This is a genomic window from Streptomyces sp. NPDC092952 (genome assembly GCF_044754785.1).
Taxonomy (GTDB): domain Bacteria; phylum Actinomycetota; class Actinomycetes; order Streptomycetales; family Streptomycetaceae; genus Streptomyces.
The window spans coordinates 683,435-794,516 of record NZ_JBIVPT010000001.1; the positions used below are offsets into that span (position 1 = coordinate 683,435).

Consider the following 111,082-nt stretch of genomic DNA (forward strand, 5'->3'; position numbering starts at 1 on the left):
CGCGCTGAACCTGTCCGCCCGGCACGGCCGCGACCGGGTGGTGGAGTGGCCGCCCGGCGCCACCGAGGACGTCACCTTCGAGCTGAACGGGATCGGGCACACCTTCCCGCCCGGCCACCGCATCCGGCTCGCCGTCTCCTCCGCGTACTGGCCGTGGATCTGGCCGCAGGCCGGCTCGGTGGGCTTCACCCTCGACGCCGACGGCAGCCGGGTCGAGCTGCCGGTGCGCCGCGCCGCCGGGGAGCCGGAGATCCGGTTCGGGGAGCCGGAGCAGTCGGAGCCGCTGGGCGTGGTGTACCCGGCGACCCTCGACGAGCAGCGCCCGGAGCGGCTGGTGGTCCGGGACGTCGCCAAGGGCGAGTGGCGGCTGGAGGTCGACCCCCGCTACGGCGGCACCCGGGTCTACCCGGACGGCCTGGAGTTCACCGAGGACGCGCTGGAGACGTACACGATCCAGGAGGACGACCCGCTCTCCGCCCGCACCCGCTCCGACTGGACGATCCGGCTGCACCGGCCCGAACTGGCCTGGGACGTACGGATCGAGACCCGCTCGGAGATCACCGCGGACGCCGCCGACTTCGTCACCTCCGACGAGGTCGTCTGCACGGAGGGCGGCGAGGTCGTCTTCCACCGCACCTGGGAGCGGCGCGTCCCGCGCACGGCGGGGTGAGCCGGGCCGGTGCCCGGACACCGTGGAACTTTCCGGGCATCGGCCCCAGTTGGGACACTCCCGCGACGGGGCGGCGCCGACGTAACGTGTCCCCCAAGCGACCTGGAAAGCGAGGCAGCAACACATGCCCGAGCAGAGCAGCCCGCTCGATCTGGCCGAGGGCGACCCCTTCGGCCCGCACAACCTTCCCTACGGTGTGTTCTCCACCCCCGACCACCCCGAGGACCGCCGGGTCGGCGTCCGCATCGGCGACCACGTCCTGGACGCCGGGGCCGCGGCCCACGCGCTCGGCTCGCCCTACGCGCGCCTCCTCGCGCAGCCCGACCTGACCGCCCTGCTGGCGGCGGGCCGCACCGCCTGGCGGGACGTCCGGCGGGCCCTCACCGCCTGGGTCACCGTCCCGGCGCACCGCGCGGACATCGAGCCGCTGCTCCACCCGCTGGACGCCGTGACGCTCCACCTGCCGTACCGGGTGGGCGACTACGTCGACTTCTACGCGAGCGAGAACCACGCCACCAACGTCGGGAAGATCTTCCGCCCGAACGCCGAGGCGCTGACGCCGAACTGGAAGCACCTGCCGATCGGCTACCACGGCCGTTCCGGCACCGTCGTCGTCTCGGGCACGGACGTGGTCCGCCCGTCCGGCCAGCGCAAGGCCCCGGCCGACCCGGCCCCGGTCTTCGGCCCCTCCGTCAAGCTGGACATCGAGGCCGAGGTCGGCTTCGTCGTCGGCGTCGGCTCCGCGCAGGGCACCCCGGTCCCGCTGGGCTCCTTCCGGGACCACGTCTTCGGGCTCTGCCTGCTCAACGACTGGTCGGCGCGGGACATCCAGGCGTGGGAGTACGTCCCGCTCGGCCCGTTCCTCGGCAAGTCCTTCGCCACCTCCGTGTCGGCCTGGGTGACCCCGCTGGAGGCCCTGGAGGCGGCCCGGATCGCACCCCCGGCCCGCGACCTCCCGCTCCTGCCCTACCTGGAGGACGCCGACGCGGACGAGCCCGGCGGCCTCGACCTGCGGATCTCCGTCGCGATCAACGGCGAGACGGTCGCGGAGCCGCCGTTCTCCACGATGTACTGGACGGCCGCCCAGATGCTGGCCCAGATGACGGTGAACGGCGCCTCGCTGCGCACCGGCGACCTGTACGGCTCCGGCACGGTCAGCGGCGCCGAGCCCGGACAGCGCGGCTCCCTGCTGGAGCTGACCTGGAACGGCACCGAGCCGCTGGAGCTCACGAACGGCAAGCGCACCTTCCTGGAGGACGGCGACACGGTGACGCTGACCGCCTGGGCGCCGGGGCCGGACTCCACCCGGATCGGCATCGGCGAGGTCACGGGCCGAATCGTCCCCGCGTCATGACCCAGCCCGCTCCGGAGCTCACGCTCCCCGAGGAACTGCTGCTGCTCGCCCTCCACCCGCTGCGCGGCCGGCCGCTGTGCCGCGCCCGGTCCCTGGAGTACGGGACGGCCGGCGCGGCCCTGCGGGAGCTGGAGCTCCAGGGGCGGATCACCGAGGAGCGCGGCCGGGTCGGGGTGACCGGTCTGCCCGCTCCCGGGGACCCCTTCCTCGGGCAGGTGCTGGACAGCCTGGCGACCCCGCGGGCGCACGGACTCGGCGCACGGGGCTGGGTGCGCCAGGCCGGGCAGTACACCGGGGAGCTCTGCCTGGAGCATCTGGTGCGCCGCTCGGTGCTGCGCCGGGAGACCGGCCGCCTGCTGGGCCTGCTGCCGTTCCACCGCCACCTGGCCGAGGACCCGGGCCTGCCGCTCGCGGTCCGGGACCGCTTCGCCGCCGCGCAGGCCGCGGGCTTCCCGGAACCGCGCGGCCGGGCGCTGGCCGCCCTGGTCGCGGCGGTCGGCCTGGCGTCCGAGGTGGGGCGGGGCGGGCTGCGGGCCGGCTGGACGCTGCACGGCCTGATCGACGACGACTGGGCCGCCAGCGCCGTCCACCACAACGTCCGCCGGGACCGGTCGTCCCCCCGCGTCCCGTCCTTCGCCTCGAACAACACCTCCAGCGACGACTGACGGACCCGGCTCCCCTGGAAAACCCCTGGTCAGCCCCGCACCAGGCGTTCACACGTCCGGGGGAGCCGTGTCCCGTTCCCGGCGGATACGCCGAAAAGCCCCGTGAGACTCCACGCCATGGGAGCACCGATGAGCGTCGGCCCCGAGGCCGACGAGCCGCGGTGGGCGGTTCCGCCCGTGGGCGGCTGGACCGCCGATGACCTGGACACACTCCCGAATCTGCCTCCGCACACGGAGCTGATCGACGGTAGTCTCGCGTTCCGGCCTCCGCAGACCGTCTTCCACATGCGAGCGGTCGACCTGTTCAGCTTCCGGCTGCAGGCGCTGGCGCCCTACGCGTACGAAGTCGTGCGCGAGTTCACCATCGACATCGACCGGCTACAACCGGCCCGAGCCCGATGTGGTCGTCGTGGACGGCGAGATCGTCCAGGGCCTGGGCCGGACCCGCTTCCCCGCGGACAGCGTGCTCCTGGCGGGTGGAGAACCACGACGACCGGGCCGTGGTCCACGTCTTCGAGCTGGAGCCGTCGACCGGGGCCTACACCCCCACCGGAATCTTCCACGACCGGATGAAGGTCTCCGCCCCCTTCCCCGTCGATCTCGACCTCACGGAGATCACCTCGCGGCGCCGGGCGGCGGAGCGGTGACGCACCACCCGCCGCCCGGCCCGCTTCCTCACTCGTACTCGGGCGGCTCCTCGTCCCAGCCGAACTCCGCGTCGTCGTAGGGCGCCTGGGCCTGGGCACGGGGCGCCGGGGCCGGGGCGGGTTCCTGGGCCGCCGGGGGCGCCTCGGGCGTCCGGGGCTCGGGGGTCTCCTGGGGCTCCGGGGCTGCCGGCGCCGCCGGGGACTCCTGGGGCGCCGCCCCACCGAACTCCGCCAGGACCTCCAGCACGCCCTCCCCGTACGTCGCCAGCTTCTTCTCGCCCAGGCCGCTGATGCCGCCCAGCGCGGCGACCGAGTCCGGCCGGGCCGCGGCGATCTCGCGCAGGGTCGCGTCGTGGAAGATGACGTACGCCGGGACGCCCTGCTCCTTCGCCCGGACCGCGCGCCAGGCCCGCAACGCCTCGAAGACCGGAACGGCCTCCGGGAACAGCTCGGCGGCGGCCGCCGCCTGCGACTTCGTCCTGCGCTCGGCCTTGGTGGACCGGGACGCGGGCTTCGGCGCCTCCTTGCGCAGCAGGACCTCGCGCTGCCGCCCGAGGACCGAGCCGCTCTCCTCGGTCAGCACCAGCGTCCCGTACTCGCCCTCGACGGCGAGCAGCCCTTGCGCGAGCAACTGCCGTACGGTGCCGCGCCATTCGGCCTCGCCCAGCTCGTCGCCGATGCCGAAGACGGAGAGCTGGTCGTGGTCGAACTGAATGACCTTCGCGGTGCGGCGGCCGAGCAGGATGTCGATGATCTGGCCCGCGCCGAACTTCTGCCCGCGCTCCCGCTTCAGCCGCACCACCGTCGACAGCAGCTTCTGCGCGGCCACCGTGCCGTCCCAGCTCTCCGGCGGGGTCAGGCAGGTGTCGCAGTTGCCGCAGTCCGTCGTGGTGGGCACCTGGCCGAAGTACGTCAGCAGCTGCGCCCGGCGGCAGCGGACCGTCTCGCACAGGGCCAGCATCGCGTCGAGGTGGGAGGCGGCACGGCGGCGGAACGCCTCGTCGCCCTCGCCGCCCTGGATGAGCTTGCGCTGCTGGACCACGTCCTGGAGGCCGTACGCCATCCAGGCCGTGGACGGCTGCCCGTCGCGGCCGGCGCGGCCGGTCTCCTGGTAGTAGCCCTCGACCGACTTCGGCAGGTCGAGGTGGGCGACGAACCGTACGTCCGGCTTGTCGATGCCCATGCCGAAGGCGATCGTCGCGACGACGACCAGGCCCTCCTCGCGCAGGAACCGGGACTGGTGGGCGGCACGGGTCCCCGCGTCGAGACCCGCGTGGTACGGGACGGCCTCGACGCCGTTGCGGGAGAGGTACTCGGCGGTCTTCTCCGTCGAATTGCGCGAGAGGCAGTACACGATGCCCGCGTCCCCGGCGTGCTCCTCCTTGAGGAAGGTGAGCAGCTGCTTCTTCGGGTCGGCCTTGGCCACGATCCGGTACTGGATGTTGGGCCGGTCGAAGCTGGCGACGAAGTGCTTGGCGTCGGGCATGCCGAGGCGCCGGGTGATCTCCTGGTGCGTGGCGTCGGTGGCCGTCGCGGTCAGCGCGATGCGCGGTACGTCGGGCCAGCGCTCGCCGAGGACCGAGAGGGCCAGGTAGTCGGGGCGGAAGTCGTGGCCCCACTGGGCGACGCAGTGCGCCTCGTCGACCGCGAAGACGGAGACCTCGCCGCGCGAGAGCAGGTCGAGCGTGGAGTCGAGCCGGAGCCGCTCCGGGGCCAGGTAGAGCAGGTCCAGCTCACCGGCGAGGAACTGCGCCTCCATCGAGCGGCGCTCGTCGAAGTCCTGCGTCGAGTTGACGAACCCGGCGCGCACGCCGAGCGCCCGCAACGCGTCGACCTGGTCCTGCATGAGGGCGATCAGCGGGGAGACCACCACACCCGTACCGGATCTGACCAGGGCCGGGATCTGGTAGCAGAGGGACTTGCCGCCGCCCGTGGGCATGAGCACGACGGCGTCGCCGCCGGCCACCACATGGTCGACGATCGCTTCCTGCTCACCGCGGAACGCCTCGTAGCCGAACACCTTGTGCAGCGTCCGCCGTGCGTCGCTCTCGGTCACATCCATCGTTCCGCCCGCGCCCATCGCTCTGCCCTGCTCCGTGTTGCCGTCTCCCTGCCACGATAGGCGCCGCTTACGACAGCGCCGGACGGGCTTGACTCGGCAAGGCCCGTCCGGCGCTGTTCCGTGGTGTGCGCGGTGCGCTACCGCACGAAGATCCCCGCCTGGCTCGCCAGGTCCAGGAAGTACTGCGGGGCCAGGCCCAGCACCAGCGTGACCGCGACGCCCACCCCGATCGTCGTCATCGTCAGCGGCGACGGGACGGCGACCGTGGGGCCGTCCGCCTTCGGCTCGCTGAAGAACATCAGCACGATGACCCGGATGTAGAAGAACGCGGCGATCGCCGAGGAGATCACACCGACCACGACCAGTCCGCCCGCGCCGCCGTCCGCCGCCGCCTTGAACACGGCGAACTTCCCGGAGAAGCCGGAGGTGAGCGGGATACCGGCGAAGGCCAGCAGGAACACCGCGAAGACCGCCGCGACCAGCGGCGAGCGGCGGCCGAGCCCGGCCCACTTCGACAGGTGCGTGGCCTCGCCGCCCGCGTCGCGCACCAGGGTGACGACGGCGAAGGCGCCGACCGTCACGAAGGAGTACGCGCCGAGGTAGAAGAGGACCGACGAGATGCCGTCCGGGGTCGTCGCGATCACACCGGCGAGGATGAACCCGGCGTGCGCGATCGAGGAGTAGGCCAGCAGCCGCTTGATGTCGGTCTGGGTGATCGCGACGATCGCCCCGCCCAGCATCGTGACGATCGCGACGGCCCACATCACCGGGCGCCAGTCCCAGGCGAGGCCCGGCAGCACCACGTACAGCAGCCGCAGCAGCGCGCCGAACGCGGCGACCTTGGTGGCCGCGGCCATGAAGCCGGTGACCGGGGTCGGGGCGCCCTGGTAGACGTCCGGGGTCCACATGTGGAACGGCACGGCGCCGACCTTGAAGAGCAGGCCGGTGAGGATCATCGCGCCGCCGATCAGCAGCAGCGCGTCGTTGCCCATGGTGGCGGCGAGCGCCGGGTCGATCTGGGTGACCGAGCCGTCGACGACCTGGGCGATCCGGGCGTACGAGACGGAGCCCGCGTACCCGTAGAGCAGGGCGATCCCGAAGAGCAGGAACGCCGAGGAGAACGCGCCGAGCAGGAAGTACTTCACCGCGGCCTCCTGCGACATCAGCCGCTTGCGGCGGGCGACGGCGCAGAGCAGGTAGAGCGGGAGGGAGAAGACCTCCAGGGCCACGAAGAGCGTCAGCAGGTCGTTGGCGGCCGGGAAGACCAGCATCCCGGCCACCGAGAACAGCACCAGCGGGAAGACCTCGGTGGTGGTGAACCCGGCCTTGACCGCGGCCTTCTCGCTGTCGCTGCCGGGGACCGAGGCGGCCTGGGCGGCGAAGGAGTCGACGTGGTTGCCGTGCGCGGCGGGGTCGAGCCTGCGCTCGGCGAAGGTGAAGACGGCGACCAGCGAGGTCAGCAGGATGGTGCCCTGCAGGAAGAGCGTCGGCCCGTCGATCGCGATGGCGCCCATCGCGGCGATGTGCGCCTTCGTCGTCGCGTAGCCACTGGCCGCCAGGCCGACCACCGCGGCGAACGCGGCGGCCAGCGCGACGACCGTGAGGAAGACCTGCGTGTAGTAGCGGGCCCGGCGCGGCACGAACGCCTCGACGAGCACGCCCACCACGGCGACACCGATCACGATGAGGACCGGCATGAGCTGGGTGTACTCGATGACCGGCGCCTTGAACCTCTCGACGGGGGCGGCCGCCGTCACCCCGCCCGCCGTCGTCCACAGACCGTGGACAGCTGTTGCGCTCACTTGGCGGCCTCCACCTCAGGCTGGGGGTCCTTCTTCTGGACGTCCGACATGGTGTGCTGCACCGCCGGGTTGACGATCTCGGTCAGCGGTTTCGGATAGACACCCAGGAAGAGCAGCAGCGCGATCAGCGGGACGACCACCGCCAGCTCCCGGACCTTGAGGTCCGCCATGCCCTGGACCTCGGCCTTCACCGGGCCCGTCATCGTCCGCTGGTAGAGGACGAGCACGTAGAGCGCGGCGAGCACGATGCCGGTGGTGGCGACGATGCCCGCCGCCGGGTAGGCGCTGAACGCGCCGACCAGGACCAGGAACTCGCTGACGAACGGGGCGAGTCCGGGCAGCGACAGGGTCGCCAGACCGCCGATCAGGAAGGTGCCGGCCAGGATCGGCGCCACCTTCTGGACCCCGCCGTAGTCGGCGATGAGCCGGGAGCCGCGCCGGGTGATCAGGAAGCCCGCCACCAGCATCAGCGCGGCGGTCGAGATCCCGTGGTTGACCATGTAGAGCGTGGCGCCGGACTGGCCCTGGCTGGTCATCGCGAAGATGCCCAGGATGATGAAGCCGAAGTGCGAGATCGACGCGTAGGCGATCAGGCGCTTGATGTCGCGCTGGCCGACGGCGAGCAGCGCCCCGTAGACGATGCTGATCAGCGCCAGGACGACGATCACCGGCGTCGCCCACTTGCTGGCCTCCGGGAAGAGCTGGAGGCAGAAGCGGAGCATCGCGAAGGTGCCGACCTTGTCGACGACCGCGGTGATCAGGACGGCGACCGGGGAGGTCGCCTCGCCCATCGCGTTGGGCAGCCAGGTGTGCAGCGGCCACAGCGGCGCCTTCACCGCGAAGGCGAAGAAGAACCCGAGGAAGAGCCAGCGCTCGGTGCCGGTCGCCATGGAGAGCGAGCCGTTGGCGCGGGCCTCGGCGATCTCGGAGAGCGAGAACGTCCCCGCGACGACGTAGAGGCCGATCACGGCGGCCAGCATGATGAGCCCGCCGGCCAGGTTGTAGAGGAGGAACTTGACCGCGGCGTACGAGCGCTGCGCCGCCGCGTTCTCGTCGCTCCCGGAGTGCGCCCGGTCCCCGAAGCCACCGATGAGGAAGTACATCGGGATGAGCATGGCCTCGAAGAGGATGTAGAAGAGGAAGACGTCGGTGGCCTCGAAGGAGAGGATCACCATCGCCTCGACCATCAGGATCAGGGCGAAGAAGCCCTGGGTCGGGCGCCAGCGGGACGACTTCGTCTCCAGGGGGTCGGCGTCGTGCCAGCCGGCCAGGATGACGAAGGGGATCAGCAGGGCGGTGAGCGCCATGAGCGCGATGCCGATGCCGTCGACGCCCAGTTCGTAGCGGACGCCGAAGTCCTTGATCCAGGCGTGTGATTCGGTGAGCTGATAGCGCTCGCCGCCGGGCTCGAAGCGGGCGAGCGCGAGGCCCGCCAGGACGAGCGTGGCCAGGGCGAAGACCAGCGCCGTCCATTTGGCGGCGGTGCGCTTCGCGGCCGGGACGGCGGCGGTGGCGACCGCCCCGATCGCCGGGAGCGCCGCGGTCGCTGTCAGGAGGGGAAAGGACATGTGATCAGACCGCCCTCATCAGCAGGGTCACGGCGATGAGGACCGCCGTACCGCCGAACATCGAGACCGCGTAGGAGCGGGCGTAGCCGTTCTGCAGCTTGCGCAGCCGGCCGGAGAGGCCGCCCATCGAGGCCGCCGTGCCGTTGACGACGCCGTCGACCAGGGTGTGGTCGACGTAGACCAGGGAGCGGGTGAGGTGCTCGCCGCCGCGGACCAGGACCACGTGGTTGAAGTCGTCCTGGAGGAGGTCGCGGCGGGCGGCCCGGGTGAGCAGCGAGCCGCGCGGGGCGGTGACCGGCACGGGCTTGCGTCCGTACATCGCCCAGGCGAGGGCGACGCCGACGACGAGGACCACCATGGTGGCGGCGGTGACCGTCGTGGCGCTGATGGGCGCGTGTCCGTGGCTGTGCTGGGTGACCGGCTCCAGCCAGTTCAGGAAGCGGTCGCCGATGGAGAACAGCCCGCCGGCGAAGACCGAGCCGAAGGCGAGGACGATCATGGGGATGGTCATCGACTTCGGGGACTCGTGCGGGTGCGGCTCGTTGCCGTCCGCGTCGGGCTGCCAGCGCTTCTCGCCGAAGAACGTCATCAGCATCACGCGCGTCATGTAGAACGCGGTGATCGCGGCGCCCAGCAGGGCCACCGAGCCGAGGATCCAGCCCTCGGTGCCGCCCTTGGCGAACGCCGCCTCGATGATCTTGTCCTTGGAGAAGAAGCCGGACAGGCCGGGGAAGCCGATGATCGCCAGATAGCCGAGGCCGAAGGTGATGAAGGTGACCGGCATGTACTTCCGCAGGCCGCCGAACTTCCGCATGTCGACCTCGTCGTTCATGCCGTGCATGACCGAGCCGGCGCCGAGGAAGAGCCCGGCCTTGAAGAAGCCGTGCGTCACCAGGTGCATGATGGCGAAGACGTAGCCGATCGGGCCGAGCCCGGCGGCCAGGATCATGTAGCCGATCTGCGACATCGTCGAGCCGGCGAGGGCCTTCTTGATGTCGTCCTTCGCGCAACCGACGATCGCCCCGAAGAGCAGGGTGACCGCGCCGACGACCACGACGACCAGCTGGGCGTCCGGCGCCCCGTTGAAGATCGCGCCGGAACGGACGATCAGGTAGACGCCCGCGGTGACCATGGTCGCGGCGTGGATGAGGGCCGAGACCGGGGTCGGGCCCTCCATCGCGTCACCGAGCCAGGACTGGAGCGGCACCTGGGCCGACTTGCCGCAGGCCGCGAGGAGCAGCATCAGGCCGATCGCCGTCAGCTTGCCCTCGCTCGTCTCCCCGGTCGCTCCGAGGACCGGTCCGAAGGCGAAGGTGCCGAAGGTGGTGAACATCAGCATGATCGCGATCGACAGGCCCATGTCGCCGACCCGGTTGACCAGGAACGCCTTCTTGGCGGCGGTGGCCGCGCTGGGCTTGTGCTGCCAGAAGCCGATGAGCAGGTACGACGCCAGACCGACGCCCTCCCACCCGGCGTACAGCAGCAGGTAGTTGTCGGCGAGGACCAGCAGGAGCATCGCCGCGAGGAACAGGTTCAGATAGGCGAAGAAGCGACGGCGGCGTTCGTCGTGCTCCATGTAGCCGATCGAGTAGATGTGGATCAGGGTGCCCACACCGGTGATCAGCAGGACGAACGTCATCGACAGCTGGTCGAGCTGGAAGGCCACGTCGGCCTGGAAGCCCTCGACCGGTACCCAGCTGAACAGCTTCTGGTGCAGGGCCCGGTCCTCCGCGCCCTTCCCGAGCATGTCGAGGAAGAGCACGACGCCGATGACGAAGGAGGCGGCGGCGAGCAGGGTGCCGAGCCAGTGCCCGGCGCGGTCCAGCCGTCGTCCGCCGCAGAGCAGGACCGCCGCTCCGAGCAGGGGCGCCGCCACGAGCAGCGCGATCAGGTTCTCCACGATTCAACGTCCCCTTACAGCTTCATCAGGCTGGCGTCGTCGACCGAGGCCGAGTGGCGGGAACGGAACACCGACACGATGATCGCGAGCCCGACCACGACCTCCGCGGCGGCGACGACCATCGTGAAGAAGGCGATGATCTGGCCGTCGAGATTGCCGTGCATCCGGGAGAAGGTCACGAACGCGAGGTTGCAGGCGTTGAGCATCAGCTCCACGCACATGAACAGCACGATCGCGTTCCGCCGGATCAGCACACCGGCCGCACCGATGGTGAACAGCAGGGCAGCGAGATAGAGGTAGTTGACCGGATTCACTTGGCGACCTCCTCTTCTTCGTTGTCCCGGCCGAGCCGCTCCTCGGAGCGCTGCTCCAGCGCCCTGAGCCGGTCCAGCGATTCGTGCGACACGTCGCGGATCTGGCCGCGGTCGCGCAGGGTGCCCATGACGGTGAGCTCGGAGGGCGTGCCGTCGGGGAGCAGACCCGGGATGTCCACCGCGTTGTGCCGGGCGTAGACGCCGGGGGCGGGCAGCGGCGGGAGCTGCGTACCGCGCACCCGCTGCTCGGACAGCTCGCGCTGGGTCTTCGCGCGCTCGGTGCGCTCCCGGTGGGTGAGCACCATCGCGCCGACCGTCGCCGTGATCAGCAGGGCGCCGGTGATCTCGAAGGCGAAGACGTACTTGGTGAAGATGAGGCTGGCCAGCCCCTCCACGTTTCCGCCGTGCTCGGTGTTGGCGGTGCCGAGCCCGTTGAAGCTGCTCAGCGAGGCGTTGCCGATGCCCGCGATCAGCAGGGCCCCGAAGCCGAGCCCGCAGCCCGCGGCCAGCCAGCGCTGGCCCTTCAGGGTCTCCTTCAGCGAGTCGGCGGCGGTGACGCCGACCAGCATGACCACGAAGAGGAAGAGCATCATGATCGCGCCGGTGTAGACGACGATCTGGACGATGCCCAGGAAGTAGGCGCCGTTGGCGAGGTAGAACACCGCCAGGACGATCATGGTCCCGGCGAGGCTCAGCGCGCTGTGCACGGCCTTCTTCATGAGGATGGTGGACAGCGCGCCGATCACGGCGACGACGGCGAGCACCCAGAACTGGACGGCCTCGCCGGTCGAGGTCTGGGAGGCCGCGGCGGCCAGGGCGGTCATGCGCCCACCCCCTGCGCCGAGCCGTTGTTCCCGTGGTGGGCGTCGTCGCCCGGCTTCTCGCCCTTGGAGACGGCGGTCTGGCGCTCCGTACCGGGGGCGGCCTCGGTGACCAGGCCCCGGTAGTAGTCCTGCTCGTCCATCCCCGGGAAGATCGCGTGCGGAGTGTCGACCATGCCCTCCTCCAGGCCCGCGAGCAGCTCGTCCTTGGTGTAGATGAGGCTCTCGCGGGTGGTGTTGGCCAGCTCGAACTCGTTGGTCATCGTCAGCGCCCGGGTCGGGCAGGCCTCGATGCACAGTCCGCACAGGATGCAGCGGGCGTAGTTGATCTGGTAGACGCGGCCGTAGCGCTCACCCGGGGAGTAGCGCTCCTCGTCGGTGTTGTCCGCGCCCTCGACGTAGATCGCGTCGGCCGGGCAGGCCCAGGCGCACAGCTCGCAGCCGACGCACTTCTCCAGCCCGTCCGGGTGGCGGTTGAGCTGGTGCCGGCCGTGGAAGCGCGGCGCCGTCACCTTCGGCGTCTCCGGATACTGCTCGGTCAGCCGCTTCTTGAACATGGCCTTGAAGGTCACGCCGAAGCCGGCGACGGGGTTCAGGAACTTCTCTCCGGAGGACCCGGAGGATCCCGAGGATCCCTCGGACCCCGGAGTCCCCGGGGAGTTGGGCGACTCAGACACCGTCGGCCTCCTTTCCGTCACTCGCGTTTCCGTCACTCTGAGTATCCGACCCGCCACTGACAACGAGCTCCCGCTCGCCCCGCGGCCTGCGGCGCGGCACCGGCGGCAGGGTCTGTCCGGGCAGTGGCGGCACCGGGAACCCGCCCGCCATCGGGTCGAAGGCCGGCTCCGGTCCGGCGGCCGCGTCGGCGGCCCGCTCCTTCTTGTCGCGGAAGAGGTCGGCGACGAAGGAGAGCAGCAGGATCGCGAGCACCGCCCCGGCCACGTACAGCACGATCCCCGAGAAGTCGTAGCCCTCGTTGCGCAGCGCCCGCACGGTGGCGACCAGCATCAGCCAGACCACCGAGACCGGGATGAGGACCTTCCAGCCGAGCTTCATCAGCTGGTCGTAGCGGACCCGGGGCAGCGTGCCGCGCAGCCAGATGAAGAAGAAGAGCAGCAGCTGGACCTTGATGACGAACCAGAGCATCGGCCACCAGCCGTGGTTCGCGCCCTCCCAGAAGGTACTGATCGGGTACGGGGCCCGCCAGCCGCCCAGGAACAGGGTGGTGGAGACGGCGGAGACGGTGACCATGTTGACGTACTCGGCGAGCATGAACATCGCGAACTTGATGGACGAGTACTCGGTGTTGAAGCCGCCGACCAGGTCGCCCTCGGACTCCGGCATGTCGAACGGGGCCCGGTTGGTCTCACCGACCATCGTGACGATGTAGATGATGAACGAGACCGGCAGCAGGAGGATGAACCACCGGTCCTGCTGCGCCTCCACGATCTTCGAGGTCGACATCGACCCGGAGTAGAGGAAGACCGAGGCGAACGCGGCGCCCATCGCGATCTCGTAGCTGATCATCTGGGCGCAGGAGCGCAGACCGCCCAGGAGCGGGTACGTCGATCCGGACGACCAGCCGGCCAGGACGATGCCGTAGATACCGACCGAGGCGACCGCGAGGATGTAGAGCATCGCGATCGGCAGGTCGGTGAGCTGCATCGTGGTGCGGTGCCCGAAGATCGAGACCTCGTTGCCGGACGGGCCGAAGGGGATGACCGCGATCGCCATGAACGCCGGGATGGCGGCGATGATCGGCGCGAGGACGTAGACCACCTTGTCCGCGCGCTTGACGATCACGTCCTCCTTCAGCATCAGCTTGATGCCGTCGGCGAGCGACTGGAGCATGCCCCAGGGACCGTGCCGGTTGGGGCCGATGCGCAGCTGCATCCAGGCGACGACCTTGCGCTCCCACACGATCGAGAAGAGCACGGTCACCATCAGGAACGCGAAGCAGAACACCGCCTTGATGACGACGAGCCACCACGGGTCGGTGCCGAACATCGACAGGTCCTCGGCGGCGAGCACGACGCTGTGCGGTGCCGCGGCCAGTTGCGCGAAGGCGCTCACGCCCCCACCTCCGGTGTGACGTCGGGGGTCCCCGGCGTGGCGGGGCCGATCCGGACCAGGCCGCCGGGGAGGGCACCGGTGTCGGCCGGCACGCCCCGCCCGGCGGAGTTCAGCGGCACCCAGACCACCCGGTCCGGCATGTCGGTGACCCGCAGCGGGAAGGTGACGCTGCCTGTCGGCCCGGTGACGGCCAGCAGGTCGCCGTCCTTCACCCCGGTCTCGGCGGCGGTGGCCGGGGAGAGCCGGGCGACCGCGGCGTGCCGGGTACCGGCCAGCGCCTCGTCGCCCTCCTGGAGCCGGCCCAGGTCGAGCAGCATCCGGTGGCCCGCGAGGACGGCCTCGCCGTCGCCGGGCCGGGGCAGCGGGCGGGCCGCCTCGTTCGGCTCGGCGCCGTGCGCCCCGGTCCAGCCGCCGAACCGGTCCAGCTCGCGGCGTACGGACTTCAGGTCGGGCAGCGCGAAGCGGGCGGCGGCCGCCACGTTCCCGGTACGGGCCATCGCGTCGGCCAGCATGTGCAGCACCCGGGCGTCGGCCGGGGCGAGCGTCCGGGTCATCTGCTCGGGCTTCAGCGCGGCGTCGAACATCCGCACCCGGCCCTCCCAGTTGAGGAACGTGCCGGGCTTCTCGGCCACCGCGGCCACCGGGAGCACCACGTCGGCGCGGTCGGTGACCTCGCTCGGCCGCAGCTCCAGCGAGACCAGGAATCCGACCCGGTCCAGGGCCTCCAGGGCGCGGGCCGGGTCCGGCAGGTCCTCGGTCCCGACCCCGGCGACCAGCAGCGCGGCCAGTTCGCCGGTGGCGGCGGCCTCGATGATCTGGCCGGTGTCGCGGCCGAAGCGGGCGGGGAGTTCGCCGACGCCCCAGACGGAGGCCACCTCGCCGCGGGCCCGCGGGTCGGTTGCCGGACGGCCGCCGGGCAGCAGCGACGGGAGCGCGCCCGCCTCCACCGCACCGCGTTCCCCGGCCCGGCGCGGGATCCACACCAGCGCCGCCCCGGTCGCGGTGGCCGTCCGCAGCGCGGCGGTGAACCCGCCCGGCACTCCGGCCAGCCGCTCGCCGACCACGATCACGGAGCCCTCGGCGTGCAGGGCCTCGGCGGCCGCCGCGCCCTCGCCGTCGAGTCCGACGCCGCCCGCGATGGCGTCCAGCCACTCGGTCTCGGTGCCGGGGGCGGCGGGCAGCAGCGTGCCGCCGGCCTTGGTGAGGCCCCGGGTGGCGTGCGAGGCGATCGCGTACGTGCGCTGCTGGTGCTTGCGGTGGGCCTTGCGCAGCCGCAGGAAGACGCCGGGGGCCTCCTCCTCCGACTCGAAGCCGACGAGCAGCACCGCCGGCGCCTTCTCCAGCGAGCCGTACGTGACGCCCGTGTTGTCGAGGTCCCGGCCGCGGCCGGCGACCCGGGCGGCCAGGAAGTCGGCCTCCTCGCCGCTGTGCACGCGGGCCCGGAAGTCGATGTCGTTGGTGTCCAGGGCGACCCGGGCGAACTTGCTGTACGCGTAGGCGTCCTCGACGGTCAGCCGGCCGCCGGTGAGCACGCCCGTGCGGCCGCGGGCGGCGGCCAGTCCGGTCGCGGCGGCGGCCAGCGCCTCGGGCCAGCTCGCCGGTTCCAGGACGCCCTCGGCGTTGCGGACCAGCGGGGTGGTGAGCCGGTCGCGCTGCTGGGCGTAGCGGAAGCCGAAGCGGCCCTTGTCGCAGACCCACTCCTCATTGACCTCGGGGTCGTTGGCGGCGAGCCGCCGCATGACCTTGCCGCGCCGGTGGTCGGTTCGGGTGGCGCAGCCGCCCGAGCAGTGCTCGCAGACCGACGGCGAGGAGACCAGGTCGAAGGGGCGGGAGCGGAACCGGTACGCCGACGAGGTCAGCGCGCCGACCGGGCAGATCTGGATGGTGTTCCCGGAGAAGTACGACTCGAAGGGGTCGCCCTCGCCGATGCCGACCTGCTGGAGCGCGCCGCGCTCGATCAGCTCGATCATCGGGTCGCCCGCCACCTGGTTGGAGAACCGGGTGCAGCGCGCGCAGAGCACGCACCGCTCGCGGTCCAGCAGCACCTGGGTGGAGATCGGGACGGGCTTCTCGTACGTCCGCTTCTTCCCCTCGAAGCGGGAGTCGGCCTCGCCGTGCGACATCGCCTGGTTCTGCAGCGGGCACTCGCCGCCCTTGTCGCAGACCGGGCAGTCCAGCGGGTGGTTGATGAGCAGAAGCTCCATCACACCCTTCTGGGCCTTGTCGGCGACGGGCGAGGTGAGCTGCGACTTGACCACCATGCCCTCGGTGCAGGTGATGGTGCAGGACGCCATCGGCTTGCGCTGGCCCTCGACCTCGACGATGCACTGGCGGCAGGCGCCGGCCGGGTCGAGGAGCGGGTGGTCGCAGAAGCGCGGGATCTCGATGCCGAGGAGTTCGGCGGCCCGGATGACCAGGGTGCCCTTGGGCACGCTGATCTCGATGCCGTCGATGGTCAGCGTGACGAGGTCCTCGGGCGGGATCGCCGCCTCGCCGCCCCCGGAGGGCGCACTCGTGGTGACTGTCATGCGTTCACCCCCTGGTGAGCGTTCTTGTCGTCGGCCCAGGCGGTGGACCGGGCGGGATCGAAGGGGCAGCCCTTGCCCGTGATGTGCTGCTCGTACTCCTCGCGGAAGTACTTCAGCGAGGAGAAGATCGGCGAGGCGGCGCCGTCGCCGAGGGCGCAGAAGGACTTGCCGTTGATGTTGTCCGCGATGTCGTTGAGCTTGTCGAGGTCGGACATCCGTCCCTTGCCGGCCTCGATGTCGCGGAGCAGCTGGACGAGCCAGTACGTGCCCTCGCGGCAGGGTGTGCACTTGCCGCAGGACTCGTGGGCGTAGAACTCGGTCCAGCGGGTGACGGCGCGTACGACGCAGGTGGTCTCGTCGAAGCACTGGAGCGCCTTGGTGCCGAGCATGGATCCGGCGGCGCCGACGCCCTCGTAGTCGAGCGGTACGTCGAGGTGTTCGTCGGTGAACATCGGGGTGGACGAGCCGCCCGGGGTCCAGAACTTCAGCCGGTGGCCGGGGCGCATGCCGCCGCTCATGTCGAGCAGCTGGCGCAGCGTGATGCCGAGCGGCGCCTCGTACTGGCCGGGGGTCGCGACGTGCCCGCTGAGCGAGTACAGGGTGAAGCCGGGGGACTTCTCGCTGCCCATCGACCGGAACCAGTCCTTGCCCCGGTTCAGGATCGCGGGAACCGAGGCGATGGACTCGACGTTGTTCACCACGGTGGGGCAGGCGTACAGGCCTTCGACGGCGGGGAAGGGGGGCCGCAGCCGGGGCTGGCCGCGTCGTCCTTCCAGCGAGTCGAGCAGTGCGGTCTCCTCACCGCAGATGTACGCGCCGGCGCCCGCGTGCACGGTGAGTTCCAGGTCGAGCCCGGAGCCCAGCACGTCCTTGCCGAGGTAGCCCGCCGCGTACGCCTCGCGCACGGCTTCGTGGAGCCTGCGCAGTACGGGGACGACCTCGCCGCGCAGGTAGATGAAGGCGTGCGAGGAGCGGATCGCGTAGCAGGCGATCACGATGCCCTCGATGAGGCTGTGCGGGTTGGCGAAGAGGAGCGGGATGTCCTTGCAGGTGCCCGGCTCCGACTCGTCGGCGTTGACCACCAGGTAGTGCGGCTTGCCGTCGCCCTGGGGGATGAACTGCCACTTCATCCCGGTGGGGAAGCCCGCGCCGCCCCGGCCGCGCAGGCCGGAGTCCTTGACGTAGGCGATGAGGTCGTCCGGCGTCATGGCGAGGGCCTTGCGCAGCCCCTCGTACCCGTCGTGGCGCCGGTAGGTCTCCAGCGTCCAGGACTCGGGTGCGTCCCAGAACGCGGAGAGGACGGGGGCGAGGAGCTTCTCGGGGCTGTCCCCGTTCCCGCCGCCGTTGTCGTCGAGTTCGGTCGTCAACGTCATCACTCCCCCTCCTCGTCGGTCGGGCGTTCACCGCGCGGGGCGACGACGCGCGCGTGCGGCTCCTCGCCCTTGGCGAGCCGGAGGCCGACCAGCGAGGCGGGGCCCGCGCCGCCGGTGGCCTCGACAGCGCCGGGGCGCTCGTCGGGGAATCCGGCCAGGATGCGGGCGGTCTCCTTGTACGAGCAGACCGGGGCGCCGCGGGTGGGTTCGACGGCGCGCCCGGCGATGAGGTCGTCGACCAGTCGGGTCGCGCTCTCGGGCGTCTGGTTGTCGAAGAACTCCCAGTTGACCATCACCACGGGGGCGAAGTCGCAGGCCGCGTTGCACTCGATGTGTTCGAGGGTGATCTTCCCGTCGACCGTGGTCATGTCCGCACCGTCGTCGCCGACGCCGAGGTGCTCCTGGAGCCGTTCGAAGATGGCGTCGCCGCCCATCACCGCGCACAGCGTGTTGGTGCAGACGCCGACCTGGTAGTCGCCGCTGGGGCGGCGCCGGTACATCGTGTAGAAGGTGGCGACGGCGGTGACCTCGGCGGTGGTGAGGTCGAGCATGTCGGCGCAGAACGCCATGCCCGTACGGGAGACGTAGCCCTCCTCGGACTGCACCAGGTGGAGCAGGGGCAGCAGGGCGGAGCGGCTGCCGGGGTAGCGGGCGATCACCTCCTTCGCGTCCGCTTCGAGCCTGGCGCGCACCTCGGCCGGGTAGGCGGGGGCGGGGAGCTGCGGCATCCCCAGACTGACTTCCTTGGGTGCTTCGGTCACCGGTCGACGCCTCCCATCACGGGGTCGATGGACGCGACGGCGACGATGACGTCGGCGACCTGGCCGCCCTCGCACATCGCCGCCATGGCCTGGAGGTTGGTGAAGGAGGGGTCGCGGAAGTGGACCCGGTAGGGGCGGGTGCCGCCGTCCGAGACGACGTGCACGCCGAGCTCGCCCTTGGGCGATTCGACGGCGGTGTACGCCTGCCCGGCCGGGACCCGGAAGCCCTCGGTCACCAGCTTGAAGTGGTGGATCAGGGCCTCCATGGAGGTGCCCATGATCTTCTTGATGTGGTCGAGCGAGTTGCCCAGTCCGTCCGGTCCGAGCGCGAGCTGGGCCGGCCAGGCGATCTTCTTGTCGGCGACCATCACCGGTCCGGGGGCGAGCCGGTCGATGCACTGCTCGATGATCCGCAGCGACTGGCGCATCTCTTCCAGGCGGACGAGGAAGCGGCCGTAGGCGTCGCAGCTGTCGGCGGTCGGGACGTCGAAGTCGTAGGTCTCGTACCCGCAGTACGGGTCGGTCTTGCGCAGGTCGTGCGGGAGTCCGGCGGAGCGCAGGATCGGGCCGGTGGCGCCCAGCGCCATGCAGCCGGTCAGGTCGAGGTAGCCGACGTCCTGCATGCGGGCCTTGAAGATGGGGTTGCCGGTGGCGAGCTTGTCGTACTCCGGCAGGTTCTTCTTCATGGTCTTCACGAACTCGCGGAGCTGGTCGACCGCGCCGGGCGGCAGGTCCTGGGCGAGCCCGCCGGGGCGGACGAACGCGTGGTTCATGCGCAGGCCGGTGATCAGCTCGAAGAGGTCGAGCACCAGCTCACGGTCGCGGAATCCGTAGATCATGATCGTGGTGGCGCCGAGCTCCATGCCGCCGGTGGCGATGCACACCAGGTGCGAGGAGAGCCGGTTGAGCTCCATCAGGAGCACGCGCAGGACGCTGGCCCGGTCGGGGATCTGGTCCTCGATACCGAGGAGCTTCTCGACGCCGAGGCAGTACGCCGTCTCGTTGAAGAACGGCGTCAGGTAGTCCATGCGCGTGACGAAGGTGGTGCCCTGGGTCCAGCTCCGGTATTCGAGGTTCTTCTCGATGCCGGTGTGGAGGTAGCCGATGCCGCAGCGGGCCTCGGTGACGGTCTCGCCGTCGATCTCCAGGATCAGCCGCAGCACGCCGTGGGTGGAGGGGTGCTGGGGGCCCATGTTGACGATGATGCGCTCGTCGTCGGACTTGACCGCGGAGTCGACGACCTCGTCCCAGTCGCCGCCGGTGACCGTGTATACGGTGCCTTCGGTCGTCGCGCGCGGGGTTGCGTGGGGAGTGGTCATCAGGAGTACGACCTCCGCTGGTCCGGAGCCGGAATCTGGGCGCCCTTGTACTCGACGGCGATGCCGCCGAGCGGGTAGTCCTTGCGCTGCGGGAAGCCCTGCCAGTCGTCCGGCATCATGATCCGGGTGAGGGCGGGGTGCCCGTCGAAGACCAGCCCGAAGAAGTCGTAGGCCTCGCGCTCGTGCCAGTCGTTGGTCGGGTAGACCGCGACGAGGGACGGGATGTGCGGGTCCTCGTCCGGGGCCGACACCTCCAGGCGGATCAGCCGGCCGTGCGTGAGCGAGCGCAGGTGGTAGACGGCGTGCAGCTCGCGGCCCTTGTCGCCGGGGAGGTGGACGCCGCTCACCCCCGTGCAGAGCTCGAAGCGCAGCGCCGGGTCGTCGCGCAGGGTCCGGGCGACCCGGAGCAGGTGCTCGCGGGCGATGTGGAAGGTGAGCTCGCCCCGGTCGACGACGGTCTTCTCGATGGCGTTCTCCGGGAGGAGGTCCTGCTCCTCCAGGGCGCCCTCGAGTTCGTCGGCGACCTCGTCGAACCAGCCGCCGTAGGGGCGGGAGGCGGCGCCGGGCAGGGTCACGGTGCGGACGAGGCCGCCGTAGCCGGAGGTGTCGCCGCCGTTCTCGGCGCCGAACATGCCCTTGCGTACGCCGATGACCTCGCCGGTGTCCGCGCGGGGGGCGGGCACGGCGTTCTCGTTCTGCTCGTCCTGGTTACGGCTCTCGCTCACCGCAGCAGCCCCTTCATCTCGATCAGGGGCAGTGCCTTGAGCGCGGCGTCCTCCGCCTCGCGGGCGGCCTCCTGCGCGTTGACCCCGAGCTTGGAGCCCTGGATCTTCTGATGGAGCTTGAGGATCGCGTCCATCAGCATCTCGGGCCGGGGCGGACAGCCCGGCAGATAGATATCGACCGGAACAATATGATCAACACCCTGAACAATGGCGTAATTGTTGAACATTCCGCCCGATGACGCGCAAACGCCCATCGAGATGACCCACTTGGGGTTGGGCATCTGGTCGTAGACCTGCCGCAGGACGGGAGCCATCTTCTGGCTGACCCGTCCTGCGACGATCATCAGATCCGCCTGCCGCGGCGATCCGCGGAAGACCTCCATCCCGAACCGGGCCAGGTCGTACCGCCCGGCTCCGGTCGTCATCATCTCGATGGCGCAACAGGCGAGGCCGAAGGTGGCGGGGAAGACGGAGGACTTCCGCACCCAGCCGGCGGCCTGTTCGACAGTGGTCAGTACGAAGCCGCTGGGCAGCTTCTCTTCGAGTCCCATGGTGTGCTCCTCAGCCCCTAGTCCTCAGTCCCAGTCCAGGCCGCCGCGACGCCACACATAGGCGTAGGCGACGAAGACGGTGAGCACGAAGAGCAGCATCTCCACGAGCCCGAAGATCCCCAGGGCGTCGAAGGAGACGGCCCAGGGATAGAGGAAGACGATCTCGATGTCGAAGACGATGAAGAGCATCGCCGTCAGGTAGTACTTGATGGGAAAGCGGCCGCCTCCGGCCGGAGTGGGGGTGGGTTCGATCCCGCACTCGTACGCTTCGAGCTTTGCCCGGTTGTACCGCTTGGGGCCGATAAGCGTGGCCATGACCACGGAGAAGATCGCAAACCCTGCCCCGAGGGCGCCGAGCACGAGGATGGGCGCGTAGGCATTCACGCTCCTCGCTCCTTCCAGTCGTCCTTGACCGTTGGACCGCATCGGGCGACCGGCTCACCGCCTCACCAAGATCGCGCTCATGTGAGGCAGTTCACAAGCCCGACTGCCCCGCATCCTATGCCCGCCATCCTGTGATCTGCGACACGGGGTGCAGCAACGTCTTTGTGATCTCCACCACCTGACGAAGGATCATGAAGTCGGATGAGCGGTGATCTTCACACGTGAAGCGGTCGAGTGATCACGAGACGTGACATCCGAGGTTGTTACCGCTGGTCAAACGGCTGTTGCCCTATCAAGAGATGGCCCTACCAAGCAAATTGGCGATGGACGTCGCAGGGTGATAGAGACCCTCGCCCCGACTCGCACCCCGGGAACCCCCGGCGGCGCCCGGACGGCGACACCCCCTCCGCCCGCGCCGCCGGAACCCACCCGCGCGTGGCAGCCCGGGGAGCAAAGTGGACTCACGCGAACATCTGCGCCTTTACGGACGAATGGAGCATCCTCCGCGCGAGGCGCCACCTTGGACGCATGGCGCATAACCGCCCCTCGCGTGCCGACCGCACTGTGACCTGCGTCACGCACCAAGGGGTGCGGCAAAAGCGGGCTTGGCCATCAGTGCGGGCGGATGGTAAGCGCCGGGCAATTCGGGCGTATTGCCGAAACCCCGTGATCACAGCGGTGATCAGGCATGCCCGTTTTGCCCGTTACGGCGTCAATAAGGCCCTCCGGAAAGCGGATTCACAGATTCCGAACGTAACTGTGTCGCAACACACGTTTCTTGATGGGAGGCCCGGGGCCCTGATAGCGCTAGTACTCATGTCCCACACCGCTCACATACCCAGCCACCGGAAGCCCCGCCGGAACGCCCCGAAGACGGCGCTGCGTGCCGGAGTTGCCGGTGGCGTCCTCAGCACCATCGCCGTGGCGGGCACCGCCGGTTCGGCCCAGGCCGAGCCGGTGACCCAGACCATCGAGATGCCCACCCTCACCTCCGGGCTCTCCACCGCCGTCGCCGCGTCGGCCGAGGCCACCCAGCAGGTCGCCCAGGACCTGCAGACGCAGGCCCAGCAGGACGCCGCCGCGACCACCGCGGCGAAGACCGCCAAGAAGGCCAAGGCCGAGGCGGTCCGCAAGGCCGAGGCCAAGAAGAAGGCGGAGGCGGCCGCCAAGGCGAAGGCCGAGGCCGCCGAGCGCGCCTCCCGCACCGCCACGCGTACGACGCTCAGCGCGTCCGCCGGCTCCGCGAGCACCGCCGGTGCCCCGTCCGTCTCGTCGAACGCGACCGGCTCCGCCGCGTCCGTCATCGCCTTCGTGAAGGCCCAGGTCGGCGACGCCTACGTGTCCGGCGGCACCGGCCCCAACTCGTGGGACTGCTCCGGCCTGGTCCAGGCCGCGTTCCGTACGGTCGGCGTCGACCTGCCGCGCGTCTCGCAGGCCCAGTCCACCGCGGGCACCCAGGTCTCGCTGGGCAACCTCCAGCCGGGCGACATCCTGTACTGGGGCGGCGCGGGCAGCGCGTACCACGTCGGCGTCTACGTGGGCGGCGGCCAGTTCGTCGGTGCGCAGAACTCCAGCACCGGTGTGGTGCAGCGTCCGCTCTCCTACGACCCGCCGTCGGGCGCGGTCCGCGTTCTCTGATTCACAAGCGCGCCGGTGGCCCGGCGCGCGGGCACACCGCCGAAGGGCCGTCGCCTCCCCCGCTCGGGAGCGACGGCCCTTCGCCGTTCCCGGCCGGGGTGGGGCTGCCCCCACCATGGGCTCGGTGCTGGCCCCCCGAACTATTCGGGGGGCCGCTTTACTGCCTGTTCCGACTGCCGACAGCACGATGAATACATGCAGTCAACGCCCGCGCATTCACCCGGTCGCGCCCGTGATCCCTTCATAGACATCATCAGAGCCCTGTGCGTGCTGGCCGTTATTTCCCAGCACTGGCTCATGCCGGTACTGGCCTATGAGAACGGCCGGCTGAATACCGGCAACGCACTCGCCAGTCCTGGTTGGTGGATCGTCACCTGGCTGACCCAGGTGATGCCGATGGTCTTCTTCGCCGGTGGCGCGGCGAATTTCTTCTCGTTCCGTTCGGTCGATTCGGTTCCCGAATGGCTCCGGGGCAGGATCGCGCGTCTTCTGGTGCCGGTCGTGCCGCTGGCCGGCGTATGGCTGCTGCTGCCCCACCTCCTGATCGGCGCGGGCGTGCCCCGGCAGCCGGTGCTGCTGGCGGGGAAGATCGCCGGGCAACTGCTCTGGTTCCTCGCGGTGTACGTACTCGTCGTCGCGGTCACCCCGCTGATGTACCGGTGGTACCGCCGCCACGGCTGGCGGGTGCTCGGCGTACTCGCCGCGTCCGCCCTGGTCATCGACGTACTGCGGTTCCAGGTGAACCCGGCGATCGGCTTCCTGAACGCCCTGTTCGTCTGGCTGGCCGCCCATCAGCTCGGCTTCCACTACGCCGACGGCGGTCTGCGCATGCGGAGCGGCTGGACGGCCCCGGCCCTGGCCGCCGCCGGTTTCGGGCTCACCGCCGGCGCCGTGCTCCTCGGCCCGTATCCGGCGTCGATGATCGGAATGCCCGGGGCACCGGTCTCCAACATGAGCCCGCCGACCGTGGTGATGCTCGCGCTGACGGCGGGACAGCTCGGGCTCTGGCTGACGCTCAAGCCGCTGATCGTCCGCTGCGCCGGGCGCCCCCGTGTCACGGCCGTACTGGGCTGGTGCGGGGCGCGGTTCATGACCCTGTATCTCTGGCACATGCCCGCTCTCGTCATGACGGCCGGAATATTCGTGGTCGGATTCGGTTTCGCCACTCCGGCCCCCGGCAGCGCGTTGTGGTTCGCGGTGATCCCGATATGGGTCTCCACCGCGGGATTCTTCCTGATGTGTTTCACCCGGATATTCGGCCGGTTCGAATTCCGGCGCCGCTCCGCCGGTTCCGGTGCGGTGGTACGGACGGGCCCCGGCCGGGTCGCCGCCGCCGCGGTGCTCGCCGCCGCCGGTCTCCTCGGTCTCGCCGCCCAGGGGTTCGTCTCGCCCGACGGCACGCCGACTCCGGTGCTCTGGGTACTGCTGGTGCTGGCGGCCCTGTTCGCCGCCCAGGAGAGGCGCGTGTCCGGGAAGCCCGTGGCCGGGAAGCCCTCGCCCGGGAAGCCCGTACGCGGGAGGACCGTGACCGGGAAGCCCGTCCTGCCCGCCCCGCTCCCCGCTCCCCGCAGCGCGGGAATCCGTATGGGCTAGGCTCGCCGGGGTGCGATCAGGGGCCTCGGACCGGGCGCCTGTGCAGGTACCGGCCTGTTGGGCCAGGATGTGAGGCGGCCCGTGCGGGACTATGTGCTGATGCTGTTCGTCACGGCGGCGGTGACCCATCTTCTGACCGCGCCGGTGCGGAAGTTCGCCATCGCAATCGGGGTGGTCCCCGAGGTCCGGGCGCGCGACGTGCACCGCGAGCCCACCCCGCGCCTGGGCGGCATGGCCATGTTCGGCGGACTGCTGGCCGGCCTACTGGTCGCCTCGCACCTCCCGCAGCTGGAAGAGATCTTCACCCAGAGCTCCACGCCCCGGGCCCTGCTGTCCGGGGCGACGCTGATCTGCCTGCTCGGTGTGCTCGACGACAAATGGGGCGTCGACGCGTTGGTCAAGCTCGGCGGGCAGGTGTTCGCCGCCGGGGTGATGGTCTTCCAGGGGCTGACCATCCCCTGGCTCCCGGTGCCGGGTACCGACGGGATCTACCTCTCCGACTGGCAGAGCACCCTGCTGACCGTCGGGCTCGTCGTCGTCTCCATCAACGCCGTCAACTTCGTCGACGGTCTCGACGGACTGGCCGCGGGCACGATGGGCATCGCGGCGACGGCGTTCTTCCTGTACGCGTACCGGCTCTGGTACGGCTACGGGATCGAGGCCGCCGCGTCCACCACGCTCGTCTCCGCGATCCTCGCGGGCATGTGCCTCGGCTTCCTCATCCACAACTCCCACCCGGCGCGCATCTTCATGGGCGACTCGGGCTCCATGCTGCTCGGCCTGCTCATCGCCGGATGCGCCGTCTCCGTCACCGGGGACGTCGACCCGAGCCTCCTCAACCAGTCGGTGGACGGCACGTCCGGCTCGGCCGCGATGGTGCCGGTCTACATTCCACTGCTGCTGCCGCTCTCCGTCATCGCGCTGCCCGTCGCGGACCTGGTGCTCGCCGTCGTCCGGCGCACCTGGAACGGGATGTCCCCGTTCGCCGCCGACAAGGGCCACCTCCACCACCGGCTGCTCCAGCTCGGCCACTCGCACCGCCGGGCCGTGCTGCTCATGTACTTCTGGTCGGCGCTCTTCTCGTTCGGGATCGTGGCCTACTCGGCGCGGGGCGCCAAGTCCTGGATGCTGTACGGGATCGCGGCCGTCTGCGCGCTGGGCCTGTTCCTGCTGCTCCAGCCGCGCTACGAGGCCCGCCTCACCCGCCGCCTGTTCCCCCGCAACCGGTTCCCCCGCCGCCTGTTCGCCCGCCGCCGCGAGGGCCGCGTCATCGCCACCGGCAACACCCCGGCCGACGCCCCCCGCACCTCCGAGACCGCCGGGCACCGCAGCGGCTGACGGGTCCGGCGGGCCCGGGGCCCGTCGGGCGGCACAACCGGTTCATCCTTTGGTCGAGCCCCCGTGGACTTTCGGCGGACGCCCCCGCCCGGACCCGCTCGGCATGCTGGCGGTACCGCCCGAGCAGCCGACCATCCGGGAGCCGAAGTGCGTCACCACAGCAAGCCCAACGCGGGGATCAGCCGAGCCGGGTTCCTGGCCGGGGCCGGGGCGATCGGGGCCGCCGCGGCCGCCGGGCCACTCCTGACCAGCTCCCCCGCCACGGCGACCCCGCCCCCGAGGGCCGGCCGGGGTCTCACCCATCGCGGGATCTGCTACACGATCGGTGCCGGCGAGACCCCCGGCACCGCCTGGAGCATGACCCGCATGCGCGCGGACCTCCGCGCCATCAAGGAGGAGCTGCACGCCACGTCGATCGAGGTGACCGGCGACGGCGTCGACCGCCTCAACGCCACCGCGTCCGAAGCCGCCGAGCTCGGCCTCCACATCTGGCTCCAGCCGACCCTGGGTGACCGGCCCGCCGGGGAGATCCTCGACCACCTGGCGGAGACCGGCCGCCACCTGGAACGGCTCCGCCGCCAAGGGGCGCGCGCCGACCTGAGTGTGGGATGCGAGTTCTGGCTCTTCGTACCGGGCATCGTGCCCGGCGACAACGCGCAGGAACGCATCCGCAACCTGATGGACGGGAACTTCGACCCGGAGCTGATGATGCGGCGCCTGGCCGCGTTCACGGAACGGGCCGCGGCGGTCGGCCGGTCGGTCTTCGGCGGCAAGCTGTCGTACGCGGCCGCCCAGGACGACGAAGTGGACTGGAACCTCTTCGACATCGTCGGCATCGACTACTACTCGTACTTCCCCGACCGGGCCCAGTACGCCCGCGAACTCCGCCGCTACCTGCGCTGGGGCAAGCCGCTGGCGATCACCGAGTTCGGCACGTGCGCGTACCGGGGAGCGCCCGAACTGGGCGGCATGGGCTGGGACACCGTCGACTACACGAAGCAGCCGCCCGAGATCAAGGGCGACCTGGTCCGCAGCGAACGCACCCAGGCCTCCTACCTCACCGAACTCCTCGGCGTCTTCGAGGAGCTGGGTCTCTACGCCGCGATGGCCTTCGAGTTCCTCACCCCGGACGCCCCGTACTCCCCCGACCCGCGCTACGACCTGGACATGGCGAGCTACGCCGTGGTGAAGCCGGTCAAGGACCGGTTCGACGACCCGGCGTCCGACTGGCACTGGGAGCCGAAGCAGGCCTTCCACGCGCTGTCCCGCTGCTACGCCCGAGCAAGCCGCCACTGACGAGCACGCCGCACGCCTCCCGGGTCAGGTCCGTGAAGGGAGCGGGCTCTTCGCGGACCAGAAGTCCGACGTGACATCGGGGAACGGGATCTTCCCGTCGGCGTAGTTCGGGCCGACCGTCTCCGTCTTCGGTGGGGACACCTTGGAAGCGTTCACACAAGGTGTAGCAACTTCGAAGAAGGCCTGTCCGTTACTGCCGATGAGAACGCGCACGTTAAACTGATCGGGAGTCCGGTAATACATGGCGGGAATATCCGATGTGTTCACCGAGAGCTGCTTGTAGCCCTTGCTTGCCCAGTAGCGTTCGATCACCCCCAGGAAGCTTCCTCGCCGCTCCTTGGAGATGATCGTCATCACCGCCCGGCGCCTCTGCACATCGCAGCTTCCTTCCGTCGAACGCCCATGCGTCCAATGCACTGCCGGTTTAATGGCGTCGAAGGTTCCATCAAGAATGTCGTCCGCCCTCGTCGCCGCCTCCTGCATGTCCATCTTCACTCCCCTGTTCGTCGAACCCTCACCCGCTCCGCATCCGGCCGCGAACAGCAACCCGGCTGCCAGTATCACGGATCCCCATTTCTTCATCGAGGCGCCTCCGGCTTGATCGCTTCCGGTTTTCCGGCCACGATCCGAGCGATATTGTCGGCCGAATCCTGATCCTTCGTCGGGTCGAAGTAGTTCGAATGAGCCGACATTTGACCCCGGTCTTCCACGACGGTTTCCCCATCAGCCACCAAGAATCGGGTCGCCCCGAAATTCTTGCTTGCGGGGTCGGTACCGAACCAACGCTCACTGGGATCGGTCTGCGCGTCTTGCGCCATGAAGCCGCCGATCCCTCCGACGATGGCTCCGGAACCACCCCCGATCAGCGCTCCCGGGGGTCCCGCGATACCAGCGCCCAGAACAAGTCCGGTCGAGCCCCCGCCGACCGCGCCGGAGACCATTCCGGTTGCTTCCGCATGGCTCGGGAGCTTGGTGACGATGTCGTTCTCTGCGGCACCCACGAACACATGCCCCTTGCCCACATTGAGTTCCCCGGCGTTGTCCGCTCCGGTGCCCGGGCTCCCGACCAGGATGATGTCGTCGGCGCCGGGGATTCCACCTTCCGACTGGGCCGCCAGCCCCACCGTGAGGGAACCGTAGGAATGCCCGATGGCGGTGGTATGCGGAGCACGACCCTCGTGCGTTGCGGAGATCCCCGCCATGAAGGCGTTGTAGTCGGGGGCTCCGGCCTGTGCGTCGTTCGTGAACATCACGCTTTTCCCACTGGCCAGATCGCCCGGTGTCAACTGCGGCGCGTCGTATCCGAGCCACACGATCGACGCATTTCTGCTGCCGGGGTCGACCTCCTGCGCGCCAAGAGCCGTCTGCAGCGCGCGGTTCACCGTCCCGTCGGCGAAATCCGCGTCCAATTTGGTGGCGAGGCCGGGCACGTACGCCGAGACGTTGTCGGCGGTGTCGGGATTTCCGTAGGCGATGATCGCGCGGCCGTTGCCCTCGTCGCCGATGCCCAGCAGGTACATCGGCGGTTCGCCGCCCTGTTCCAGCTTGTCCTGGATGCCCTTCAGGCCGCCCAGCATGTCCCGGGAGGCGTCGTCGTGCCTCGCGCCGAGTTGCCCGATGAGGAGGTGGAGGTTCTCCCGGTTGGCCTCGTCACGTGCCAGCGCCGGAATTCCGTCCAGGTTCCCGATCAGCCCGGGAAAGGCGGAGATGTACTCCTCGCGCTGCTCCTCGCCGAGGCGGTCCCACCAGGCCTTGCGCTCCGCGGGTGAGGCGTCGAGCGGAATGTTCTTCTCCAGGTACTGCTGGGCGGCCTCGCCCACCGCCTCGGCGTCCGCCGCCGCGTCCGCCCACGTTCCGGTGTCCACCGTGAGGCCGCGTGCCGCCTTGAGCCTGGCGAGGGCCGCGTCGTACCGCTCGTCGATCTCGCGCGCCTCCCGTAACGCGTGGGCGAGGCGGTCCGCGATGTCCTGGGCCTTGGCGCGGTGCGGGTTGGGGCTCTTCAGGGCCGGCGCGCCCGAGGCCTTGGCCGGGTCGTACATGCCGTTGGCGTCGAAGTAGAGCCCGGGGTTCCCGGCGCCGATCAGCCCGTTGTCGCCCACGACCGAGCCGCCGGGCACCGGGGCTCCGGTCAGCTCGTTCCGGCCGCCGGCCGGGAAGCCGACGCTTCCGTTGTCGTCGACGGAGTATCCGAGGGCGGCGGCGTCCGCGAGCGCGTCGCGTAATCGGCGCTGCGGGGCGCCGAGTTCACCGGCGAGGCCGTCCAGGACACCCCGGACCAGGGCGGTTTCGGTGTGGACGTAGTGGTAGTTCTCGCTCAGCCGCTTCAACCGCTTGACCGCCGCGCGGGCGGATTCGCTGTCCTGGGTCCTGGCGAGCCTGCCGCCCATGTCCCTGTCGACACGCTCACGGGCGTCGTCGGCGAACGCGGAGGCGGCACGCCAGCCGTCGGCGGCGCCGGTGAGCCGGGACAGTTCGAGGTCGCGGAGCTGCTGCCAGCTCAGCCCGGGTGCGGTACTCATGGGCTACTCGCCCCTCCTCGTACCCGGCACCACGACCGCCCCGACGCTCCTGCCCGCCTCCGCGTCCGCCTCGCCGAGCTCCACGGCCACCCGCCGCAGCTTCTGCTCCAGGCCGCCGCACTCGTCACGGACCCGGCCGAGGCGCTCGTCCCACGAGGTGAGAACGATCCCGAGCGTCCTCCGGCAGGACAGCCCGGCCAGGCCGTCCGCCGCGCCGTCGTGCGCCTTTCGCAGATCGGTCCTGGCCGTGATCGTGCGGGTCTGGAGTTCGTCGGCGGTGGCGGCCGCCTTCGTCCACGGGCCACGTGTGTGTCTCAGCGTTCCGCCGCCGTCACCGCCGCCGGGCGGATCCGTGCGCCGCGCGGCGGCTTCCGACTTCAGCCGTTCCCACTCGTCCCATGCCATAAGGGCCCTCCCCCGTTCGCACCGTCACTACCGTACGTTACGGAACAGGTGTGCCGCGTCGCGACGGGTTCGGGCGGTTGGGCGGTTCAGGCCCTCGGGGCGACCTTGGAGAGGCCGTTGATGATGCGGTCCATCGCGTCGCCGCCGGTGGGGTCGGTGAGGTTGGCGAGCATCTTGAGGGTGAACTTCATCAGCAGGGGGTGCGTCAGTCCGCGCTGGGTGGCGATCTTCATCACCTTCGGGTTGCCGATCAGCTTCACGAAGGCGCGGCCCATCGTGTAGTAGCCGCCGTAGGTCTCCTTGAGGACCTTCGGGTAGTTGTTCAGGGCCAGTTCGCGCTGGGCCGGGGTGGAGCGGGCGTGCGCCTGGACGATGACGTCGGCGGCGATCTGGCCCGACTCCATGGCGTACGCGATGCCTTCGCCGTTGAACGGGTTGACCATGCCGCCCGCGTCGCCGACGAGCAGCAGGCCCCGGGTGTAGTGCGGCTGGCGGTTGAAGGCCATCGGGAGGGCGGCGCCGCGGATCGGCTGCGTCATGTTCTCCGGGGTGTAGCCCCAGTCCTCCGGCATCGAGGCGCACCACGCCTTGAGGACCTCGCGCCAGTCCAGCTCCTTGAACGCGGAGGAGGAGTTGAGGATGCCGAGGCCGACGTTGGACGTGCCGTCGCCCATCGGGAAGATCCAGCCGTAGCCGGGCAGCAGCCGGTCCTGGGGGCCGCGGCGGTCCCACAGCTCCAGCCAGGACTCCAGGTAGTCGTCGTCGTGGCGGGGCGAGGTGAAGTACGTACGCACGGCCACGCCCATCGGGCGGTCCTCGCGGCGGTGCAGGCCCATGGCGAGGGACAGCCGGGTGGAGTTGCCGTCGGCGGCGACGACGAGCGGGGCGTGGAAGGTGACCGGGGTCTTCTCCTCGCCGAGCTTGGCGTGGACGCCGGTGATGCGGCCGGTGCGGTCGTCGACGACGGGGGCGCCGACGTTGCAGCGCTCGTACAGCCGGGCGCCCGCCTTCTGCGCCTGGCGGGCCAGCTGCTCGTCGAAGTCGTCGCGCTTGCGGACCAGTCCGTAGTTCGGGTACGCGGCGAGGTCGGGCCAGTCCAGTTCGAGGCGGACGCCGCCGCCGATGATGCGCAGGCCCCGGTTGCGCAGCCAGCCGGCTTCCTCGGAGATGTCGATGCCCATCGACACGAGCTGCTTGGTGGCGCGCGGGGTGAGGCCGTCGCCGCAGACCTTCTCGCGGGGGAAGGCCGTCTTCTCCAGGAGGAGGACGTCCAGCCCGGCCTTGGCGAGGTAGTACGCCGTGGTGGAGCCGGCCGGGCCCGCACCGACGACGATCACATCCGCGCTGTGCTCGGAGAGGAGCTGCTCGGTCACGGTCGGATCTCCCGAAGACTCGAAATCGCGTGCCGCGCGGCACCTGTCCCATGCAGTCTAGGGGGGTTGGCTGATCGACTTTCCGAAGGGCTCCCCGATGTCGACCGTGCTTCCCGGTGCTCCCTCCCTGCAACTGCGTGTCCCGACCGACGAGGACGCGCTGGCCTGGCACCGCGCCTTCGACGACCCCGAGGTGATGAAGTTCTTCGGCGGCGTGCCGGAGGAGATCTCGCTGTACGAGGAGTTGACCGCCAGGCAGCGCCGGTTCGACGCCGAGCTCGGCTACTGCCTGTGGACGGTCCTGGGCGAGGACGGGGAGGTGGCCGGGTTCGCCGGCGCGCAGCCCTGGCCCCGGGACTTCGGTCCGGTCGGCGAGATCGAGATCGGCTGGCGGCTGGCCCGCTCCGCCTGGGGCCGGGGGTACGCCACCGCCGCGGCGCGCCTCACGCTGGAGCGGCTGCGGGCGGCCGGGGTGGAGCGGGTGGTGGCGGTGATCGACGTGGCCAACGAGCGGTCGATCGCGGTGGCCCGGCGCCTGGGCATGGAGCGGGCGGAGACCTTCTCGACGTCGCGGCCGGGCCAGGAAGCGGTCTGCTACCGGCTCACGTTGACGGACGAGGCGCGGGCACAGGCGTAGGCGTCCACGGTGTCGGCCGGCCTTCGTTCCGGGGCCCGGGCCGACGCCGTGAACGCCCTGCTCGGTCGGTGTCGTCGAGGGGCCGGGCGGACAGCGGGATGTCGAAGTTCCGCGGGGCGTCCGGCCTGTCGGCGAACCGTTGCCTCAGAGGCGTACGCCCCGGTGCAGGGCCACCACGCCGCCGGTGAGGTTGCGCCAGGCGACCTTCGACCAGCCGGCCCGCTGGAGCGCGGCCGCGAGCCCCGGCTGGTCGGGCCAGGAGCGGATGGACTCGGCGAGGTACACGTACGCGTCCGGGTTGGACGACACGGCGCGCGCGACCGGCGGCAGTGCCCGCATCAGGTACTCGGTGTAGACGGTGCGGAACGGCGCCCAGGTCGGCTGCGAGAACTCGCAGATCACCACCCGTCCGCCCGGCCTGGTCACCCGGTACAGCTCGCGCAGCGCCGCCTCGGTGTCCTGGACGTTGCGCAGCCCGAAGGAGATCGTCACCGCGTCGAAGGTCTCGTCGCGGAACGGCAGCCGGGTCGCGTCGCCCGCGGTGAACGGCAGCCAGGAGTTGCGCTTCTTGCCCTCCTGGAGCATGCCGAGGGAGAAGTCGCACGGCACGACGTACGCGCCCGTCGCGGCGAAGGGCAGCGAGGAGGTGGCCGTGCCCGCGGCCAGGTCGAGGATCTTCTCCGCGGGGCGGGCGTGCACCGCCTTCGCGACCTCCTTGCGCCACAGCCTGGCCTGGCCGAGGGACAGCACGTCGTTGGTGAGGTCGTAGTTCGCCGCCACGCCGTCGAACATCTCGGCGACTTCGTGCGGCTGCTTGTCCAGGGAAGCTCGGGTCACCCACCCATTCAAGCAGCCCGCTCCCCGCGGCCCGGCCCCGGTGGTGGGTCGGGCCCGGACCGGTACCCGGGCGGACTGAACCGATCACCCGCGCCGACGGTCAGTACAGGCAGGGGGCGCACCGCCGCCGGGAGCCAGGGGGGAGCCCAGATGTCCGCACGAGGTGCACGCACGGGGGCCGGGCAGGGGCCGGGTGGCCGCCGAGGACGGCTGCTGGGCGCCGCCGTGCCGGTCGCGGTGATCTGTGCCGCCGTCGTGCTGGGGCCCCGGTGGAACACCGACGCCGACGACCGGGCGGCGGCCTCCGGCGCGTCGGGGGCGCCCACCTCGTCCGCGGGCCCGGCGGCCACCGGTACGTTCACCGTCGCCCGGGGCGGCGCGGACGGCTCCGGCGGGCGCGGGAGCAAGGCGTACCGGGTCGAGGTGGAGGACGGTTCGGGCGTGGACCCGGACCGGGCCGCCGCCGAGATCGCCGGGATCCTGGCCGCGCCCCGGGGCTGGTCGCACCACGGCGAGCACCGCTTCCACCGGGTCTCCTCGGGCCCGGCCGGGCTCGTCATCCGTATCGCCACCCCGGCGACCACCGACGCCGTCTGCGGGAAGAGCGGCCTCGACACCCACGGCGAGGTCAACTGCCGGGTCGGCACCGACGTCATGGTGAACCTGAAGCGCTGGCAGCGGGGTTCGCCCGAGTTCCACGGGCCGCTCGCCGAGTACCGGGCCCTGATCGTCAACCACGAGGTCGGCCACTGGCTGGGCCACGGCCACGAGACGTGCCCGGGCCCCGGACGTCCCGCCCCCGCGATGATGCAGCAGATCTACGGGCTGAAGGGGTGCGTCGCCAACGCCTGGCCGTACGGCGCCGACGGCCGCTACCTGGGCGGCCCCGCCGTGCCGTAGCCGGACGCACCCGGGGGTTCAGCCCCGGCGGAAGACCAGCCGTCCGCCGAGCACCGTCGCCACACAGCTCCCGGCGCCCCCGGCGTACAGCGCGGCCAGGTCGGGTACGCCGAACACCGCGAGGTCGGCGGGCCCGCCCGCGGTGAGGCCCGACGCGAAGACCCCGTCCTCCGCACCGGCGGCCAGCGGGTCGAGGAGGGCCGGTGCGGCGGCCGGTCCGGGCGGGTACGCGCGCAGCCCCGAGCGGGCGACGGCGGTGCGCACGGCGGGGCGCGTGAACGGGCCGCGCACGGCGGTCGTGCCGTGCCGCAGCATCCGTTGCAGGCCACGCCGGGCGCTGGCGCCCCAGCGGGCGTCGTCCATCCCGAGCGCGGCGAGGGCGGTGCCGGTGACCGGTTCGGTGCCGAGCTCGTCGGCCTCGCGCGGGTCGGGGTGGTAGGCGGCCTCCAGCAGTGCCGGGGCGGCCGCGTTGAGCAGCCCCGGGGTGATCAGCCCGGACCACCGCCGGACCCGGGCCCCCGGGTGCGCGGCGGTCAGCTCCTGAAACGCACCGACGGCCAGGACCGCGGAGCCCTCCACGACCACGGCGTCCGCGTCCGCCGGTACGCCGCCGCCCGGCCCGCCGTGCACCGCGTCGGCGGCGTGCACCGTCAGCACGGCCGCCGCCTCAGTTGGCGTCGAGGAGCTTCAGCTCCGGGTGGGCGGTGCCGCCCTCCAGCGCGGTGGAGGAGATGTGCGAGACCACCCGGTCGTCGACCGGGTCGTTGGCCGGGTCGTCGTGCACGACGAGGTGCTCGTACGTGGTGGCGCGCTGGGCCGGGACGCGGTCCGCCCGGCGGATCAGGTCGATGATCTCCAGCCGGTTGGAGCGGTGCTTGGCCCCGGCGGAGGAAACGACGTTCTCCTCCAGCATGATCGAGCCGAGGTCGTCGGCGCCGTAGTGCAGCGACAGCTGGCCGACCTCCTTGCCGGTGGTCAGCCAGGAGCCCTGGATGTGGGCGACGTTGTCCAGGAAGATCCGGGCGATGGCGATCATCCGCAGGTACTCGAAGAGCGTGGCCTGCGTCTGCCCCTTCAGCTTGTTGTTCTCCGGCTGGTACGTGTACGGGATGAAGGCGCGGAAGCCGCCGGTGCGGTCCTGCACGTCGCGGATCATCCGCAGGTGCTCGATGCGTTCGGCGTTGGTCTCGCCGGTGCCCATGAGCATGGTGGAGGTGGACTCGACACCGAGCCGGTGGGCGATCTCCATGATCTCCAGCCAGCGCTCGCCGGACTCCTTCAGCGGGGCGATCGCGGTGCGCGGCCGGGCGGGCAGCAGCTCGGCACCGGCACCGGCGAAGGAGTCGAGACCGGCGGCGTGGATCCGCTGGACGGCCTCCTCGACGGAGACCTTGGAGATCCGGGCCATGTGCTCGACCTCGGAGGCGCCCAGCGAGTGGATCACCAGCTGGGGGAACGCCTTCTTGATCGCGGAGAAGTGCTTCTCGTAGTACTCGACGCCGTAGTCCGGGTGGTGGCCGCCCTGGAACATGATCTGCGTGCCGCCCAGCTCGACGGTCTCCGCGCAGCGGCGCAGGATGTCGTCCAGGTCGCGGGTCCAGCCCTTGGCGGTGTCCTTCGGCGCGGCGTAGAAGGCGCAGAACTTGCAGGCCGTGACGCACACGTTCGTGTAGTTGATGTTGCGCTCGATGATGTACGTCGCGATGTGCTCCGTACCGGCGTAACGGCGGCGGCGCACGGCGTCGGCGGCCGCGCCCAGCGCGTGCAGCGGCGCCGAGCGGTAGAGGTCGAGCGCCTCCTCGGGAGTGATCCGGCCGCCCTCGGCGGCTCGGTCGAGGATGGGCTGGAGGTCGGCCTTCTCGGTCACCGGGCGTCACCTTTCGGCGGTTTTTGAGCGGATCCACGGACCGGCTCAGCGTACGCCAGCCGTCTTCGGGCTCAGTCGTCGGACCTGCTGAGCGTGGCGTACGGGAGTCCGGCGTCGCGTTCCTCGGACCGGAAGCGCAGGGTGCCGTCGGCGGCCCGGGTGAAGTGCACGTCGGTGGTGGTGGAGGTGCACAGGCCCGGGGTGCTGGGCCGGTCCGGGTCGACGCGCTCGCGGAGCTTCAGCTCCTGCGCGGTGCCGGAGGTGAGGCTGGCGACGCTGTTGCAGCGGACCGTGAGGCCGAGGCTGCTGATCTCGGTGGTCATGCGGACCACGTCCTCGCCCCGCTTCCCCGCGGTGAAGACGGCGGTGAGCATGCCGTGCGCCTGGCCGGTGGTCTTCTCGGTGACCGGCCCCTTCCAGGTGCCGACGAACTCCTTCGGCAGCTCGCCGACCTCCTCCGGGCCCGCGGTCGCGGCGGGCGGGGTGGCGGCCTCCCCGCCGTGCCCGGCGTCGGAGTGGGTGCTGCCGCCCGGGAACAGGTCGAGGAGGAACGCGCCGCCCACGGTCACCGCCGCGAGCGCGCCCGCCACCGCGAGGGCGACGGTGCAGCTCACCCTCCGGCGTCGGCCCGGGCCCCCGTCCCCGTCCCGGTCCCGGCCCACCCCGACGGTGAGAGCGCCGTGGGCCTCGCGCCCGCGCGGTCCGGGCAGCCCGGACGCACCGCCGCGCGGCGCCGCGCGGAGACTCCCCGACGTGCCGTAACCGCTCGCCGTCCCACCCGGCCCGCCGCCCGTGCCGGGGTCCGCCGGCCACGAGGGCAGTACGCCCGGGTGGGTCAGCCGGGTCGGGTCGTGGGTGGGGAACGGCCTGGCCGGCGAGCCGAACCCGCCGCCCACGCCGCTGGTCCCGGTCGCGCCGCCCCCGTCGCTCTGCGTGGTGCCCGGCCCCCAGGCCGCGCCGCTGAACGGCACCGGCCCCGACTGCACCGGCGTGTCCTGCGGCTCCAGGTCCAGCAGCGCCACCGCGGTCCGGCTGACCTCGCGCTCCACCGGGCCGGGCAGCCAGCCGGCCGTCACCAGCGCGGCGGCCCCGTCCGGCGCCAGCCGCCGGGCCAGCTCCCGGGGCGTGGGCCGGTCCCCGGGCTCCTTCTCCAGGCACCCGGCGACGACCTCCAGCAGATCCCCGGTCAGCTCCCCCAGCTCCGGCTCCTCGTGCACCACCTTGTAGAGGAGCACCGCCGAGGAGTCGCCGAGGAAGGGGGCGCTGCCGGTCGCCGCGTACGCGAGTACCGCGCCGAGCGAGAAGACGTCGGCCGCGCCCGAGATGTCGGTGCCCCGGATCTGTTCCGGGGCCATGTAGCCGGGCGAGCCGACCGAGACCCCGGTCGAGGTGAGCGAGGCGGTGGCACCGAGCGCGCGGGCGATCCCGAAGTCGATCAGCCGGGGGCCGTCCAGGGCCAGCAGTACGTTGGACGGCTTCACGTCGCGGTGGATGACGCCCTGCTCGTGGACGGCGGCCAGCGCCTCGCCGAGCCCCGCCCCCAGGGTCCGTACCGCGCTCTCGGGCAGCGGCCCGTGCTCCTGGATCGCGTCGGAGAGCGGCGGACCCGCCACATAGCCGGTGGCGACCCACGGAATGGGCGCGTCCGGGTCCGCGTCCAGCACGGGGGCCGTCCACTGCGCGCCGATCCGCCGCGCCGCGTCCACCTCGCGCCGGAACCGGGCGCGGAACTGCTCGTCGAGTGCGAAATGCGGGTGCACGACCTTGACCGCGACGGTGCGTCCGCCCGCGCTGCGCCCCAGATAGACCCGTCCCATGCCGCCCGCACCGAGTCTGCCGAGCAGTCGGTAGGCACCGACGGTCAGCGGTTCGCCGGCTTCCAGCGGCTGCATATGTGGACTCCCCTGCTGTACCGGCCCGACCTCCGACCGAAGCCTAGGGGGCGAAGGTCATCGGGTCCCAGGGGAAACCATCCGCCTATTTCGCCCCCAAGGGAACGAAGAACAACTTTCGGCACAACAAAAGGCGCGAATGAGTCGTTCACCCGAGCGATTCCACGCCAGGGCCCCGACCTGGCCCAGACCTGTCCGGGAATCGGTTATTCATCGCTTATTCGTCCGAATCCAGGCGGACCGGCGGAAGGAACACCGCAGAGCGCGGGGCACGACGGAAGGAACACCGGACGACCGGGCGGGCGACAGAAGGAACGCCGGGGAGAACACCCGGAAGAACGCCCGGGAGAACACCGGAAGGACGGCGCGGGATAAGCGGCCGGGAAAGTTCGGAATTCACCCATCCCCCGCCTTTGGGGCACGCCTCGGGCCCCGCCCGGAGACACACCTCGGGCCCCTGTCCGGGCCGGACCCGTTTCGGTCCGGCCCGGACAGGGGCCCATGGCTCACGGCTCGTGGCGCGCGCTCCGCCGGGTCAGCCGCCGAGCAGCTCCACGTTCACATCGGCCGGGAAGCCGGTCGTGGGGCCGACCCGGCGGGCGAACTCCCGCACGCCCGCCAGCTGGTCCGGGCCGAAGCGGAAGTCCAGGGTGGTGAAGTACCGCTCCAGCACCTCGGAGTCGAACGCCTCCCAGCGCGCCGCCTGCTCCGCGACCTTGGTGACCTCCTCCAGCGAGAGGTCCCGCGAGGCCAGGAACGCCTCGTGCACCTTGGCGGCCTGCTCGGGCTCGCGCGCCAGGAAGTCCTTGCGGGCCGCCCAGACCGCGAAGACGAACGGCAGTCCCGTCCAGTCCTTCCACATCCGGCCCAGGTCGTGGACCTGGAGGCCGAGCCGGGGCGCGTCGTGCAGATTGGCGCGCAGCGCGGCGTCGCCGATGAGCACCGCGGCGTCCGCCTCCTGCATCATCAGGCCGAGGTCCGGCGGGCAGGTGTAGTAGTCGGGGGTGACCCCGTACCGCTCGGCCAGCAGCAGCTGGGCCAGGCGCACGGAGGTCCGCGAGGTCGAGCCGAGCGCCACCCGGGCCCGGTCGAGCCGGTCCAGCGGCACCTGCGACACGATCACGCACGACATGACGGGCCCGTCGCAGCCCACCGCGATGTCGGGGAAGGCGACCAGGTCGTCGGCGTTGCGCAGGAACTCGACCAGCGTGACGGGGCCGATGTCCAGATCGCCCTTGATCAGCTGCTCGCTGAGCTTCTCCGGGGTGTCCTTCGACAGCTCCAGGTCGAGCAGGGTCCCGGTCCGTGCCAGGCCCCAGTAGAGGGGAAGGCAGTTCAGGAACTGGATGTGGCCGACGCGCGGCCGGCTGCGGCGGTCGTCGCCTGCGACGGCCGAGACGGTTGAGACGGTTGAATTGTCCACATCGCGAGGCTAGACCTGTGGCACGAAACCGACGGCACCGGGGGCTCGGGACGCGCCCCGCGCCACCCCGAGGACGTTCCGGAGTCGGCCGGAAGCCGCCCGGAAGGGGCACTTCGTACGCCGCGAAGTCACCCGTGCGACACCCTCCCGTACGCCCACTTCAAGGGCGCGCGGAGGGGCCAATCAAACATCCGGGTGAAGTGATCTTTCCCTCTACCGTTCGATACACGCTGCGTGCTAGGCTCGACGCAAGTTGCAGTTTGGTTTCCCTTGCAGTACAGAGCCTGCGGAGCATGTAACCCGCAGGCTTTTGTAGTTTTCAGACTTCTATGCAGGTTCTGGAGCAGGGCAACCCTTTGGCCCAAGGAGGGCTTATGGCTACCGGAACCGTCAAGTGGTTCAACGCTGAAAAGGGCTTCGGCTTCATCGCCCAGGACGGCGGCGGCCCGGATGTCTTCGTCCACTACTCCGCGATCAACGCGTCCGGGTTCCGCTCCCTCGAGGAGAACCAGGTCGTGAACTTCGACGTCACTCAGGGACCCAAGGGTCCGCAGGCTGAGAACGTCACCCCGGCCTAGTTGCCCGGGTCGGCCGATCGCGGCCGGCTAGTAGTACCCAAGGAGCCCCGCTCCTCCGCTTCGGCGGGGAACGGGGCTCCTGCCTTTTCACCCCTTGTTCCACCACCCGCTCCCCCGCCTTCCCGCCGCTTTTCCCGCGCCGTTCACGCGTCGGCCGGCCGGTGTTCCGTACGGCTTTCTCCGCCCCCTTTCCACCGCGTTCCCTTCTTCCGCCGCCGGGCCGTGCGAGGGCGGCGCTTGACCTTGACACCGTGTGAACCGGTGGACTCGGAGACGTCATGTTCACCATCGGAGACTTCGCCAGGTACGGGCGGGTATCGGCCCGGATGCTGCGTCATTACGACGCCATCGGGCTGCTGCACCCCGACCGCACCGACCCCGCCACCGGCTACCGCTTCTACGGAGCCGCCCAGCTCTCGCGCCTCAACCGCGTCATCGCTCTCAAGGATCTCGGCTTCACGCTTCAGCAGGTGCAGGCCATCCTCGACGAGCAGGTGGGGCCGGAGGAGCTGCGCGGAATGCTGCGGCTGCGCCGGGCCGAGCTGGAGGAGGCCATGCGGGCGGCGGCCGCCCGGCTGGCGCAGGTCGAGGCGAGGCTCCGGTCGATCGAGAGCGAGGGACGCATGTCCACGAACGACGTCGTCGTCAAGCAGGTCCCGGCGGTACGGGTCGCCGAGCTGTCCGGCATCGCGGCGAGCTACGGGCCGGAACACATCACGCCCGTGATCGGGCCGCTGTACGAGCGGCTGTTCCCCCTGCTCGGCGGCACCGGCGTCCGCCCGGGCGGACCGGGGATCGCGTACTACGAGGACGCCCCGGAGGGTGGCGGCGCGGTCGTCGTCCACGCGGGGGTCACGGTGTCCGCACCGGTGGGCCCGGTGGGCGACACCGGGATCACGGTGGTCGAGCTGCCCGCGTTCGAGGCGGCGACCATCGTCCACCACGGCTCGATGGACGGCGTGCTGCCGACCTCCCAGGCCCTGGCCCACTGGATCGACGCGAACGGTCACCGGTCCCTGGGGTACACCCGGGAGGTCAGCCTGGAGTGCCCCGAGGACAGGAGCCAGTGGGTGACGGAGCTCCAGGAGCCGATCACCGGGGCGTGACGCGGAGGGCGGGGCGGGGCTGCTCCCGCCTCCGCCACGTACCTCTCTAGAGGGTGCCGGCCGGGGCGGGAACCGGTGTGCCACCGGTGTTCCGGGCCTCGTCCCGGTCGTGCGCGACGATGCCCAGGATCTCGTCGGCGAGCTGCTGCGGGTGGGCGGTCCCCAGGGGCGTGCTCAGGCTGATCCAGGTGGAGTAGTGGACGGATCCTCCCGGGCCTGCCAGGCCGTCCGACTCCCTGACGACCGACCATTCCGAGTCGCCGCGGTGGAAGGTGTACTCGTCGTGGTCGGCGACGATCGTGATGTCGCAGCCGCACCCGAACCCCTCGTCGTCGTCCGGGTCGTACGCGCCGTCCTCGTGGCGGGTGTTCAGCGTCACGGTCCCGTCGTGCCGTCCGCCGAGCAGGGCCGCCACGGCCACCACGGTCCGGTGGACGTCGGCGGGCACCGGGGCCGAGCAGGGAGCGGCGTGCAGGGCACGCACCGTGGTGGAGGCGTGCCGGGCGATCTGTGCGTGGACCGCCTCGGACACCGAGCGCATCGCCTCCAGGGCGTCATCCAGGTCCGCCGACGGTCCGGCCTCGCCGCGCCCGGCGATCCGGCCGGTCGCCAGCGCGAGTTCCCGGAGCGCGTCGGCGCCGTGCCGGAGCTGGACGAGGAGTGCCGAGGCGACCGTCGCGGCGTCCCGCGTGGTGTAGAGGGACCAGGGGTCCGACAGGGTCCGGGCCACGGCCCCGGCGGTCTCCGCCGCCGCACAGGCCAGCTCCGTCGTTCCTTCGGGGTCGTGCACACCGTGCTCGACCGCGGCGCGCACCTCCGGGACGAGGTCGCCGTACCGGTCGGCGGCCTGCTCGTACAGGGCGCTCCACGGAGCGTCGTCGGGGCCGGCTGTCGGGGTCTGGTGGTGGGGCATGCCCGGGATCCTGTCAGAGCCGACGCGGCGTCGGGCCGTCCCGGAACCGGGTCCAGGGCGCCGCCGAGGGGGTGGGGCCCGGTCGCCCGTTCGGACATCGGCGTCGGCGGCGACGGGCGGAATTCACCCGAACCGATGACCCCGTCGGAAGAGTTGACGGTGGGTGCCTCACCGGGCTCCCGGCGGGCGGCCGGGAGGAGGTACCGGAAAGAAAGATGTGACACTTCCCGGGCGGAGTGTCACATCTTCTTTCCACCCTCCACACCTACCCCGCTACCGCCCGCCGCCGGGGCCCGGCCACAGGCCGTCGTCCGTGAGTCCCAGCAGGTCGATCGCGTTCCTCCGGACGATCCGGTCGACCACGTCAGCGTCCAGATGTCCCATCTGCGCCTCGCCGACCTCGCGGGACTTGGGCCAGGTGGAGTCGGAGTGCGGGTAGTCCGTCTCGTACAGGACGTTGCCGACGCCGATCGCGTCCAGGTTCCGCAGCCCGAAGGCGTCGTCGAAGAAACACCCGTAGACATGGTCGGCGAACAGCTCCGACGGCGGACGGTGCACCTTGTCGGCGACGCCGCCCCAGCCCCGGTTCTCCTCCCAGACCACGTCGGCGCGTTCCAGGATGTACGGGATCCAGCCGATCTGCCCCTCCGCGTACATGATCCGGAGGTTGGGGAACCGTTCGAACTTGCCGCTCATCAGCCAGTCGACCATGGAGAAGCAGCAGTTGGCGAAGGTGATCGTGGAACCGACCGCGGGCGGGGCGTCGGCCGAGGTGGACGGCATCTTCGAGGACGAGCCGATGTGCATCGCGATCACCGTCCCCGTCTCGTCACAGGCCCGCAGGAAGGGATCCCACTCGTCCGTGTGAATCGACGGGAGCCCCAGATGCGGGGGTATCTCCGAGAACGCCACGGCGCGTACCCCCCGTGCCGCGTTGCGCCGGACCTCCGCGGCGGCCAGTTCCGCGTCCCAGAGCGGGATCAGGGTGAGCGGGACGAGGCGGCCCCGCGCCTCGGGTCCGCACCACTCCTCGACCATCCAGTCGTTGTACGCGCGCACCCCGAGCAGCCCCAGTTCACGGTCGTTCGCTTCGGTGAAGGTCTGGCCGCAGAAGCGCGGGAAGGTGGGGAAGCAGAGCGCGGACTGGACGTGGTTGACGTCCATGTCGGCGAGCCGCTCCGGCACCGAGAACGAACCGGGACGCATCTGCTCGTAGGTGATGATCTCCAGCTTGATCTCGTCCCGGTCGTAGCCGACCGCGGTGTCGAGGCGGGTCAGCGGGCGGTGCAGGTCCTCGTACACCCACCAGTCGCCGACCGGCCCGTCGTCGCCCTTCTCCCCCATCACGGGCGCGAACTTTCCGCCCATGAAGGTCATTTCCTTCAGCGGGGCACGAACGATCCGCGGACCGCGGTCGAGGTACTTGGACGGGAGCCGGTCCCGCCAGACATGAGCGGGCTCCACCGTGTGGTCGTCCACCGAGATGATCTTCGGGAAGGTCTCCATGCCTTCCACGGTAGCGCTGATCTGACGAACCGTCAGCTCCCTGGACCGGACCCCGTCCGGAAACGGCGTCGAGGGCTTGCAGGGCTTGTGCAGAGAGCCACCCACTGCTGACGCGCCCGCCCCGGACAAGGCAGACTGTTGAGCGCGATACCAGCGGTACCGACCAATCCGGATCCACCCGCCCCCGACCGGCGCACGGGCGGGCACATCCAGGCGGACCGCGTCAGCGCGCAGGGCAGCACCGGCGGGGCGAGCAGGGCAGGGGGCGGCAATGGACCGTGACAACGAACCACGCGTTCCGGAACCACGTGTTCCGCAACAGCGGCAGGTGCACGGCGCCGATCTGCGGTTCGCCGTGCTCGGTCCGGTACGGGCCTGGCGCGGCGGCGAGGCCCTGTCCTCGGGCTCACCGCAGCAGCGGGCCCTGCTGGCGGCGCTGCTGCTGCGCGGTGGACGCACGGCCACCGCCGCCGAGCTGATCGACGCGATCTGGGGCGAGGAGCCGCCCTCGCAGGCGCTCGCCGCGATACGGACGTACGCCTCCCGGCTCCGCAAGGTCCTCGACCCGCAGACGCTGGTCAGCGACGCCGGCGGGTACGCGATCCGGGCCGGCCGGGACGGTCTCGACGTCGACGTCGTGCGCGACCTGGCGGCCGAGGCGGAGAAGGCCCGCGCGAACGGGGACCTCGGCCGGGCCAGGGTCCTGCTCGACGAGGCGCTCGGGCTGTGGGACGGCGAGGCCCTGGCCTCCGTGCCCGGCCCGTACGCGGAGAACCAGCGCACCCGGCTGGAGGAGTGGCGGCTCCAGCTCACCGAGACCCGGCTGGACCTGGACCTGGAGGTCGGCCACCACGCGGAGGCGGTCTCCGAGCTGACCGCGCTGACGGCCGCGCACCCGCTGCGGGAGCGGCTGCGCGAGCTCCTGATGATCGCCCTGTACCGCAGCGGCCGGCAGGCCGAGGCGCTGGCCGTCTACGCCGACACCCGGCGGCTGCTCTCCGAGGAACTGGGCGTGGACCCGCGCCCCGAGCTGGCCCAGCTCCAGCAGCGCATCCTGCGCGCCGACGAGGAGCTGGCCCGCTCCGCCGCCGCACCGGCCCCGGCGAGCGCGCCGGTACGGCCCGCCCAGCTCCCGGCCACCGTGCCGGACTTCACCGGCCGCGCCTCGTTCGTCCGCGAGCTGGGCGACCGGCTGGCGACCGCCGAGGGCTCCGTGATGGCCGTCTCGGCGCTGGCCGGCATCGGCGGCGTCGGCAAGACGACCCTCGCCGTGCACGTCGCCCACCAGGCCCGCCAGCACTTCCCGGACGGCCAGCTGTACGTGGACCTCCAGGGCGCCGGGGCGCGGGCCGCCGAGCCGGAGACCGTGCTCGGCGCGTTCCTGCGCGCCCTGGGCACCGCGGACTCGGCGATCCCCGACTCCCTGGACGAGCGCGCCGCGCTGTACCGCTCCACGCTCGACGGCCGCCGCGTCCTGATCCTCCTCGACAACGCCCACGACGCGGCCCAGGTCCGCCCGCTGCTGCCGGGCACCGCGGGGTGCGCGGCGCTGATCACCAGCCGGGTACGGATGGTCGACCTGGCCGGTTCGCATCTGGTCGACCTGGACGTGATGTCGCCGGAGGAGGCGCTCCAGCTCTTCACCCGGATCGTGGGCGAGGAGCGCATCACCTCGGAGCGCGACGCCGCCCTCGACGTGGTCGCCGCCTGCGGTTTCCTCCCGCTGGCCATCCGGATCGCCGCCTCCCGGCTGGCCGCCCGACGCACCTGGACGGTCTCCGTGCTGGCCGCCAAGCTCGCGGACGAGCGGCGCCGCCTGGACGAACTCCAGGCGGGCGACCTCGCGGTGAAGGCCACCTTCGAGCTGGGCTACGGCCAGCTGGAGCCCGCCCAGGCCCGCGCCTTCCGGCTCCTGGGCCTGGCGGACGGCCCGGACATCTCACTGGCCGCCGCGGCCGCCCTGCTCGACCTGGAGGCCCACACGGCGGAGGACCTCCTGGAGGCCCTGGTCGACACCAGCCTCCTGGAGTCCGCGGCGCCCGGCCGGTACCGCTACCACGACCTGGTGCGCCTCTACGCGCGCTCCTGCGCGGAACGGGACGAACAGGGCCCGGACGAGCGCGAGTCGGCGCTCTCCCGGCTGCTGGACTTCTACCTGGCGACGGCGGCGGGCGTGTACGCGCTGGAGCGGCCGGGGGACCGTACCGTCGCCCATCTGGAACGCACGGAGTCCCGGGGCCTGTCGTTCGCCGACCACGGCAAGGCACTGGACTGGCTCTACTCCGAGGCCAGTTCCCTGTTGTCCTGTGCCCAGCAGTCGGTGACCCCGCAGACCATACGACGGAGCGTGGACCTCCTTCTGGCCTGCAAGGACCTCGCCGAGTCCGGCGCCAACTCACGCCAGTTCGAGTCCGCCGCCACCGCGGTGACCGATGCCGCGGTGGTGGCGAACGATCCGCGCTCGGAGGCCCGTGCGCGGACGACTCTCGCGCAGGTGCACAGCACCGCCGGCCGTTTCGACGAGGCCGAGAAGGAAGCCCGCCGGGCCATGGACCTGGCACCTTCGACGGACGACGTGTGGACCCGCTGCAACGCCCTCAACGAACTCGGGATCATCGCCGGATACCGGAACCGGTTCGACGAGGCGGAGGCCCTGCTCCGGCAGACCGTCGCCGCGTTCCGGGCCGACGCGAACCAGCCCGGCGAGGCGAGCGCCCTGTGCAACCTGTCCCGGATCCTGCTCGCCGTCGGGCAGACCACGAGCGCGGTGGAACTGGCCAGCGAAGGGGTGGCCCTCTACAACCGCATGGGTCTCACCCTCCGTCTGGCCAACGGCCGTTACGCCCTGGGGATCGCCCTGGCACGCGCGGGCCGGTCGGACGAGGCACAGGAGAGGCTGGTCGAAGCGCTGTCCGTCTTCCGGGACAGCCGTCAGAAGCTCTGGGAGGGGATGACCCTCTTCCGGCTGGCCGAGATCCATCTCGACGCCGGACGTTCCGCACAATCTGCGGGGCTCGCCGAGCAAGCCCTGACGGTTCTGCTGCACGTGGGGGGAGAATGGCGTCGCGCCAATGTGCTGACGACGCTCGGGAAAGCCCTTCAGGGCATAGGGCAGGAGGGCCGGGCGCGGGCCTGCTGGCGTGAGGCGCTGTCCGTCTTCGACCACCTGCGGGCGCCCGAGGCCGACGTCGCCCGTCGGCTGCTGTCCTCCTCGGCGGGCTCCAGGACCCCCTGACGGGCGTTCATCATTCGTTTATCTCCCAGGGGCACCCTCGTACCTGTCGATGCGTCGCGTCGGGGGGCAGACGGATCGACAGGGGGACCGCGCACTAAGGTGAACGGCTCTGAACAGCCCGCCCGGCAGTCCACGGGGGAACAGCCGGGCGGGCTTGGCCGACCGTCCATGTACCTGAGCAATGGAGTTCACGAGATGAGCGACGAGAAGAAGATCACGGTGCCGAAGCAGGCGCCGGGCACCACGGGGGACATCAAGCCCACGGACAGCCACATGACCGGCGAGCCCAAGATCAAGCCCATGGACAGCCACATGACCGGCGAGCCCGAGATCAAGCCCATGGACAGCCACATGACCGGGGCCGACCCCCGCTAGTTCTTCATGTGACGGGGAGCGGCCGCGGCGGCGCGGAGGGGGAGCCGTCGCGATCGCCGCACAGCGCGGACGCGCCACGGGGGACGTGGGCGCGCCGCGCACCGGAAGAGGGGTACGGGCTGGGGGCCCGTACCCCTCTTCGCGTGTGCCGGCCGGTTCAGGGGCGGCGCGCGCGGAGTTCGCCCTTCAGGACCTTGCCGCTCGCGTTGCGGGGGAGGTCGGGGACGAACTCGACGGCGCGCGGGACCTTGTAGTTCGCCATCTCGCGGCGGGACCAGGCGATCAGGTCGTCGGCGGTGAGCGTGGCGCCGGGCCGGCGGACCGCGTACGCCTTGCCGACCTCGCCCAGGCGGGGGTCCGGGACGCCGATGACGGCGACGTCGGCCACGTCCGGGTGGAGGCCGAGGAGCTGTTCGATCTCGGCCGGGTACGCGTTGAAGCCGCCGACGATGAACATGTCCTTGATCCGGTCGGTGATCCTCAGGTTGCCGTGCTCGTCGAGTACGCCGACGTCACCGGTGCGCAGCCAGCCGTCCGGGGTGATCGCGGCGGCCGTGGTGTCCGGGTCCTCGAAGTAGCCGCCCATCACGTGGAAGCCCCGGACCAGGATCTCGCCGGGATGGCCCGGTTCGGCCAGCACCCGGACCTCCGTGCCCGGGATCGCCCGGCCCGAGGTGGCGGCGATGGTCTCCGCCGGGTCGCCGCGCCGGCACATGGTGACGATGCCGCTCGCCTCGGAGAGGCCGTACGCGGTGAGGACCGTGGAGACCCGCAGCTCCGTGCGGAGCCGTTCCACCAGCCGCAGCGGGACCACCGCCGCGCCCGTCACCACCAGGCGGAGGGCGGAGAGGTCGTGGGCGTCCCGGGCCGGGTGGTCCAGCAGGGACTGGTGGAGGGTGGGCGGGCCGGGCAGCACCGAGATCCGTTCCGCGGCGATGTTGGCCAGGGCGGTGTCCACGTTGAACACCGGCTGCGGGACCATCGTGGCGCCCCGCATCAGGCAGGCGAGGACGCCCGCCTTGTAGCCGAAGGTGTGGAAGAAGGGGTTCACGATCAGATAGCGGTCGCCCTCGCGCAGGCCCGCGAGTTCGCTCCAGATCGCGTAGCAGCGGAGCGTCTGGGCGTGGGTGATGGCCGCGCCCTTGGGGCGGCCCGTGGTGCCCGAGGTGTAGATGATGTCGGAGAGGTCCGAGGGGGCGAGGGTCCCGGCCCTGGCCCGGACCGCCTCCGTCGGCACGGCCTCCCCCGCCGCCAGGAAGTCCTTCCAGGTGAGGTAGTCGTCGGGGGCGGTGTCGGCCAGCACCACCACCTTCTCCAGGTGCGGGAGCTCGGCCTCGGCCCGGCGCAGTGACGCCACGTACGAGGTGCCGAGGAAGGTGCCCGTGACGAAGAGGAGCTTCGCCCGGCTGCGGTCGAGGACGTACGCCGCCTCCGTGCCCTTGAAGCGGGTGTTGAGGGGGACGAGGACCGCGCCCGCCGTGACGGCCCCGAGCGCGGAGACGATCCAGTCCAGGGTGTTGGGGGCCCAGACCGCGACCCGGTCCCCCGGCTCGACGCCCGAGGCCAGGCACGCGGCGGCGGCCCGCTCCACCCGCTCGCCCAGCTCGGCGTAGGAGACCCGGACGCGCCCCTCGACGACCGCCTCCCGGTCCCCGTACCGGCGCGCCGCCGCCTGAACCAGCTCCGGGATGGTGCCCCACTCCTCGTCGCCGCGCATCGCTCGCCCTCCCTGACGCAGTAGCTGACTATCCGTCAGATTAGCTGTAGCCTCTGCCGCTGTCAGCAGTCATGACGGCCTGGGAGGTGGCGGTGGCGGCACTCAAGGACGCGACGGCGATAGCCGGAATTGGGCAGACGGCCTTCGCGAAACAACTGCCGGAATCCGAGAAGACCTTGGCCTGCCGGGCCATCGTCGCGGCGCTCGACGACGCGGGCATCCCCGCGTCCGAGGTGGACGGGTTCGCCTCGTACACGATGGAGGAGACCGACGAGGTCGAGATCGCCAAGGCCATCGGCGCCGGCGACGTGACCTTCTTCAGCAAGGTGGGGTACGGGGGCGGCGGCTCCTGCGCGACCATCGCCCATCTGGCCGCCGCGGTGGCGACCGGGCAGGCGAGCGTGGGCGTCGCCTGGCGGTCGCGGAAGCGGGGCTCGGGGCCCCGGCCCTGGAAGAACACCACCGCGCAACTGCCCACCCCGGCGCAGTGGACCCGCCCGTACGGGCTGCTGCGGCCGGCCGACGAGATCGGGATGCTGGCCCGCCGGTACATGCACGAGTACGGGGCCACCCGCGACCACCTCTTCAACGTCGCCCTCGCCTGCCGCAACCGCGCCAACCAGAACCCGGACGCGATGATGTACGAGCGGCCGCTGACCCGCGACATGTATATGACCTCGCGCTGGATCAGCGAACCGCTCTGCCTCTTCGACAACTGCCTGGAGACGGACGGCGCGCTGGCCTGCGTGATCGTCTCGGCCGAGCGGGCCCGGGACTGCCGGCAGAAGCCCGTGTACATCCACTCCGTCGCGCAGGGGCTGCCCGCCCAGCACCACGGGATGGTCAACTACTGGAACGACGACCCGCTCTCCGGCCCCGCCTGGACGGCCGCCCGGCAGCTGTGGAAGCAGGCCGACTTCGGGCCCGGGGACGTGGACGTGGCCCAGATCTACGACGCGTTCACCCCGCTCATCCCGCTCTCCCTGGAGGGGTACGGCTTCTGCGGGCGCGGCGAGGGCGCGGCGTTCACCGAGGGCGGGGCGCTGGAGAGCGGCGGGCGGCTGCCCATCAACACCGGCGGCGGCGGGCTGAGCGAGGCGTACGTGCACGGCTTCAACCTGATCACCGAGGGCGTGAAGCAGCTGCGCGGCGTCTCCACCGCCCAGGTCCCGGACGCCGGGACGTGCCTGGTCACCGCCGGTGAGGGTGTGCCCACCTCCGCCGTACTGCTGAGGAGCTGAGGAGTCGTCATGGCAACGGAGACGGACGGGCTGCTGACGCCCGTGGTGGACGAGGACGGCGCGCCGTTCTGGGAGTACGCGGCCCGCAGCGAGCTGCGGGTGCAGGCCTGCGCCGACGAGGGGTGCCGCAAGCTCCGGTTCCCGCCCCGGCCGTGCTGCCCGCACTGCCAGTCCTTCGACAGCGAGTGGCGGCGGATGAGCGGGCGGGGCCGGATCTGGTCGTACGTGCTGCCGCATCCGCCGCTGCTGCCCGCGTACGCGGCCCAGGCCCCGTACAACGCGGTGGTGGTGGAGTTGGCGGAGGCCCCGTCGATCCGGCTGGTCGGGAACGTGGTGAGCGGGCCGGACGCCCCGCTGGACTCGGTCGACCCGGCGCGGCTGCGGATCGGCGCGACGGTGCGGGCGGTGTTCTGCCCGGACGCCTCCGGGCGGACGCTGGTGCGCTGGCTGCTGGAGCGGTGAGCGTCGATGACGCTGCGCACCGAGACGGACAAGGCGACCGGGGTCGCGCTCGTCACCCTGGACCGGCCGGAGCGGCTGAACGCGATCGACCTGGCCACGGCGGGTGAACTGGCGGCGGCCTGGCAGGCGTTCCGGCACGACGACACGGTGCGGGCGGTGGTCCTGACCGGGGCGGGCGGGCGGGCGTTCTGCACCGGGATCGACCGGGACGCCGAGGTGCCGCAGCCCTCCTCCCCGTACACGATCGACGATCCGCTGCTGGCGGTCGGGCCGAAGGCGAACGATCTGTGGAAGCCGGTGGTCGCGGCGGTGGAGGGGATGGCCTGCGGCGGGGCGTTCTACCTGCTGGGCGAGGCGGAGTTCGTGATCGCGTCGCAGGACGCGACGTTCTTCGACCCGCACACCGCGTACGGCATGGTCAGCGCGTACGAGTCGATCGCGATGGCGCAGCGGATGCCGTTCGGGGAGGTGGCCCGGATGGCGCTGATGGGGACGGCCGAACGGGTCTCGGCCCGGCGGGCGTACGAGACCGGGCTGGTCAGCGAGGTGACGGAGCCGGGCGGCGCGGTGGAGGCGGCGCTGCGGGCGGCCGGGGTGATCGCCGGGTACTCGACGGAGGCGGTGCAGGGGACAGTGCGGGCGGTGTGGTCCGCGCGGGAGGCGGCCCGGACGCAGGCCATGGCCCACGCCCCGCATCTGATCGCGCTCGGGAACCTGCCGCCGGAGCGGCAGGCAGAGCTGTTCCGGGGCCGGGGTCGGGAGCGGGGCGAGGGCCGGGGCTCCGGTTCGTTCCGGATCCGCTGACCGGGGCCGCGACGGCGAAGGCCCGTCCCGCCCCCGCTGACCGGGCGGGGGCGGAACGGGCCGGGGCCGTGAACGGGCCGGGACGACGGGTCAGTAGGTCATCTCGGCGTCGGCCCGGCACTTCCTCACCTGGGCGGCCTTGCCCGGGTGGTCCATCCGTACGTCGATCTCCACGACGTCGCCGCCCTCGGCGTCCTGGTACGCGGTGCCGGTGTCGACGGTCCTGCCCCGGGCGTCGAGGAAGTCCACCTCGATCTCGTAGCTGTGCGAACCGGTGGTGCCGGCCGTGAGGCTGACGGTGGAGAAGGTGGCCGCCTTGCCCTTGCGCTTGTTCTTACTCCTGCTCCTGCTCTCGCCGGGACCGGCGCAGCGGACGACGGAGACCAGGGGTGCGTCGCTGGTGGTGGGGCTCGGGGTCTCCGTCGCGTAGTCGGTGTTGTCCGAGGACCCGCTCGACGATCCGTAGTCGTCATCGTCGTAGTCGCTGCGGTAGCCGTTGTTGCTCTTCTTGGAGTTGGAGCAGCCGCCACCACTGCTGCTCGAACCGTGGCTCTTGCTCTTGCTCTTGCCCGAACCGCCGCGTCCGTGGCCGGACGTGGAGAAACCGGTGAGTGCGAGTACTACCGCGATCAGTACCGCGGACAGCTTGACATGCCGCATCATCGATGCAGCCCCCCTTGCGCTGTTGCCCTGATGTGCACTTGTCGAACGACCGTGCGTCACGCTAGCGCACGGTGGCGGGGTGGGGCGGGCGGGCGTAGCGTCGTGCCGAGAGCGGTGCAGTGCCGTGACACCGGTCCGTGCACGCGGGAGGCCGAGATGATCCGCGCAGTCCTCGGCCCGGTCATCGCTCTCACCGGAGCGGCGGCCGCCGTGCTGAGCCCCTTCCGTGACTGGTACGACGGTCGCCCCGGGCGCGAGTACCGGGTCGGCGAGCTGTTCACCCATGTCACCGCCGGGCGGCCGGAGCCGCTGGGGTCGATGCTGCTCGTTTTCCTCTGCGCCGTTCTGCTGGCGGTGCTCGGGGTGGCGCTGCGCTCGCGGTGGACGGTGGGTGCGGCGGGGTTCCTGGTGCTGGGGTTCACCGTGCTGTGGATGGTGCGTCAGGGGCAGGCGGCGGGCAGCCTGGCGGTCGCGGGGGACGGCTCGGGGCTGGGGTGGGGCGTGGCCGGGGCGCTGGTGGGCGGAGTGCTGATGGTGGTGGGGGCGGTGGTGATGCCGGGGCGGCGGAGGCCGGCGGGCGCGGAGGCCGAGGAGCTGTTCACGGCGCCGGACGCGCGGCATCCGGACACCTGGCCGCCGACGCAGGAGCCGGGGCCCTCGGTGCAGACGAGCACGCTGCCGGAGCCCGAACCGGAGCTGTACACGGGGCCGGACCCGCAGGACGGACCCCGTACCCCGCCGGACGGGCCAAACACATCGGGCCCGAAGCCGGGCCCGGAGGACGAGCGCGGTCCCGGGGCGTAGGAAACACGCCCCGGGGCGGTGTCACACCCGGGCCCGGTTGCCGGTTCCCGTGCCCTTCAGCGCGTCCAGCGCGTACACGCAGCGGTCCTTGCTGCACGCGTACACGACGCCGCCCTGTGCCACGGGCGAGCCGGTGATCTCGCCGCCCGTCGCCAGTTTCCAGCGGAGCTGGCCGCCCACCGCGTCCAGGGTGTAGAGGACGTGGTCGGCGGAGCCGAAGTGGACCCGGCCGTCGGCGACCACCGGGGAGCCGACCACCTCGCCGCCCGCCGCGAACCGCCACTTCGGGGTGCCGGTGACCGCGTCGAGGGTGTAGAGCGCGCTGCCGCTGCCGACGTGCACGTTCCCGGCGGCGACCAGGACCGGCTCGGCCGACTGGCGGGCCTCCGTGGCGATCCGCCAGCGGTCCTTGCCGGTCGAGGCGTCGAGCGCGTACACCGTGCCCAGGTAGTCGGCGAGGTAGACGCCACCGCCGGTGACGGCCGGGCCGGGGGCGAACGCGGGCGGCGAGAGGAAGACCGCGGGCGACTCGAAGTGCCAGCGCACGTGCCCGGAGACGGTGTCCACGGCGAGGACCCGGGCCCCGGCGCTGACGTAGACGAAACCGTCCGGCGCCGGGGTCAGCCGGACCGGCACCCCGCCGCAGGAGGCGGCGTCGCCGATCGGGTAGGACCAGCGCTCGATGCCGGTGCGGGCGTCGACGGCGCGCAGCCTGGCGTCCTGCCAGAGGAAGACCGTGCCGTCGTGGATGACCGGCCCGGCCTCGGGCGTCTCGAAGTCGGTCTGTACGCCGGTGGCCTCCCACAGCTTCTCGCCGGTGGCGGCCTCCCAGGCCTGGACGCCGCCGCCCCGGGTGCCGGTGACGACCGTGCCCCGGTCGGCCTTGAGTGCGTAGACCCAGGCGTCCGTCTGGAGCCGCCAGCGCTCGGTGCCGGTCGCCGCGTCCAGGGCGTAGAGCGAGGGCCCGTCGGAGGCGTGGATGCGGCCGCCCTCGACGGCCATCACCCAGGCCACGTCACGGGTCTTGAACTGGCGCCGCCCGTTGCCGACGTCCAGGGCGTGCACCTCGAAGGACGTGACGTAGAGGAGGTCGCCGGAGACGACCGGGGTGCCCCAGACGTCGTTGGACATCCGGAAACGCCAGGGGCGCCAGCGGTCCGGGCCCGGCGGGGGCTCGACCGGCCGGCCGGGGGCGGGTACGGGGGCGGCGGCCGGAGCGGCGGCCGTCACCCCGGCGGGCGGGCGGACCCAGCCGGTCGCGTGCCCCGCCTCGCCGGGGGCGGTGGTCCGGACGTCCTGGGCGCGCGGGCCGGGGCCGATCGGCACCTTGGCGCCGGGCAGCCGGACCGGGCCGCCCGGGTCGGGGCGGTGCGCCGGGACGGCGACGGAGGGGCGCGGGTCGACGCGCGGCGGCGCCTGGGGCGGCGGCGGGACCGGGGCGGGCGGGGCCGGCGGGGCGGGCTTCCGGCCGCCCCGGCGCTGCTCGATCATCGCCGTGGCGGAGCCCGGCAGCCAGGCGGAGGCCGTACCGCTGTCGTCGCCGCCGGAGGCGAAGAGGTGCGGGGCCAGCTGGGCCTGGAGGTCGGCGGGGGTGGGGCGCAGCCCGGCGTCCATCTGCATGCAGGACTCGATGAGCGGCCGCAGCTCCTCGGGCAGCCCCGCCAGGTCGGGGCCCTCGCGCAGCAGCATGAAGACCGTCTCGACGGGGTTGCCGCCGTGGTACGGGGCGTGGCCGGTGGCGGCGAAGGCGAGCGTGGAACCGAGCGAGAAGATGTCGCTGGCGCCGGTGACACTGCGCGAGTCCCTGGCCTGTTCGGGCGACATGTAGGCGGGGGTGCCCACGGCGACGTTGGTCATGGTCAGCCGGGTGTTGGAGACGCCGGAGGCGATCCCGAAGTCGATCACCCGGGGGCCGTCCTCGACGACGAGCACGTTCGACGGCTTCATGTCGCGGTGGACGAGCCCGGCTCCGTGGATCGACTGGAGGGCCTCGGCGATCCCGGCGGCCAGCCAGCGGACCGCCTGGGCGGGCATGGGGCCGCACTCGGTCACTATCTCTTCCAGCGAGGGCGCCGGTACGTAGGCGGTGGCCAGCCACGGCACGGCGGCGCGCGGGTCGGCGTCCACCACCGCGGCCGTGTAGAAACCGCTGACGGCGCGGGCGGCCTCCACCTCGCGCGTGAACCGGACCCGGAACAGCTGGTCCTCGGCGAGCTCGGTACGGACCGTCTTGATCGCCACCCGCCGGCCGGAGGCCGAGCGGGCGAGATAGACCAGGCCCATGCCGCCGGCACCGAGCCGGCCCAGCACCTCGAACGGGCCGATCCGCCTCGGGTCGTGCTGCGTCAGCTGCTCCACCACTTGCCCTGCCACCTCCCCGTACGGGCCTCAGTAGAAGAGGCCCGCGAACACCCGCCCTGTACGGCGTCTCACCACTGGGCACCACCCGGCGGTGCGCACCCCCGATTCTTCCTGGCTGAGGCCGCGGTTGCGAACCCGGGGGCGGATCGGGGTGTCACAGCTCACTCTGCCCCTTCTCGGACACAGGGGGCTGAAGTACGGCGAAAACGGCCCCCTGATCGTCCTGGAGCACCGCCATCCGCCCGTGCGGGATGTCGAAGGGCGGCGCGGAGATCCGGCCACCCAGACGGACGGTGTGCCCGGCCGTGCGGTTGCAGTCCTCGACGGCGAAGTAGGTGAGGAAGTAGCTGGGCATCTCCGCAGGGAAGGCGTCGGTGATGACGCTGCGGCCGCCGATCGCGGTGTCCGGGCCGGGTTCGGTTCCGGCCGGGGACCACATGCGGAAGTCGAGACCCGATTCGGCCGTTCCGGGGTCGTCCATATCCGTACCCCGGTAGCCGAAGACGGCCTCGTAGAAGGCGTCCACCTCGTCCCTGCGGCGGGTGTAGACCTCGGTCCAGCAGAAGGAGCCGGGCTCGTTCCGCTTCTCGAAGCCCGCGCGGTCACCGGCCTGCCAGAGCCCGAAGACCGCGCCGCCGGGGTCGGCCGCCTGGGCGAGCACCCCGGCCCGGCCCGCCGGGACGGGCCCGGTGACCACCTGGCCGCCCGCCGCCCTGATCCGGGCGGTGTCGGCCGCGATGTCGTCGGTGGCGAAGTAGATCTCCCAGCCGGTCGGCATCCGCCCGTCCTGCTTGGCGGAGAGCGCGCCGACGAGCCGGCCGCCGCTGTAGGCGTCCGCGTACGGGCCCTCGCCCGCCCGGAAGGTCCAGCCGAACAGCTCGCCGTAGAAGCGCTTGCCCGCCTCCAGGTCAGGAAGGCGCGCATCCACCCAGCAGGGCACGGATGGTGCGAATACGGCCATGGGTCCGGGTCCTTCCGTGATCCGTCACGCGCGACGCGCACCAGTGACGCTCGTCACAGTCAACGTAGCCGGAGTGCGCGTGGCGCGCGCACCGACCTGGCCACATCGGACATATCTTCGAAAATGCCCGGCGCACCCCCGCCGGAAGGGATCTCCACCCACACCGTCACGGAAAGTTATCCACGGAAGTTATCCACAGGCTGTTGATAAGACTTGTCACTCCGTGGTGCGCATCCGGCGAAATCCGGCCACTCCCCCCGCCACAACTGCGGCGAACCCCATTTGCAGTCGGCCGAATAGCGCTCCGATCACCCCTCGGTAAGCTGACGGCATGACAGGACAAGTGCGTACCGTCGACGGCCGCGTGGCCGGTCGGCGCGGGCAGGCGACGCGGCAGAAACTGCTCGACTGCCTCAGCGAGATGCTCAGCTCCTCGCCGTACCGGGACGTCAAAGTCATCGACGTGGCCCGGAAGGCGGGGACTTCACCCGCGACGTTCTACCAGTACTTCCCCGACGTCGAGGGCGCGGTCCTCGAAATCGCGGAGGAAATGGCCAAGGAGGGCGCCGCGTTGACCGAACTGGTCGCCGGGCGCTCCTGGGTCGGCAAGGCCGGCCGCCAGACCGCCGAGGAACTCGTCGACGGGTTCCTGGACTTCTGGCGCCGCCATGACGCGATCCTGCGCGTGGTCGACCTGGGGGCCGCCGAGGGCGACAAGCGGTTCTACAAGATCCGTATGAAGATCCTGAACTCGGTCACCAACTCCCTCACCGATTCGGTCAAGGAGCTCCAGGCCAAGGGCAGGGTCGACCAGGAGGTCAGTGCCGCCGCGATGGCCGGTTCGCTGGTGGCGATGCTGGCCGCCGTCGCCTCGCACCAGAAGGGGTTCACCACCTGGGGCGTGAAGCAGGCCGAACTGAAGCCGAACCTCGCGCTGTTGGTGCATCTGGGCATCACCGGCAAGAAGCCCGCGAAGTAGCCCCGGCGCCGACGGCCCCCTCCCCACCGGGGAGCGTGCGGCCGCCCCGGGCGCACTCCAGGTCCTGTCACACCGGCGGCGGGCCACGCATGTGGTCCGCCGCCGGTGCACCCGGGGCCGTCCGGCCGCCCCGCCTCGCGACCCTCCGGGAGCCCGCGCGGTTCAGGAGTCCTCGCGGGGACGCAGTCGGAAGAGCCGGATCTCCCGGTCGATCCTCGCCTGGTACGCCTCGTACGGCGGCCAGAACCTCAGCGCGGCCGCCCACACCTCTTCCCGCTCGGCGCCCTTCAGCAGCGTGGCGTGTACCGGGATGTCCCGGCCCCGCCAGTTGACCACCGCGCTGTCGGGACCGGCCAGCAGGTTCGCGGTCCAGGCCGGATGCCCGGTGCGGCCGAAGTTGCTGCCGACCAGGATCCAGCTCCGTTCCGCGCCGCCCTCCGGCATGCAGGCCAGCGGGGTGGTCCTCGGCACCCCGCTGCGCGCCCCCGGCACCGTGAGCACCAGCCCCGGCAGCATCCGGGAGCTGAGCAGCACCCGGCCCCGGGTGAGCCGGTGCACCGCGCGGTCCATGGCGGGCACCACGTGCGGGGCGATCCTCGCGAACGTACGGGTGGCGGAGACCTTCTGGACGAGCCGGACGCCGGGTGCCATCAGACCGCCCCCACCCGCTCGGCCGGTCCCGGCCCCGTCGCGGCCCCCGGCGCTCCCGCCGCCCCTTCGGCGAGCAGTCCGGCCCGTCGTGCCGCGTGGTCGCGGAGCCGGTGCACGGGGCCGAAGAGCAGCTCGGCGGCGGCCGCCCGCCCGAAGTACAGCCGCGCCTCGCGCTCCCGGCCGGGGCCGCCCCCGCCGGGCAGCTGCACGGCCTCGGCGGCGGTGGTCCGCAGCGCCTCCAGGGCCTGGGCGAGGGCGAGTCCGCCGGCCGCGGCCGGGTTCCAGGCCGCGCAGTACGCAGCGGAGCGGGCCTCCTGCACCCGTACGTAGAGGTCGGCGAGGCGGTGCTCGGCGGCCCCCCGCCCGCCCGCCGCACGGTGGGCGCCCGGTGCCCGGAGCCGGCCGAGCGTCCGCTCCAGCGCGCCAGCCGCCGAGCCCACCGCCTCCGCGGCGAGCAGCGCGGCGGCGGTCCGCCCGGCCTCGGCGAGGGCGCCGGTCACGTCGGTGGCGGGGTCGGCGCCGAGGAGTTCGGCCCCGGTGTCACGGAGTTCGAGCCGGGCCTGCGGGCGGGTCCGGTCCAGCGGGGTGCGGGCGGCGCGGACGAGCCCGGTCGCCCCGTCCGGCCGGACGAGGAAGAGGAGCGTACGGCTGCGCGGGAAGCCGCCGGTGTGGGCCGCGACCAGCAGCACGTCGGCGGTGTGCCCGTCGAGGACCCGGTCGGCCTCCCCGTACAGCCGCCAGCGGTCCGGGCCGTCGTCGGTGACGGGTCTGGCCTGGATGCCGCCCGCCCGGCCGCCGCCCGACCAGGTGGCGCCCGCCGGGTCGCCGGTGAGGCCGAGGGCGGTGGCGAGCGATCCGCCGGGGACCGCCAGGGTCGCGGTCAGCTCACCGGACGCGATGCGCGGCAGCAGCGCGGTGCGCTGGGCCTCGGTGCCGAGCGCGGCGACGAGCGGCGCGGCCAGCACGGCGGTCGCGACCAGGGGCGAGGGCAGCAGGACGCGGCCGGTCTCCTCGCAGGCGACGGCGAGCCCGGTGGGTCCGTGGCCGGTGCCGCCGTACTCCGCCGGCAGGGCCAGTCCGGGCAGGCCGGGGTCGCGGGCGAGCCGCCGCCACACGCCGGGGTCGTAGCCGTCGACGGGCGGCGGGGCGGTGTCGTCGTCATCGTCTCCGGCGCCGGTGCCGGGTGCGGGGCGCGCGGCCGGGAGTCCGGCGAGGGCGCGGCGTATCCCGTCCTGTTCCGCGGTGAAGGCGGCATCCATCTCGGGCTCCTTCCGCCGAGGGGTCCGTAACCCCTCATCTGACGGTGCGTCATATTAGGTGGGGATCAACGAGATGCACAGGGCCGCGCACGGAAGGGGTCCGTCGGCGGTCTGCCCCGCACCCCGGATCTGATGTACCGTCAGATTTATGTCTTCCTCCCAGCGCAAGGTCGCCGTCGTCGGGATATCCCTCGCCGACTGCGGGCGTGTCGACACGGCCACGCCGTACGCCCTGCACGCCCAGGCCGCCCGACGGGCGCTGGCCGACTCGGGGCTGGACCGGTCCGTCGTCGACGGGTTCGGCTCCGCCGGGCTCGGCACGCTCGCCCCGGTCGAGGTCGCCGAGTACCTGGGCCTGAAGCCGACCTGGGTGGACTCCACCTCGGTCGGCGGCTCGACCTGGGAGGTGATGGCGGCCCACGCGGCGGACGCCATCGCGGCGGGGCGCGCCAACGCCGTACTGCTGGTGTACGGGTCGACGGCGCGGGCGGACATCAGGGCGGGGCGGCGGACCTCCAACCTCTCCTTCGGGGCGCGCGGCCCTCTCCAGTTCGAGGTGCCGTACGGGCACTCGCTGATCGCCAAGTACGCGATGGCCGCCCGCCGCCACATGCACGAGTACGGCACGACGCTGGAGCAGCTCGCCGAGGTGGCGGTGCGGGCGCGGGCCAACGCGGCGGCCAATCCGGACGCGATGTTCCGGGAGCCGATCACGGTCGACGACGTGCTGTCCGGGCCGATGATCGCGGACCCGTTCACCAAGCTGCACTGCTGCATCCGCAGCGACGGCGGCTGCGCGGTGCTGCTGGCCGCCGAGGAGTACGTACCGGACACGGCCACGGACCCGGTGTGGATCCTGGGCACGGGCGAGCACGTCTCGCACTCCACGATGTCCGAGTGGGAGGACTTCACGGTCTCCCCGGCGGCGGTCTCGGGACGGCTGGCCTTCGAGCGGGCCGGGGTGCGGCCCGCGGAGATCGACCTCGCCGAGATCTACGACGCGTTCACGTACATGACCCTGGTGACATTGGAGGACCTGGGGTTCTGCGCGAAGGGCGAGGGCGGCCCGTTCGTGGAGAAGGGCCGGACCGGGCTGCGGGGCGAGCTGCCGGTCAACACGGACGGCGGCGGCCTGTCCGCCTGCCACCCCGGGATGCGCGGGCTGTTCCTGCTGGTCGAGGCGGTACGCCAACTGCGCGGCGAGGCGGGCGAACGCCAGGTGCGCCGGGCGGACGGCGCGCTTCCGGAGCTGGCGGTGGCCTCGGGGACGGGCGGCTGGTTCTGCTCCTCGGGGACGGTGGTGCTGGGGCGGGGGTGACGGGGCACCGTGCCGGTCGTGCGCTGCAATGGGTCCATGACGACCGACGCACACGGCCCGCAGGACGCGCACGAAACACCCGGCGCACCGGGCACACAGGGCACGCACGAAGCCCCCGGCGCACCCGGCTCCCCGGACCCGTACGACGCGCGCGAGGCGCACCGGAGCTTCCTCGGCCTGTTGCACGCCCAGCGTGTCTGGGACGTGGAGCTGCCCTCCTTCGACCCGGCCGCCGCTCCCCCGGACCCGCTGGCGCTCTTCCACCGCTGGTTCGCCGAGGCGGTGGCCGCCGGGCAGCCCGAGCCGCACACGATGTCGCTGGCCACCACGGACGCGGAGGGCCACCCCGACGTACGGACGGTGATGCTCCACGACGCCGACGGGCGCGGCTGGCACTTCGCCACCCACCGCACCAGCGCGAAGGGCCGCCAGCTCGCCGCCCGCCCGTACGCGGCGCTCGGCTTCTACTGGCCGGCGCAGGGCCGCCAGGTGCGGCTGCGGGGCCCGGTCACCGCCTGCCCGCCCGCCGAGGGCCGGGCCGATCTGCGCGCCCGGTCCACGGGGGCGCTCGCGGCGGCGCTCACCGGGGCGCAGAGCGAGGTGCTGGGATCGGCGGAGGAACTGGAGCGGGCGTCCGACGCCGCCTGGGAGCGGGCCCGCACCGCGCCGGACACGGAGGTCGCGAGCTGGACGCGGTACGTGGTGGAGGCCCGGGAGGCCGAGTTCTTCCAGGGCGACGCCCGCCGCCGGCACGTTCGGCTGCGGTACCGGCGGCGGGACGCTGGGTGGGAACGGGACCTCCTCTGGCCGTAGGACCCGTCCCGCGAAGTGCCGTCGTCCGGGGCCGGTCAGTCGGCGCTGATCGCCTGTACCGGGCAGACCCGGACGGCTTCCCGCACCGTGGCCCCGTCCAGCGCCTCCTCGTAGTCGGGCAGCAGCTCGCTGAACCCGTCGTCGTCCTGGGTGAAGACCTTCGGCGCGGTCAGCGCGCACTGGCCCGCGCCGATGCACCGGCCCTTGTCGATACTGATCCGCATTCCGGCAGATCCTTCCGGTCGCATGTCGATCACCACGTTCCGATCACTGTGCGCGTTTCCTGGGACGGTCGCCGGTTTCACCAGGCCACGGGCAGTTCGAGCAGCCCCTGGATGGTGTCGCCGGGCTTGAAGGGGATCTCCTCGGCGGGCACCGCGAGCCGCAGCCCGGGGAGCCGGTCGAAGAGCGCGGGCAGCGCGATCTCCATCTCGGCCCGGGCGAGGTTCTGGCCCAGGCACTGGTGGACGCCGAAGCCGAACGCGACGTGGTTGCGCGCGTTCCGGCCGAGGTCCAGCTCGTCGGGCGAGGGGTAGGCGGCCTCGTCCCGGTTGCTCGTCGAGGTGGACAGGACGACGCCGTCCCCCGCCCGGATCGTCACGCCCGCCACCTCGATGTCCTCCACGGCCACCCGGGAGATCCCGTCCGCGATCGACAGGAAGCGGAGCAGCTCCTCGACCGCCGAGGGCACCAGCCCCTCCGAGCCGCGCAGCCGGGCCAGCTGGTCGGGGTGGCGGAGCAGGGTGAAGGTGCCGAGCGAGATCATGTTCGCGGTCGTCTCGTGTCCGGCGATGAGCAGGATCTCCGCCAGCCGCACCAGCTGCTCGCCGTCGATCTCCCCGGTCTCCAGCCGGTCGGCGATGAGCTCGTCGAGCAGCCCGTCGCCGGGAGTGGCCCGCTTCCGGGCGATCAGCTCGCGGAAGTACGCGTCGAGCGCGTCCCGCGCCTCCTCGACGTCCGACGGCTCCGGGCCCCGCAGCAGCCTGCGGGACTGTGCCTCGAAGAACTCGTGGTCCTCGTAGGGCACCCCGAGCAGCGCGCAGATGACCATGGAGGGCACGGGCAGGGCGAACGCCTCGATCAGGTCGGTCGGCGGGCCCTTCCGCACCATCGCGTCGAGCAGGCCGTCCACGATCTCCTGGATGCGCGGCCGGAGCGCGGCGGCCCGCCGGACCGTGAAGCTCGGGATCAGCATCCGGCGCTGGACGTTGTGCTCCGGGTCGTCGAGGCCGAGCAGTTCGACGCGGCGCACCGAGGTCTCGGCCAGCCGCCGGGCGAAGAGCGGGAACTCCGGGTTCTCCCGGTTGGACGAGAGCCGCCGGTCGGTCAGGAGGGCGCGCGCCTCGGCGTGCCCGGTGACCAGCCACACCGTACGGCCGTCGTAGAGGCGGGCGGGGGCCACGGGCTGCCGCTCCCGTGCGGTGCCCCGGTAACCGGCGGGCGGGTCGTAGGGGCAGGTGCGGTTCTGGGGGAAGGAGATGGTCTCGGCGTCTGCCATGGCGGACCTCGCAAAGAGAGGGGGGTGTCCTACCGATCTCCGCCCACTAGATGCCTCAGGCACCTAATGGGTCCAGGTGATGTTCGGCCATTTGTCCTCGGTGTTCTCCATTGTCCGCCGCCGTGCCCGGCCGGGCACGCCCGGCCGCGTTTTCCCCGCCGCCGCCGTACCGGGACACCGCGTTCGGGGGCGCTCGGCCCCGTCGGCGGGAAGCGGGGCCGCTCGCTTTCCGTCCGCGAGGAGCAAGATGGAATGCGGAGGCGACGATGAGCCGAACCCGTACCCGATCCCGCGCCCGTCCCCGTTCCCGCTACGCCCCGGACAACGGGTTGACGACCCGCATGGTCGGCACCATGTTCCTGATCGGCCTGCTGTACGTGGTGCTGGTCGGGGTGCTGCTCGCCGTGTTGCGCGGCGCCTGGCCGATCATCCTGATCCTCGTCGGCGGCATGTTCGTCGCCCAGTTCTGGTTCAGCGACCGGATCGCGGCGTTCAGCATGGGCGCCCGCGAGGTCACCCCGGAGCAGGCACCCGAGCTGCACGGGGCGATCGACCGGATCTGCGCTCTTGCGGATATGCCGAAACCGCGCGTGGCCATCGCGCAGAGCGACGTGCCGAACGCCTTCGCGACCGGCCGCAGCGAGAAGACGGCGCTCGTCTGCGCCACCACCGGACTGCTGCGCAGACTGGAGCCGGGCGAGCTGGAGGGGGTGCTCGCTCACGAGATGTCGCACGTGGCGCACCGGGACGTCGCCGTCATGACGATCGCCTCCTTCCTCGGCGTGCTCGCCGGGATCATCACCCGGGTCGCGCTGTGGGGCGGGCTCTCCCGGGGCACCCGGAGCAACGACCCGGTGGGCATCGCGATCATGCTGATTCCGCTGATCAGCGCGGGGGTGTACTGCCTGAGCTTCCTGCTCACCCGGCTGCTCTCCCGGTACCGCGAGCTCTCCGCCGACCGCGCCGCCGCCCTGCTCACCGGCCGCCCCTCCGCGCTGGCCTCGGCCCTCACCAAGGTGAGCGGCCAGATGGCCCGCATCCCGACGGAGGACCTGCGGAAGGCGGAGCCGTACAACGCCTTCTACTTCGTGCCCGCGTTCTCGTCCAAGGAGAGCCTGAGCCGGCTGCTCTCCTCGCACCCGACGCTGGAGAAGCGGCTCGACCAGCTGGCCCGTATTTCCGCCGAGCTCGGCCGCCCGTGAAGGCCGCGCCCCCGTCCCACCGCCCGGAGGTGACCGTCCGTGGGTCTGCTCGACGCGATCCTGGGCCGGAGCAAGCCGGTCCGCCCCGATCTCGACGCGCTCTTCGCCGTCCCCTCCGCCGCCCTCACCCTGGAGGCGGGCGCGGGCTTCGCGCCGACCGGCCTCGGCTCGGTCTGCTTCGCGGGGGTCGAGGGCGGCGCCTTCGCCCGGCTCCAGGAGGACGTACGCGAACTGCTCGACGCCGACACCGGGCGCGGCGGCATCCCCGTGGAGTTCCACCAGGACGGTTACGGGTACACCTGGCTGCTCTCCCGCCACCCCGCCGACGACACCGCGACCCTGGTCAACGACCTGCACGCGGTCAACACCCTGCTCCAGGACGGCGGCTTCGGGCCGCAGCTGCTCTGCTCGCTGATCGGCTTCCGCGACGGGCGGGGCCGCCCGCTGGCCCTGGTCTACCTCTACAAGCGCGGCACCTTCTACCCGTTCGCCCCGGTGCCCGGCGGCGCCGAGAAGCGGGACAACCAGCTGGAACTGGAGGTGCGGGCGGTGCTCGGGGACGACCTCCGGATGGAACAGGACCTGGCCCGCTGGTTCCCGGTGTGGGGCGCCCTGGGGCTGTGACCGGGTGCGGCGCCGGGGTCCGGCCCAGGAGCCGCTCCGGAAGCCCTTCCGGCACTGGGATTCGGTGCTCGTACGCCCGTATGATCACTGCCATGACTGCCGAGACGCCCCGTCCCGCCTCCGCCGCCGCCCGCATGCGCGCCTCGGACGCCGACCGGGAGGCGGTGGTCGAGCAGTTGCGGGAGGCGGCCGCCGAGGGCCGGATCGACCTGGACGAGCTGGACACCCGGCTCGGGCAGGCGCTCGCGGCCAAGACCTACGCCGAGCTGGCCCCCCTCACCGAGGACCTGGTCCCGATCGAGGTGGCCGCGGGCGAACCGCTGGTCCTCAAGGGCGGCATGCACGGCGTGAAGCGCACGGGCGCCTGGAAGGTGCCCGCGGTGATCGTCGCCCAGGGCGGCATGGGCGGCGTGCGGATCGACTTCACCCGTGCCGAGTGCCGGCTGCGCGAGATCGCGCTGGAGGTGCGCGGCGAGATGGGCGGCGTACGGATCGTGGTCCCCGAGGGCTGGGGCGTCGACGTCGACCGGGTGGATCAGGGCCTCGGCGCGCTGAAGGACCGGACCACCCACGAGCGGACCCCCGGCGCCCCGGTGCTGCGCATGACGGGCTCCAGCGGCATGGGCGGGGTGTACGTGCGCCACCCGAACTTCGTCGAGCGCCGCAAGCTGCGCGACCTCGCACCCTGAGCCGCACCGCCCGGATACCCGCCCGGATCCCGTCAGTCCCCCGGCCGGAAGACCGCGACGGCCTCCGCGCCCTCCTCGCGCCGGAAGGCGACCCGCAGCGCCATGCCGACGGCGAGCGCGGACTCCTCGCACTCCACCACCTCCGTCATCATCCGCGGTCCCTCGGCCAGCTCGACCACGGCGGCCACGTACGGGACGCGGGCGCCGAACGGCGGCAGGTCGTTGCGGTGGACGACGGACCAGGTGTAGAGCGTCGCGTCGCCGCTCGCCGTCTCCCAGTCGACGTCCTCGCTCCAGCAGCGCGGGCAGAACTCGCGCGGGTAGTGATGGGCGCGCCCGCAGGCGCGGCAGCGGCGCAGCAGCAGACGCCCCTCGGCGGCGGCGTCCCAGTACGGCCGGGTGAAGGCGTCGGGCTCGGGCAGGTCGAAGCGTACGGCGGCCGAGGTCACGGGAAGAGTCCGATCTGCGCGTCGAGGGACCAGGTCTGCCAGGCCATCGCGAACAGCGCGACCAGCGAGATCAGCGCCATCATCGCGTTCTGCCCCTGCTCGGCCCAGTCGTGGATCATCAGCACGAGGTAGAGAAGGTTGAGCAGGAGCCCCGCGACCAGCGCCACCGGGGTGAGCAGGCCGACCACCAGGCCGAGCCCCAGGGCCAGTTCTGCGTAGACGACGACGTGGGCCATCAGCCGGGGGCGCGGGGCGACGATCCGGCGGAAGCCGGTGCGCACGGCGGCCCAGCGGTGCTTCTCCGCCACGTCGGCGGCCCAGGCGATGCCCGTACCGCGCTCGAACCAGCCCTTCTTGTCCTTGTGCCGCCAGCTCTCCAGCCACCACAGGCCGAGCCCTATCCGCAGAACGGCGAGCCACTCGGCCCCGCCGAGCCAGATCGTCTGCACGGTGCCTCCCACTCAAAGTATCTGACGGTACGTCAGTTCACTTGATGACAGGCGACTCCCGCAAGAGGCATGCGGAAGCGCGCGGACAACTCACGGGCGGCCCGGGGGTGATGCGCGGGCGCGCCCGCGATCCCCCGCACCTCCGTGATCAATTCGCAATCGATTCCGGTCTTGACCGAGACCCATCAACCAGGTGCGCGATTACGCTCCGAACCATGTCCGACAGCGCAGGTACCGCCGGAAGCTCCCGCTCCGCACGGACCGACCTCACCGAGGACCGCCCCGTCTACGTCGTCGGCGGCGGGCCGGGCGGTCTCGCCGTCGCGGCGTCCCTGCGCGAACTGGGCGTACGGGCGGTCGTGCTGGAGAAGTCCGGCCGGGTGGGGTCCTCCTGGCGGGGCCACTACGACCGGCTCCACCTGCACACCACCCGGCGCCGGTCCGCGCTGCCGGGACTCGCGATGCCGCGCCGGTTCGGGCGCTGGGTGTCCCGGGACGACATGGTGCGCTACCTGGACAAGTACGCGGACCACCACGAGCTGGAGGTCGTGACGGGGGTCGAGGTCTCCCGGATCGACCGCGCCCCGGACGGCCGCGACTGGCAGCTCACCGCGACCGGCGGCCGGGTGCTGACCGGCCGGGCCGTCGTCGTCGCCACCGGCTTCAACCACACGCCGCGCGTGCCCGGATGGCCCGGCCTCGACACCTTCGGCGGCGACCTGGTCCACGCCTCGGAATACCGCGCCCCGGCCCCGTACGCGGGCAAGGACGTCCTGGTCGTCGGCATCGGCAACACGGGGGCGGAGATCGCCGTCGACCTCGTCGAGGGCGGGGCGGAGCGGGTCCGGATCGCGGTGCGCACCGTGCCGCACATCGTGCGCCGCTCCACGGCCGGCTGGCCCGCGCAGTCGACCGCCGTGCTGGTGCGCAGACTGCCGGTGCGGCTGGTGGACCGGGCCGCGCGGCTGATGGGCCGGATCTCCGTACCGGACCTCGCCGCGTACGGGCTGCCGCGCCCGGACACGGGGCTGTACTCGCGGGTCAGGGACGGGGCCATCCCGGTGCAGGACGTGGGGCTGATCGACGCGGTGAGGCGCGGCCTCGTGGTGCCGGTGGCGGCCGTCGAGTCGTTCGACGGGGACGCGGTGGTGCTGGCCGACGGCGAGCGGATCACCCCGGACGCGGTGATCGCGGCGACCGGCTACCGGCGGGGCCTGGAGGGGCTGGTCGGCCACCTCGGGGTGCTGGACGCCCGGGGCCGCCCGACGGTCCACGGCGCCCGCTCCCCCAAGCAGGCCCCCGGCCTCCACTTCACCGGCTTCACCAACCCGATCAGCGGCATGCTCCGCGAACTGGCCCTGGACGCACGGAAGGTAGCCAAGCGCATCGCCCGCCACCACCACACCTCCCGCTGACGGTCCCGTTCCCCGGCCGGGAGGTGCGGGGCGCGACCGGGGATCCGGCCGTTCCCCGCACCGTCGTCGGGTCCGGTCAGGATGCGGACGCGGGGTTGACCACCAGCTCCGCCGTGTTGTTGGCGGGCTGCGGGTCGAACGGGAAGGCCACCGGGTTGGCGCCGCCGGTGGTGAGCACGACGCGACCGGTCGCGTCCGGGACCACCCGGTCGATGCGCAGCTCGAACGGGAAGGCGCGCTCGGTGTCCGGCAGGGTCCAGATCGGCATCTCGCAGCTGTAGCGCGGGGCGCCGACCGGGTTCGGGTGGTAGCCGCCGCTCAGGGTGCGGGGCTCGCATCCGGCGGGGGCGGACGTGACGGTGACGCCCTCGGGAACGGTCAGGTCGACGGCCGCGACCGGGTCGCCGGAGCCGAGGTTGCCGATCCACGCCGGGCCGTTGTTGCGGAAGGCGAGCTGGGCGGTGACCGTCTCGCCGGCCGCGCCCCCGACCCGGGCCCCGCGCGCCTCGAAGTCCGCCGTGTTCTCCGCCTGGATGCCGGCGACGTCGTAGTTGTCCTCCTCCGCGAGGTCGGTGGCGCCGTTGCCGGGCTGGACCACGACCTCCACCCGCTCGCGGTAGGCGTGGCCGGCGAGGACCACCCGCAGCGGCCGGGGCAGCGTGAAGGTGCCGCCCGCCTCGATCACCTGGTCGAAGTCGCACGTGGCCGTACGCATCGGGACGTCGTCGCCGCCCGTCGTCGTCCCGTACACGCACTCGGCGTACTCCTCGGGGAACGTGACCCCGTACGTGGTGGTGACGACGGCGCGCAGGCCCTCGGAGCGCTCGCCGCCCCGGTTCGTCACCTTGATCGGCACGGTCAGCGCGTCGCCCGGCAGGGCCCCCTTCACCGGGTAGAGCCCGCTGACCGCCAGGTCCGGGCCGGCGCCGACGGTGACCTCGGTCCCGGAGGAATCGCGCGGGGCCTCCAGGGTGCCGTCCGGACCGCCGGTGGCGACGGCCTCGTAGGTGATCCGGCCGTGGGCGCCGACGCCGGCCCCGGCGGCGGCCTTGACCCCGAGTCGCACCTGGGGGCTGTAGTCGCCGCCCATGACCGGGACCTCGTCGACGGCGCACACGGCCGTGGTCCCGTTCGGGGCGCAGTTCGAGGGCCACTCCACCTCGGCCACCCCGGCCAGGCCGGAGACGTCGACCGAGAGCAGTCCGCCGGTGACGGTGAAGTTGTCGTTGTCGTGGTGGAGCCCGATGTCGAGCGGGCGGTTCGGCAGGTCGGCCCCGAGCGGCAGGCTCTGCCCGGAGGGCGCCTGGATCCAGAGCCGGTCGGTCTGCGGCAGTTCCTGCGCTGCGGCGGGGACCGCCAGACCGGCGGTCAGCAGACCGGCGGCGACGGCGGTGGCACAGGCTCCGAGGCGCGCGGTGCGCCGGACGGAGGCGGATCTCATGTTTCCCCCAAAGGAAGCGGCCCCGGGGACCGGCAGACCCCCTGGACCTCGGACGACGGCCGGCGGGCGGGCCCGGCCGACCGTTGGACCTCCAAGATCGCCAGGAGGTTGTACGGCATCCCCCGCACCCCCTGGAGCCCGTACGGCCGCACCCCGCGCCCGCCCACGGGCCGGATTCCCGCCGGTCTTTGCCTGCACGACCATTCCTGACGAGCCGTCAGTTCAGTAACCTGACACAGTGTCAGCTTTTGTTGGCCGTACAGGAACCCCGACGGACCTCAGGCAGGAGTGGGCGAACGATGCTTGGATCGACTCACGGCACCTTCACCACCGACTTCCGCGCCAGGGTGGTGGCCTGCGGCGAGGAGCCGCACGCGGCCGTCCACAGCGTGACGGTCGAGGCCACCGAGGAACGCGTACCGGACGTCAGCGGCCGGCCGCTGTACGCGCCCGTGCCGGACCTGGACCGCTTCTTCCGGCCCGAGTCCGTGGCCGTCATCGGCGCCTCCGACGCCGAGGGCCGCCCCAACACCGGCATCACCCGGCAGCTGATCGGCTGGGCCGAGCGGGTCGGGGCGCGGCTGTATCCGGTGCATCCGAAGCGGAAGTCGGTGTTCGGGCTGGCCTGCTCTCCGTCGGTCGGGGAGCTGCCGGAGCAGGTCGACCTGGCCGTGCTGCTGGTCGCCGACCCGCTCCCGGTGATCGAGGAACTGGCGCAGGCCAAGGTGCGGTTCGCCGTCGCCTTCGCCTCCGGGTTCGCCGAGACCGGCGAGGAGGGCGCCGCCGCGCAGGCCCGGCTGGCCGAAGCCGTGGAGCGGTCCGGGCTGCGGCTGCTCGGGCCGAACACCAACCTCAACGCCTTCGAGCGGTTCCGGGACGACCTGGAGGGCCCGGCCATCGCGCTGATCACCCAGTCCGGTCACCAGGGCCGCCCCCTGTTCACCCTCCAGGAGCTGGGCGTACGGCTCTCGCACTGGGCGCCCACGGGCAACGAGGCCGATCTGGAGACCGCCGACTTCATCTCGTACTTCTCGCAGCACCCGGAGGTCGGGGCCATCGCCTGCTACGTGGAGGGCCTGAAGGACGGGCGGTCCTTCCTGCTGGCCGCGGACCGGGCGGCGCGGGCCGGGGTGCCCGTGGTGGCGGTCAAGGTGGGGCGCACGGAGACCGGGGCCCGCACGGCCGCCTCGCACACCGGCAAACTGACCGGCGCCGACCAGGTGGTGGACGCGGCGATGCGGCAGTTCGGCGTGATCCGGGTGGACGGGCTCGACGAGCTCCAGGACACCGCGACCCTCCTCGCCCGCGCCCGCGCGCCACAGGCCGAGGGCGTCGTCGTCTACTCGATCTCGGGCGGCACCGGGGCGCACTTCGCGGACCTGGCGACCGGCGCCGGGCTGGACCTGCCCACCCTCTCCGAGGCGAAGCAGAGCGAACTGCACGAGTGGATTCCCGGCTACCTGAACGTGGCCAACCCGGTGGACAACGGCGGCCATCCGGTCGGCGACTGGCGCGGCCGGAAGATCATCGACGCGATCCTCGCCGACCCCGGGGTCGGCGTGCTGATCTGTCCGATCACCGGCCCGTTCCCGCCGATGAGCGACAAGCTCGCGCAGGACCTGGTGGACGCGGCGGAGACCACGGACAAGCTGGTGTGCGTGGTGTGGGGCTCGCCCGTCGGCACGGAGGAGGCCTACCGCACGACGCTGCTCGGCTCGTCCCGCGTCGCCACCTTCCGCACCTTCGGCAACTGCGTCACCGCCGTGAAGGCGTACCTGGACCACCACCGGTTCACCGCGTCGTACCGCTCCCCCTTCGACGAGGCGCCCCGCACCCCCTCGCCGTCGTTCCGCAAGGCGCAGGCCCTGATGCGGCCGGGCCGCCGGCTGAGCGAGCACGCGGCGAAGCAGCTGCTGCGGGCGTACGGCATCCGCGTACCGCGCGAGCAGTTGGTGACCAGCGCCGCGGCGTCCGTCCGGGCCGCGGCGCTGGTCGGCTACCCGGTGGTCATGAAGGCGTCGGGCGCCCGGCTCGCCCACAAGACCGAACTGGGCCTGGTCAAGGTCGGGCTCACCTCCGCGAGCCAGGTGCGGGACGCCTATCGCGAGCTGACCGACATCGCCCGGTACGAGGGCATCGAGCTCGACGGGATCCTGGTCTGCCAGATGGTGGAGCGGGGCGTCGAGATGATGGTCGGCGTCACGCAGGACGCGCTGTTCGGCCCGACGGTGACGGTCGGGCTCGGCGGCGTCCTGGTCGAGGTGCTGCACGACACGGCGGTGCGGGTGCCGCCCTTCGGCGAGGACCAGGCCCGCTCGATGCTGGCCGAACTGCGCGGCCGGGCCCTGCTGGAGGGCGTCCGGGGCGGGCCGCCGGTGGACGTGGACGCGCTCGTCGAAGTCGTGCTGCGGGTGCAGCGGATGGCGCTGGAACTGGGCGACGACCTCACCGAGCTGGACATCAACCCCCTGATGGTGCTGGGGCGGGGGCAGGGCGCGGTGGCGCTCGACGCGCTCGCCGTCTGCCGCTGACCGACCGCCGCCGTTCCGCCGCGCGAACCACCGACCTCCACCCAGGAGTTTCCCCATGCCGTCCTCCCCCGAAGACACCAACGGGTCCACCGGATCCACCGGGGCCCCGGGCCCCGCCGATCCGCTCGGTCCATTGGTACTGCACACCACTGACAACGGCGTCCTGCGGATCACCCTCAACCGGCCCGAGGCGATGAACGCCGTCACCTGGGAGCAGCGGGAACGGGTGATCGCCCTGCTCGCGGACGCCTCGGCCGACCCGGCCGTACGGGCCGTCGTCCTCACCGCCACCGGCCGCGGCTTCTGCGCGGGCGCCGATCTGCGCGGCACGTCCCCGGCCTCCGGCGAGCGGGTGCCGGGCGACGTGGCCCGGACGATCCGGCTCGGCGCGCAGCGGCTGATCGGCGCGGTCCTGGACTGCGAGAAGCCGGTGATCGCGGCGGTCAACGGCACGGCGGCCGGGATCGGCGCCCATCTCGCGTTCGCCTGCGATCTGGTGCTGGCCGCCGAATCGGCCCGGTTCATCGAGGTGTTCGTGCGCCGCGGTCTGGTCCCGGACGGCGGCGGGGCGTATCTGCTGCCCCGGCTGATCGGCCCGCAGCGCGCGAAGGAGCTGATGTTCTTCGGCGACGCGCTCCCGGCGGCGGAGGCGGAACGGCTCGGGCTGGTCAACCGCGTCGTGCCGGACGCGGAGCTGGCGGCGACGGCGACGGAGTGGGCGCGGCGGCTGGCCGACGGCCCGACCCGGGCGATCGCCCTCGCCAAGCAGCTCGTCAACGCCTCCCTGGACGCCGACCGCACGACCGCCTTCGCCGCCGAGGCGGCGGCCCAGGAGATCAACATGACGACGCGGGACGCCCAGGAGGGGGTGGCGAGCTTCGTGGAGCGGCGGAAGCCGGAGTTCCGGGGACGGTAGGGCTTCCGGGGCCGGGCGCTGTCAGTGGCGGGTGGCAGCATCGGGCCCATGACGGATACGACACCGTTCGACTGGCGGCCGTTCCTGCTCAGGTGGAGTGCGGAGTGGGCGGACTCCCTGACCGACGACGGGACGCGGAGCGAGGACGACGAAGCCGCGCGGCGGGCGCGGTGGCTGGGGTTCCCGCCCGCGTCCGAGGAGCGGATCGCGGCCGTGGAGAAGCGCCTCGGCCGTCGGCTGCCTCCGTCGTACCGGGAGTTCCTCCGGGTCAGCGACGGGTGGCAGCATGCGGGCGGCTTCGTCTGGCTGCTGGCGGGGACCGCCGAGGTCCACTGGCACGACGACGAGTCCGCGCTCGCGGACATCTTCGAGGAGTACCTGGACGAGGACTCCGATCCCGAGGAGTGGCGGGAGGCGGGCGTCTGGCGGCGCGGGCTCCAGATCGACGTCGAGGCCGACGCCATGCACGTCGTCCTGGACCCGGAGGACGTGGACGAGGACGGCGAGTGGGCCGTGTACAGCTGGGCGAGCTGGCGGGCCGCGCCGCCCGAACGGTACGCGGGATTCGGCGCGTTCATGCGGGAGATGCACCGGGAGTTCCACAGCCTGCGGGCGCATCCCTCCGACGGGGAGCCGGAGTTCGTCAACGACACCACACGGGAGCAGGACGCCCGGATGGAGCGGGCCCGGCAGGCGGCGCTGCGCGGCGACTGGGAAGGGGCCCTGCCTCTGCTGGACGAGGCGAAGGAGTACGGCAGGCCGCGGGCGGTCTGTCTGGGCGACCAGATACGCCGCCTGCTCGGGGAGACCGACGTGTTCCGCCTCGACGACGTGGCGGCCGACCTCCGGTACGCACCGGACCTGCTGCCCGTGCTGGTCGCCGGGCACGCGGCGGGCCCCTTCCGGAGCGACTCGGCGCTGACGTTCCACATGCGGGGCGCCGGTGAGGACACGGTGGCCGCGGCCCGCGCGATGCTGGAGGAGATGCGTGCCGGCACCTACCGGTACGCGCCGGCCGGACCGTTCGGGAAGGCTGTCGGGCGGGCACGGGAGCTGGCGCGGTGGGGCGACTGCGACGCCGCGTGGCGGACGCTGGCGGACGCCCTGCCGGACTGGCTGCCGCTGGGCCCGGACCACCTGGCCCCGCTGGGGTGGCTGGCCGATCCCCTGCTCGGCCCCCTGCTGACTCCGGAGCGGGGCCGCGAGCTGCTGTCCACGCCCCGGGGAGGGCAGCGGGGCGCTTCCCCGGCCCGGACGGCCGGTCTCGACCCGGAGGGTCTGGCCTGGCTCGCGGCCCCGGACTCCGACGACCCTCCGTCCTCCTACCGGTTCGTCCTGCTGGAGGGCGTGGCGCCGGCGGACCTGCCGGGGCGCCTCGCGGACGGGGACGGGGCGGGGCTGGAGGCCCCCATGACGTCCGCCGAGACGCGTCGGCGCGCGTTCCACGGAAGGTGGGAGTTCTCGTCCTACGACGACCGGGCCCTGGTGGCGGTCGGCCGGGCCGGGGACGGTTGGAGCTTCGCCTTCGACGGCGACCCCGCGCAGTTCGACGCGGACCGGTTCGTCTCCCCGGCCGTGGCCGCGTCCGCCGGTACCGGCACCCGCGCGGTGGTCGTCTGGTGCGGCTCCCCGCGCCCGGGGCGCGGAGAGCCGTTCCTCCACCTGTCCGTGGCACGGGACGGCATCGAGCAGTACGCCTTCACCCATGTGGACGGAGAGACGCACCGCACCGGGGAGATACCCGGGTCCCTGGACCCCGGCCGGTTCTCCGGCCCCGGAAGCGGCAGCATCGGGGAGCGGGCGCTGCTGGCGGCCGTGTCCGGAGAGTTCGGGGTCCGGCTGCCGCGTCACGCGCTCACGGCCGGGCGGCTGCACACCTTCACCACCCGCTCGTGGACGCGCCCGCCGGGGGAAGGGGAGGGATACGCCGTGATCAGGCTCGGTCGGGAGGCCTCGTCCTGACCGACGCGTGCCGGTACTCGCTCGGCGCCATCCCGTACGCGGCGCGGAACAGGCGGCTGAAGTGGGCGGGCGCTGCGAGCCCCCAGCGGGCGGCGATCGTCTGGATCGAGCGGTCGGCCAGGCGCGGGTCGGTCAGGTCCGCGCGGCAGCGTTCGAGGCGGCGGTGGCGTATCCAGGCGGCGGGCGAGGTGCCGTCCCGCGCGAACAGCTGCTGGAGCAGGCGCAGCGAGATGTGGTGGGCGTCCGCGACGGCCTGCGGGGTCAGCCGGGTGTCGGCGAGGTTCCGCTCCACGAACGTGCGGATCTCCACGCGCAGGGTGCTGTTGCGGGTCTCCGGCGGCACGGTGCGTTCGGCGTCCAGGCAGCGGCCGATCACGGAGGTCAGGAGATCGGTCGTGACCGACGCCAGGGTGGGCACGTCCCGGGGGGTGAACTCGTGGGCGCGGCGGTGCAGATCGGTGATCCAGCGGCCGAGGACGGCCTCCAGGCCCGTGCCACCGGGAATCGGCACGCCGACCAGCGGGCGCACGAGCCGCTCCGGCAGGGGCAGCAGGGCGCGGGGGACCGTGGCGACGACGGAGGACCACGTGTCCGGACTGGCCCGGATGGTGACGTCGAGGGGCCGGCTGCTGTCCGCCAGTACGAGGTGCCCCGGACCGTACGCACGGACGCCGTCGGCGTGCGTGAGCCGCCCGCTCCCGGAGATCACGTACTGCACCTGGTAGACCTCCGGGTCGTGACTCCGGATCAGGCGCGGTGTGCGCACCACGTCCAGGTGCGGCAGGGCGAGGGCGGAGATCTGGGCCTCGCCCAGGGCCAGGAGCCGCATCCTGGCCCTGAAGTCGTCCCGCATCTCGCTGCGCAGCACATTGCGCAGGTGGGACCGGCGCGCGATCTCCTCCCACAGGGCGAACCGCTCGGGAGCGGCCACCGTCTCCGTCGTGAACTCCGACACCAGCATCCCGCCCCCAGCCACGTCGCCCCGGCGCACGCCCGGCCGTCCGAGCCTGCCCGGACGGCCGGGCGGAGGGCGAGAGGGAGACCGGCCGTTTCCTCGCGGACGGGATGCCCCGGCCCGCACGCCTTGCCGGTCCGTGCGCGGACCGGCAAGGGGCGTGCGGGCGTCGTCAAGGACTTCGGCCGGCCCGCTCGACATGCTGGGGCCGTCATCACGCACCGGACACCAGCCAGAGGAGCCGATCGATGAACAAGCGCTACCTGGGCGTACTGCTCGCCGCCGGGGTCACCGCCGCGGGCCTGATGGTCCCGGCCACCGCCCAGGCGACCGCCCCGGCGGCCAAGGCCGGGAACTGCCGGGCCCACGCCCACTCGGCCAAGGACAACGTGACCCGCGGCAAGCCGTCCAAGTCCAGCGTCCCGCTCCGCAGCACGGGCCCCTACGCGGACTGCCAGATCGACGGGTACGTGGCCGACAACGTCACGCTCGTCTACCACTGCACGACCACGAACGACCTGGGCAGCAAGTGGACCTGGGTACGCATCCCCGGCGCCGGGGGCGGCTGGATCTACAACGAGAACCTCAGCCCGAAGGGGACCAGCAAGACCTGCTGACGGGGGCGCGGGTGCCCGCCCCGGCGGGTACCCGCGAGCAGGGCCGCGCGACGGGCCCCGCCCCTGGCGACCGCCGGGACGGGGCCCGGACCGGCACTTCCAAGCTGCCGGTCCACGCGCCTTCCCATCTGATGAGGCGTCAGTTCTAATCGAAGGGTGATGGGACACGCAGGCATGGCCGCCATAGCCGTCCGGTACCTCGGGTCCGTCGGCGCCGCCAACACCGCCGGCGCCCGGGAGGCGCCGGTCGAACCGCTGCCGCGCCCGCATCTGCGCGCCGTCGCCGAAGGGGAGCGGCCGCCGGTCGAACCGGGTGAGTTCCGCCGGGTGCTGGGGAGTTTCGCCAGCGGCGTCACGATCGTCACGGCGCACGATCCGGACGACCCGGCGGGCCCGGCGGGCTTCGCCTGCCAGTCGTTCGCCTCGCTCTCGCTGGACCCGCCGCTGGTCACGTTCATGGTGGCCCGTACGTCGACGACCTGGCCGCGGATCGCCCGCGCCGGGGCCTTCTGCGTCAACGTGCTCGGCGCGGACCAGGGCGCGCTGTGCCGGGGCTTCGCGGTGAGCGGCGCGGACAAGTTCGCGGGGGTGGCGTACGGGCCCGCCCCGGTGACCGGTTCGCCCCTGCTCGACTCGGTGGCCGCCTGGATCGACTGCCATGTCCAGGCCGTCCACACCGGGGGCGACCATCTGATCGTGGTCGGCCGGGTGGCGGCCCTGGGTGCGACGGACGGGGCCGTTCCGCTCCTGTTCCACCGGGGCGTCTTCGGCCGCTTCGCCCCCCTCGACGGCTGACCCGCCGCATCCCTCAGGGTGTGCGGACCCGGCGGATGACCAGGGCCATCAGGGCCGCCGTCGCGCACAGCGCGCCCGAGGCGTACCAGACCACGTCGTACGTGCCGAAGGTGTCGCGCGCCACGCCGCCCAGGAAGGCGACCAGGGCCGCGCCCACCTGGTGGGAGGCGAGCACCCAGCCGAAGACGATGGCGCTGTCGTCGCCGTAGTGCTCGCGGCACAGGGCCAGCGTCGGCGGGACGGTGGCCACCCAGTCCAGGCCGTAGAAGACGATGAAGAACACCATCGGCGGGTGCACCTCGGGGGCCATCAGCACCGGCAGGAAGAGCAGCGAGACGCCGCGCAGCGCGTAGTAGGCGGCGAGGAGGCGGCGGGCGTCGAAGCGGTCGGTGAGCCAGCCGGAGAAGACGGTGCCGATGACGTCGAAGACCCCGATGACGGCGAGCAGCGAGGCCGCGGCGGTGATCGGCATGCCGTGGTCGTGGGCCGAGGGCACGAAGTGCGTACGGATCAGGCCGTTGGTGGAGGCCCCGCAGATCGCGAACGTGCCGGCCAGCAGCCAGAACGGCCCGGTGCGCGCCGCGTCGGCGAGCACCCGCAGGGTCCGCCGCGCCGCCCCGCGCGCGGGCGCGGGCTTCTCCTCGTACGTGCCGCCGTACGGGGCGAGGCCCACGTCGGCCGGGTGGTCGCGGAGCAGGAACCAGACGAACGGGACGACGGCCAGGGCCGCGAGCGCCACCGTCACCGAGGCGGGGCGCCAGCCGTGGTGGGCGACGATCCAGGCGCAGAGCGGCAGGAAGACCAGCTGGCCGGAGGCGCCCGCGGCGGTGAGGATGCCGGTGACCAGGCCGCGCCGGGCGACGAACCAGCGGTTGGTGACCGTGGCGGAGAAGGCCAGCGCCATGGAGCCGGTGCCGAGGCCGACGAGCACGCCCCAGTAGATCATCAGCTGCCAGGACGCCGTCATCCATACGCTGCCCAGCGCCCCGGCCGCCACCGCGCCGAGGGCGACGGCGACGACCCGGCGGATCCCGAAGCGGTCCATCAGCGCGGCGGCGAACGGCGCGGTCAGCCCGTAGAGGGCCATGTCGACGGAGACGGCGAGTCCGATCTCCCCGCGCGACCAGCCGAACTCCCGGTTGAGCGGGTCGATGAGGAGGCCGGGCAGCGAGTTGAAGGCGGCGCCGCCGATGATCGTCACGAAGGTGACGGCGGCGACGATCCAGGCCCGGTGGACGCGCCGGAGGCGGGGGCGGGCCGGCCGCCCGGGAGCCTCGGACGCATCCCGGGCGGCGGTGTCGGTTGTCTGGGTCACGTCACCCAGCATCGGAGCGGGGCACACCTCCTCACGAGTGGCCGGAGGGACACCCTTCGCAGGAATCGGGCCACCGGCGCGCCCGGTGCCACCGGGCCGCCACCGCCCAGGCGCACCCCGCCCCCACCGCGTACCAGAGCAGATCGGGGGCGTTGAAGGTCGAGCCGAGCACCAGCCGCGCCACCGTGCTGTGCCGGGAGAGTCCGGCGGGCACCCCGGTCAGTTGCAGCAGCTCCACCGCCCAGCTGACCGCCAGCCCGGTCCCGGCCACGACGGCCGGCCGGGCCCCGGGCGCGACCACGGCGACCAGCGCGCAGATCAGCACGGTGTAGAGCGCGTCCCCGGCGTACTTGGCGAGGTCGCCGTCCAGGAGCGCCCGGACCCCGAGCCCGGCGAGCACGGTCAGCACGGCGGCCCCGGCCGTGACCGCGCGGGCGCGCGCCCGGGAGCCCCCGCCGCGCTCCTCGCGTCCGGTCACGCGATCCGCTCCAGCCGGCTGATCGGCCGGGCCACCAGCAGGACCGCCACCACCAGCAGGTTGATCACCGCTCCGGCGAGCAGCACCTCCGGCGCGCCCAGCCGGTCCGCGACCGGCCCGGCCAGGGCCCGGCCCGCCGCCAGCATCAGCAGCGAGCCCGCCACGTCGTAGGCGTGCAGCCGGTTCAGCGCCTCGGGCGGCACATGGGTCTGCACCGTCGTCGACCACATGACCAGCCAGAACGCGAACGCCGCGCCCGCCACGAGCTGCCCGGCCGCGAGCGCGGGCACCGGCAGCCCGAGCCCCAGCGCCACCAGGTTCACGCAGACCCCGGTGAGCGCGACCGCCCCCGCCGCGAGCGGACGGCGGGGCCGCAGCCGAAGGGCGAGCAGCCCGCCGACGACGCTGCCCGCGCCGTTCACCGCCATCATCACGCCGTACGTTCCCGAGCCGTGCGCCTCGGTGACCTCGATCGCGGTGAGCGGCAGCATCGGGCCGAGCACGGTGAAGCCGTAGACCGTCCAGATCGCGATCACCCCCCACAGCCAGCTGCGGGCCCGGAACTCCCGCCAGCCGTCGACCAGTTCGGCGACGAATCCGCCGCGCACGGCCTCGTCCCCGGCGGCCGGGGCGAGCCGCATCAGGAAGAGGCAGATCCCGGAGACCAGGAACGTCGAGGCGTTCGCCGCGTAGACCGCCCCGGCGCTGGCCAGCCCGACGAGCATGCCCGCGAAGGCCGGGCCCGCCATGGTCATCAGCGCCTCGGAGACCCGGAGCACCGCGTTGGCCCGCTGCACGTCCGGGGCGACCCGGGGCACGGTCGAGGCGACGCCCGGCTGGAAGAGCGCGGCGCCCACCCCGGCCACCGCGCTGAGCACGTACACCGCCCACAGCGGCGGGTTCCCGGTGGCGAAGGTGATGGCCAGCACCGAGGCGCCGACCAGCCGCAGCGCGTCCGCGATGACCATCATCCGGCGGGGCGTGAACCGGTCCGCCAGTACGCCGCCGAAGAGCACGAAGAGCGCCAGCGGCCCCATCCAGGCGGCCAGCGCGTACCCGACGGAGGAGTGCGGCCGGCCGGCCCCGAGCAGCCCGGCGGTGAGCGCCACCGGAATCATGCCGTCCCCGAAGAGGGCGGCGGTACGGGCGACGAAGAAGAGCCGGAAGTTACGGTTCCACAGCCCTTCGCCCAGGGACGGGTCGGACGGGAGGGGCGGGAGGGACCGCGCGCCCTCGCCCTCCGCGGCGGGAATGCGCGGGGGCCGCGCTGACTTTGCCTTCACGGGAGTGACATGTATCAGGGTTGAGGTCTATACCACTAGAGGTGAAGGGAGTCCCGCGTATGCCACGTGTGCCGCACCGGGTCGTCGTCCTGGCCCTCGACGGGCTGCTTCCCTTCGAACTCGGCATCCCCCAGCGGATATTCGGCCGCGCGTTCGGCGTCGAGGCGCACAACGCGGGCCGCCGCCTCTACCAAGTCGTGACCTGTTCGGTCCGCCCGCCGGGCCCGGTCCGCACCGACGCGGACTTCACGATCGGCGTCGAGCACGGCCCCGAGGCACTGGCCACCGCCGACACGGTGGTGATCCCGGCCAGTTACGAGCTGGGCCCGGTCCACTCCGAGGGCCGGCTCACCGGGGAACTGGCCGCAGCCTTCGCCCGGATCAGGCCGGGCACCCGGATGGTCTCGATCTGCACGGGCAGTTACGTACTGGCCGCCTCCGGCCGCCTGGACGGGCGCCCCGCCACCACCCACTGGTGGCACGCCGACCACTTCCAGCGGCTGTTCCCCGCCGTCCGGGTCGACCCGGACGTCCTGTTCATCGACGACGGGGACGTGCTGACCTCGGCCGGGGTGGCCGCCGGGATCGACCTCTGCCTGCACATCGTGCGCCGCGACCACGGCACCGCCGTCGCCAACGACGTCGCCCGCCGCACGGTCGTACCGCCGCACCGGGACGGCGGGCAGGCGCAGTACATCCGGCGCCCGGTGCCGGATTCCCGGCTCGCGGCCACGACGACCGCGCGGACCTGGGCTCTCGGGAGGCTGGAGCGGCCGATCCTGCTGCGCGACATGGCGCAGCAGGAGTCGATGAGCGTACGGACCTTCACCCGGCGGTTCCGGGAGGAGGTCGGGATCAGCCCGGTGCAGTGGCTGACCCAGCAGCGGATCGAGCGGGCCCGGCACCTGCTGGAGACGACGGACCTGTCGGTCGACCAGGTCGCCCGGGACGCGGGCTTCGGCACGCCCACGTCGCTGCGCCAGCACCTCCAGGCGGCGCTGGGGGTCTCCCCGACGGCCTACCGGCGCACCTTCCGCGCCGCGCGGACCTGAGGAGACCCCCTCGCGCCCGGCTCAGAACACCAGCACGCCGCGGGCCACCCGGCCCTGGTGGGCGTCCTCGGCCGCCTTGGCGAAGTCCTCCACCGGGTAGGTGGCGGTGACGAGTTCGTCCAGCAGCAGCCGGCCCTCCCGGTACAGCTCCGCGTAGAGCGCGATGTCCCGCTGCGGCCGCGAGGAGCCGTACCGGCAGCCCAGGATCGATTTGTCCAGGTACATCGTCGAGACCTTGAACGAGGCCTCCGCCGACGCGGGCGGGACGCCCAGCAGGACCGCCTGGCCGTGCCGGTCCAGCAGGTCGATCGCAGTACGGATCAGCTCGGTGCGGCCCACGCACTCGAAGGCGTGGTCGGCGCCGTCCGGCAGGATGCCGCGCACTCCGTCCGCCGAGGTCAGGAAGTGGGTCGCCCCGAACTGCCGGGCCACGGCCTCCTTCGCCGGGTTGGCGTCCACCGCGACGATCGTCAGCGCGCCCGCGATCCGGGCGCCCTGGATGACGTTGAGCCCGATGCCGCCGGTGCCGATGACCACGACGGTGTCGCCCCGGTCGACCTTCGCCCGGTTGAGGACGGCCCCGACACCGGTCAGCACCCCGCAGCCGATCAGGGCCGCCGAGGTCAGCGGGACGTCCGCCGGGATCTTCACCGCCTGCACGGCCTTGACCAGGGTCCGCTCGGCGAAGGCCGAGTTGGCGGCGAACTGGTAGAGCCGCTCGCCGCGCCGGGTGAACGGTTTCTTGGGCATCCCGATCGCCTTGCGGCACATCGTGGGCCGCCCCCGGTCGCACTGGGCGCACGCCCCGCAGTTGGCCAGCGTGGACAGCGCGACGTGGTCGCCGGGCGCCACATGGCCGACGCCCGCGCCGACCGCCTCCACCACGCCCGCGCCCTCGTGCCCGAGCACCACCGGCGCCGGGAACGGAATCGTCCCGTCGATCACCGAGAGGTCGCTGTGGCACAGCCCGGCCGCGGCCACCCGCACCAGCACCTCGCCCGGCCCCGGATCACGGATCTCCAGATCGTCGACGACCTCGGTACGCTCGCCGTCGAAGACGACGCCTCTCATCCCGTCTCCCTCGGTAGGCCGGACGGTCTCGTCCGCCCGGCGAAGTTGATCCGATCCGGTCCGACCCTTCCGTCCCGGTCCGTCCCGGACGGAAGGGTCACGCGTTCGGCCGGGCCTTCGCCGCGGCCGCGGCCGCCATCTCCTCCAGCCGCGCCAGCATCGGCATCGGGTCGGTGCCCACCGTCCCCGGCAGGAAGTCCGCGATCCGCTCGGGCGTCCACGCCCCCTCGACGTATCCGGCCCGCAGTTCCCTCGGCTGGGCCCAGACCGCGATCTTCGGCCCGGCGACCGTGTACACCTGGCCGGTGATCCCCTCGGCGCGGGCCCGCTCGCTGAGCAGGTAGACCACGAGCGCCGCCACGTCCTCGGGCTCGCCGATCTCCTTCAGCTCCATCGGCACATTGGCGGACATCCGGGTACGGGCCACCGGCGCGACCGCGTTGGCCGTGACGCCGTACTTGTGCAGGCCGAGCGCCGCGCTCCGGACCAGCGAGATGATCCCGCCCTTGGCCGCGCTGTAGTTGGCCTGGGCGACGCTGCCCTGGTGGTTGCCGCTGGTGAAGCCGATCAGGGTGCCGCCGCCGTCCTGCTTCCGCATCACCGCCGAGGCAGCCCGGAAGACGGTGAACGTGCCCTTGAGGTGGGTGGCGACCACCGGGTCCCACTCCTCCTCGGACATGTTGAAGAGCATCCGCTCGCGCAGGATGCCCGCCACGCAGACCACCCCGTCGATCCGGCCGAACCGGGCGAGCGCCGTGTCCACGATGCGCTGGCCGCCCGCCATCGTGGAGATGTCGTCGGCGACCGCCACCGCCTCGCCGCCCGCCGCCTCGATCTCCTTGACGACCGACTCGGCGACCTCGCTGCTCGGCTCGCCGCCCTCGATGGAGACCCCGTAGTCGTTGACGACGACCTTCGCGCCCTCGGCGGCCGCCGCGAGCGCCACCGCCCGGCCGATGCCGCGTCCGGCACCGGTCACGGCCACCACCTTGCCTGCCAAGAAGTTCCCCATGCCCGGCCCCTTCCCGCGGTTTCTGACGGACCGTTAGATTTTATGGGCCATCAGGTCCACGAGCACAAGCCCCGGGAGGCGCCATGTCACTGCCGGCCGAGTTCCACGACATCGCGAAGCGGGTCAACAACTGGGGCCGCTGGGGCGCCGACGACGAGATCGGCACCCTCAACCTGATCACCGACGCCGTGGTCCGCGAGGCCGCCGCGACCGTGCGCAGCGGGCTGCGCGTCCCGCTGGCGCTGCCGCTGCGGCAGGACGGCGTCCAGAGCGGGCTGGTCCCCGGGCGGATCAACCCGACGCACACCATGGTCCAGATCAACCAGGAGCTGTTCGGCCCCGGCACCGTCGCCACCAGCGACGACATGGCCGTACTGAGCCTCCAGACGGCCACCCACTGGGACGCCCTCACCCACGCCTCGCACTCGGGGAGGATCTACAACGGCCGCCCCGCCGCCACGATCACCGCCCACGGCGGCGCGCAGTTCAGCGGCATCGACAAGGTCCCGCACCTCGTCTCGCGCGGGGTACTCCTCGACGTGGCCCGCGCGCTCGGCACGGACCGGCTGCCCGGCGACCACGCCGTCACCCCCGAGGACCTGGAGGCGGCCGAGGAACTGGCAGGGGTACGGGTCCGCTCCGGCGACGTCGTCCTCGTACGGACCGGGCAGATACAGGTGTACCTGGCGGGCGACACCCACGCGTACGCCTACCCCTCGCCCGGACTCTCGGTCCGGACGCCCGAGTGGTTCCACGCCCGCGACGTCGCAGCGGTCGCCAACGACACCCTGACCTTCGAGATCTTCCCGCCGGAGATCGAGAACCTGTGGCTGGGCGTGCACGCGCTGGACCTGGTCGAGATGGGCATGCTCCAGGGCCAGAACTGGAACCTGGAGGCGCTGTCCACAGCCTGTGCGCAGGAGAACCGCTACGCCTTCCTGCTCTCCGCGATGCCCGAACCCTTCACCGGCGCCACCGGCACCCCGGTCGCCCCGGTCGCGGTGCTCTGAGTCGCGGGGCGTCGCACACCCCGTGGTGGTGAACGTGCCCCGTGCCGTCCGGACGCGGCAGGGCCCGCGGCTATGCTCGCCCGCCATGACCGGGAACCAGGTACCCGCGCCCGGCCCGGCCCGTGACGCGTCCGTCGTCGTGGCCCGCGACGCCTCGGGCAGGGTCGCGCTGCTGTCCGCCGACTTCCCCCGCCACGGCGGCGAGCACCTGTTCCTCCCCGGCGGCCGGCGGGAGGACGGCGAGACCCCGGAGGAATGCGCACGGCGCGAACTGCGTGAGGAGGCCGGGATCACCGCCCGACGCTGGCGGCCCCTCGGCGTGTACGCGATCACCCTGGACGCCACTGCCCGCGTCCACCTCTACGAGGCCCGCGGACTGACCCTGGGACCGCAGCGGCCGACCGCGACGGAGACGGACTTCACGCTGTCCTGGTGGCCGATGGCGGACGCCCTGCAGGCCGCCGGGAACGGACGCTTCCTCCTCCCGGCCGGGCCCCTCGCCCTCTTCCTCGCCGACAGGCCCTGACCACCCAGGGACGGCCGGGCGGGGGCGGCCCGTTCCGACTGCTTTAACCTTTATGCAGATGGCCGAGGGGCGAGGCGCTACGCGAGATGCGTGACGGCCCGCGACACCGGATGCTTCACGAGGTCCGGTACGGGCGTGCCCGTCGCGCCGGGGTGCAGGGGCAGCTGGATCAGCGGCGCGCTCCGGTCGACCTCGCACCAGATCCGCTTGCCCGCACCCTCCGGCTGCCAGCCCCAGCGGTCGGCGAGGCCGTCCACCAGCTCCAGGCCCCGGCCGTTGGTGTCCTCGCCCGCCGCGTGCCGCTGGAGGGGCGGACGGCAGCTGGCGTCGGCCACCTCGACCCGGACCGTCCCGGGGCAGCCGGAGGCGCCGGTCAGGCCGAACAGCATGCGCAGCACGGCCGGGCAGCCGGTGTGCACCACCGCGTTGGTGACCAGCTCCGAGATCAGCAGGATCAGCGTCTCGGCCAGGGGCTCGTCGTCACTTATCCCGGACCCGACCAGCCTCGACCGGGCCCATCTACGGGCCCGGCCGACCTCCGCGGGGTCGGCCCCGACTTCCAGCTGAACCTGAAGCACCTGCACCGCTCACACCATCCGAACCGGCGGACACATCGCCTCGCGCCTCCTTGGGGTCACGGAACGTGATTCCCCTACGAGACAGCATGGTTGACGTACAGTCACCGCAACAAGCGCTTCGGGCATACTCCAGCGCGAAGGAGTACGTGTACTCCATACTGTGCGACGCACTTCGCGGGGAGTCGAACAGCGGCCCGCGCGGACCGCTTCCCGGGCGCGCCCGGCGCCGCTGCCTGGACCGCGAGCAGGAAACCGCTTACGGGCCGGAGTCACCGCACCGGCCATCACCGGACTGCCCGGTTCCAGTTCCTGTCGCACTCCACGGAGCGTACCCGAGCCGGGAGCCGACTCCACCCCGTGACGAAAGATGTGCCGGACATGGATCGGGGCCCGGCGCCACTGCCTCACGCTGTGTGATTCCGTGGGGGTGGGTGGCCGGTGGTTCGGGACGTGTCCGGCGTCAGCGCAGGTCCGCGGCGAGCGTCTCCTCGGCCGCCGCCGCGGTGTGCCACCACCCGGCGCGCAGCCAGGCCCGCTTGAGGTGGAGGTGGACGTCGGACTCCCAGGTGAAGCCCATGCCGCCGTGGACCTGGAGGCAGTCGCGCGCGTTGCGGACCGCCGCGTCGTCGGCGAGGAGCTTGGCGCCCGCGATCTCGACCGGGTCCCCGGTCACGGCCGCCGCGTAGACCGCGCAGCGGGCCAGTTCGGCGCGGACCAGCATCCCGGCGCAGAGGTGCTTGACCGCCTGGAAGGAGCCGATCGGGGCGCCGAACTGCTCGCGCGTACCGGCGTACTCGACGGCCAGCTCGGTGGTGCGGGCGGCGCTGCCGAGCTGTTCGGCGGCGGTGAGCAGGGCCCCCTCGTCGCGCGGGTGCCGGGCGCCGGACGGCAGCGGTTCGTCGGCGGCCACCGGTCGCGCGGGCCGCCACAGCGGGGTGAACGGGTCGGTGGAGCGCATCGGCGCGGCCGCCTCCCGGACCGGTCCGGCGTCCCGGACCAGGCCGCCGGGCCGGTCGCCGGGGCCGAGGACCAGGAGCGCGTCGGCCCCGCCCAGGTGGGCCACCGGCTCCCCCGCATCGGCCACCGCCACCACCGCCTCGCCCCGCGCCGCGCCCTTCACGGCCCCGGCGGCGAGGTGGGTGGCGACGAGCGGACCGGGCAGCAGCACCCGGCCCGCCTCCTCGAAGAGCAGGACGGCCTCGGGCAGCCCCAGGCCGACGCCGCCTTCCGCCTCCGGCAGCCGCAGCGCGAAGAACCCGGCGTCGCCGAGCTCCCGCCACAGCGCCGGGTCCACCGCCGTGCCGCTCTCCAGCGCGGCCCGCATCCGGTCCCTGCCGAACCGCCCGGCGAGCAGGTCCCGTACCCCTGCCCGCAGGGCCCGTTGGTCGTCCGAGAGCTGGAAGTCCATGAGCGTCAGCGCCCCTTCGGCAGGCCGAGCACGCGTTCGGCGACGATGTTCCGCTGGATCTGCGAGGTGCCCGCGGCAATGGTGTACGAGAGCGAGGAGAGCCGGTCGAGCACCCACTCCCGGTCCAGGTCGGCGGCGTCGGCGCCGAGCACCTCGGCCGCCGCCTCGTACAGCTCCTGGCGGGCGTGCGAGTAGCGCAGCTTGAAGACGGAGCCGCCGGTGCCGACGACACCGCCCCGCCCGGCCTCGCTGACGTTCCACTGGGTGAGCCGCCACAGCGCCCGGAACTCGGCGTTGAGCCCGCCGAGCCGGCGGCGGAGCACCGGATCGTCCCAGGAGCCCCGGCGCCGGGCCTCGGCGGCGAGCGCGGCCAGGGTGCGGCGGCAGGCGACGACCTCGCCGACGAAGGCGGTGCCGCGCTCGAAGGAGAGGGTGACCATGGTGACCCGCCAGCCGTCGTTCTCGGCGCCGACCCGGTTCTCCGCCGGCACCCGTACCTCGTCGAGGAAGACCTCGGCGAACTCGGTCGATCCGGCGAGGGTGCGCAGCGGGCGGACGGTGACGCCGGGGGCGTCCATCGCCATGGCGAGCCAGGTGATGCCGCGGTGCCGGGGGGCCGCCGGGTCGGTGCGGACCAGCAGTTCGCACCAGTCGGCGACCTCGGCGTGCGAGGTCCAGATCTTGCTGCCGCTGACCACGTAGTCGTCCCCGTCGCGCACCGCCCGGGTCCGCAGCGCGGCGAGGTCCGATCCGGCACCGGGCTCGCTGAACCCCTGGCACCAGATCTCGTCGCCGCGCAGCACCGGCGGCAGCCAGCGGGCCCGCTGCCCGGCGGTGCCCTCGGCGGCGATGGTCGGTCCGGCGTGCAGCAGCCCGACGAAGTTGGCGCCGACGTACGGGGCCCCGGCCAGCTCGGTCTCCTCCAGGAAGATCAGGTGCTGGGTGGGGGTGGCGCCCCGGCCGCCCGCGTCGAGCGGCCAGTGCAGACCGGCGTACCCGGCGTCGTACAGCGCCCGCTGCCAGGCCGTGTCGTACGCGCGCCGCCCCGGCCAGTCCTCGGGGGCGGGTTTCGCGGGCAGCGACGGGAGCGCGGCGGCCAGCCAGGCCCGCAGCCGCGCCCGGAACTCCTCTTCCTCCTCCGTGTACGCGAGGTCCACGGCGGCCTACCTGTCCAGGTCCAGGCCGAGCATCCGGATGGCGTTTCCGCGCATCAGTTTGTAGACGGTCTCGTCGTCCAGTCCCTTGACGTGGTCGAGGGCGACCTCCTTGGTGTGCGGGAAGGTCGAGTCCACGTGCGGGTAGTCGGTCTCGAAGGTGGCGTTGTCGCGGCCGACGACGTCGAGCGAGGCGATGCCGTGCTTGTCGCGGAAGAAGCAGCAGAAGATCTGCCGGTAGTAGTACGTGGACGGCGGCTCGGGGATCAGATCGCGCACCCCGCCCCAGGCGCGGTGCTCCTCCCAGACGTCGTCGGCGCGCTCCAGGGCGTACGGGATCCAGCCCATCTGGCCCTCGCTGTAGGCGAGCTTCAGCCGGGGGAAGCGGACCAGGACCCCGCTGAAGAGGAAGTCCATCATCGAGGCCATGGCGTTGTTGAAGGAGAGGCTGGCCTGCACGGCGGGCGGGGCGTCCGGGGAGGCGGCCGGCATCTGCGAGCTGGACCCGATGTGCATGTTGACGACCGTGCCGGTCTCCTCGCAGACGGCGAAGAAGGGGTCCCAGTAGCCGGTGTGGATGGAGGGGAGCCCGAGGTGGGTGGGGATCTCCGAGAAGGTCACCGCCCGCACCCCGCGCGCCGCGTTCCGCCGGATCTCGGCGACGGCCAGGTCGATGTCCCAGAGCGGGATGATGCAGAGCGGGATCAGCCGGCCGCCGCTGTCGCCGCACCACTCCTCGACCATCCAGTCGTTGTAGGCGCGGACGCAGGCGAGCGCGACCTCCTTGTCGTGCGCCTCCGCGAAGGTCTGGCCGCAGAAGCGCGGGAAGGTCGGGAAGCAGAGGCTGGCCTCGACGTGGTTGAGGTCCATGTCCTTGAGCCGCTCGGCCGGGTCCCAGCAGCCGGGCCGCATCTCGGCGCGGGTGATGCCCTCCAGCGTCATGTCGTCGCGGTCGAAGCCGACGGCGGCGATGTTCCGCTTGTACGGGAACTTCAGGTCCTCGTAGATCCACCAGTCGGTGGGCGGCCCGTCCGGGTCCATCGTGATGACGTACTTGCCGCCGGTGTACGCCAGCTCGCCGATGCCCGCGGTGAGCGGCTGCGGGCCGCGCTCGCGGTACTTCGCGGGCAGCCAGGTCGAGAAGAGGTGCGGCGGCTCGATCACATGGTCGTCGACGCTGACGATGCGAGGCAGTTCCGTCATGGTGTCCCCTCCGGCGAACGTTTTTCTGATGACCCGTCAGATCGATGTCGCCCTCAGGCTAGCCCCGCACCCCTGGACCGACAAGGCGCGGCGCTCTACGCTCTTCGCACTATCTGACTATCCGTCAGCTATTGAGAGGGGTCGGCCATGACCGGGACCGCGCACGCCCTGGACGCCTCGCGCACCTTCTGGGAACTCGTCGAACGCCGGGCCGCCCTGACCCCGGACCGCCCCTTCCTCCTCCAGGGCGACCGCGTCCTGACCTTCGGCGGGCTGCGCGAACGCGGCGAGCGGGTGGCGGCCGGGCTGTGGGGGATGGGAGTGCGCCCCGGCACCGTCGTCGCCTGGCAGCTGCCGACCCGGATCGAGACGGTGCTGCTCTCCTTCGCGCTGACCCGGATCGGGGCCGTCCAGTCGCCCGTCATCCCCTTCTACCGGGACCGCGAGACGGGGTTCGCGCTGCGCGAGTCGGAGGCGGAGTTCTTCGCGGTGCCGGGCACCTGGCGGGGGTTCGACCACACGGCGATGGCGAAGCGGCTGGCCGGGGAGCCCGGACGGCGGGCGCCGGAGGTCTTCGAGGCGTACGACACGCTCCCGGACGGCGACCCGGCGGTGCTGCCGCCGCCGCCCGCCGACGGTACGGCGGTGCGCTGGATCTACTGGACCTCGGGCACCACCTCCGACCCGAAGGGCGTCCTGCACACCGACCGGAGCCTGATCTCGGCGGGCGCCTGCCTGGCCCACGCGCTGCGGCTGACCCCGAACGACGTCGGCTCGATGGCCTTCCCGTTCGCCCATGTCGCCGGGCCGGACTACTCGGTGATGCTGCTGCTGTACGGGTTCCCCGCAGTGCTGTTCGAGCACTTCGCGCTGCCGGACGCGCTGGCGGAGTACCGGCGCCACGGGGTGACGGTCGCGGGCGGGTCCACCGCGTTCTACTCGATGTTCCTGGCCGAACAGCGCAAGGACCCGGGCACCCGGCCCGTCCCCTCCCTCCGGCTGCTGGCGGGCGGCGGCGCCCCCAAGCCGCCGGAGCTCTACCACGCGGTGGTCCGGGAGATGGGCCTCCAGCTCACCCACGGATACGGCATGACCGAGGTCCCCATGATCACCATGGGCGACCCGGACGACACCCCGGAGCACCTGGCCGGGACGGAGGGCCGCCCGCCCGGGGGCATGGAGATCCGGATCACCGACGAGCGGGGCGGGCCCCTGCCGTACGGCACCGACGGCGAGGTCCGGCTGCGCGGCGAGGCCGTCTGCGCGGGCTATCTGGACCCGGCGGCCCGTGCCGCGGCCTTCGACGCCGAGGGCTTCCTGATCACCGGCGATGTCGGCCACCTCCGCGAGAGCGGCCATCTGGTGCTCACCGGGCGCCTCAAGGACATCATCATCCGCAAGGGTGAGAACATCTCCGCCAAGGAGATAGAGGACCTGCTCCACCGCCACCCGGGCGTCGCCGACGCGGCGGTGATCGGCCTCCCGGACCCGGAGCGCGGCGAACTGGTCTGCGCGGTCGTCGAACAGCCGTCCGGCGCCGCCCCGCTGACCCTGGCCGGGATCACCGGCCACCTCCGCGCCGAGGGCCTCGCCGTGCACAAACTCCCCGAACGCCTGGAGGTCCTGGATGCCCTTCCCCGCAACGACACCCTCCGCAAGGTCCTCAAGTACCGCCTCCGGGAGCGGTTCGCCTGAGCCCGATCCGGTACGGGCCCCGGGACCGGCGCTCGTCGTGGGCGGTACGGGCATGCTCTCCGGCACCGTCCGCGGGCTGGTGGCGGACGGGCTGCGCACCGCCGTCGCCGCCCGGGGCGAGGCGGCCCTCCGCGCGCTGGTACGGAGCACCGCCCACCCCGCCAGGACGCTGGCCCTGGCCACGGACTACACCGACACCAGGGGCTTCCGCTCGGCGCTGGAACGGGCCCGGGACGAACTGGGCCCGTTCCGGACGGTCGTCCTGTGGATCCGCACCCCCAGCCGCGACACCGCCCTCCCCGTCGTCGCGGACGTACTGGCGGCCGGCGCGGTGGTCGTCGACATCCGGGGCAGCGCGGCGGCCGCCCCTGGCCGCGCCCGGCCGCTGCCGCCGCCGGACCTGGCCGGCTGCGACCACCGCCCGGTCGTCCTCGGCTTCGCCGACGGCCCGGACGGCACCCGCTGGCTCACCCACCAGGAGATCGCCGACGGGGTACTGGCCGCGGCGCGCGCCCCCGCCCCGGCCGCCACCACCACCGACGACGGACCGGGCCGGGTCATCGGCCGCGTACGCCCCTGGCACGACCGGCCGTGACCCCGCCCGCTCAGGCGGAGAGCGGGCGGCTGTCGGGGGCGACGGCCGTGGCCGGGTCCGGGTAGACGTCGAAGAGGCGGCGCACGCCGAGGGCGGCGAGCACCCGGTTCACATGGGAGCCCTCCTCCGCGCCCCGGGCCGGGAGGACCAGGCGCAGGCGGCCGCCGCAGGAGCGCATCAGCCGGCGGGCGGCGATCAGTACGCCGACACCGCTGGAGTCGCAGAACAGCACCTCGGAGAGGTCGAGCACCACGTCGTGGCGGCCGGCGGCGACCGCGTCGTGGACGGACTGGCGCACGGCGGACGACGTCAGCAGGTCCAGTTCGCCGCGGATACGCAGCACGGTCCATTCGGCCTGGACGGTCTCGGCCACGGTGAGTGTCACGCGACGGGGCCTCTCGTTCCGGGAATTCCAAGGATTCCAATGCTTCGGCTGATTCCGGATATTCCGACGATCCGGAAGTTTTCCCTCCTTCTCGCCGCTGCCCCGGTCACGGCCCCTCGAAACACCGGCCGCTCCGCCAGAACGCCACCACGGTCCTACCGGAACGATCGCCCCGGGACCGGATTCCGCCACCCCGCGACGCCGGACACCCCCGCCGCGCCCTTACCACCCCGGGCCGTTTCAGGGGCGCACTTGCCACAAAGGTACGTACATCATCGGCAGCGGCGACTACATTCGGTCCCACGAGGGGAACGTGGCTGGGGGACGCATGGCTAAAAACGCACCACCCCGCTGGGACCGCAGGATGCAGCAGCGACTGGCGCGCGGCGAGGAGGCCGCGCTCGGTGAGCTCTACGACCGCTTCGCCGCTCTGGTGCACAGCCAGGCCCAGCGGATACTCGACGACGACACCGCCGCCGACCACGTGACCCGTGAGGTCTTCGGCTACATGTGGGAGAACCCGGACGCGTACGACCCCCGGCAGGGACCGATGCGGGCCTGGGTGGCCCGGCTCGCCCACCGCCACGCGGTGCGCAGGCTCCGCGAGACGGGTACGGGCGGCGCGGACGGGGCGGAGTTCGAAGAGCTCGACGCGCTGGAGGAGCGGGTGAGCCGGGCCACGGCCGCCGCGCGCGCCGACTACATCGTCGAGTCCATGCCCGCCCCGCTGTGGGCCGCCCTGGAGCTCGCGTACGTACAGCGCCGGGACTACCGGCAGGCCGCGGCAGATCTCGGGGTGACCGAGGACGAGGCCCGCCGCCGCCTCCGGCTCGGGCTCCAGCTCCTCTCCAGCGCCCACGCCCGCCCCTCGGACGGGGCCTCGCCGCCCGGATACGGGTCCTCCCGGTGACCGACGACGCGAACGGGCCCGAGAGCGCGGGGCCCGCCGCCGGACGCCCCGACGGGCTCCGGAACGTCCGGCGCATACCGGCGCAGCGGCCCGCGGCCGACGACCTCGCTCCCGCCGCCGCTCCGCCGCCCGGTCCCGTCCCACCGGCCGGGGAGCCGTCCCCGGCCCCTCCCCCGCCGACGCCCCGACCGGAACCGGAATCCACCGTGGCCCCACCGGAACCACCGCACCGGCTCCTGAGGGCGCTGCTCGGCGCCTGGGCCCTGTCCGCCTGCTCCACGGAGGAGACCGAGGCGGTCGAGGCGCATCTGACCGAGTGCGCCGCCTGCGCGGACGAGGCGCTGCGGCTGCGGGACGCGGTCGGGCTGCTGCACACCGACGGCAGCCTGGACCTCGACCCGACGCTGCGCGGCCGGGTGATCGACGCCTGTCTGAGCCGCCGCCCGGCCGCCATCCCGGTGCCGGGCTGGGCCGCGCCGTACGAGGCGGAGACCGCCCGGCTCGACGCGCTGCTCCGGGACATCGGCGGCGCGGAGTGGCACGCCCCGGTGCGGCTGAAGTGGTTCGAGAGCGAGCAGGAGACCGGCCGCCGGACCACCGTCGCGGGCGTCATCGGTCATCTGACGGCCGTCGACGGGCTGATCGGCACCGCCCTCGATCTCGACGTGCCGCTCGGCGACCACCGCTCCGGGTCCGGCGCCGACTGGCCGCTCTCCCCCACCGCGCGCACCGAGGCGTACTGGTCGGCGTCCCGGCTGCCGCCCACCCGGGAGGTCCACGAGCCGTGGCGCGCTCAGACCCACACCCTCATCCGCACGGTGTCCCTCGCCGGCCGCAGGGTCTCCGAGCTGTCCGTCTCGTACGGGGACTTCGCCCTGCCGATGCACGACGCCCTGCTGGACCGGGCCTTCGAGTGCTGGATGCACGGCGGCGACATCGCGGACGCGGTGGACTACCCGTACGAGACCCCGTCCGCCCCGCATCTCAACCGGATGATCGACCTGGCGGCCCGGCTGCTGCCCGCCACCCTCGCCGCACGCCGCCGGTCCGGGCTGGCCGGGCCCGCCCGGCACCTGGTGACGGCCGGTTCACCGGGCCGTTCGCTCCATCTGGAGGTCGAGGGTTCGGGCGGCGGCGACTGGTACGTACCGCTGGACTCGCCCGCCGCGCTCGGTTCGCCCGCGCACACCGTGGCGCAGGTCGCGCTGGACGGGGTGGAGTTCTGCCGGCTGGTCGCCGGGCACGTCTCGCCGGAGGAGGCCGCGGCCGGTCAGCAGGGCGACCGCGAGGCCATCCGGGACGTGCTCTTCGCCGCGGCCTCGCTGAGCCGCCTGTAGGAGCCGGGACCGGGCGGGGTCCCGGGGGCCGGGACCGCCGGGGGCGTCAGGCGAAGACGACCGTGCGGTGGCCGTTGAGCAGGATGCGGTGCTCCGCGTGCCACTTCACGGCCCGCGCCAGCGCCTGGCACTCCACGTCGCGCCCGATGGCGACCAGCTGGTCGGGGGTGACGCCGTGGCCCACCCGCTCGACCTCCTGCTCGATGATCGGCCCCTCGTCGAGGTCGGCCGTCACGTAGTGCGCCGTGGCGCCGATCAGCTTGACCCCGCGCGCGTGCGCCTGGTGGTACGGCTTCGCGCCCTTGAAGCTCGGCAGGAAGGAGTGGTGGATGTTGATGATCCGGCCGCTCAGCTGCTTGCACAGGTCGTCCGAGAGGACCTGCATGTAGCGGGCGAGGACGACCAGCTCGACGTCCTCCTCGCGGACCAGCTCCAGCAGCCGCGCCTCCGCGTCGGCCTTGTTCTCCCTGGTCACCGGAATGTGCCGGAACGGCACGTTGTACGAGGCGACCAGCTCGGCGAAGTCCGTGTGGTTGGAGACGACGGCGGCGATCTCGACCGGCAGCGCCCCGATCCGCGAGCGGAACAGCAGGTCGTTGAGGCAGTGCCCGAACCGGCTGACCATCAGCACGATCCGCATCCGCTCCGCGGAGCGGTGGATCTGCCAGTCCATCCGGAAGGAGTCGCCGACCGCGGCGAAGCTGGCCCGCAGCTTCTCCACGGTCACCGGCGCCTCCGCCGAGAAGTGGACGCGCATGAAGAAGAGACCGGTGTCGTGGTCACCGAACTGCTGGCTGTCCTCGATGTTGCAGCCGGTCATGAAGAGATAGCTCGACACGGCGTGCACGATGCCCTGCTTGTCGGGGCAGGACAGCGTGAGGACGTACTGCTCGGGGGCGTCCCCGGCGGGCTGCGGCTCGGTCATTCCCGTAGCGTGCCACACCGGGGAGCCGTCAGGCCGAACCGGTCAGAATGTGGAGGACGTCGAGGGAACGCGGCGGCGTGTCGGGGTCCTCGCCGTCGTTCCCGGCGAGCAGCACATGGGCCTCGCGGGCGGCCTGCACGGCCTCCGGCCAGCCGGGGTGCTCCAGGTACGCGGAGACGGGGGCGTCCGCCCCGACCTGGTGCATGATGCGCAGCACCCGCAGGACGGCGACGTCGACGAGGGCCGCCTCGCCCGCGTCGCGGAAGATCGTGCCTATGTATTTCTCGGCGGACCAGTTGTCCAGCCAGGTGTCCTCGACCAGGCGGTAGACGGCGTCGGTGACGTCGCCGTACCCCTCCCGGCCGGCCAGCCAGCACTCATGGTGGAAGACGGGGTCGGAGAGCATGTGCAGCGCCGAGCGCACGTTGCTGCGCCAGCGCCACCACGGCATGTCATTCAGCGGCATGCCGCCCATGGTGGAGGAGCGACGGCCGCGACGGGAAGAGTTCTCCGAACCTTGCTGCACGGTCATCGATCGTACGTTCCCTCGCGCGCCCGTCGTCCGGGCCCCCGGAATTCACCCGGACGTCACCGCGTGTTGACCGGTGCACACGGCGCCGTTACCCCGAATCCGGAAATGTTCATGCCCATGACCGGATGGCGACGCCACATTTCTCCGCGCTTCTCCAGAATCCTGACGAGCGCGGTGCTCGGGGCATCGCTGATCAGCGGTTGCGGCGCTCTCCCTGGGGCCACGGGGGGCTCCAGGGAGAGCGTCACCGTCATGACCTGGGCGCCGAGCGGCGTCGCCGGGCCGGACACGGTGAACATGGCGGGCATGACCTCCATGGCGCGCGCCTACGCCCGCTGGGTCAACGACAACGGCGGCCTGAACGGCCACCACCTGCGCGTCCTCACCTGCGACGAGCAGGACACCTCCGCCGGCGCGGCCGGCTGCGCCCGGCGGGCCGTCAAGGAGAAGGCGGTCGCGGTCGTCGGCTCGTACAGCCGGCACGGGTCGGCGTTCATGCCGGTGCTGGAGGGCGCCGGCATCCCCTTCATCGGCGGGTACGGCGCCACCGACGAGGAGTTCTCCAGCTACCTGTCCTTCCCGGTCAACGGCGGCCAGGCCGCCCTGCTCGCGGGCAACGCCCGGCAGCTGGCCCGCTCCTGCGAGCGGGTGTCGGTGGTGCGGCCGGACACCCTCGGCGGCGACGGCCAGGCATGGCTCCTGCGGACCGGCCTGACCTCCGCCGGGCGGTCCGCGCCGGCCGACATCCGGGCGCCGGAGACGGCGACCTCGTACGACGACGCGGCCGGTGCGGCGCTCCGCGCGGCGGGCCCGTCCGGCGGTTGCGCGACGGCGGTGCTCGGCAGGCGGACGGAGACCTTCTTCGACTCGTTCCGGCGGATGGAGCCGTCGTACGGGAAGGTGCGGATCTCCTCGGTGCTCGGCAGCGTCGACCAGCCGCTGATCGACAGCACCGGCGGCCGGAACAGCCCGTTCGAGGGGGCGTACGTCACCGGCTGGTACCCGGACTCGGGCGACGCCCGCTGGGACGGGATGCGGCAGGTGATCCGGAAGTACGCCTTCGGCGACAACCGGATCGACCCGGACGACACCGGGGTGCAGACCACCTGGGTCGCGTACACCGTGCTGAAGGGGCTGGTGAAGGCGGTCGACGCCTCCCGGATCACCCCGTGGCGGATCACCTCCGCCCTCAACACCGGCACCTCGGTCGGGACCGGCGGCCTCACGCCGGTGCTGCGCTGGGGATTCGACGACGTGCTGGGCTCCACCGCCTATCCGCGGATCGTCAACACCAGGGTGACGTTCCAGGTGGTCCGCGGCGGGCGGCTCGTCGCGGACCGGAAGGGGTTCGTGGACGTCGCGGAGACGCTCTCGGACGCCAGCACCAGAAGCTGACCGGGCCGGGACTCCGGCCGGTCCGGGCCGCCGGGGCGCCCGGACCACCGGCCGGGGTCAGAGCTCCGTCGCCGCCCGGCGGGTCAGGCCGTACTTCGCCGCGATCGAGTTCCAGAGCTTCGACGCCTCCTGCTTCGCCTTGCTCGCCTCGCCGCTCTGCGCGTTGGCCTGCTGCGTCTCGGAGGTCGTACGGGCCTTGCCGTGCTTGCACACCTTCCGGCCGTGCTTGGCCTGCTCGGCCCAGGCCGCGTAGTGGTCGTCGGCGGAGGCGGACGCCTGCCACGCCCGGGTGAGGGCGCTGGTCAGCCGCTCGTTCTCGGGCAGCTGGTCGACCGTGAGGCCGCCGAGCCGGGTCACCAGGTCGCGGCGCTGCTTCGCGGCGTCCTTCAGGGCCGTCACGGCCTCGTCCAGGTCGGTGCAGTTCTTGGTCTTCTCGACGGCGCCGATGACCGCGGCCCGGCTGTTGTTGCTGTCCGCCAGCAGCTTGTCCAGCTCCTCGGCCTGGGGCTTCGCCGGGTCGGCGGGGGCCTCCTGGGTGGGCTTGTCGGCGGGCCGGCTCGCCGAGGCGACCGGCTGCTGGTCGTCCTTGGCCTTGTCGTCGCCGTTGCCGCTGAGCAGCGCGCCCGCGCCGAGACCGACGACGGCGCAGCCGGCCACGACCGCCGCGATCAGCGTGACGTGCGGCCGCTTCCGGCGCGCGGGCGGCTCCTCGTCCACCGGCCGGTACGCGGACGGGGGCGGGGGCTGGTGGGCCGGCGGGGCGCCCTGGTACGCGGGGGCGTGAGGGAGCTGGGGCATCTGCTGGGTGGCGCCGGCCGGCTCGTCGCTGCGGAACAGGTTGTCGAACTCGGCGGGCGGCTGCCGTTCGCCCGGGGCGCCGGGCCGGACGTCGTACGGGGCACCGGCGGGCACCGGCGCGATGTACTGCGTGGCGTCCGCGTCCCCGCCCTGGCCCTGACCGGGCTGCTGGTACGCCTGCTGCGGGGGCTGCGCCCCGGTGCGGCCGAGGAACGCTGTCGACTCGGCGGGGTTCTCCGGCGGCAGCCCACCGGGCGCGGGCCCGCCGGGCACCGGCGCGATGTACTGCGTGGCGTCCGCGTCCCCGCCCGCACCGGGCACGGCCTCGGGCGGCAGCGGCTGCGCGAACGACTGCGGGGGCTGCTGCGGCTGCTGGGCCTGCTGTGGCGGCAGCGGCTGGGAGTGCGGCTGCGGCGGCTGCTGCTGGGCCGGCGGGTATCCGTACCCCTGCCCCGGCTGCGCATAGCCCTGGCCGTGGCCCTGGCCCTGGCCGTACTGCCCCGGATCGTACGGACCCTGGCCGTACTGGTCCTGGCCGTACGGTGCCTGCCCGCCGTACTGCCCCTGGCCCTGCCCCGGCTGCTGGGGCGGAGGCTGGTGCGCGGCCTGTGGCCCCCAGGAACCGCCCCACGGTTGTCCGCCCGCCGGGGCGGCCTGATCCGCGGGCCCTGATATCCAGGGCTCGCTGCCGCCCCCGGGCAGCACGACACCTTCGTGCGCGGGCCGTTCAGCAGGGAACTGCTGCTCGCCGCCGTGTCCGCCGCTCTGCGTCACCGGGACTCCTACGTGTAAACCTACGGAATCGTCGGCTCACGCTATCGGGTGGTCGGCGCGGTCCGCCAAGCGTGTGTGGTCACTCACCACCCCTTCACAGGCGGCGCAATGCTCCGCGCCCCTCATGGCGCGGTGAATGGGGCGGTCGGACACCCCCCGGCCGCCCTCCGGGCAGGCCGTGTCCGACCCCGGCGCACCGTCTACGCCGCCTGGAGTTCCAGCCGGGCGCCGAACTCCCGCACCGCCGACTCGTCCCCGTACGGCAGCAGCCGCTGCTGGAGGTCGTCGAGATACTCCGCGCCCCGGCTGGAGCGCACCGAGCCCAGCAGCTCCATCGCCTGCGTACCGGTGTGGCACGCCTGCTCCACCTCGCGCATCTGGACCTGGGCCGTGGCCAGCAGCACCAGCCCGATTCCCCGGCGGCGGGCCCGGGACTCCGGGAGACCGGCCAGGGACTCCTTGGCCCTGCGGGCGGCCGCCTCCGCCTGGCCCAGGTCGCGGTGGCAGTGCGCCAGTTCGTCCGCGAGATAGGCGTGGTCGAAGTGGGCGATCCAGTCGGGGTCGTCGCCCGTCTCCGGCTCGGCCTTCTCCAGGGACGCCAGCGCGTGGCCGGTGACCTCCTGGCAGGTGCGGGCGTCACCGAGCAGCGCGTGGCCGCGCGCCTCCGCCGCGTAGAACATCGCCTCCGCCCTCGGCGTGACGTGTCCGCGCGCGCCCTCCTGCGCGGCGCGGGCGAGTTGGGCGATCTCCCGGGGATTGCCCAGCTGGGCGGCGAGATGGCTCATCGAGGCGGCCAGCACGTAACCGCCGTACGCCCGGTCGTCCGCCGCCTGCGCCAGCCGCAGCGCCTGGATGTAGTAGCGCTGGGCGAGGCCCGGCTGGCCGGTGTCCACCGCCATGTACCCGCCCAGTTCGGTGAGTCGGGCGACCGCCGCGAACAACTGGCGGCCTACCGATTCCCGGTACGCCCCGGAGAGCAGCCCGGACACCACGCTGTTGAGGTAGTGCACCAGGACCGGCCGTACGTGCCCGCTGCCGAAGCGGTGGTCGAGGTCGACCAGCGCGGCCGTCATCGACCGCACCGCCGCCACGTCCGACATCCCGACCCGGGCCCCGGCGGACCGGGCCACCTGCGGGTCCGCGCCGGTGATCAGCCAGTCGCGGCTGGGCTCGACGAGCGCGGAGGAGGCGACCGCCGAACCGGACAGGAAGTCCCGCCGGCCCACGTCGCTCCGCCACAGCTCGCAGACCTGCTCGATCGCGCCGATCACGGTCGGGGCGAACTGGAGGCCGACGCCGGACGCCAGGTTCTTTCCGTTGGCCATGCCGATCTCGTCGATCGTGACCGTACGGCCGAGCTTGCGGCCGAGTGCTTCCGCGATGATCCCCGGTGCCCTCCCACGTGGTTGCTGTCCCCGCAGCCAACGGGCCACGGACGTCTTGTCGTACCGCAGGTCGAGCCCGCGCTCCGCGCCGACCATGTTGACCCGACGGGCCAGTCCGGCGTTGGAGCATCCGGCTTCCTGAATGAGTGCCTGGAGCCGTTCGTTCGGCTGGCGGGCTACGAGAGGCCTGGCTGCCATGTTTCCCCCTGAGGCCGCAGTGATGATTGAGCCGATCACTGCCCGGCGAATACGCGGAAAATGCACGGAATCATCGTGTTCATCACGGGCGTCTTCTTCGGTGCCATTCCTGTCGGCATATGACAGAGGCCGACCGTTCCGGATCCGCCCGACGGCCGCCCGCCGGTTTGCCCGTAAGTGCTTACCCGCCCGGCCCCGCCCTGCCTACTGCGCGCCCCCGCCCATGCACCCATGCGCCCCGGATGCGGAATCGAGCGCCGTGAGCGCACCTTTCGCCCCCGTAACCCCGGTCATTGGCCGTAGTTGTGCTCAGCGTGGAAGAGCGCATCCGGACGGAAGAGTCCGTCGTCGTCACGGGAGTGGCGGCGGAAGCAGCGGAAGTGACGGAAGCAGGCGTCAAGGAAGCCGCGAAGGTCCCCCGGCAGAGGGAGGGACATCTGCTCGACGCGGCGGTGCGGTACGCGGAGGAACGGCACTGGGACGTGTGCCCGGGGACGTGGCTGGAGGCGGTGGAGGGGGCCGAGCGGTGCTCCTGCGGGGACGCCGCCTGCGCGTTCCCCGGCGGCCATCCCGCGGGGGCCGACTGGGCGGGCCGGGCGACCGGGAGCGGGGCCGCGGCCCGCCGGATGTGGAGCCGGCAGCCGAAGGCGTCGATCCTGCTGCCCACCGGGCACGCCTTCGACACGATCGACGTCCCCGAGTCCGCGGGCTTCATGGCGCTGGCCCGGATGGAGCGGATGGGCCTGCCGCTCGGCCCGGCCACCCACAGCCCCGACCGGCGGATCCACTTCTTCGTCCTGCCCGGCGCCGCCGGCAAGGTGGCGGGCCTGGTACGGAAGTTGGGCTGGCAGGCCGAGGCCATCGATCTGACCGCCCGCGGCGACGGCACGTACGTCATGGCCCCGCCGACCCGGATCGGCGGCTACGGGACGGTCCAGTGGGTCCGCCGCCCGACCGCCGCCAACCGCTGGCTGCCGGACGCGGAGGAGCTGATGAGCCCGCTCGCCTACGCCTGCGCCCGGGAAGCCGCCGACGCCCGCGACCGTCCCCGGTAGAACGGCCTTTCGTAAGGTGGTCCCGTAATCGGGGTAAACGGGGCCACAGGAAGGCAGCGGGACATGACGGACCGGGAACGGCCCGAGCAGACGGGGACCGGCAGCACGACGGCGAACGGCACGGGCGGACCGACCACTCCGCCTCCCGCCGTCCGCGTACAGGGCCTGTGGAAGCGGTTCGGGGAACAGACCGCGGTCGCGGGGATCGATCTGGAGCTGCCCGCGGGCCGGTTCATCGGCCTCGTCGGGCCCAACGGCGCGGGCAAGACCACCACGTTGTCGATGGTCACCGGGCTGCTCCGGCCCGACCAGGGGCGCGTCGAGGTCGCCGGTCACGACGTATGGAGCGACCCGGTCGAGGTCAAGCGCCGGATCGGCGTGCTCCCCGAGGGGCTGCGCCTCTTCGAGCGGCTCTCCGGGCGCGAACTCCTCGCGTACAACGGCCGGTTGCGCGGGCTGCCGGGCGCCGAGGTGGACAAGCGGGCCACCCAGCTCCTGGACGTGCTCGGCCTGGCGGGCGCCCAGCACAAGCTGGTGGTCGACTACTCGACCGGCATGCGGAAGAAGATCGGGCTCGCGGCCGCGCTGCTGCACAACCCCGAAGTGCTCTTCCTCGACGAGCCGTTCGAGGGCGTCGACCCGGTCTCGGCGCAGACCATCCGCGAGGTCCTGGAGCGCTACACCCGCTCCGGCGCGACCGTCGTCTTCTCCAGCCATGTGATGGAGCTGGTCGAGTCCCTCTGCGACTGGGTCGCCGTCATGGCCGCCGGGACGATCCGCGCCCAGGGCACCCTGGAGCAGGTCCGCGGCGGGGCTCCCTCGCTGCAGAACGCCTTCCTCGAACTCGTCGGGGCCGGTACGCGCGCCACCGGCGAGTCCCTGGACTGGCTGGGCGGTCCGCGATGAGCGCCCTCGACACCCCGGCGGGAACCGCCCCCGCTCCCGGCCGGGCGGCCGGACCGGCGGCCGGCGGCGAGGGGCTCGTCGGCGTCTTCGTCGGGCTGAAGCTGGCCCTCCTCCGGAACGGACTGCGGCAGTCGGCCAAACGGCGGGCCGCGTACATCACCTCCGTCGTCTTCGCCCTGCTGGTCGCCGTCGGCCAGCTGATCGGGCTGGTCGCGCTGCGCGGCAACGCCCATGTCGCCGCCGTCACCGTCCTGCTGGCGGGGGTGCTGGCGGTCGGCTGGGCCGTGATGCCGCTCTTCTTCCCGAGCGGTGACGAGACCCTGGACCCGAGCCGGCTGGTGATGCTGCCGCTGCGCCCGCGCCCGCTGGTCGCGGCGCTGCTGACGGCCTCGCTGGTCGGGATCGGCCCGCTGTTCACTCTCTGCCTGACGGCCGGTTCGGTGGCGGCGGTGGCGTACGGGGCGGCCGGGGCCGCCTTCGCGGTGGTCTGCGCCCCGCTCGCGCTGCTGCTGTGCGTGGCGCTGGCCCGTACGGTGGCCACGGCCAACACCCGGCTGCTGACCTCCCGCAAGGGCCGTGACCTGGCGGTGCTCAGCGGCCTGGTCATCGCGGTGGGCTTCCAGGTGGTCAACTTCGGCGCGCAGCGGCTCAGCGAGGCGGGCGGTCTGTCCACGCTCGACCCGGTCGCGGACGTGGTGCGCTGGCTGCCGCCCGCCTCCGCGATCGGGGCGGTGGACTCGGCGTCGCGCGGCGCGTACGGGCAGGCCGCCGGGCAGCTGCTGCTGTCGGTGGCGGCGCTGCTGGCGCTGTTGTGGCTGTGGCAGCGGAGTCTGGCGAAGCTGATGACGGCGCCGGACGGCTCGACCCTGGCCGCCGCCGGTACGGCCCGCGAGAAGACCGGCAAGGACGGCTCCCGGCTCTCCGGGCTGCTGCCCGCGGGGCGCACGGGCCCGGTGATGGAGCGCGGCCTGCGGTACATCGTCCGCGATCCGAAGACCAAGTCCGCCTGGGTCACGGCGCTGGCGGTCGGGCTGCTCGTACCGCTGTTCAACGCGCTCCAGGGCAACGGCTCGGTCTACTTCGCCACGTTCGCCGCCGGGATGATCGGCGTCCAGATGTACAACCAGTTCGGCCAGGACACCTCCGCGTTCTGGATGGTGTCGCTGACGATCTCCTCCCCCCGGGACGCCTATCTGGAGCTGCGGGCGCGGGCGCTGGCGCTGCTGCTGGTCACGCTGCCCTACACGGTCGTGGTGACGGTGGTGACGGCGGCGGTGCTCGGCGACTGGGGAACAATGCCCTCGGCGCTGGGGCTGTCGATCGGCATCCTCGGCGGGATGCTGGCGACGGGCGCGGTGACGTCGGCGCTCTTCCCGTACTCGATCCCGCAGGACGGGGCGTTCAAGAACGTGGCGCCGGGGCAGGCCGGGCTCGCCTGGATCTCCATGTTCGGCGGGATGTTCTCGGCGGGGCTGCTCTGCCTGCCCCTGGTCGGGGTGACGATCTGGCTGCACGTCGCGGACCACCAGTCGTGGCTGTGGACGCTGCTGCCCGGAGGGATCGCGTACGGGGCGCTGGTCGTCTGGGCGGGGCTGCGGATCGCGGCGCCGCGCACGGCGGACCGGCTCCCGGAGATCCTGGCGGCGGTCAGCAAGGGCTGACCGCCGGGCCGGGTCGCCCCGGAGCGGTCACGTCGGAACGGCTTCGCGGTCGCCGGGGGTCTCCTCGGCGAACTGCTCCAGGAAGGGCTCGACCGCCGCACGCCAGCCCTCGGGCTGGTCGTAGTGGACGAGATGGCCGGCGTCGGCCACCTCCGCGTACTGCCCGCGCGGCAGTACGCGGACCATCTCCTGGGCCTCGGCCCGGCCCAGCTCGCCGTCGAGGCCGCGGAGCACCAGGGTCGGGCAGTCGACCTGCGCCAGCTCCTCCCAGTGCGCGTCGAACACCCAGGTGGCGCGGGACTGGAGCATCTGGCGGCGGGAGAAGACGGGGCGCCAGCCGTCGGCCCGCTCGGCCATCACCTCGGCGAAGTACTCGCCACGGGCCGGGTTGGGCCGCTCCACCCAGGGATCGTCCTCGCCGAACCACTTCCGTACGTCGGAGAGCGTCGCGAACGGCACCGGCCAGGTACGGAACCAGTCGTCCCACTCGCGCTGCGAGGCCGCGCCCAGCGCGGAGGCCCGCATGTCGGAGACGACCAGGGCCCTCACGAGATCGGGCCGCTTCACGGCGAGCTGCCAGGCCGTCAGCGCCCCCATCGCGTGCCCGACGAGAGTGACGGGCGCGAGGTCGAGCTGTTCGATCGCGGCCTCGGCGTCGGCGACGTACACATCGCGGGTGTACGGACCGTCGGCCGGCTTGTCGCTGCGGCCGTGGCCCCGCTGGTCCAGCGCGACGGCCCGGTGCCGCTCGGCGAGCCAGCGGGCGGTCGGAGCCCAGTGCGCGGCCCGGCCCATCAGGCCGTGGAGCAGGAGGACGCCGGGGGCGCGGTCGCCCTCCGCGCGCCCCTTGGGCGGCTCGGCGAACTCCCAGGCCGCGAGGCGCACGCCCCCGGTCCCGGTCACATCGATGCGTCGCACCATATGTCCTGGCACCCCCTTCTGGTCCTCGATCACCGTTCGACCACCGGGCCGCACCACGGTCCCGGCCACACCGCACGCGCCGTACGCACCACGCCAGAATATCGAACTCACGTTCGAAAATAGGGTTCTGCCACGCAACACCGCTCGTTCGAGTGACGGCTTCGAAGGATTGATGCCGGTGGCGGAGGGGAGATCTTCAGCGGGAGGCGGGCCACTCGGGGATGAGGGCCCGCTGGGAACGACCTAGAGAGCTCGGGGCTCCAGGTCGAAGCAGGGGAGGACAGGCCCCGGCGCCGCACGGCGCCGGGGCCCTTCGCTGTACCGGAAGCCGCTCGCGACGGCACACGGCGGCCACGCCCCCCGTTCGCGCACCGGACCTGCCGGCCGCGCCCGTGCGACTGCGACGGGTGCATGCGCCTGCCCCCTCCCGACCGCGCGGCCCATCGGCCGACACCCCCAGGTATGCCTCAGCGACAGCCTGGCACGCAATCCGCCGGAGCGCTGCGGTTCGGGACAGAGAAAAAGAAAAGGGGACAGTAAGGGCACCCTCGGTTCCACCGGGGACAGGCCCTCCCGCCCGGGAACCCGGAGCGGGAACCGCAGCGGGGACGGCCCCCGGGAACCGGAGCGGGGATCAGCTCGCGCCGACGGGGATCAGCGCTTGCCCACGAAGACGTGCGAGGCGATGTCCGGACCCAGCTCGGCGGCCTCACCACTGCTGCCGACCAGCACCCCGCCGGCCGACTCGGTCACGCTGACCACCGAACCGGGCTGCACACCCGCCCGCCGCAGCGTGTACATCAGCTGGGCGTCCGTCTGGATCGGCTCCCCGATCCGGCGCACGACCACCGTCTTGCCGTCCGTACCCGGGTCCAGCTCCGACAGGCTCACCATGCCCTCGTCGAGGAACGGATCGGCCTCGGCCTTCTCGCCCAGCTCCTCCAGGCCCGGGATCGGATTCCCGTACGGCGACTCCGTCGGGTGGCGCAGCAGCTCCAGCACCCGCCGCTCCACGGCCTCGCTCATCACGTGCTCCCAGCGGCACGCCTCGGCGTGGACCTGCTCCCACTCCAGGCCGATCACGTCGACGAGCAGGCACTCCGCGAGCCGGTGCTTGCGCATCACACGCGTCGCGAGGCGGCGCCCCTCGTCCGTCAGCTCCAGATGCCGGTCGCCCGCGACCTGCACCAGCCCGTCGCGCTCCATGCGCGCCACCGTCTGGCTGACCGTCGGGCCGCTCTGGTCGAGCCGCTCCGCGATCCGGGCGCGCATGGGGACCACGCCTTCCTCCTCAAGCTCGAGGATGGTGCGGAGATACATCTCCGTGGTGTCGATCAGTCCGGACATTCGTGCCCCTCGGTGCTGTGACAGGAAGAAGTCGTGTGCTGGCCCTGTCACCAATTCTGACGCATACCACCGACAACCGTGCCTCCCCTGCCGAACGCCGTGCGGTGGAGCCGCCCGGGCGGTATTGACAGGTCACTGGTCCAGACCGCAACGTGATCGGCGGCACGGACACCCCGAACACCTCCTCCTCCCTCCCCACCGCCGGAAAGGGCCTCCTCGATGAGCGACAGCAAGCTGGCCGGTCAGTTCTTCGACGCAGCGATCGGCCTGCTGGAACGGGTACGCGACGAGGAGTCCGGCAACATCGCCGCCGCCGGTGCCGCGATCGCCGACACCGTCGCCGCGGGCGGCCGGCTCTTCGCCTTCGGCGCCGGACACTCCTCGCTCGCCGCCCAGGACGTCGTCTACCGGGCCGGCGGCCTCGCCCTGATGAACCTGCTCGCCGTACCGGGAACGGTCGGGGTCGACGTGATGCCCGCGACGCTCGGCTCCGCGCTGGAACGGGTCGACGGGCTGGCCAGTGCCGTGCTGGACTCCAGCCCCGCCCAGGCCGGCGACGTCCTCGTGATCATCTCGCTCTCCGGGCGCAACGCCCTGCCGATCGAGATGGCGGTGAACGCCCGGGCGCTCGGCCTCAAGGTCATCGGCGTGACCTCGGTCGCGTACGCCGACACCACCCGCTCCCGGCACAGCTCCGGCGGCTTCCTCCGCGACCACTGCGACATCGTGCTCGACAGCAAGATCGCCATCGGCGACGCGGAGCTGACCCTCGAAGGGATCGAGGCCCCGTTCGCCCCCGCCTCCACGGTGGTCACCAGCGCCCTGATGCAGGCCATGATGGCCGCCGCGGCCGAACAGCTGGTGGCGCGCGGCGTGGAGCCGCCGATGCTGCGCTCGGGGAACGTCGACGGCGGCCACGAGTGGAACGGCCGGGTCATGACGGAGTACCGCGACCGGATCTTCTACCGCCAGTAGGGCGTGTCCGGCGGCCCGGGCGGGTCAGACACCCTGGGCCGTCAGCGCCTGCCCGAGGTCGACCGCCGCCGCCACCCGCACCGCCACGCTCTCCGCGTACACCGCGTCGGGCCGTTCGAAGGCGGTGCGGTGGGCGGAGCGCAGGAAGGTCACCACGCCCAGCGTGCGCCCCCGGCTCCGCAGCACCGCGCACAGCGCGTGCACCGCGTCCCCGGGCCACTGCCGCTCCCCCGCCCACGCCCCGGCCTCCGCCCCGCTCCCCGCGCTGGCCCGCACCGACCCCGTACGGTCCACCGCCTGGAGCGCCGGATGCCCCGGCGCGTACCGCAGCGGAACACCGCCACCGGCCACCGGCAGGCACGGCCCCGGCTCACCGGACGGCGTCGCCGCCACCCGCACCAGCCGCTCCCCCGACACCAGGTCCACCAGCGCGTGGTCGGCGAAGCCCGCGAGCGCGAAGTCCAGGTACGACGTCGCCGCCTCCATCGGGTCCTCGCACTCGCAGGCCGCCCGCGACGCCCGGTGCAGCTGGTTCGACCGGAACCGCGTCCGGTCCGCCTCCGCCGCCGCCAGCCGCTCCGCCGTCACGTCCTGGAACACCCAGCCGACCCCCAGCGGCACCGGCTCCTCGGCCAGCGGCGACGCCAGCCGCATGAAACCGCTGCGCCAGCACCGGCGCCGCTCCCCCTCCGCCGTCCGCAGCGTCACCCACTGCTCGGCGGGCGCCGGTGGCGCGCCCTCGGCGAGCACGTGCTGCAACGCGCCCTCCAGGTCCTCGACGCCCTGCACGATCAGCTCGCCCAGCGGACGCCCCAGCATCGTCGTACGGCCGACCCCCAGCGCCCGGGCCGCGTACGCGTTGACGACCGCCGGGCGCAGGTCCGCGTCGACGACGACCACGCCCCAGGACGCGTCCTCGAACAGGGCCTCGCTCAGCGCGATGGACCGCTCCAGGCCGATCTGCGCGTGCACCTCGGTGAACGCGCAGTACACCCCGGCCGACCGGCCGGCCGCGCCCCGGACCCCGGCCGCCTGGGTCCGCACGAGCACCCGACCGCCGTCCTTGCGCAGCAGCGCGAACTCGTGGACCCGGCGCCCGGCCCCGTCCATGGCCGCCATCAGCCGGGCCTGCACCTCCCCGGCGTCCGCCCGCCGCACCGCCCACCCGGCGAACCCGGCCCGCCCCACGGCCTCCTCGGCGGACCAGCCCAGGATCCGGACGGCCTCACGGTTCCAGTGGGTGATCGTGCCCTTCGCGTCGAACGCGCAGAACGCGGCGTCCATCCCGTCGAGCAGGGCCGCCAGCAGTTCGGCCCCCGGCCCCGGCTCCTCGTCGGGCCCGAGCGCCTCGGTCGTTCCACTGCTCGTGGACGCGTTCACCCCGTACCCCCCGCAGGACGCATTCGGTATTTCCGCACGTCAGACCATTGAACTCGAAGGCGGCACGGCCCACACCGACTTCCCGGAAATCAGCTGCCGCAGCGCGCCGAATTTAATTCGCTTGTGCGGCGCGGGGGCGGTTCCTAGGCTGAGACCAGCGAAGAAAGGAGGTGTTCCAGAAGTGATTTCTTCTCGGACTCGTGAGGTGGCTGCGGGCTGACGCCCGTTGTCGCGCTCTTTGCAGTGCAGGCCGGTCCGTCGGCCAATCCCAAGCAGTCACCGACCCGCAGGCTCGCCGGTAAGTCCGGCCGGCCCCTCCGTGAGGAGGGACCAGAGCCTGCGGGTTTCTGCGTGTGCGGCCTTCTCCGTCCTCGCGGTTACGGGCAGAGGCGCTCGACGCGCCACTGCTCGCCCTCGCGCACGTACCGCAGCCGGTCGTGCAGGCGGTTCTCGTGGCCCTGCCAGAACTCGATCGTGTCGGGGACGACGCGGAAGCCGCCCCAGTGCGGGGGCGCGGGGACCTGCTCGCCCTCCGGGTAGCGGGCCGCCAGCTCCTCGTAGCGGGCGATCAGCTCCTCGCGGGAGCCGATCACCGTCGACTGGGCGCTGGCCCACGCGCCGAGCTGGGAGCCGTGCGGGCGGCTGCGGAAGTAGGCGACGGTCTCGTCGCGGCCGATCCGGTCGGCCCGGCCGGTGACGACGACCTGGCGGGCCATCGGGTGCCAGGGGAAGAGCAGCGAGACGTGGGGGTTGGCGGTCAGCTCGCGGCCCTTGCGGGACTCGTAGTTGGTGAAGAAGACGAAGCCGCGCTCGTCGTACTTCTTCAGCAGGACGGTGCGGGAGGACGGGCGGCCGTCGGGGGTGGCGGTGGAGACCACCATGGCGTTGGGCTCGTGGAGCAGACCGCCGACGGCGACCTGCCGGAACCAGTGGGCGAACTGCCGCATCGGGTCGTCGGCCAGCGTGTCCTCGGTGAAGCCCTCGGAACGGTACTGCTCGCGCATCGCGGCCGGATCGGTGGTGGAATCGATAGAGGAGTCTGAGGAGGAGGAGTCTGCGGTGGGCACGGGGTCATCCTGCCGCAGTGGTCCGCGCGGCCCGGCAAGGAGGGTGCCCCGCGCACCTTTCGCGAACGCCTGTGCCGGACGTCACGCTTCCCCGTCCCGGGGGAATCCCGCCAGTATCTTGAGGCAGGCCGTTGAGGCCTCCGCAGAGCCGCCGACCGAGGGAGCCGCCATGTCCGACTTCGTACCGGGTCTAGAGGGAGTCGTCGCGTTCGAGACGGAGATCGCCGAACCGGACAAGGAAGGCGGTTCGCTCCGATACCGGGGTGTCGACATCGAGGATCTGGTCGGCCATGTGTCCTTCGGGAACGTCTGGGGCCTGCTGGTGGACGGGGCGTTCAACCCGGGGCTGCCGCCGGCCGAGCCGTTCCCGATCCCGGTGCACTCCGGGGACATCCGGGTGGACGTGCAGTCCGCGCTGGCGATGCTCGCACCGGTGTGGGGGCTGCGCCCGCTGCTCGACATCGACGCGGAGACCGCCCGGAACGACCTGGCGCGGGCCGCCGTGATGGCGCTGTCGTACGTGGCCCAGTCGGCGCGCGGGCAGGGGCTGCCGATGGTGCCGCAGAGCGAGATCGACAAGGCCGGTTCGGTGGTCGAGCGGTTCATGATCCGGTGGCGCGGGGAGCCGGATCCCCGGCATGTGAAGGCCGTGGACGCGTACTGGACGTCCGCCGCCGAGCACGGGATGAACGCCTCGACGTTCACCGCCCGGGTCATCGCCTCGACCGGTGCCGACGTGGCCGCCGCGCTGTCGGGGGCGGTGGGCGCGATGTCGGGGCCGCTGCACGGCGGTGCGCCGTCGCGGGTGCTCGGCATGATCGAGGAGATCGAGCGGACCGGCGACGCCACCGCGTACGTGAAGCAGGCCCTGGACCGGGGCGAGCGGCTGATGGGCTTCGGGCACCGGGTGTACCGGGCGGAGGACCCCCGGGCGCGGGTGCTGCGGCGTACCGCCGAGGAGCTGGGGGCGCCGCGCTACGAGGTGGCGCGGGCGCTGGAGAAGGCCGCGCTGGAGGAGCTGCACGCGCGGCGTCCGGACCGGGTGCTGGCGACGAACGTGGAGTTCTGGGCGGCGATCGTGCTGGACTTCGCGGAGGTCCCGGCGCACATGTTCACGTCGATGTTCACCTGTGCCCGTACGGCGGGCTGGTCGGCGCACATCCTGGAGCAGAAGCGGACCGGGCGGCTGGTGCGGCCCTCGGCGCGGTACATGGGTCCGGGGCCGCGCGACCCGCGTGAGATCGCGGGGTACGAGCAGCTGGCGGACCTGGGGAACTGACGGCGGACCGACGGCGGGGCGGGTGGTGCCGGGCACCACCCGCCCCTGTTCCGTCTCCGTCACTTGGTGCAGGTCAGGTCCTTGGCGGGCAGTTTCCCGGTGGCGAGGTAGCTGTTGACCCGGGCGTCGACGCAGGCGTTCCCGTACTCGCCGTAGAGGCCGTGGCGCAGGGCTCCGGGCACGGTGACCAGCCGGGAGCCGGGCAGCTCGGCGTGGAGCTTGAGCGTGCCGCGGTAGGTCGTGCGGGGGTCGCCGGTGGCGGCGACGAGGAGTGCGGGGGCGTCCTTGTCCACCCGGGTCGGCGGCTCCGCGGGCCGGTCCCAGAAGGCGCACGGCGTGATGCTGTCGGTCATGGGGGCGAAGAGCGGGTGGGCGGCGCGGTCGCGTTCGATGTCCTGCCAGTAGCTCTCGGGGTCGCGGGGTGCGGCCCGGTCGCCGCAGATGATCGCGAGCTGCACGCTGCCGGTCTGCGAGCCCGCGCCGGTCAGGGTGAACCGGAGGGCCTCGGTGAACCCGGGTGACAGGGTGGTGGCGCGGCCCTCCGCCGCCTCGGCGAGCACGGAGACGGTCTCGCCGAGATCGGCGCGGGTCTCGTCGTGGTCGTCGGCGAGGGACATGAAGAGCAGCAGCGGTATGTGGGAGGCGTCGACCCGGAAGGTGTCGGCCCCGGTGCCGATGGTCAGCGGCTTGCGGGCGGCGGCCTTCGCGACGCGGTCGACGGTGGCGAGGACCTGCGCGCGGGTGCGGCCGAGGCGGTAGGTGTCGTGGCGGTCGGCGGCCCAGTCGGCCCAGGCGGTGAGCGCCTGTTCGTTCTCCACCAACGCGTCGCGCAGCAGCAGGGGGCCGTAGTCGTCGGGGTTGATCACCCCGTCGAGCACCATGCGGTCGTAGCGGCCGGGGAACATCTGGCTGTAGACGGTGCCCAGGTAACTGCCGTACGAGTAGCCG

The 111,082-nt window shown here is 72.5% G+C and carries 100 protein-coding genes and 1 pseudogene (2 of these 101 cut by a window edge); 43 read left to right on the forward strand and 58 right to left on the reverse strand.

Annotated elements, in window-relative coordinates; translation table 11 throughout:
- The 4 genes and pseudogenes from ACIQGQ_RS03185 to ACIQGQ_RS03200 form a co-directional block, all read left to right on the forward strand.
- Positions 1–670: the 3' end of a CocE/NonD family hydrolase gene (locus ACIQGQ_RS03185; RefSeq protein ID WP_402389914.1), read on the forward strand. Its footprint begins 1,325 nt before the window's first position; 670 of the gene's 1,995 nt are visible here — the last part of the coding sequence; the start codon falls outside the window, past its left edge; the stop codon is at positions 668–670.
- A 124-nt stretch (positions 671–794) separates the two neighbouring features.
- A complete protein-coding gene (gene fahA, locus ACIQGQ_RS03190) occupies positions 795–2,024 on the forward strand; it encodes a fumarylacetoacetase (RefSeq protein ID WP_402389917.1) in 1,230 nt (409 codons plus the stop codon).
- Positions 2,021–2,689: a GPP34 family phosphoprotein gene (locus ACIQGQ_RS03195; protein ID WP_402389920.1), complete on the forward strand. Its 669-nt coding sequence runs from the start codon at positions 2,021–2,023 to the stop codon at positions 2,687–2,689. Before fahA ends, ACIQGQ_RS03195 begins: the two co-directional genes overlap by 4 nt.
- 129 nt (positions 2,690–2,818) lie before the next feature.
- A pseudogene (locus ACIQGQ_RS03200) lies at positions 2,819–3,336 on the forward strand (Uma2 family endonuclease).
- Positions 3,337–3,364: 28 nt separating this feature from the next.
- Here the strand turns inward: ACIQGQ_RS03200 and recQ are convergent.
- The 15 genes from recQ to ACIQGQ_RS03275 all read right to left on the reverse strand — a co-directional run bounded on the left by recQ (position 3,365) and on the right by ACIQGQ_RS03275 (position 21,517).
- Entirely contained in the window at positions 3,365–5,398 is a 2,034-nt protein-coding gene (gene recQ / locus ACIQGQ_RS03205; RefSeq protein ID WP_402389922.1) for a DNA helicase RecQ, read from the reverse strand.
- A 137-nt stretch (positions 5,399–5,535) separates the two neighbouring features.
- A complete protein-coding gene (gene nuoN / locus ACIQGQ_RS03210; protein WP_402389924.1) occupies positions 5,536–7,200 on the reverse strand; it encodes an NADH-quinone oxidoreductase subunit NuoN in 1,665 nt (554 codons plus the stop codon).
- Positions 7,197–8,768: an NADH-quinone oxidoreductase subunit M gene (locus ACIQGQ_RS03215; protein WP_402389927.1), complete on the reverse strand. Its 1,572-nt coding sequence runs from the start codon at positions 8,766–8,768 to the stop codon at positions 7,197–7,199. The genes nuoN and ACIQGQ_RS03215 overlap by 4 nt, the downstream gene beginning before the upstream one ends.
- A gap of 4 nt (positions 8,769–8,772) precedes the next feature.
- A complete protein-coding gene (nuoL, locus tag ACIQGQ_RS03220) occupies positions 8,773–10,668 on the reverse strand; it encodes an NADH-quinone oxidoreductase subunit L (protein WP_402389929.1) in 1,896 nt (631 codons plus the stop codon).
- 14 nt (positions 10,669–10,682) lie between these two features.
- Complete coding sequence (nuoK, locus tag ACIQGQ_RS03225; RefSeq protein WP_352276016.1) at positions 10,683–10,982, reverse strand: NADH-quinone oxidoreductase subunit NuoK; 300 nt, start codon at positions 10,980–10,982, stop codon at positions 10,683–10,685.
- The gene (locus tag ACIQGQ_RS03230) at positions 10,979–11,806 is read right to left on the reverse strand and encodes an NADH-quinone oxidoreductase subunit J (RefSeq protein ID WP_402389932.1); all 828 of its coding nucleotides are present in this window, start codon (positions 11,804–11,806) and stop codon (positions 10,979–10,981) included. The genes nuoK and ACIQGQ_RS03230 overlap by 4 nt, the downstream gene beginning before the upstream one ends.
- Positions 11,803–12,480 (reverse strand): NADH-quinone oxidoreductase subunit NuoI, encoded by a 678-nt coding sequence (nuoI, locus tag ACIQGQ_RS03235; RefSeq protein WP_366294892.1) that lies wholly within the window; start codon positions 12,478–12,480, stop codon positions 11,803–11,805. The genes ACIQGQ_RS03230 and nuoI overlap by 4 nt, the downstream gene beginning before the upstream one ends.
- Complete coding sequence (nuoH, locus tag ACIQGQ_RS03240; protein ID WP_402389935.1) at positions 12,473–13,876, reverse strand: NADH-quinone oxidoreductase subunit NuoH; 1,404 nt, start codon at positions 13,874–13,876, stop codon at positions 12,473–12,475. The genes nuoI and nuoH overlap by 8 nt, the downstream gene beginning before the upstream one ends.
- On the reverse strand, positions 13,873–16,404 hold the full coding sequence (locus ACIQGQ_RS03245; RefSeq protein WP_402389937.1) for an NADH-quinone oxidoreductase subunit G: 2,532 nt from the start codon (positions 16,402–16,404) through the stop codon (positions 13,873–13,875). The genes nuoH and ACIQGQ_RS03245 overlap by 4 nt, the downstream gene beginning before the upstream one ends.
- A complete protein-coding gene (nuoF, locus tag ACIQGQ_RS03250) occupies positions 16,401–17,777 on the reverse strand; it encodes an NADH-quinone oxidoreductase subunit NuoF (protein ID WP_402389940.1) in 1,377 nt (458 codons plus the stop codon). Before nuoF ends, ACIQGQ_RS03245 begins: the two co-directional genes overlap by 4 nt.
- Positions 17,777–18,505, reverse strand: a complete 729-nt coding sequence (gene nuoE / locus ACIQGQ_RS03255; RefSeq protein WP_402390311.1) for an NADH-quinone oxidoreductase subunit NuoE — start codon at positions 18,503–18,505, stop codon at positions 17,777–17,779. The genes nuoF and nuoE overlap by 1 nt, the downstream gene beginning before the upstream one ends.
- 29 nt (positions 18,506–18,534) lie before the next feature.
- Entirely contained in the window at positions 18,535–19,857 is a 1,323-nt protein-coding gene (locus tag ACIQGQ_RS03260; RefSeq protein WP_352276008.1) for an NADH-quinone oxidoreductase subunit D, read from the reverse strand.
- The gene (locus ACIQGQ_RS03265) at positions 19,857–20,582 is read right to left on the reverse strand and encodes an NADH-quinone oxidoreductase subunit C (RefSeq protein ID WP_402389943.1); all 726 of its coding nucleotides are present in this window, start codon (positions 20,580–20,582) and stop codon (positions 19,857–19,859) included. Before ACIQGQ_RS03265 ends, ACIQGQ_RS03260 begins: the two co-directional genes overlap by 1 nt.
- A complete protein-coding gene (locus ACIQGQ_RS03270) occupies positions 20,579–21,133 on the reverse strand; it encodes an NADH-quinone oxidoreductase subunit B family protein (protein ID WP_352276005.1) in 555 nt (184 codons plus the stop codon). Before ACIQGQ_RS03270 ends, ACIQGQ_RS03265 begins: the two co-directional genes overlap by 4 nt.
- Before the next feature lie 24 nt (positions 21,134–21,157).
- Positions 21,158–21,517, reverse strand: a complete 360-nt coding sequence (locus ACIQGQ_RS03275; RefSeq protein ID WP_352276004.1) for an NADH-quinone oxidoreductase subunit A — start codon at positions 21,515–21,517, stop codon at positions 21,158–21,160.
- An 816-nt stretch (positions 21,518–22,333) separates the two neighbouring features.
- Here ACIQGQ_RS03275 and ACIQGQ_RS03280 point away from each other — a divergent pair.
- From ACIQGQ_RS03280 to ACIQGQ_RS03295, 4 genes are all read left to right on the forward strand, one after another.
- Positions 22,334–23,155, forward strand: coding sequence for a C40 family peptidase (locus ACIQGQ_RS03280; RefSeq protein ID WP_402389947.1), 822 nt, complete (start codon positions 22,334–22,336; stop codon positions 23,153–23,155).
- Between the two features lie 195 nt (positions 23,156–23,350).
- Positions 23,351–24,748, forward strand: a complete 1,398-nt coding sequence (locus ACIQGQ_RS03285) for an acyltransferase (RefSeq protein WP_402389950.1) — start codon at positions 23,351–23,353, stop codon at positions 24,746–24,748.
- A 99-nt stretch (positions 24,749–24,847) separates the two neighbouring features.
- Positions 24,848–26,086, forward strand: a complete 1,239-nt coding sequence (locus tag ACIQGQ_RS03290) for an MraY family glycosyltransferase (RefSeq protein ID WP_402389952.1) — start codon at positions 24,848–24,850, stop codon at positions 26,084–26,086.
- A 147-nt stretch (positions 26,087–26,233) separates the two neighbouring features.
- On the forward strand, positions 26,234–27,382 hold the full coding sequence (locus ACIQGQ_RS03295; protein WP_402389955.1) for an abortive phage infection protein: 1,149 nt from the start codon (positions 26,234–26,236) through the stop codon (positions 27,380–27,382).
- A 24-nt stretch (positions 27,383–27,406) separates the two neighbouring features.
- Here ACIQGQ_RS03295 and ACIQGQ_RS03300 read toward each other — a convergent pair whose 3' ends face one another.
- From ACIQGQ_RS03300 to ACIQGQ_RS03315, 4 genes are all read right to left on the reverse strand, one after another.
- Positions 27,407–27,871 (reverse strand): hypothetical protein, encoded by a 465-nt coding sequence (locus tag ACIQGQ_RS03300; RefSeq protein ID WP_402389958.1) that lies wholly within the window; start codon positions 27,869–27,871, stop codon positions 27,407–27,409.
- An 89-nt stretch (positions 27,872–27,960) separates the two neighbouring features.
- On the reverse strand, positions 27,961–29,901 hold the full coding sequence (locus ACIQGQ_RS03305; protein WP_402389961.1) for an alpha/beta hydrolase: 1,941 nt from the start codon (positions 29,899–29,901) through the stop codon (positions 27,961–27,963).
- A 3-nt stretch (positions 29,902–29,904) separates the two neighbouring features.
- Complete coding sequence (locus ACIQGQ_RS03310; protein WP_402389963.1) at positions 29,905–30,306, reverse strand: amino acid ABC transporter permease; 402 nt, start codon at positions 30,304–30,306, stop codon at positions 29,905–29,907.
- 86 nt (positions 30,307–30,392) lie between these two features.
- Positions 30,393–31,679, reverse strand: coding sequence for a geranylgeranyl reductase family protein (locus tag ACIQGQ_RS03315; RefSeq protein ID WP_352275991.1), 1,287 nt, complete (start codon positions 31,677–31,679; stop codon positions 30,393–30,395).
- A 97-nt stretch (positions 31,680–31,776) separates the two neighbouring features.
- On the opposite strand from ACIQGQ_RS03315, the gene ACIQGQ_RS03320 reads away from it, so the two are divergent.
- Complete coding sequence (locus ACIQGQ_RS03320) at positions 31,777–32,316, forward strand: GNAT family N-acetyltransferase (RefSeq protein ID WP_402389966.1); 540 nt, start codon at positions 31,777–31,779, stop codon at positions 32,314–32,316.
- Positions 32,317–32,460: 144 nt separating this feature from the next.
- On the opposite strand, the gene ACIQGQ_RS03325 is transcribed toward ACIQGQ_RS03320, so the two are convergent.
- Positions 32,461–33,153, reverse strand: coding sequence for a demethylmenaquinone methyltransferase (locus ACIQGQ_RS03325; protein ID WP_402389968.1), 693 nt, complete (start codon positions 33,151–33,153; stop codon positions 32,461–32,463).
- Positions 33,154–33,303: 150 nt separating this feature from the next.
- Here ACIQGQ_RS03325 and ACIQGQ_RS03330 point away from each other — a divergent pair, with 150 nt between their 5' ends.
- Positions 33,304–34,053 (forward strand): DUF3152 domain-containing protein, encoded by a 750-nt coding sequence (locus ACIQGQ_RS03330; protein WP_402389970.1) that lies wholly within the window; start codon positions 33,304–33,306, stop codon positions 34,051–34,053.
- Positions 34,054–34,071: 18 nt separating this feature from the next.
- On the opposite strand, the gene ACIQGQ_RS03335 is transcribed toward ACIQGQ_RS03330, so the two are convergent.
- The 4 genes from ACIQGQ_RS03335 to ACIQGQ_RS03350 form a co-directional block, all read right to left on the reverse strand.
- A complete protein-coding gene (locus ACIQGQ_RS03335; protein WP_402389973.1) occupies positions 34,072–34,710 on the reverse strand; it encodes an imidazolonepropionase-like domain-containing protein in 639 nt (212 codons plus the stop codon).
- 10 nt (positions 34,711–34,720) lie between these two features.
- Complete coding sequence (gene mqnC / locus ACIQGQ_RS03340) at positions 34,721–35,920, reverse strand: cyclic dehypoxanthinyl futalosine synthase (protein ID WP_352275985.1); 1,200 nt, start codon at positions 35,918–35,920, stop codon at positions 34,721–34,723.
- A 71-nt stretch (positions 35,921–35,991) separates the two neighbouring features.
- On the reverse strand, positions 35,992–37,812 hold the full coding sequence (locus ACIQGQ_RS03345) for a serine/threonine-protein kinase (protein WP_402389976.1): 1,821 nt from the start codon (positions 37,810–37,812) through the stop codon (positions 35,992–35,994).
- Between the two features lie 535 nt (positions 37,813–38,347).
- Positions 38,348–39,235, reverse strand: coding sequence for a menaquinone biosynthetic enzyme MqnA/MqnD family protein (locus ACIQGQ_RS03350; RefSeq protein WP_402389978.1), 888 nt, complete (start codon positions 39,233–39,235; stop codon positions 38,348–38,350).
- A 374-nt stretch (positions 39,236–39,609) separates the two neighbouring features.
- Between ACIQGQ_RS03350 and ACIQGQ_RS03355 the strand changes: the two genes are divergently transcribed.
- Together ACIQGQ_RS03355 and ACIQGQ_RS03360 are read left to right on the forward strand one after the other, a co-directional pair.
- Entirely contained in the window at positions 39,610–39,813 is a 204-nt protein-coding gene (locus ACIQGQ_RS03355) for a cold-shock protein (RefSeq protein WP_003967102.1), read from the forward strand.
- A gap of 278 nt (positions 39,814–40,091) precedes the next feature.
- A complete protein-coding gene (locus ACIQGQ_RS03360; RefSeq protein WP_402389981.1) occupies positions 40,092–40,919 on the forward strand; it encodes a MerR family transcriptional regulator in 828 nt (275 codons plus the stop codon).
- A 46-nt stretch (positions 40,920–40,965) separates the two neighbouring features.
- Here the strand turns inward: ACIQGQ_RS03360 and ACIQGQ_RS03365 are convergent, their stop codons facing one another.
- Positions 40,966–41,832, reverse strand: a complete 867-nt coding sequence (locus tag ACIQGQ_RS03365; RefSeq protein WP_402389983.1) for a hypothetical protein — start codon at positions 41,830–41,832, stop codon at positions 40,966–40,968.
- 273 nt (positions 41,833–42,105) lie between these two features.
- On the reverse strand, positions 42,106–43,338 hold the full coding sequence (locus tag ACIQGQ_RS03370) for an amidohydrolase family protein (RefSeq protein ID WP_402389986.1): 1,233 nt from the start codon (positions 43,336–43,338) through the stop codon (positions 42,106–42,108).
- A gap of 271 nt (positions 43,339–43,609) precedes the next feature.
- Between ACIQGQ_RS03370 and ACIQGQ_RS03375 the strand changes: the two genes are divergently transcribed.
- Positions 43,610–46,573 carry a BTAD domain-containing putative transcriptional regulator gene (locus tag ACIQGQ_RS03375; protein WP_402389988.1) on the forward strand — a complete coding sequence of 988 codons (2,964 nt, stop codon included), beginning with the start codon at positions 43,610–43,612 and terminating at the stop codon, positions 46,571–46,573.
- A 195-nt stretch (positions 46,574–46,768) separates the two neighbouring features.
- On the forward strand, positions 46,769–46,948 hold the full coding sequence (locus ACIQGQ_RS03380; protein ID WP_402389991.1) for a hypothetical protein: 180 nt from the start codon (positions 46,769–46,771) through the stop codon (positions 46,946–46,948).
- A 157-nt stretch (positions 46,949–47,105) separates the two neighbouring features.
- Here the strand turns inward: ACIQGQ_RS03380 and ACIQGQ_RS03385 are convergent, their stop codons facing one another.
- Positions 47,106–48,665, reverse strand: a complete 1,560-nt coding sequence (locus tag ACIQGQ_RS03385; protein WP_402389994.1) for a FadD3 family acyl-CoA ligase — start codon at positions 48,663–48,665, stop codon at positions 47,106–47,108.
- A gap of 71 nt (positions 48,666–48,736) precedes the next feature.
- On the opposite strand from ACIQGQ_RS03385, the gene ACIQGQ_RS03390 reads away from it, so the two are divergent.
- The 3 genes from ACIQGQ_RS03390 to ACIQGQ_RS03400 are packed head-to-tail and all read left to right on the forward strand — an operon-like array spanning position 48,737 to position 51,172.
- Positions 48,737–49,906, forward strand: coding sequence for a lipid-transfer protein (locus ACIQGQ_RS03390; RefSeq protein ID WP_402389997.1), 1,170 nt, complete (start codon positions 48,737–48,739; stop codon positions 49,904–49,906).
- A 9-nt stretch (positions 49,907–49,915) separates the two neighbouring features.
- Positions 49,916–50,368, forward strand: a complete 453-nt coding sequence (locus ACIQGQ_RS03395; protein ID WP_366294958.1) for an OB-fold domain-containing protein — start codon at positions 49,916–49,918, stop codon at positions 50,366–50,368.
- Positions 50,369–50,374: 6 nt separating this feature from the next.
- The gene (locus tag ACIQGQ_RS03400) at positions 50,375–51,172 is read left to right on the forward strand and encodes an enoyl-CoA hydratase/isomerase family protein (RefSeq protein WP_402389999.1); all 798 of its coding nucleotides are present in this window, start codon (positions 50,375–50,377) and stop codon (positions 51,170–51,172) included.
- Between the two features lie 90 nt (positions 51,173–51,262).
- Here the strand turns inward: ACIQGQ_RS03400 and ACIQGQ_RS03405 are convergent, their stop codons facing one another.
- Complete coding sequence (locus ACIQGQ_RS03405) at positions 51,263–51,835, reverse strand: hypothetical protein (protein WP_402390002.1); 573 nt, start codon at positions 51,833–51,835, stop codon at positions 51,263–51,265.
- A gap of 156 nt (positions 51,836–51,991) precedes the next feature.
- Here ACIQGQ_RS03405 and ACIQGQ_RS03410 point away from each other — a divergent pair, with 156 nt between their 5' ends.
- Entirely contained in the window at positions 51,992–52,639 is a 648-nt protein-coding gene (locus ACIQGQ_RS03410; RefSeq protein ID WP_402390004.1) for a hypothetical protein, read from the forward strand.
- Positions 52,640–52,660: 21 nt separating this feature from the next.
- On the opposite strand, the gene ACIQGQ_RS03415 is transcribed toward ACIQGQ_RS03410, so the two are convergent.
- Both ACIQGQ_RS03415 and ACIQGQ_RS03420 read right to left on the reverse strand, forming a co-directional pair.
- Positions 52,661–55,000 (reverse strand): PQQ-binding-like beta-propeller repeat protein, encoded by a 2,340-nt coding sequence (locus tag ACIQGQ_RS03415; protein ID WP_402390007.1) that lies wholly within the window; start codon positions 54,998–55,000, stop codon positions 52,661–52,663.
- A 154-nt stretch (positions 55,001–55,154) separates the two neighbouring features.
- Positions 55,155–55,961, reverse strand: a complete 807-nt coding sequence (locus tag ACIQGQ_RS03420) for a VOC family protein (RefSeq protein WP_402390010.1) — start codon at positions 55,959–55,961, stop codon at positions 55,155–55,157.
- 331 nt (positions 55,962–56,292) lie between these two features.
- Here ACIQGQ_RS03420 and ACIQGQ_RS03425 point away from each other — a divergent pair, with 331 nt between their 5' ends.
- Complete coding sequence (locus ACIQGQ_RS03425) at positions 56,293–56,940, forward strand: TetR family transcriptional regulator (protein WP_366294975.1); 648 nt, start codon at positions 56,293–56,295, stop codon at positions 56,938–56,940.
- Positions 56,941–57,102: 162 nt separating this feature from the next.
- Here ACIQGQ_RS03425 and ACIQGQ_RS03430 read toward each other — a convergent pair whose 3' ends face one another.
- Together ACIQGQ_RS03430 and ACIQGQ_RS03435 are read right to left on the reverse strand one after the other, a co-directional pair.
- Positions 57,103–57,591 (reverse strand): nitroreductase family deazaflavin-dependent oxidoreductase, encoded by a 489-nt coding sequence (locus ACIQGQ_RS03430; protein WP_402390013.1) that lies wholly within the window; start codon positions 57,589–57,591, stop codon positions 57,103–57,105.
- The gene (locus ACIQGQ_RS03435; protein WP_402390016.1) at positions 57,591–58,850 is read right to left on the reverse strand and encodes an acyl-CoA dehydrogenase family protein; all 1,260 of its coding nucleotides are present in this window, start codon (positions 58,848–58,850) and stop codon (positions 57,591–57,593) included. Before ACIQGQ_RS03435 ends, ACIQGQ_RS03430 begins: the two co-directional genes overlap by 1 nt.
- A gap of 148 nt (positions 58,851–58,998) precedes the next feature.
- Between ACIQGQ_RS03435 and ACIQGQ_RS03440 the strand changes: the two genes are divergently transcribed.
- Both ACIQGQ_RS03440 and ACIQGQ_RS03445 read left to right on the forward strand, forming a co-directional pair.
- Positions 58,999–60,168, forward strand: coding sequence for a thiolase C-terminal domain-containing protein (locus ACIQGQ_RS03440; protein ID WP_366294983.1), 1,170 nt, complete (start codon positions 58,999–59,001; stop codon positions 60,166–60,168).
- Between the two features lie 36 nt (positions 60,169–60,204).
- On the forward strand, positions 60,205–60,981 hold the full coding sequence (locus ACIQGQ_RS03445) for a pyridoxal 5'-phosphate synthase (protein WP_402390019.1): 777 nt from the start codon (positions 60,205–60,207) through the stop codon (positions 60,979–60,981).
- Between the two features lie 35 nt (positions 60,982–61,016).
- Here the strand turns inward: ACIQGQ_RS03445 and ACIQGQ_RS03450 are convergent, their stop codons facing one another.
- Entirely contained in the window at positions 61,017–61,205 is a 189-nt protein-coding gene (locus ACIQGQ_RS03450; protein WP_402390022.1) for a ferredoxin, read from the reverse strand.
- Positions 61,206–61,282: 77 nt separating this feature from the next.
- Positions 61,283–62,479, reverse strand: coding sequence for a cytochrome P450 (locus tag ACIQGQ_RS03455; protein ID WP_402390024.1), 1,197 nt, complete (start codon positions 62,477–62,479; stop codon positions 61,283–61,285).
- A gap of 266 nt (positions 62,480–62,745) precedes the next feature.
- On the opposite strand from ACIQGQ_RS03455, the gene htpX reads away from it, so the two are divergent.
- The 3 genes from htpX to ACIQGQ_RS03470 all read left to right on the forward strand — a co-directional run bounded on the left by htpX (position 62,746) and on the right by ACIQGQ_RS03470 (position 64,994).
- The gene (gene htpX / locus ACIQGQ_RS03460; protein WP_366294991.1) at positions 62,746–63,681 is read left to right on the forward strand and encodes a zinc metalloprotease HtpX; all 936 of its coding nucleotides are present in this window, start codon (positions 62,746–62,748) and stop codon (positions 63,679–63,681) included.
- Positions 63,682–63,720: 39 nt separating this feature from the next.
- A complete protein-coding gene (locus tag ACIQGQ_RS03465) occupies positions 63,721–64,305 on the forward strand; it encodes a hypothetical protein (protein ID WP_402390027.1) in 585 nt (194 codons plus the stop codon).
- A gap of 92 nt (positions 64,306–64,397) precedes the next feature.
- Positions 64,398–64,994 (forward strand): DUF1707 domain-containing protein, encoded by a 597-nt coding sequence (locus ACIQGQ_RS03470; protein ID WP_402390029.1) that lies wholly within the window; start codon positions 64,398–64,400, stop codon positions 64,992–64,994.
- Between the two features lie 32 nt (positions 64,995–65,026).
- Here ACIQGQ_RS03470 and ACIQGQ_RS03475 read toward each other — a convergent pair whose 3' ends face one another.
- Complete coding sequence (locus ACIQGQ_RS03475; RefSeq protein WP_402390032.1) at positions 65,027–65,443, reverse strand: Zn-ribbon domain-containing OB-fold protein; 417 nt, start codon at positions 65,441–65,443, stop codon at positions 65,027–65,029.
- Positions 65,440–65,892, reverse strand: coding sequence for a DoxX family protein (locus ACIQGQ_RS03480; RefSeq protein ID WP_402390035.1), 453 nt, complete (start codon positions 65,890–65,892; stop codon positions 65,440–65,442). The genes ACIQGQ_RS03475 and ACIQGQ_RS03480 overlap by 4 nt, the downstream gene beginning before the upstream one ends.
- A 215-nt stretch (positions 65,893–66,107) precedes the next feature.
- Here ACIQGQ_RS03480 and ACIQGQ_RS03485 point away from each other — a divergent pair, with 215 nt between their 5' ends.
- The gene (locus tag ACIQGQ_RS03485; RefSeq protein WP_402390037.1) at positions 66,108–67,307 is read left to right on the forward strand and encodes a flavin-containing monooxygenase; all 1,200 of its coding nucleotides are present in this window, start codon (positions 66,108–66,110) and stop codon (positions 67,305–67,307) included.
- 76 nt (positions 67,308–67,383) lie between these two features.
- Here the strand turns inward: ACIQGQ_RS03485 and ACIQGQ_RS03490 are convergent, their stop codons facing one another.
- Entirely contained in the window at positions 67,384–68,748 is a 1,365-nt protein-coding gene (locus ACIQGQ_RS03490; protein ID WP_402390039.1) for a hypothetical protein, read from the reverse strand.
- Between the two features lie 299 nt (positions 68,749–69,047).
- Here ACIQGQ_RS03490 and ACIQGQ_RS03495 point away from each other — a divergent pair, with 299 nt between their 5' ends.
- From ACIQGQ_RS03495 to ACIQGQ_RS03505, 3 genes are read left to right on the forward strand one after another with little or no spacing between them, the layout of a single operon-like run.
- Positions 69,048–71,279, forward strand: a complete 2,232-nt coding sequence (locus ACIQGQ_RS03495) for an acetate--CoA ligase family protein (RefSeq protein WP_402390041.1) — start codon at positions 69,048–69,050, stop codon at positions 71,277–71,279.
- A gap of 55 nt (positions 71,280–71,334) precedes the next feature.
- Positions 71,335–72,195, forward strand: a complete 861-nt coding sequence (locus ACIQGQ_RS03500) for an enoyl-CoA hydratase/isomerase family protein (RefSeq protein ID WP_402390044.1) — start codon at positions 71,335–71,337, stop codon at positions 72,193–72,195.
- Positions 72,196–72,243: 48 nt separating this feature from the next.
- Positions 72,244–74,157, forward strand: coding sequence for an SMI1/KNR4 family protein (locus tag ACIQGQ_RS03505; RefSeq protein ID WP_402390046.1), 1,914 nt, complete (start codon positions 72,244–72,246; stop codon positions 74,155–74,157).
- Here ACIQGQ_RS03505 and ACIQGQ_RS03510 read toward each other — a convergent pair.
- Positions 74,129–75,118: a helix-turn-helix domain-containing protein gene (locus ACIQGQ_RS03510; protein WP_402390049.1), complete on the reverse strand. Its 990-nt coding sequence runs from the start codon at positions 75,116–75,118 to the stop codon at positions 74,129–74,131. The two genes, ACIQGQ_RS03505 and ACIQGQ_RS03510, sit on opposite strands and share 29 nt — an antisense overlap.
- A gap of 242 nt (positions 75,119–75,360) precedes the next feature.
- On the opposite strand from ACIQGQ_RS03510, the gene ACIQGQ_RS03515 reads away from it, so the two are divergent.
- Complete coding sequence (locus tag ACIQGQ_RS03515; RefSeq protein ID WP_402390051.1) at positions 75,361–75,729, forward strand: SH3 domain-containing protein; 369 nt, start codon at positions 75,361–75,363, stop codon at positions 75,727–75,729.
- A gap of 174 nt (positions 75,730–75,903) precedes the next feature.
- The gene (locus ACIQGQ_RS03520) at positions 75,904–76,524 is read left to right on the forward strand and encodes a flavin reductase family protein (RefSeq protein ID WP_402390314.1); all 621 of its coding nucleotides are present in this window, start codon (positions 75,904–75,906) and stop codon (positions 76,522–76,524) included.
- Positions 76,525–76,537: 13 nt separating this feature from the next.
- On the opposite strand, the gene ACIQGQ_RS03525 is transcribed toward ACIQGQ_RS03520, so the two are convergent.
- The 3 genes from ACIQGQ_RS03525 to ACIQGQ_RS03535 are packed head-to-tail and all read right to left on the reverse strand — an operon-like array spanning position 76,538 to position 79,600.
- Positions 76,538–77,851 (reverse strand): MFS transporter, encoded by a 1,314-nt coding sequence (locus tag ACIQGQ_RS03525; protein WP_402390054.1) that lies wholly within the window; start codon positions 77,849–77,851, stop codon positions 76,538–76,540.
- 19 nt (positions 77,852–77,870) lie between these two features.
- Complete coding sequence (locus ACIQGQ_RS03530; RefSeq protein ID WP_402390057.1) at positions 77,871–78,317, reverse strand: DUF2809 domain-containing protein; 447 nt, start codon at positions 78,315–78,317, stop codon at positions 77,871–77,873.
- Positions 78,314–79,600, reverse strand: a complete 1,287-nt coding sequence (locus ACIQGQ_RS03535) for an MFS transporter (protein WP_402390060.1) — start codon at positions 79,598–79,600, stop codon at positions 78,314–78,316. Before ACIQGQ_RS03535 ends, ACIQGQ_RS03530 begins: the two co-directional genes overlap by 4 nt.
- A 68-nt stretch (positions 79,601–79,668) precedes the next feature.
- On the opposite strand from ACIQGQ_RS03535, the gene ACIQGQ_RS03540 reads away from it, so the two are divergent.
- Positions 79,669–80,652, forward strand: a complete 984-nt coding sequence (locus tag ACIQGQ_RS03540; RefSeq protein WP_402390315.1) for a GlxA family transcriptional regulator — start codon at positions 79,669–79,671, stop codon at positions 80,650–80,652.
- A gap of 21 nt (positions 80,653–80,673) precedes the next feature.
- Here the strand turns inward: ACIQGQ_RS03540 and ACIQGQ_RS03545 are convergent, their stop codons facing one another.
- Positions 80,674–81,723, reverse strand: coding sequence for a Zn-dependent alcohol dehydrogenase (locus ACIQGQ_RS03545; protein WP_402390063.1), 1,050 nt, complete (start codon positions 81,721–81,723; stop codon positions 80,674–80,676).
- A 97-nt stretch (positions 81,724–81,820) separates the two neighbouring features.
- Positions 81,821–82,735, reverse strand: coding sequence for an SDR family oxidoreductase (locus ACIQGQ_RS03550; RefSeq protein WP_352275929.1), 915 nt, complete (start codon positions 82,733–82,735; stop codon positions 81,821–81,823).
- 83 nt (positions 82,736–82,818) lie between these two features.
- On the opposite strand from ACIQGQ_RS03550, the gene ACIQGQ_RS03555 reads away from it, so the two are divergent.
- The gene (locus tag ACIQGQ_RS03555) at positions 82,819–83,745 is read left to right on the forward strand and encodes a cyclase family protein (RefSeq protein ID WP_402390066.1); all 927 of its coding nucleotides are present in this window, start codon (positions 82,819–82,821) and stop codon (positions 83,743–83,745) included.
- Between the two features lie 85 nt (positions 83,746–83,830).
- Positions 83,831–84,271, forward strand: a complete 441-nt coding sequence (locus tag ACIQGQ_RS03560; protein WP_402390069.1) for an NUDIX hydrolase — start codon at positions 83,831–83,833, stop codon at positions 84,269–84,271.
- Positions 84,272–84,348: 77 nt separating this feature from the next.
- Here the strand turns inward: ACIQGQ_RS03560 and ACIQGQ_RS03565 are convergent, their stop codons facing one another.
- The 4 genes from ACIQGQ_RS03565 to ACIQGQ_RS03580 all read right to left on the reverse strand — a co-directional run bounded on the left by ACIQGQ_RS03565 (position 84,349) and on the right by ACIQGQ_RS03580 (position 88,614).
- Positions 84,349–84,855 (reverse strand): ATP-binding protein, encoded by a 507-nt coding sequence (locus ACIQGQ_RS03565; RefSeq protein ID WP_366295036.1) that lies wholly within the window; start codon positions 84,853–84,855, stop codon positions 84,349–84,351.
- Between the two features lie 454 nt (positions 84,856–85,309).
- Complete coding sequence (locus ACIQGQ_RS03570; RefSeq protein ID WP_402390072.1) at positions 85,310–86,257, reverse strand: acyl-CoA dehydrogenase family protein; 948 nt, start codon at positions 86,255–86,257, stop codon at positions 85,310–85,312.
- Positions 86,258–86,262: 5 nt separating this feature from the next.
- A complete protein-coding gene (locus ACIQGQ_RS03575; RefSeq protein ID WP_402390075.1) occupies positions 86,263–87,414 on the reverse strand; it encodes an acyl-CoA dehydrogenase family protein in 1,152 nt (383 codons plus the stop codon).
- Positions 87,415–87,420: 6 nt separating this feature from the next.
- A complete protein-coding gene (locus tag ACIQGQ_RS03580) occupies positions 87,421–88,614 on the reverse strand; it encodes an amidohydrolase family protein (RefSeq protein WP_402390078.1) in 1,194 nt (397 codons plus the stop codon).
- Positions 88,615–88,761: 147 nt separating this feature from the next.
- Between ACIQGQ_RS03580 and ACIQGQ_RS03585 the strand changes: the two genes are divergently transcribed.
- Both ACIQGQ_RS03585 and ACIQGQ_RS03590 read left to right on the forward strand, forming a co-directional pair.
- Positions 88,762–90,309: a class I adenylate-forming enzyme family protein gene (locus ACIQGQ_RS03585; protein WP_402390080.1), complete on the forward strand. Its 1,548-nt coding sequence runs from the start codon at positions 88,762–88,764 to the stop codon at positions 90,307–90,309.
- Between the two features lie 52 nt (positions 90,310–90,361).
- The gene (locus ACIQGQ_RS03590) at positions 90,362–90,904 is read left to right on the forward strand and encodes a hypothetical protein (protein WP_402390083.1); all 543 of its coding nucleotides are present in this window, start codon (positions 90,362–90,364) and stop codon (positions 90,902–90,904) included.
- 10 nt (positions 90,905–90,914) lie between these two features.
- Here the strand turns inward: ACIQGQ_RS03590 and ACIQGQ_RS03595 are convergent, their stop codons facing one another.
- Complete coding sequence (locus tag ACIQGQ_RS03595) at positions 90,915–91,289, reverse strand: STAS domain-containing protein (protein ID WP_366295050.1); 375 nt, start codon at positions 91,287–91,289, stop codon at positions 90,915–90,917.
- Between the two features lie 328 nt (positions 91,290–91,617).
- Between ACIQGQ_RS03595 and ACIQGQ_RS03600 the strand changes: the two genes are divergently transcribed.
- Together ACIQGQ_RS03600 and ACIQGQ_RS03605 are read left to right on the forward strand one after the other, a co-directional pair.
- Entirely contained in the window at positions 91,618–92,199 is a 582-nt protein-coding gene (locus ACIQGQ_RS03600; RefSeq protein WP_402390086.1) for an RNA polymerase sigma factor, read from the forward strand.
- A complete protein-coding gene (locus tag ACIQGQ_RS03605) occupies positions 92,196–93,536 on the forward strand; it encodes a zf-HC2 domain-containing protein (RefSeq protein WP_402390089.1) in 1,341 nt (446 codons plus the stop codon). Before ACIQGQ_RS03600 ends, ACIQGQ_RS03605 begins: the two co-directional genes overlap by 4 nt.
- Before the next feature lie 46 nt (positions 93,537–93,582).
- Here the strand turns inward: ACIQGQ_RS03605 and purU are convergent, their stop codons facing one another.
- Genes purU through ACIQGQ_RS03620 form a run of 3 tightly spaced genes read right to left on the reverse strand, consistent with a single transcriptional unit; the run spans position 93,583 to position 95,301 of the window.
- A complete protein-coding gene (gene purU, locus ACIQGQ_RS03610; RefSeq protein WP_402390092.1) occupies positions 93,583–94,461 on the reverse strand; it encodes a formyltetrahydrofolate deformylase in 879 nt (292 codons plus the stop codon).
- Positions 94,462–94,489: 28 nt separating this feature from the next.
- Entirely contained in the window at positions 94,490–94,993 is a 504-nt protein-coding gene (locus ACIQGQ_RS03615) for a hypothetical protein (RefSeq protein WP_402390095.1), read from the reverse strand.
- A 56-nt stretch (positions 94,994–95,049) separates the two neighbouring features.
- Positions 95,050–95,301 carry a hypothetical protein gene (locus ACIQGQ_RS03620; protein ID WP_402390097.1) on the reverse strand — a complete coding sequence of 84 codons (252 nt, stop codon included), beginning with the start codon at positions 95,299–95,301 and terminating at the stop codon, positions 95,050–95,052.
- Here ACIQGQ_RS03620 and ACIQGQ_RS03625 point away from each other — a divergent pair.
- Positions 95,300–96,388, forward strand: a complete 1,089-nt coding sequence (locus ACIQGQ_RS03625) for an ABC transporter substrate-binding protein (protein WP_402390100.1) — start codon at positions 95,300–95,302, stop codon at positions 96,386–96,388. The two genes, ACIQGQ_RS03620 and ACIQGQ_RS03625, sit on opposite strands and share 2 nt — an antisense overlap.
- Before the next feature lie 57 nt (positions 96,389–96,445).
- On the opposite strand, the gene ACIQGQ_RS03630 is transcribed toward ACIQGQ_RS03625, so the two are convergent.
- Positions 96,446–97,960, reverse strand: a complete 1,515-nt coding sequence (locus tag ACIQGQ_RS03630) for a hypothetical protein (RefSeq protein ID WP_402390102.1) — start codon at positions 97,958–97,960, stop codon at positions 96,446–96,448.
- Positions 97,961–98,160: 200 nt separating this feature from the next.
- Positions 98,161–99,543, reverse strand: coding sequence for a transcriptional regulator (locus ACIQGQ_RS03635; RefSeq protein WP_402390105.1), 1,383 nt, complete (start codon positions 99,541–99,543; stop codon positions 98,161–98,163).
- 380 nt (positions 99,544–99,923) lie between these two features.
- Between ACIQGQ_RS03635 and ACIQGQ_RS03640 the strand changes: the two genes are divergently transcribed.
- The 3 genes from ACIQGQ_RS03640 to ACIQGQ_RS03650 all read left to right on the forward strand — a co-directional run bounded on the left by ACIQGQ_RS03640 (position 99,924) and on the right by ACIQGQ_RS03650 (position 103,165).
- Positions 99,924–100,598: a bifunctional DNA primase/polymerase gene (locus ACIQGQ_RS03640; RefSeq protein WP_402390108.1), complete on the forward strand. Its 675-nt coding sequence runs from the start codon at positions 99,924–99,926 to the stop codon at positions 100,596–100,598.
- A 63-nt stretch (positions 100,599–100,661) separates the two neighbouring features.
- Complete coding sequence (locus ACIQGQ_RS03645) at positions 100,662–101,504, forward strand: ABC transporter ATP-binding protein (RefSeq protein WP_402390110.1); 843 nt, start codon at positions 100,662–100,664, stop codon at positions 101,502–101,504.
- The gene (locus ACIQGQ_RS03650; RefSeq protein ID WP_402390112.1) at positions 101,501–103,165 is read left to right on the forward strand and encodes a transporter; all 1,665 of its coding nucleotides are present in this window, start codon (positions 101,501–101,503) and stop codon (positions 103,163–103,165) included. The genes ACIQGQ_RS03645 and ACIQGQ_RS03650 overlap by 4 nt, the downstream gene beginning before the upstream one ends.
- Positions 103,166–103,192: 27 nt before the next feature.
- Here the strand turns inward: ACIQGQ_RS03650 and ACIQGQ_RS03655 are convergent, their stop codons facing one another.
- Both ACIQGQ_RS03655 and ACIQGQ_RS03660 read right to left on the reverse strand, forming a co-directional pair.
- Positions 103,193–104,086: an alpha/beta fold hydrolase gene (locus ACIQGQ_RS03655; protein WP_402390115.1), complete on the reverse strand. Its 894-nt coding sequence runs from the start codon at positions 104,084–104,086 to the stop codon at positions 103,193–103,195.
- 654 nt (positions 104,087–104,740) lie between these two features.
- Positions 104,741–105,433, reverse strand: a complete 693-nt coding sequence (locus ACIQGQ_RS03660) for a metal-dependent transcriptional regulator (protein WP_402390118.1) — start codon at positions 105,431–105,433, stop codon at positions 104,741–104,743.
- Positions 105,434–105,652: 219 nt separating this feature from the next.
- Between ACIQGQ_RS03660 and ACIQGQ_RS03665 the strand changes: the two genes are divergently transcribed.
- Positions 105,653–106,408: an SIS domain-containing protein gene (locus tag ACIQGQ_RS03665; RefSeq protein ID WP_402390120.1), complete on the forward strand. Its 756-nt coding sequence runs from the start codon at positions 105,653–105,655 to the stop codon at positions 106,406–106,408.
- Between the two features lie 24 nt (positions 106,409–106,432).
- Here ACIQGQ_RS03665 and ACIQGQ_RS03670 read toward each other — a convergent pair whose 3' ends face one another.
- Entirely contained in the window at positions 106,433–107,788 is a 1,356-nt protein-coding gene (locus ACIQGQ_RS03670) for a PAS domain-containing protein (protein WP_402390123.1), read from the reverse strand.
- Positions 107,789–108,165: 377 nt separating this feature from the next.
- Positions 108,166–108,792 (reverse strand): pyridoxamine 5'-phosphate oxidase, encoded by a 627-nt coding sequence (gene pdxH, locus ACIQGQ_RS03675; RefSeq protein WP_402390318.1) that lies wholly within the window; start codon positions 108,790–108,792, stop codon positions 108,166–108,168.
- Between the two features lie 232 nt (positions 108,793–109,024).
- On the opposite strand from pdxH, the gene ACIQGQ_RS03680 reads away from it, so the two are divergent.
- The gene (locus ACIQGQ_RS03680) at positions 109,025–110,134 is read left to right on the forward strand and encodes a citrate synthase 2 (RefSeq protein WP_366295086.1); all 1,110 of its coding nucleotides are present in this window, start codon (positions 109,025–109,027) and stop codon (positions 110,132–110,134) included.
- A gap of 59 nt (positions 110,135–110,193) precedes the next feature.
- On the opposite strand, the gene ACIQGQ_RS03685 is transcribed toward ACIQGQ_RS03680, so the two are convergent.
- Positions 110,194–111,082 carry the 3' portion of an alpha/beta hydrolase gene (locus ACIQGQ_RS03685; protein WP_402390126.1) on the reverse strand. 704 nt of this gene lie beyond the right edge of the window, so 889 of the gene's 1,593 nt are visible here — the last part of the coding sequence; its start codon lies off the right edge, out of view — the gene reads right to left on this strand; the stop codon is at positions 110,194–110,196.

What these genes read in the sequence shown, in the direction of transcription:
- ACIQGQ_RS03635 (WP_402390105.1), bottom strand. Translation starts at nt 99,543, where the DNA reads ATGGCAGCCAGGCCTCTCGTAGCCCGCCAGCCGAACGAACGGCTCCAG.
- ACIQGQ_RS03560 (WP_402390069.1), top strand. Translation starts at nt 83,831, where the DNA reads ATGACCGGGAACCAGGTACCCGCGCCCGGCCCGGCCCGTGACGCGTCC.
- ACIQGQ_RS03260 (WP_352276008.1), bottom strand. Translation starts at nt 19,857, where the DNA reads ATGACCACTCCCCACGCAACCCCGCGCGCGACGACCGAAGGCACCGTA.
- ACIQGQ_RS03445 (WP_402390019.1), top strand. Translation starts at nt 60,205, where the DNA reads ATGACGACCGACGCACACGGCCCGCAGGACGCGCACGAAACACCCGGC.
- ACIQGQ_RS03470 (WP_402390029.1), top strand. Translation starts at nt 64,398, where the DNA reads ATGACTGCCGAGACGCCCCGTCCCGCCTCCGCCGCCGCCCGCATGCGC.
- ACIQGQ_RS03370 (WP_402389986.1), bottom strand. Translation starts at nt 43,338, where the DNA reads ATGGAGACCTTCCCGAAGATCATCTCGGTGGACGACCACACGGTGGAG.
- ACIQGQ_RS03375 (WP_402389988.1), top strand. Translation starts at nt 43,610, where the DNA reads ATGGACCGTGACAACGAACCACGCGTTCCGGAACCACGTGTTCCGCAA.
- ACIQGQ_RS03365 (WP_402389983.1), bottom strand. Translation starts at nt 41,832, where the DNA reads ATGCCCCACCACCAGACCCCGACAGCCGGCCCCGACGACGCTCCGTGG.
- ACIQGQ_RS03660 (WP_402390118.1), bottom strand. Translation starts at nt 105,433, where the DNA reads ATGTCCGGACTGATCGACACCACGGAGATGTATCTCCGCACCATCCTC.
- ACIQGQ_RS03580 (WP_402390078.1), bottom strand. Translation starts at nt 88,614, where the DNA reads ATGACGGAACTGCCTCGCATCGTCAGCGTCGACGACCATGTGATCGAG.
- ACIQGQ_RS03195 (WP_402389920.1), top strand. Translation starts at nt 2,021, where the DNA reads ATGACCCAGCCCGCTCCGGAGCTCACGCTCCCCGAGGAACTGCTGCTG.
- ACIQGQ_RS03245 (WP_402389937.1), bottom strand. Translation starts at nt 16,404, where the DNA reads ATGACAGTCACCACGAGTGCGCCCTCCGGGGGCGGCGAGGCGGCGATC.
- ACIQGQ_RS03485 (WP_402390037.1), top strand. Translation starts at nt 66,108, where the DNA reads ATGTCCGACAGCGCAGGTACCGCCGGAAGCTCCCGCTCCGCACGGACC.
- ACIQGQ_RS03280 (WP_402389947.1), top strand. Translation starts at nt 22,334, where the DNA reads ATGTCCCACACCGCTCACATACCCAGCCACCGGAAGCCCCGCCGGAAC.
- ACIQGQ_RS03585 (WP_402390080.1), top strand. Translation starts at nt 88,762, where the DNA reads ATGACCGGGACCGCGCACGCCCTGGACGCCTCGCGCACCTTCTGGGAA.
- ACIQGQ_RS03620 (WP_402390097.1), bottom strand. Translation starts at nt 95,301, where the DNA reads ATGCCCGCCATGTTCACCGTGTCCGGCCCGGCGACGCCGCTCGGCGCC.
- ACIQGQ_RS03285 (WP_402389950.1), top strand. Translation starts at nt 23,351, where the DNA reads ATGCAGTCAACGCCCGCGCATTCACCCGGTCGCGCCCGTGATCCCTTC.
- ACIQGQ_RS03320 (WP_402389966.1), top strand. Translation starts at nt 31,777, where the DNA reads ATGTCGACCGTGCTTCCCGGTGCTCCCTCCCTGCAACTGCGTGTCCCG.
- ACIQGQ_RS03520 (WP_402390314.1), top strand. Translation starts at nt 75,904, where the DNA reads ATGGCCGCCATAGCCGTCCGGTACCTCGGGTCCGTCGGCGCCGCCAAC.
- ACIQGQ_RS03655 (WP_402390115.1), bottom strand. Translation starts at nt 104,086, where the DNA reads ATGGTGCGACGCATCGATGTGACCGGGACCGGGGGCGTGCGCCTCGCG.
- ACIQGQ_RS03505 (WP_402390046.1), top strand. Translation starts at nt 72,244, where the DNA reads ATGACGGATACGACACCGTTCGACTGGCGGCCGTTCCTGCTCAGGTGG.
- ACIQGQ_RS03390 (WP_402389997.1), top strand. Translation starts at nt 48,737, where the DNA reads ATGACGGCCTGGGAGGTGGCGGTGGCGGCACTCAAGGACGCGACGGCG.
- ACIQGQ_RS03645 (WP_402390110.1), top strand. Translation starts at nt 100,662, where the DNA reads ATGACGGACCGGGAACGGCCCGAGCAGACGGGGACCGGCAGCACGACG.
- ACIQGQ_RS03270 (WP_352276005.1), bottom strand. Translation starts at nt 21,133, where the DNA reads ATGGGACTCGAAGAGAAGCTGCCCAGCGGCTTCGTACTGACCACTGTC.
- pdxH (WP_402390318.1), bottom strand. Translation starts at nt 108,792, where the DNA reads ATGCGCGAGCAGTACCGTTCCGAGGGCTTCACCGAGGACACGCTGGCC.
- ACIQGQ_RS03500 (WP_402390044.1), top strand. Translation starts at nt 71,335, where the DNA reads ATGCCGTCCTCCCCCGAAGACACCAACGGGTCCACCGGATCCACCGGG.
- ACIQGQ_RS03615 (WP_402390095.1), bottom strand. Translation starts at nt 94,993, where the DNA reads ATGACCGTGCAGCAAGGTTCGGAGAACTCTTCCCGTCGCGGCCGTCGC.
- htpX (WP_366294991.1), top strand. Translation starts at nt 62,746, where the DNA reads ATGAGCCGAACCCGTACCCGATCCCGCGCCCGTCCCCGTTCCCGCTAC.
- ACIQGQ_RS03550 (WP_352275929.1), bottom strand. Translation starts at nt 82,735, where the DNA reads ATGGGGAACTTCTTGGCAGGCAAGGTGGTGGCCGTGACCGGTGCCGGA.
- ACIQGQ_RS03330 (WP_402389970.1), top strand. Translation starts at nt 33,304, where the DNA reads ATGTCCGCACGAGGTGCACGCACGGGGGCCGGGCAGGGGCCGGGTGGC.
- ACIQGQ_RS03545 (WP_402390063.1), bottom strand. Translation starts at nt 81,723, where the DNA reads ATGAGAGGCGTCGTCTTCGACGGCGAGCGTACCGAGGTCGTCGACGAT.
- ACIQGQ_RS03435 (WP_402390016.1), bottom strand. Translation starts at nt 58,850, where the DNA reads ATGGATGCCGCCTTCACCGCGGAACAGGACGGGATACGCCGCGCCCTC.
- ACIQGQ_RS03430 (WP_402390013.1), bottom strand. Translation starts at nt 57,591, where the DNA reads ATGGCACCCGGCGTCCGGCTCGTCCAGAAGGTCTCCGCCACCCGTACG.
- ACIQGQ_RS03355 (WP_003967102.1), top strand. Translation starts at nt 39,610, where the DNA reads ATGGCTACCGGAACCGTCAAGTGGTTCAACGCTGAAAAGGGCTTCGGC.
- ACIQGQ_RS03405 (WP_402390002.1), bottom strand. Translation starts at nt 51,835, where the DNA reads ATGATGCGGCATGTCAAGCTGTCCGCGGTACTGATCGCGGTAGTACTC.
- purU (WP_402390092.1), bottom strand. Translation starts at nt 94,461, where the DNA reads ATGACCGAGCCGCAGCCCGCCGGGGACGCCCCCGAGCAGTACGTCCTC.
- ACIQGQ_RS03590 (WP_402390083.1), top strand. Translation starts at nt 90,362, where the DNA reads ATGCTCTCCGGCACCGTCCGCGGGCTGGTGGCGGACGGGCTGCGCACC.
- ACIQGQ_RS03490 (WP_402390039.1), bottom strand. Translation starts at nt 68,748, where the DNA reads ATGAGATCCGCCTCCGTCCGGCGCACCGCGCGCCTCGGAGCCTGTGCC.
- ACIQGQ_RS03305 (WP_402389961.1), bottom strand. Translation starts at nt 29,901, where the DNA reads ATGAGTACCGCACCCGGGCTGAGCTGGCAGCAGCTCCGCGACCTCGAA.
- ACIQGQ_RS03570 (WP_402390072.1), bottom strand. Translation starts at nt 86,257, where the DNA reads ATGGACTTCCAGCTCTCGGACGACCAACGGGCCCTGCGGGCAGGGGTA.
- ACIQGQ_RS03600 (WP_402390086.1), top strand. Translation starts at nt 91,618, where the DNA reads ATGGCTAAAAACGCACCACCCCGCTGGGACCGCAGGATGCAGCAGCGA.
- ACIQGQ_RS03300 (WP_402389958.1), bottom strand. Translation starts at nt 27,871, where the DNA reads ATGGACATGCAGGAGGCGGCGACGAGGGCGGACGACATTCTTGATGGA.
- ACIQGQ_RS03525 (WP_402390054.1), bottom strand. Translation starts at nt 77,851, where the DNA reads ATGCTGGGTGACGTGACCCAGACAACCGACACCGCCGCCCGGGATGCG.
- recQ (WP_402389922.1), bottom strand. Translation starts at nt 5,398, where the DNA reads ATGGATGTGACCGAGAGCGACGCACGGCGGACGCTGCACAAGGTGTTC.
- ACIQGQ_RS03495 (WP_402390041.1), top strand. Translation starts at nt 69,048, where the DNA reads ATGCTTGGATCGACTCACGGCACCTTCACCACCGACTTCCGCGCCAGG.
- ACIQGQ_RS03420 (WP_402390010.1), bottom strand. Translation starts at nt 55,961, where the DNA reads ATGGCCGTATTCGCACCATCCGTGCCCTGCTGGGTGGATGCGCGCCTT.
- ACIQGQ_RS03425 (WP_366294975.1), top strand. Translation starts at nt 56,293, where the DNA reads ATGACAGGACAAGTGCGTACCGTCGACGGCCGCGTGGCCGGTCGGCGC.
- ACIQGQ_RS03440 (WP_366294983.1), top strand. Translation starts at nt 58,999, where the DNA reads ATGTCTTCCTCCCAGCGCAAGGTCGCCGTCGTCGGGATATCCCTCGCC.
- ACIQGQ_RS03345 (WP_402389976.1), bottom strand. Translation starts at nt 37,812, where the DNA reads ATGCAGCCGCTGGAAGCCGGCGAACCGCTGACCGTCGGTGCCTACCGA.
- ACIQGQ_RS03290 (WP_402389952.1), top strand. Translation starts at nt 24,848, where the DNA reads ATGCTGTTCGTCACGGCGGCGGTGACCCATCTTCTGACCGCGCCGGTG.
- nuoF (WP_402389940.1), bottom strand. Translation starts at nt 17,777, where the DNA reads ATGACGTTGACGACCGAACTCGACGACAACGGCGGCGGGAACGGGGAC.
- nuoE (WP_402390311.1), bottom strand. Translation starts at nt 18,505, where the DNA reads ATGCCGCAGCTCCCCGCCCCCGCCTACCCGGCCGAGGTGCGCGCCAGG.
- ACIQGQ_RS03385 (WP_402389994.1), bottom strand. Translation starts at nt 48,665, where the DNA reads ATGCGCGGCGACGAGGAGTGGGGCACCATCCCGGAGCTGGTTCAGGCG.
- ACIQGQ_RS03400 (WP_402389999.1), top strand. Translation starts at nt 50,375, where the DNA reads ATGACGCTGCGCACCGAGACGGACAAGGCGACCGGGGTCGCGCTCGTC.
- ACIQGQ_RS03555 (WP_402390066.1), top strand. Translation starts at nt 82,819, where the DNA reads ATGTCACTGCCGGCCGAGTTCCACGACATCGCGAAGCGGGTCAACAAC.
- ACIQGQ_RS03360 (WP_402389981.1), top strand. Translation starts at nt 40,092, where the DNA reads ATGTTCACCATCGGAGACTTCGCCAGGTACGGGCGGGTATCGGCCCGG.
- ACIQGQ_RS03665 (WP_402390120.1), top strand. Translation starts at nt 105,653, where the DNA reads ATGAGCGACAGCAAGCTGGCCGGTCAGTTCTTCGACGCAGCGATCGGC.
- ACIQGQ_RS03215 (WP_402389927.1), bottom strand. Translation starts at nt 8,768, where the DNA reads ATGTCCTTTCCCCTCCTGACAGCGACCGCGGCGCTCCCGGCGATCGGG.
- ACIQGQ_RS03230 (WP_402389932.1), bottom strand. Translation starts at nt 11,806, where the DNA reads ATGACCGCCCTGGCCGCCGCGGCCTCCCAGACCTCGACCGGCGAGGCC.
- ACIQGQ_RS03310 (WP_402389963.1), bottom strand. Translation starts at nt 30,306, where the DNA reads ATGGCATGGGACGAGTGGGAACGGCTGAAGTCGGAAGCCGCCGCGCGG.
- ACIQGQ_RS03650 (WP_402390112.1), top strand. Translation starts at nt 101,501, where the DNA reads ATGAGCGCCCTCGACACCCCGGCGGGAACCGCCCCCGCTCCCGGCCGG.
- ACIQGQ_RS03625 (WP_402390100.1), top strand. Translation starts at nt 95,300, where the DNA reads ATGACCTCCATGGCGCGCGCCTACGCCCGCTGGGTCAACGACAACGGC.
- ACIQGQ_RS03515 (WP_402390051.1), top strand. Translation starts at nt 75,361, where the DNA reads ATGAACAAGCGCTACCTGGGCGTACTGCTCGCCGCCGGGGTCACCGCC.
- ACIQGQ_RS03510 (WP_402390049.1), bottom strand. Translation starts at nt 75,118, where the DNA reads ATGCTGGTGTCGGAGTTCACGACGGAGACGGTGGCCGCTCCCGAGCGG.
- ACIQGQ_RS03395 (WP_366294958.1), top strand. Translation starts at nt 49,916, where the DNA reads ATGGCAACGGAGACGGACGGGCTGCTGACGCCCGTGGTGGACGAGGAC.
- ACIQGQ_RS03380 (WP_402389991.1), top strand. Translation starts at nt 46,769, where the DNA reads ATGAGCGACGAGAAGAAGATCACGGTGCCGAAGCAGGCGCCGGGCACC.
- ACIQGQ_RS03680 (WP_366295086.1), top strand. Translation starts at nt 109,025, where the DNA reads ATGTCCGACTTCGTACCGGGTCTAGAGGGAGTCGTCGCGTTCGAGACG.
- ACIQGQ_RS03450 (WP_402390022.1), bottom strand. Translation starts at nt 61,205, where the DNA reads ATGCGGATCAGTATCGACAAGGGCCGGTGCATCGGCGCGGGCCAGTGC.
- fahA (WP_402389917.1), top strand. Translation starts at nt 795, where the DNA reads ATGCCCGAGCAGAGCAGCCCGCTCGATCTGGCCGAGGGCGACCCCTTC.
- ACIQGQ_RS03410 (WP_402390004.1), top strand. Translation starts at nt 51,992, where the DNA reads ATGATCCGCGCAGTCCTCGGCCCGGTCATCGCTCTCACCGGAGCGGCG.
- ACIQGQ_RS03455 (WP_402390024.1), bottom strand. Translation starts at nt 62,479, where the DNA reads ATGGCAGACGCCGAGACCATCTCCTTCCCCCAGAACCGCACCTGCCCC.